Raw genomic sequence first — 114915 nt, 5'->3', positions numbered from 1 at the left:
CGGCCGAGGTCCTCGGGGACCTGGAGCGGGCCCGGCGCGTCTCGGTGATCGTGCCCGGCGTCGACACCAACCTCCTCACCTTCCAGAAGACCCACGGCCGGTACGGGGCTCCCGCGGGCATGGCCGAGGCGCTCTACGGCGCCGAGCGGCGGGCCTCCCCCGGAGCCCGGGTCGCCGTGATCGCCTGGGCCGACTACACGACGCCCGTCGGGGTCGGTGTCGACGCGATGACCGGCCGCCTCGCCGAGGGTGGCGCCGAACGCCTCGTGCGGCTGACCGAGGCACTGCCCGGGGACGCGCGCGTGGCGCTGTTCTGCCACAGCTACGGCTCCGTGCTCTGCGGGGTCGCGGCGCCCCGGCTGCCCGCCCGGGTGACGGATCTGGCCGTGGCCGGAAGCCCCGGGATGCGGGTGGAACGGGCGGCGGAACTCCACACCCGCGCGCGCGTGTGGGCGATGCGGGACGCCGACGACTGGATCGCGGACGTGCCGCACCTGGAGCTGGGCGGTGTCGGGCACGGCGCCGATCCGGTGGCCCCGGAGTTCGGCGCCCGGCTGCTCTCGGCTCGGGGGGCAATCGGCCACAGCGGCTATTTCGAGCCGGGCACCGAGAGCCTCGGCAACTTCGCCGCGATAGGCCTCGGCTCCTACGGGAGCCTGGTGTGCGCACGTGCCGACAGCGCTTGCCACGACGGAATATCCGGCACGGAAGGGCGCCGACGCGCGTAGATCACGTAATTTCGGGACCTATCACGGGGGCGACGCGCGGGCACACGCCGCTTACGATGAGGCGTATGGGTGATGTGCTGGCCGGAATTCATGCCACCTGGGAGTTCGAGAGTGACGCCCTCGTCATCCGCTTCGACCGGGGGAACCGTGCGCCAAGGCTGTTCAACGCGCTGCGCGAACGACGAGTACCGCACGAGGCGCTGGCGTCGGTGACGCTCTCGCCCGGCAAGCGGGGCACCGTCGTGCTGCACGCCGTGCCGAGACCGGGCGCCGATCCGCTGATGGAGGCGGCCGCCGGGCAGCTCGCGGAGAACTGCGATCCGTACCGCCTGGTGCTCCCGGCGGACCGCGAGACGCTCGCCGAGTACTACCGGGACGAGCTGCGTGCGGGCGTCGCACGGCGGAGCCCGTACACCGAGGAGCCGTCGGGCGATCCCGACCTGCCGGGCGCCGCCGACGTGACGCCCGCCGACCGTTTCCTCGTGGCGCCGCCGCAGGGTCCGCAGTCCTTCAAGGCGTACGACGGGAAGGCGAGCTTCGACGGGCAGTCGGAGGTCGCGTTCCGCTGGTCCTGGACGGGGGCGTCCTCGGAGAAGTGGAAGGCGGGTGACCAGTTCTTCCACGTACGGGACCTGTGCGGGGTCGAGTGGCGCTCGCCGGACGTCCTCGACGGGCATCTGCGTCTGGTGCCGCGGGGCGGCGAACCCCGGGCGTCCCAGGCCGACCGGGACCCCTCCTCCGTCGTCTTCGGCCTCGGTTACGGGCCGGTGCACCTGTCGCTCCCCTTCGCGGCGGCGGTCCTCGCGGCGATCAGGACCTCGGACCGCGTGCCCGCTCGTGTCGCGGCTCCCGGGGCCGTCGCCGAAAGGATTCGGCACCTGGGTGAACTGCACCAGGCGGGACTGGTGACGGACGAGGAGTTCTCGGCGAAGAAAGCGGAACTCCTCGCGGAGCTGTAGCCGGACGGTGCGCGACCGCGCCCCGGCGTCATACCCCGGTATCAGGTGCGAGCCCGGTCCCCGGTATGACGTCGGGGGCCCGGCCCCCTGCCTACCCTGAGCTGGTCATGGCTACCGAACCGCGGCACGAGCTGCCGCCCACCCTCCGACAGCTCAGCACCCGGACACGCGAGATGCTCCAGGGGCTCGGGACCGCGCTCACCACCCCCACCACACCGGGGGCGCCCCTCTTCGCCGACGCCTCCTCACGGTGGGTGCGGCTGCTGCCGTACGTCGTCGCCCTCGCCTTCGTCGCCTCGCTCCTGCCCAGCACGATCCTGCTGCTCGCCGGGGACTACGGCGTCAACGGCGGCCTCGCGGGAGCCGTCGCCACCGCGCAGACCGCGCCGCTGCTGCTCGCTGTCGCCCGTCCCCTGCAGGCCTGGTGGGTCATCTTCGCCGCCGATGTGCTCGGCGCGGTCGTGCTGCTCGCCGCGGACGGCCCACGCGCCGAATTCTGGCCCTGGACCCCGCCGATCGTCATCGGCTACTGCGCGCTGATGATCGCGCTCGGGCTGCGCGAGTCCCGCCGGGCGCTGTTCGGCGTCTGGCTGGCGACCGGCGCCGCCGGGTACGTCCTGGAGGTCTTCAAGCCGTCCGGGTACACCAGCCTCCACACCCTGCTGCTGGTCCTCAGCGGGGTGCTGCTCCTCCTCACCTCGGCGGTACGCGCGCGTGGCGACGCCCAGCGGCGGCTCGTCGAGCAGGAGACCATCAGCGAGGCCGAACGCGCCCGCCGCACCCTCCTGGAGGAGCGGGCCAGGATCGCGCGCGAGCTGCACGACGTCGTGGCCCACCACATGTCCGTGATCACCGTGCAGGCCGACTCGGCCCCGTACCGCATCCCCGACCTCCCCGACGCGGCCCGCGAGGAGTTCACCTCGATCGCGGCGAGCGCGCGCGAGTCGCTCGCCGAGATGCGACGGCTGCTCTCGGTGCTGCGCAGTGACGGCAGCGAGGGCGAGCGGGCCCCGCAACCGGGCCTGGACCGGGTCCAGCAGCTGGTCGAGGCGACCGTACGGGCCGGAGTGCCGGCCGAGCTGCGGCTGGCCGCCGACCTCGGGGACGTACCGCAGGCGGTGGACCTGTCGGCGTACCGGATCGTGCAGGAGGCGCTCGCGAACATCGTCCGGCACGCGCCGGGGGCGTCGACCCGGGTGTCGATCCGGGCGGACGAGGGATGGCTGACGGTCCTCGTCGTCAACGGGCCCTCCACGGAGGCGGATTCCGCGGTCGAGCGCGGCGCGTCCGGCACCGGGCACGGGCTCGTCGGCATGCGGGAGCGCGTACGGTTGACGGGCGGCTCGCTCGACACCGGGCCGCTGCCCGACGGCGGCTTCCGGGTCGCCGCGCGGCTGCCGCTGACCCCGGACCCGATGCCCTCGGCGGCGACGCATCCGACCCCGACCGCCAAGGACTCCGAGTGACCATCCGCGTGATCATCGTCGACGACCAGGCCATGGTGCGGGCCGGTTTCGCCGCGCTGCTCGCCGCGCAACCCGACATCGACGTCGTGGGCGAGGCCCCGGACGGGCGGCAGGGCGTCGACGTGGCACGCTCGACGCACCCGGACGTGGTCCTCATGGACGTACGGATGCCGGAGCTGGACGGGCTCGCCGCCGCCCGGGAGATCCTCCACCCGCCGGCCGGGGTCACCCACCGGCCGAAGGTGCTGATGCTGACCACCTTCGACGTGGACGACTACGTGTACGAGGCGCTGCGCGCCGGCGCGTCCGGCTTCCTCCTGAAGGACGCGCCGCCGGCGGACCTGATCGCGGCGGTACGGGTGGTGGCGGCGGGCGAGGCGCTGCTCGCCCCGTCCGTGACCCGGCGGCTGATCGCCGACTTCGCCGCCTCCCGGCCGGCGCCGCGCAAGGACACCACGGCGCTGCGCCTGAACGGTCTCACCCCGCGCGAGACCGAGGTCCTGGAGCTCATCGCCCGCGGCCTGTCGAACCAGGAGATCGCGGACCATCTCGTCCTCGCCGAGCAGACGGTGAAGACCCACATCGGCCGCGTCCTCGCCAAGCTGGACCTGCGCGACCGGGCGCAGGCGGTGGTCTTCGCGTACGAGTCGGGCCTCGTGACCCCGGGCACGTCCTGACGACCGACACCTAGGTCGTGCCCGGAGAGTCCCGCCCGGCCCGCGGGCAGACGGCGCTGCTTCCCGGACACGACCTGGCCGTGCCCGCCCACGCGCGCGCGTGGGCCGCGCCCCACCTGCACGAACCGTCCCCCACACCTGCCGGCCCCCGGGGGAAAACCCCACCCCCCGCCTGGTGTTGCCTGCTCCTCCACCCCCTACCCCGGTATCGGAACGGAGTTGGCTCCCCGGTGTGACGTGCCGTCACCCGTCGTCTTCCTACCTTCCTCTCGCCAGCGAACGAGCGAATACCGGAGAGGGAGGGCGACCCCATGCGCCGCATTTCGAGGACCCTGATCACCGCGGCCCTGGTGACCACCGTGATCGGCGGGACGGCCGGCTGGGCGTCCGGTGACAGCCAGGAGGCCGTGACCGGGGCGCCGGCCGGGACGGCGGAGTGGCGGGCGGCGGGGCTGCCGGACCCCGAGCGGATGGACCCGGCCGGGGTGGCGAGGTTCTTCGCCGGGCTGAGCCCGGTACGACAGCGGGAGCTGGCCCGGACCCACCCGACGGTCGTCGGGAACCTCGACGGGGCGCCCCTGGAGCTGCGGTACGAGGCCAACGCCCGGGCCACGCAGGGGGCGTTCGGCGAGGCGCGGGTCCTCGCCCACGACGCCCGCGGCCGGGGTCAGGTGGCCCTGGTGTACGGGGACCTGGCGCGGGCCGAGCACGTGGCGGTGATCGTGCCCGGATCCGACATCGACGCGGGCCGCCTGCGGCCGCTCACGGACATGGCGGCCTCCCTGCGCCGGGCGACCGACGGCCGTACGGCGGTCGTCGCCTGGGCCGGGTACACGACCCCGGTCGGTGTCGGTCTGGACGCGGCCACCGGCCGGCTCGCCGAGGCGGGTGCGGACCGGCTCACCCGGTTCACGGACGGTCTCGCGGCCGTCGGGGCGGCCGAGCCGTCCGTGTTCTGTCACAGCTACGGCTCCGTGGTCTGCGGCCTCGCCGCCCACGATCTGAAGGCCAAGGACCTGGTGGTCTTCGGCTCCCCCGGGATGCGCGCCGAGAACGTCGACGAGCTCGGCACCTCCGCCCGCGTCTGGGCGGCGAAGGATCCGACCGACTGGATCGACCGGGTCCCGAACGTCGAGGTCGGGGACCTCGGACACGGCGCCGACCCCGCCGATCCGGCCTTCGGGGCCCGTCGGATCGCGGCCGACGACGCGGCCGGCCACGGCGGCTACTTCGCGCCCGGCACCGCCTCCCTGCGTGCCTTCGCCGCGATCGCCGAGGGGGACGTCCGATGAGCACCCTCACGACCATGGCCCGCCGCACGGCCCGGAAGATCGAGTCGGGCACCCCCGCCCACCGCGACCGGGCGATCGACGGGCTGCGCGCCCTGGCGCTGCTCGCCGTGCCCACCGGGCACTGGCTGCTCGGCGGCTTCACGCTCTCCTCCGACGGCGCGATCCACAACGCCAGCCCGCTGGGTACGTTCGCGGGTCTCGCACCGGTCAGCTGGGTCCTGCAGATGCTGGGGATCTTCTTCCTCGTCGGCGGCTACGCCTCGGTGCTCTCCTACCGGCGCAGGAAGGGCTCCACGGGTGAGTGGCTCAAGGGCCGCCTCGCCCGGCTCGGCCGCCCCGTCCTCGGTGTCACCGCCGTCTGGGCGGCGCTCCTCCCCGTGTTGCACTTCGGGGTCGGGGTGCCCGTCGACAGCCTGCGGACGGCGTCCACGCTCGTGATCCAGCCGCTCTGGTTCGTCGGGGTGTACACGGTGGTCACCGCGCTGACCCCGCTGTGCGTACGGGCGGCCCGCCGCCTCGGGGTGTGGGCCGCGGCCCCGCTGCTCGGCTCGGTCGCCGTCGTCGACTTCCTGCGGTACGGGCCGTACGCCGACGCCGTACCGTCCTGGCTGAGCCTCCTGAACATCCTGCCCGGTTGGCTCTTCGCCTATCAGCTCGGCGTCTCCTGGGGTGAGGGCCGGGTCACCAGGCGGCACGCCTGGGCACTGCTGCTCGGCGGGGCCGCGCTCTTCGCCGCCCTCCTGCTCGCCTTCGGCTACCCGGCGTCGATGGTCGGCGTCCCCGGCGAGGCCCGCACCAACTCGCACCCGCCGTCGCTGCTCGTGCTCGCCCTCGCCGCCGCGCAGAGCGGCGCGGCGATCCTGCTCAGGGACCGCCTCGGCAGGCTCCTGAAGCGGCCCGCGCTGTGGGCGCCCGTCGTGGTCGTCAACCTCTCGGCGATGACGATCCTGTGCTGGCACCAGACGGCGATGCTCACCGCGGCGATCCCCGCCTCGTACCTCGGGGAGATCCCGGGCCTGGTCGGGGCGCCCGACTCGGTCGGCTGGATCCTCGCCCGGCTGGCGTGGATGCCGGTCTTCGCGGGACTGCTCGTCCTGATCGGGCGGTACGCGCGCGGGTTCGAGTCCCCGTGGGCGAAGACCGGCCCGGGCCGCCGCACCCTGGCGGGGCTGCTCGCGGCGGGGTTCGCGGTCTTCGCCCTGGGCCTCGCGTGACCCGTGGGACCGGTGGCTCAGGCCTCGCGCGACGCCGACGTGAAGCGCATGTCCGGGTAGCGGTCGCCCGCCACCAGCCCGGCGATCGGCTCCAGCTCCGCCAGTTCGGCGGCGGTGAGGGTGATGCGGGTGGCGGCCGCGTTCTCCTCCAGGCGGGAGCGCTTGCGGGTGCCGGGGATCGGGACGACGGTCAGGCCGTGCACGGAGGCCCGCTGCTGCACCCAGGCGAGGGCGATCTGCGCCGGGGTCGCGCCGTGCGCGGCGGCGATCTTCCGGACCGGGTCGAGCAGGGCGGCGTTCCGCTCCGCGTTCTCGCCGGTGAACCGGGGCTGGTACTGGCGGAAGTCGCCGCCCGACAGGTCCTTGGCGGCGTCCGCGAACGCTCCGGTGAGGAAGCCGCGGCCGAGCGGCGAGTACGGCACGAAGGTCACGCCGAGTTCGGCGGCGGCGCCGACGGCGCTGCGCTCCACGTCCCGGGAGAAGAGCGACCACTCCGACTGGAGGGCGGCGATCGGGTGGACGGCGTGGGCCTCGCGGAGTTCGGGTCCGGTGACCTCGCTGAGGCCCAGGTGACGGACCTTGCCCTCCTGGACGAGTTCGGCCATGGCGCCGACGGACTCGGCGAAGGGGATCTCCGGGTCGCGGCGGTGCATGTAGTAGAGGTCGATGGTCTCGACGCCGAGCCGGCGCAGACTGTCCTCGGCGGCCTTCTTGATGTAGGCCGGGTCGTTGCGGACGGCCCGGTAGGTGGGGTCGTCGGCGCGCCGCTCTATGGCGAACTTGGTGGCGAGGGTGACCTCGTCGCGGTGGGCGGCGAGGAACGGGGCGAGGAACTCCTCGTTGGCGCCGCTGCCGTAGACGTCGGCGGTGTCGATCAGGGTGACGCCGGCCTCCAGGGCCGCGTCGAGGGTGTCGCGGGCGGCGGCCTCGTCGGTGTCGCCGTAGAACTCGCTGATGCCCATGGCGCCGAAGCCCTGGACGCCGATCTCGGGTCCGTCCTGGCCGCCGAGGCGTACGGTGTCGATCCTGCTCACGCTGGTCATGAAGGCGTTCCTCCGCTTGCGGTCCCGTAGTGGCTGATCTTGATGTCGAGCACGGCGAGCGTGTCCTGGAGTTCGGTGATCCGGGAGAGCACGTCCCGCCTGGTGGTCTCCAGGAGTTCCCGTCGTGCGTCGCGGGTGTGGTCGCCCTCGCGGACGAGTTCGGCGTACCGGACCATGTCGGCGACCGGCATTCCGGTCAGCCGCAGCTTGCCGACGAAGGCGAGCCAGCCCAGGTCCCGCTCGGTGAAGCGGCGCTGGCCGGTGTGCGAACGGTCGACGTGCGACATGAGGCCGATCCGCTCGTACCAGCGCAGGGTGTGGGCCGAAAGGCCGGTCAGGGCGGCGACCTCGCTGATCGTGTAGTGCGTCCGGGGGATCCGGGTGCCGCTCGTGCCTGTGCTCGTACTCGTGCTCGCCATCACGCTCATGCCCCCCACGCTAAAACGTTCGAGTGCACTCGAAGCAAGTAGGCTCGGCCCCATGCAGAGCAGCGTGCCGAGCCTGGCGTCGATCGAGAACTGGCCCGTCCCCACCGCGGCTGCCGCCGTGGTCCGCGCGGACGGCACCCTGGCCGGGTCCCACGGCCCCACCGGGCGGCGTTTCCCGCTCGCCTCGGTCACCAAGCCGCTCGCGGCGTACGCCGTCCTCGTCGCGTACGAGGAGGGGGCGATCGACCTCGACGAGCCGGCCGGGCCCGAGGGCTCGACCGTGCGCCACCTCCTCGCCCACACCTCGGGGCTCGCCTTCGACGAGAACCGGGTCATGGCCGCTCCGGGCACCCGCAGGATCTACTCCAACACCGGCTTCGAGGCACTCGGCGACCACCTCGCCAAGGCGACGGACATCCCCTTCGCCGAGTATCTGCACCAGGCGGTCCTGGAGCCGCTCGGCATGACGTCGACGACCCTGGAGGGTTCGCCCGCGAAGGACGGCGTGTCGACCGTGGACGATCTGGTGCGGTTCGCCGCCGAGGTGCAGGCGCCGCGGCTGCTCGACCCGCGCACCGTCCTGGAGGTGATGAGCGTCGCGTACCCCGGTCTGACCGGGATCCTGCCCGGTTACGGGCACCAGCGGCCCAACGACTGGGGCCTGGGCTTCGAGATCCGCGACGGCAAGTCCCCGCACTGGACGGGCGCCACGTCCTCGCCGCGCACCTTCGGACACTTCGGGCAGTCCGGCACGTTCCTGTGGGTCGACCCGGACGCGCGGGCCGCGTGCGTGGCGCTCACCGACCGGCCCTTCGGGCCGTGGGCGGTCGAGGCCTGGCCGCCGTTCACCGACGCGGTCCTCGCCGATCTGCGGACCGCCTGAGACGCGGCTACCCGTCGCAGCGGGCGGTGGGCAGGATGCCGTCCGGGCCGCTGAGCGACACCTCGACCAGGCCTGCCGGGTCCTCCGCGTAGGCGGTCGTGCAGACCAGCTGGTGGACGCCCGCCTCCGACAGCTTCTTGACGGGGAAGGGCGTCCGCACCCAGATCAGCCGACGCGCCGGGTTCCCCGCCGAGGCGCTCCCCTTCGAGGTCTGCAGCACGGTCGGAGTCTCTCCCTCCACCCCGGGCAGGGCGGTGGTGATGCCCGCCGCGGTCTCGTTCGCCTTGGGGCCGACGAGGAGCATGGCGAGGATCTTGTCCGTGACGATCTTGCCGTGGCGCAGCTCGTCGCGGGACACCTCGTAGTCCGGACCGAACACGTCCGACGGGACGGCGCCTCCCGAGCCCTCCGGCGGGGAGGTGATCACCGGGGCGGATTGCTCGACATCGCGGGCCACCGGCATCGACCGGCCGTCGGGGCCGACGAAGTAGAGCACGATCCGGTTGTCGAGTATCGGCTGGACATGGAGGGTGGCCGCCCCGCCCGCCTCCACGACGTCGCTCTTCTGTATGCCGCAGCCGGCCAGCGCGGGCGGCGTCAGCAGGGCGAGCAGGGCGGCGGCGACCTTGGTACGGCGCTTCGCGGCTCCCCCCGCCCGGCGGCGGGGTACGGCAGTGGCCCTCCCGCCGGTCACAGCGGCATCCGAACGGTGAAGACCGCTCCGCCCTCGGGGTCGTTGGCGGCCGTGACGGTGCCTCCGTGGAGCCGTACGTTCTCCTGGGTGATCGCGAGCCCGAGGCCGCTGCCCGCCGAGCGCGTACGTGCCTGGTCCGCCTTGTAGAAGCGGTCGAAGACGTGCGGCAGGACGTCCGGGTGGATGCCGGGCCCCCGGTCGGCGACCTCCGTCACCAGCTGCTCCCCCTCCGCCCACAGCCGGACCGTCACCGGCGCCCCGCCGTGCCGCAGGGCGTTCCCGACGAGATTGGCGACGACGACGTCGAAGCGGCGCGGGTCGAGCCGGGCCCTGATCCCCTCGGCGAGGTACGGGACGACCTGGGTCGGGTCCGTCCAGTGCCGGTGCTGGAGGGTCTTGCGGACGCAGTCGGCGGCGTCGACCTCGTCCGTGTGGAGCTCGGCGGCGCGCGCGTCGAATCGGGATATCTCCATGAGGTCTTCGACGAGCACGGCGAGCTTGCCGGTTTCGGCGCTGATCAGCCGGACGGCGCGGGCGGTGTCGCTGTCGAGGCCTTCGGCGTCCTCGTCGAGGACCTCGGTGACGGCGAGCATCCCGGCGAGCGGGGTGCGGAGTTCGTGCGAGACGTCGGAGGCGAAGCGGCGGGCGCGCGCCTCGGCGTTGCGGAGTTCCGCGACGGAACGTTCCAGCTCGGCGGCGGACTCGTTGAACGTGCGGGCGAGATCGGCGAGTTCGTCGCTGCCCTTGGCGTGGATACGGGTGTCGAGCCGGCCGCGCCCCATGCTGTGGGCCGCGTGGCGGAGCTCCCGTACGGGCCGGAGGACTCCGCGCGCGGCGATCAGCGCGGGGATCAGGGCGATGGCGAGCGCCGGCAGGGCGCCGTCGCGGGCGGCCGTGACCATCGCCTCCACGTTCGCCTCCTCCTCGGAGAGTTCCATGACGGCATAGAACACGAGACCGGTGCGCTGTGGCGGTCCCGCGGCCGAACGGGCCAGGAAGACGGCGGGAACGGCGATCGTGAGGTACGGGGTGCCGTTCTTGACCACCCGCTGGAAACTGCCGTGCGGGACGGCCTCGTCGTCCGCGGCGCGGGCCCGCAGCTCCGGGGTGATGACGGAGGAGGTGGGCCGGTCGGTGGAGGAGACGCGCAGGGTGCCGTACTCGGCGTAGACGCGCCAGGCGCGGGGCTTGCCCTGACGGGCGATCCGCATGAGCGAGTCCCGCAGCATCTCCGGTTCGACGGGCAGGCTGGTACCGAGGGCGTCGACCTGCTCGCGGAAGGCGGAGACGGCGGTGTCCTGGGTCTGCTCCAGGATGGCGTTGCGGGCGGCCCGGTAGGTGAGGGCGGCGGTGGTGCCGCAGCCGACGGCGGCGACGAGCAGGAAGGCGAGGACGAGACGGGTGCGCAGGCCGAAGGGGTGCGGACGCAGCCGCGGGCTCCGGGCCCCGCGCCGGGCCGCGCGGCCGCGCACGCCCGTGCCGTGGGACTCGTGCCCGGTGTCCTCGTCCGCCTCCGGGGTGACGCAGGCCTTCACATCGGGCCCAGCGGGCCGAAGCGGTAGCCGAAGCCGCGCAGGGTCTGGATGTAGCGGGGGTCGCCCGGGGTGTCCTCGATCTTGTTCCGCAGCCGTCGGACACAGGCGTCGACCAGCCGGGCGTCCCCGTGGTAGCTGTGCTCCCAGACGTGTTCGAGGAGCTGCTGGCGGCTGAAGACCTGCTCGGGCGCGGCCGTGAGATGGAGCAGCAGCTTCAGCTCGGAGGGGGCGAGGCCGATCCGCTCGCCCGACTTGGCGACCGTGAGCCCGGCCCGGTCGATGGCCAGCTCCCCGTGGAACTCGACGGCGGCCTTAGCTCCTCCCGGCTCCTCGATACGCCGGAGCACGGCTCGTATCCGGGCCTCGATGACCTCGGTACGGGCGGGCTTGACGATGTAGTCGTCGGCTCCGGCCTCCAGGCCTATGACGACGTCGAAGTCGTCGCCGCGGGCGGTCAGCATGATGATCGGCAGCTGGCTGGTCTCGCGCACCCGGCGGCAGACCTGGACGCCGTTCATGCCGGGCAGCATGAGGTCGAGCAGCAGCAGGTCCGGCCGGAACTCCCCGAGCGCGTCGAGCCCGGCCTCCCCGGTGGCGGCGGTGCGCACCTCGTGCCCGCGGCGCCGGAGCCCGAGCTCGACGCCTTCGCGGACGGAGGGGTCGTCTTCAATCAGGAGCACGCGGGGCATCTGTGGAGTATCCCAAGGTCGACGGGCCCCTCACGCGGAGGGGCGGCGGTTCAGGTACGGCGGGCCAGGCCGCGCAGCCGGCCGCTCCCGGCCGCGAGGAGGGTCTGGACCCCGGTGAGGCGGAGGGGCTGGGCGAGGACGGCGAAGACGGTGAGGACGGTCAGCGCGCCGGCGAGCCCGGACGGTACGGCTCCGGCGGGACCGGTGAGGTCGGTGACGAGGAGCCCGTAACCGGCGGCGGGCACGGCGGCGGCCATCAGCCGCACGAGCGCGGAGACGGAGCCGCCGGTGTCGGCGCCCTCGTCCTTCGCGCCGCCCCCCTCGAGCCGCCTCCCGAGCACGTACGCCGTGAGTCCCCAGCCCGCCCAGAGCGCGAGCGAGTACCCGGCGGCCATGCCGGCGACGGCCCAGCGCGTGGGCAGGTAGTGGTAGGCGGCGAAGGACAGCGCGGCGTTGAGCCCGGCGATCACCAGATTGAGCAGGAACGGGGTGCGGGTGTCCCGCAGCGCGTAGAACGCGCGCGTGCACACGTACTGTCCGGAGAGGGCGACGAGGCCCGGCGCGAAGGCCATCAGGATCCAGGACATGGCGCGGATGTCGCCGTCGCTGGTCGCCCCGTACCGGAAGACGACCGTCATCAGCGGGACGGCGAGCGCGAGGAGGGCGCAGGCCGCCGGCACGAGGGCGGCCTGGCTGGTCCGCAGGGCGTACGAGACGTCCCGCCGGACCCCCGCGAGGTCGCCGTCGGCGGCCGCGCCGCTCATCCGGGGCAGCAGCGCGGTGACGAGGGAGACCGTGATGATGCCGTGCGGGACGCTCCACAGCAGATAGGCGTTGTTGTACGCGGCGAGGCCGCCGCCGCTGACCGTGTCGCCGGCGGAGGTGGCGAGCAGGGTGGTCACCCAGTACGCGCCCTGGTTGGTGAGGACGAGGAGCACCAGCCAGCCGGCCGAGCGGAGCGGTTCGGCGAGGCCGCTGCCGCGCCAGTCGAAACGGGGCCGCCAGCGGAAGCGGGCGGCGCGCAGCGAGGGCACGAGGGCGAGGGCCTGGAGCACGATGCCGGCGGTGGTGCCCCAGCCGAGGAGGGCGGTCTCCCCGGGGGTGAGCGCGCCGCCGTCGCCGACCACGAGGAAGAGGGCGAAGACGGAGACGACGACCACGTTGTTGAGGACGGGGGTCCACATCATGGCGCCGAAGCGGCCCCGGGCGTTGAGGACCTGTCCGAGCAGGGTGAAGAGGCCGAGGAAGAAGATCTGCGGCAGGCACGCGCGCGCGAAGGCGATCGTCATCTCCCGCTGATCGCCGACGTAGTCGGTGTACGTGTCGACGATCAGGGGCGCCGCGAACACCGCGCCGGCCGTGAGGGCGACGAGGGCCAACGCGCACAGGGTGAGCAGTCGGTCGGTGTAGGCGACTCCGCCGTCCTCGTGCTCCTTGGCGGCCTTGACCAGCTCGGGGACGAAGACGGCGTTGAGGGCGCCGCCGAGGAGGAGCGTGTAGATGATGGTGGGGACGGTGTTGCCGACCGCGTAGCCGTCGGCGACGGACGCGGCGCCGAGCGCCGCGGCGACGACGGAGGCGCGGACGAAACCGGTGGCGCGCGAGACGAGCGACCCGGCGGCCATGAGCGCACCGCTGCGCAGCGCGGACGGCTTGGCCTTCGCCCGGCCCCTGCCGGGCCTTTCGGCGGTGAGCGTGGCCGTCATCGGCGGGCCAGATACGCCTGGAAGGCGCGGAACAGCGCGTGGTTGGTCGTGCCCTGCATCGGTGTCTCCCACTCCCCCAACGTCTCGACGACCTGTCCGCCCGTGCCGAGCTTCCAGCGGAGCAGCCCGTGGGCGCGGTCGCCCGGATCGAGGGTGGAGGGTACCCCGCGCAGGTCGTAGACGGCGGCGCCGAGGGCGTGGGCGTCGAGCAGCATGCGCCACTGGAGGGCGTTGGAGGGGCGGACCTCGCGGCGGTGATCGGCGGAGGCGCCGGTCTGGTACCAGACGCGTCCGCCGACGGTGACCATGGTGTGGGCGGCGAGGATCTCGCCCTCGTGGCGGGCGAGGTAGAGCTTCATGCGGCCGGGGTGCTCGGCGTTGAGGACGGCGTACTGCCGCTCGTAGTACGCGAGGGAGCGGCCGAGGCGGAAGCCGTCGCGCTCCTCGGTGATGCGGAGCAGCCGGTAGAACTCCGGCAGGTCGGCGGCGGATCCGACGGTGATCTCCACGCCGGACTTGCGGGCCTTGCGGACGTTGCGCCGCCACTCCTGGTTGAGGCCGTTCCACAGGTCGTCGGGGGTGCGCCCGGTGAGCGGCACCTGGAAGACGTGCCGGGGCTGGGCGTCGGCGCCGTCCTCCGACTCCCCGCCGCAGCGCCGCCAGCCCCGCGCCCGGAGGCGTTCGGCGACGGCGGTCCCCAGCGGGTCGACCTCGTCGGCGAGGACGTCGGAGAGCCGGCGGCCGGGCCCGGTGGCGGCCTTGACGGTGGCGGCGTTCCACCGCCGGTAGGCGGGCCCGGGGCCTATGCGTACGGCGAAGGCGCCGCAGGAGCGCAGATGCCCGAGCAGCGGGGCGAGCCAGCTGTCGACGTCGGGATCGGCCCAGTCGGCGACGGGCCCTTCGGGAAGGTAGGCGAAGTACTTGCGGGTGCCGGGAAAGGGCCGCATGAGGACGAGGGCGACTCCGGTCAGCTCGCCGGACTCGGGCCCCCAGCCGACCAGTTGGTGCTGCCAGCCGTCCTTCACCTGGGCCCAGGCCGGGACTTGGAGGAAGCTGGGCCCGTCCGCACCGGAGCGGGACGCGAGGAAGGCACGGTAGACCTCGGGGGTCACTTGGCCGAGCCGCAGGGAGCGGCGCTCAGTGGGTGCGGCCGTCACGAGCAGGGCTGACACAACGGGAGCCTCCTTGTTCCGCCCCTCGGTGGTGGGGCGCACAGCAGGCTCACAGCCGAATTCGACCGAGTCGCGCGGCGAATGTGACCGGACGATGACCATTTTGCCGCAGCCCTTGTCACATGGGGCTCCGGCCGACTCGGGGCGCCGGGAGCGACCTACAGTCCGAAACATCCCACTCGCCACTCCCTCACTCTGCGGAGGTCTTCCGTGCTGCGCATACGCACATCCCGTCCCGTTCTCGCGGCCGTAGCGCTGAGCGTCTCCCTCACGGCCTGCACGGCACAGGCCGCGAGCGGTCCCGGAGGGACCGAGGCCCCGGCGTCGAACGCGTCGAAGGGTCAGCCGGCGAAGGTGACGGTCGTGCACCCGGCGGCCGGTCTCCCGGTGACGGTGACCGCGACGGGCGGCACGATCGCCGAGGTGAAGGTCGTGGACGCGGACGGCGGTTCGCTCGCCGGGCGCGCGGGCGCGGGCGGCACCCGCTGGGTCTCCGACCGCAAGGCCGCGCCGGGGACCGCGTACACCGTGGAGGTCACCTCCCGGGGCGCCGACGGCAAGGAGTCGACGACCAAGTCCTCCTTCGAGACGGCCGAGGCGGACAAGGTCAACAAGCTCACCCTCGCCCCCGGCAAGAACACCACCGTCGGCATCGCCCACCCCCTCTCGATCGTCTTCGACCTCCCGGTCACGAAGAAGGCGGACGTGGAGAAGCAGCTCAAGGTGACCACCTCGAACGCGACCGAGGGTTCCTGGGGCTGGGTCAAGGACTACTCGGGCCGGGACAGGGCGGACTGGCGCCCCCGTACGTACTGGAAGCCCGGCACGAAGGTCACCCTGCAAGCCGACCTGAACGGCACGGACTCGGGCGGCGGCTGGTTCGTACGGGACTACCGCACAGGCTTCACCATCGGCTCGGCACAGATCGTCAAGGTCGACCTCGACCGGCACAAGCTCACCGTGAAGAAGGACGGCCGCACGGTCCGCACCATCCCGGTCTCCGGCGGCACCCCGGGCGGCGACAAGCGGTCCTGGCGGGGCACGGCCGTGCTGATGGCGAAGGAGGGCACCATCAACATGAACTCGGAGACCGTCGGACTCGGGGACGCGTACGACAAGGACGTCGACTACTCGATGCGGCTGACCTGGTCGGGCATGTACGCGCACGCGGCCCCGTGGAACGCGGCGTACTTCGGCCGCGCCAACATGAGTTCGGGCTGCATCGGCATGAGCGACGAGAACGCCGCGTCCTTCTACGCCGCGGTGAACGTCGGCGACCCCTTCGAGATCACCGGCAAGGACACCAAGGGCACCGTCGCCGAGGGCAACGGCTACGGGGCGTGGAACCTGAGCTGGGAGCAGTGGAAGGCGAAGAGCGCGCTCGCCTGAAGCGCCGGCCCGGGGCTGCTCAGACGAGCTCCGGCCCTTCGGCCGGGTCCTCTCGGCCCAGGGCCTTGCGCCAGTCCCGCATCTCCCAGATCAGGACCTCCGCATCGGTCGTGGCGACGAGCATGTGTCCCCCGGCGTCGGTGATCCGGGCCGCGTCGCCGGAGGACAGCGGCTCCCCGTCGAGCCCGACCGTGCCGCGTACGACATGGACGTACGCGAAATCGGCGTCCGGTACGGCGACCCTCTCGCCCCGAACCGGCCGACGGACGTGCAGCCGCGCGTCCGCCGCCGGGAGGTCGTAGGGCTCCGCGAGCCCGCGCACCACCTCGTACGAGGGCTCCCCGCCCGGCGACAGCGGTGCGAGCCACATCTGCACGAAGACGAGCGGCACCTCGGCGTCGTTGCGTTCGACGTGCCGGACTCCCCCGGCGGAGCTCAGCCGCTGGAGGTCGCCGGGGCGGACGACCGTGGTGTGGCCGGCGGTGTCGTGGTGGGTGAGTTCCCCCTCGACGACCCAGGTGACGATCTCGGTGTGGCTGTGCGGATGCTCGTCGAAGCCCGCGCCCGGCGCGAGCCGCTCCTCGTTGCAGGCGAGCAGGGCGCCGAAGCGGAGGTTGTCGGGGTCGAAGTGCGGCCCGAAGGACAGGGCGTGCCGGGTCTCGATCCCGGCGGCCGGGTCACCCCCGGGGTACCGCTCCGCCGCGCGCTGGATGCGTATCACGGGCCCTACGGTAGTGCGGCCTCCCCGCGCGCCGGGCGCCGACGCGAGGCGCGGCCGGACCACGGCGCGAGGGCCCGGCCGGGCCACAGCGCGAGGGCCCGGCCGGGCCACAGCGCGAGAGCCCGGCGGGACCACGGCGCGAGGGCGAACCCGGACCACGGCCCGAGGGCGAACCCGGAACCGGCCGGAGGCGAACCCGCCCCGACCCCGCACACTGCCGTCCCGATAAGGCAGTCTTGTCCACGTGCCAGAACCCACGAACGCCCCTCACCCGCACGCCGCGACCCTGAAGCGCCTCGAACAGTCCTCCGGGCGGCTCGCCGCCAACGCCATTGCCCGCATGGACGAGACGCTGCCCTGGTACCGGGCGATGCCGCCCGAGAACCGGTCGTGGATCGGTCTGGTCGCCCAGGCCGGTATCGCCGCGTTCACCGAGTGGTTCCGGCACCCGGAGACCCCGCAGGCCATCTCGACGGACGTCTTCGGCACCGCGCCCCGCGAGCTGACCCGCGCGATCACCCTGCGCCAGACCGTGGAGATGGTGCGCACCACCATCGAGGTCATGGAGACGGCGATCGAGGAGGTCGCCGCCCCCGGCGACGAGTCCATCCTCCGCGAGGCGCTCCTCGTCTACGCCCGGGAGATCGCCTTCGCGACGGCCCAGGTGTACGCGCAGGCCGCCGAGGCACGGGGCGCCTGGGACGCGCGCCTGGAGTCGCTCGTGGTGAACGCGGTCCTCTCCGGCGAGGCCGACGAGGGCGCGGTCTCGCGTGCGGCGGCGCTCGGCTGGAACTCCCCGGACCATGTGTGCGTGATCCTCGGTACGGCCCCCGACGGCGACAGCGAGCTCACCGTGGAGGCGATCCGCCGCGCGGCCCGCCACGCCAAGCTCCAGGTCCTCACCGGTGTCCTCGGCAACCGTCTGGTCGTCATCGCCGGCGGCAACGACAATCCGCTGGCCGTGGCCAAGGCCCTGATCGGCCCGTATGCCGCGGGCCCGGTCGTCGCGGGCCCCGTCGTCCCCGATCTGCTGGCCGCGACCCGCTCCGCGCAGGCCGCCGCGGCGGGTCTGAAGGCCTGCTCGGCCTGGCAGGACGCCCCCCGCCCGGTCCTCGCGGACGATCTCCTGCCGGAGCGCGCCATCGCCTCCGACCCTTCGGCGCGCGAGCAGCTGGTGGAGGAGATCTACAGACCGCTGGAGGAAGCGGGCTCGGCGCTCCTCGAAACTCTCAGTGTCTATCTGGAGCAGGCCAGCAGCCTGGAAGGCGCGGCCCGGATGTTGTTCGTGCACCCCAACACCGTGCGCTACCGGCTTCGACGTGTGACCGACGTCACCGGCTGGTCACCCTCCGATGTACGTTCCGCGTTCACGCTGCGGATCGCGCTGATTCTGGGGCGCTTGGCCGACGGAGATCAGCAGTCCTAGACTTTTGTCGAACACCAACAATTCCCCCGACGGTTCTTCGTCCCTGTCCCCACGGGCGCTCGGAGCCGTCCCCAAGAGAGAGTGTGAGGGTGCTCGTACTCGTCGCTCCCGGCCAAGGCGCTCAGACGCCCGGCTTCCTGACTCCCTGGCTCGAACTCCCCGGCGCCGCCGACCGCATCGCGGCCTGGTCGGACGCCATCGGGCTCGACCTCGCCCACTACGGCACGAAGGCGGACGCGGACGAGATCCGTGACACCGCCGTGGCCCAGCCGCTCCTCGTCGCCGCCGGCCTGCTGTCCGCCGCCGCGCTCGGCGACGGGTCCTCCGCCGCGAAGGCGGCGGGCGTCGCCGGCGTCGTCGCCGGTCACAGCGTCGGTGAGTTCACCGCCGCCGTGTTCGCGGGCGTCCTCGACGACACCGCCGCGCTGCGTCTCGTCCGGACCCGCGGTCTCGCGATGGCCGAGGCCGCCGCGATCACCGAGACCGGTATGTCGGCGCTGCTCGGCGGCGACCCCGAGGTGAGCGTCCCGCACCTCAAGAAGCTCGGCCTGACCCCGGCCAACGTGAACGGCGCGGGCCAGATCGTGGCCGCCGGCACCATGGAGCAGCTGGCCGCCCTGGAGGCGGACAAGCCCGAGGGTGTCCGCCGGGTCGTCGCGCTCAAGGTCGCCGGTGCCTTCCACACCCACCACATGGCCCCGGCCGTGGCGAAGCTGGAAGCGGCGGCGAAGGAGCTGTCCCCGGCCGCCCCGACCGTCCGCTACGTGTCCAACAAGGACGGGCAGGTCGTCGCCGACGGCGCCGAGGTCGTGGCCCGTCTCGTCGGCCAGGTCGCGAACCCGGTCCGCTGGGACCTGTGCATGGAGACCTTCCAGGCGCTCGGCGCGACCGCGCTGATCGAGGTGTGCCCCGGCGGCACCCTGACCGGCATCGCCAAGCGCGCCCTGCCGGGCGTGGCCACGGTCGCCCTCAAGACTCCCGACGACCTCGACGCGGCCCGTACGCTCATCGCTGAGCACGCGGCCGTCTGACAAGGAGTGTCGAGAAGCATGTCGAAGATCAAGCCCAGCAAGGGCGCCCCGTACGCACGGATCCTCGGTGTCGGCGGCTACCGCCCCACCCGGGTCGTGCCGAACGAGGTGATCCTCGAGACGATCGACTCGTCCGACGAGTGGATCCGCTCGCGCTCCGGCATCTCCACCCGCCACTGGGCCTCCCCGGAGGAGACCGTCACCGCCATGTCGGTGGAGGCCTCCGGCAAGGCCATCGCCGACGCCGGGATCACCCCGGAGCAGATCGGCGCCGTGGTCGTCTCCACGGTCTCGCACTTCAAGCAGACCCCGGCCGTCGCCACCGAGATCGCCGACAAGATCGGCGCCGGGAAGCCGGCCGCGTTCGACATCTCCGCCGGCTGCGCGGGCTTCGGCTACGGCCTGACGCTCGCCAAGGGCATGATCGTCGAGGGGTCCGCGGAGTACGTCCTCGTCATCGGTGTCGAGCGGCTCAGCGACCTGACGGATCTGGAGGACCGCGCGACGGCCTTCCTGTTCGGCGACGGCGCCGGCGCCGTGGTCGTCGGTCCCTCGGACGAGCCGCACATCGGCCCCACCGTCTGGGGTTCCGAGGGCGACAAGTCCGAGACGATCAAGCAGACCGTGCCGTGGAACGAGTTCCACGTCGGCGATGTCTCGAAGCTGCCGCTCAACGAAGCGGGCGAGATCAAGTTCCCCGCGATCACGCAGGAGGGTCAGGCGGTCTTCCGCTGGGCCGTCTTCGAGATGGCGAAGGTCGCCCAGCAGGCCCTGGACGCCGCCGGCATCTCGGCGGACGACCTGGACGTCTTCATCCCGCACCAGGCGAACATGCGGATCATCGATTCGATGGTGAAGACGCTGAAGCTGCCCGAGCACGTCACGGTCGCCCGTGACGTCGAGACCACCGGCAACACGTCGGCCGCCTCGATTCCGCTCGCCATGGAGCGACTCCTCGCCACCGGCAAGGCGAAGAGCGGCGACACGGCGCTCATCATCGGCTTCGGGGCGGGTCTCGTCTTCGCCGCGACGGTCGTTACCCTCCCCTAGGCACTCCGGTTCTTCCGGAAGCCTTTTCCCAAGTAATCACAAGAAGGAGCGCCACCATGGCCGCCACCCAGGACCAGATCGTCGAAGGCCTCGCCGAGATCGTCAACGAGATCGCCGGCATCCCGGTCGAGGACGTCGAGCTGGGCAAGTCGTTCACCGACGACCTGGACGTCGACTCGCTCTCCATGGTCGAGGTCGTCGTCGCCGCCGAAGAGCGCTTCGACGTCAAGATCCCGGACGAGGACGTCAAGAACCTCAAGACGGTTGGCGACGCTGCCGACTACATCCTGAAGCACCAGGCCTGATTCGGCCCTCGCTGACTCGGTCCGCCACCCGGCGGTGGCGCCGTATTCCGACCATCACACACATGGAGAACGAATTCCTGTGAGCTCGACCAATCGCACCGTGGTCGTCACCGGTATCGGCGCAACCACACCGCTGGGTGGCGACTCCGCGTCGACCTGGGAAGGTCTTCTCGCGGGGCGCTCCGGCGTCAAGCCCCTGGAGGGCGAGCGCTTCGCCGAACTGCCCGTGCAGATCGCCGCGACCGCCGCCGTCGACCCCGGTGACGTCCTGCCCCGCCCGCTCGCCCGCAAGCTGGACCGCTCGGCGCAGTTCGCGCTGATCGCGGCCCGTGAGGCCTGGGCCGACGCGGGCTACACCGCCCCTGCCGGCGAGGACGAGAAGATCGTGCCCGAGCGGCTCGGTTCCGTCATCGCCTCCGGCATCGGCGGCGTCACGACTCTGCTCGACCAGTACGACGTGCTGAAGGAGAAGGGCGTTCGCCGCGTCTCCCCGCACACCGTGCCCATGCTCATGCCGAACAGCCCCTCCGCCAACGTGGGCCTCGAGGTGAACGCCCGGGCGGGCGTCCACACCCCGGTCTCGGCGTGTGCGTCGGGTGCCGAGGCGATCGGCTACGCCGTCGAGATGATCCGTACCGGCCGTGCCGACGTGGTCGTCGCCGGCGGTACCGAGGCCGCGATCCACCCGCTGCCGATCGCCGCCTTCGCCAACATGATGGCGATGTCCAAGAACAACGACGAGCCGACGAAGGCCTCGCGTCCCTACGACACCGGCCGCGACGGCTTCGTGCTCGGCGAGGGCGCGGGAGTCGTGATCCTGGAGTCCGAGGAGCACGCGAAGGCGCGCGGCGCGCGTATCTACTGCGAGGTCCTCGGTCAGGGTCTGTCGGCCGACAGCCACCACATCGCGCAGCCCGAGCCGACCGGCCGTGGCATCGCCGCCGCGATGCAGAACCTGCTCGACGCGACCGACCTCAAGCCGTCCGAGGTCGTCCACCTCAACGCGCACGCCACGTCGACGCCGCAGGGTGACGTCGCCGAGATCAAGGCGCTGCGGAAGGTCCTGGGCGACGACCTGGACCACGTCGCGATCTCCGCGACGAAGTCGATGACCGGCCACCTCCTCGGCGGCGCGGGCGGCATCGAGACCGTCGCGACGGTCCTGGCGCTCCACCACCGCCTGGCCCCGCCGACGATCAACATCGACGAACTGGACGCGGACGTCGACGCGGACATCGTCCGCGACGTGCCCCGCGAACTCCCGCAGGGCACGATCGCCGCGATCAACAACAGCTTCGGCTTCGGCGGCCACAACGTGGTCCTGGCGTTCCGCACGATCTGACCTCGCACTGACGCATGCCGGAGGCCCACCCCCTCAGCGGGGGGTGGGCCTCCGGCGTGTCCTGGGGCCTCAGCGCAGGGCGAACGCCGAGGGTTCCGCGTCCATCAGGATGTGGTTGACGACGACGTACCGTCCGCCGGGGGCGGCGAGGAGTTCGGGCTCTATGGAGAGTTGCGTCTTCGGGCTCTCCGGGGCGATCACCGTGCCGGCCTTGCCCGTGGCGGGGTCGAGCAGCACGATCCTGGCCCGGCCGTAGCCCTCGAGGACCGCGATGACTCCGTCCGCCGCCGTCGCCAGCGCCGCCTTCTGCTCATCGGAGTGGTACACCCACGCCTTCCGGCCGTCCGCGAGGGAGTACGCGACGACGTGATGGGGCACGATGTCCTCCCGCTCCGCCAGGGTGATCAGGTGCCCGTCACGGACGAGTGGCCGGGTGACGTCGCCGCTGCCCGGGCCGCCCTGCCAGGAGAGTTCGCCTTCGGGCCCGGTGAACGGGATCGTCGCCGTCGGCGCGCCCTTGTCGTCGAAGCCCAGGAAGGCGTGGGTGCCGCGCGGGTCGTCCTCGTCGACGGCGACGACGACGGGTGAGACGGAGACCACCGAGGCGTCGGCCCTCGACTCGACGGGCAGCTCCCGGAGCCACCGCTGTGCGCCGGTACGGGTGTCCAGGGCGACGAGCCGCGCGCCCTTGCCGCACTGTTCGGCGACGAGGGTACGGGTGGCGTCCGAGTCCACGGCCAGGACCCGGCAGTCCTCGGCGAGCGCCCGCTGCCAGCGCTGTTCGCCCGTCTCACCGGAGCGGCCACGGACGGCGCCGTCCTCGGCGGTGACGGCGGTACCGCCGCCGACGGCGAGGCCGCGGGCGAGGAGGCCCTTGCCGGTGAGGCTCGTGCGCCACAGGACCTTGCCGTCGGAGGTTCGGACGGCGAGGAGGGTCGCGCACGGCCGGCCGTGGCGGGCGTGGGCGATCAGTCCGATGCCCTGATCGGTGTCGGGGGACATCCCGCAGAGGCCCTCGCGGGTCGGCGCGGGAACCTTCCAGCGCACGGTGCCGTCGGCGGAGTCGTACGCGGACAGTCCGTCGAGCCGGCCCTGCGCCACGGTCTCGCCGAGGGCCCAGGCGCCCACGCCTCGGTCGTGCTTCGCTCCGACGGCCGGGACGGTCCACGCGACCGTGGGCCTGCCCCGGGACGGCGGGGCCGAGGACGGGGCGGCGGGTTTGCCGGACGCCCGGCCCTGCTCGTCGCCGTCGTCGTCGCCCGCCGCCACCAGGCCCCAGGTACCGGCGGCCGCGAGCGCCAGCAGCCAGACGACTCCGACCACCAGAGCCGAGGACCGACCGGAAGGCCCGGCGGTGTCGGCCTTGGCCAGGGCCGGGGAGTCGTCCGGGACGGAAGCCGAATCCGGGACCGTACGGTTCTGCCGCCCGGTCACCAGACCCGTCACCCCTAGCGCCACCAGGACCAGCGCGCACGTGAGCGCCGCCCAGCCCCTCGGCCAGGAACCCGCGACGACCCCGGCCCCCAGGAAGGCCGCCGCGGCGCCGAACGCGGCGCCCGACAGCAGAACGGCGGCCTTGACCGGCGCCGTACCTTCTCGCGTCACTTCTCTCCCGCCCGGCGTGCCCCCTGCCCGCCCGGGCGGAATCTACCGCGCGTCGATGACGGCCCTTCAGACGACCTGGTGCAGCCAGCGCACCGGGGCTCCCTCGCCCGCGTACCGGAAGGGCTCCAGTTCGTCGTCCCAGGGCTTTCCGAGGAGCTTGGCGATCTCGGCCTCCAGCTGCGTCTCGCCCTGCGCGGAGCGCGCGAGGGCGGCCCGCAGCCGGTCCTCGGGGACCAGGATGTCCCCGTGCATGCCGGTGACGGCGTGAAAGATGCCCAGGTCGGGGGTGGCGCTGTAGCGCTCGCCCTCGGCGGTGGGGCAGGGCTCCGCGGTGACCTCGAAGCGGAGCATCTGCCAGCCGCGCAGTGCGGAGGCGAGTTCGGAGGCGGTGCCGGTACGGCCCTGCCAGGAGAACTCGGCTCTCCAGGTGCCGGGGGACGCCGGCTGGCGGATCCAGTCGAGCTGGACCCTCGCACCGAGGACACCCGCGACCGCCCATTCGACGTGCGGGCACAGCGCGCGCGGTGCGGAGTGAACGTACAGGACTCCACGTGTCGTCACCGGGACCTCCAGTGTGGGACGAGGTTCGCCTTTCCCAGCGGCCTCAGTAAACAGCATCAGGAGCAAAACGTCACAAACCATCAAAAAGGGGACAGGATGTGACGTGATGTAATTTACCGGAGCCGGTCGGCAAAGGTGCCTCTGGTTCGACGGGGGAAAAGCTACCGTGCCGCACCGTCATCGGTGTGACGTACGGTCGGTCCGGGGGCGGGTGAACACGAAGCTTTCACCCGCCAGGACGCCGAAGGAGGGGCCGGGGATGCGCGGCCGAAGCAGATTTCGTACCGCTGTCGCCGCCGCGACGGCGGCGCTGCTGTGCGCGGGGGCCCTGTCCGGCTGCACCGCCGGGGAGCCCACGGCGAACGGCACGACGGCGAGATCGACGTCGAAGCCGACTCCGAAACCGCCGTCGAAGCCGACCCCGAGGCCGTCCCCGCTGTGGGACGTCTCCCCCGCTTCCGTCGCGGCCGTCGGCGACTCCGTCACCCGCGCCTTCGACGCCTGTTCGGTCCTGACGGACTGCCCCGAGGTCTCCTGGGCGACCGGCACGGACACCACCGTGAACAGCCTCGCGCTGCGCCTCCTCGGCCCGGAGAAGGTGGCCACCCGCAGCTGGAACCTGGCGCGGACGGGCGCGCGGATGGCGGAGCTTCCGGAGCAGATGGCCGGCGCGGCGGCCGAACGGCCCGAGCTGGTCACGGTGATGATGGGCGCCAACGACGCCTGCCGTCCCACCCCGGACCTGATGACGCCGGTCGCCGACTTCCGGACCTCCTTCGAGACGGCCCTCGCGCGGCTGCGGAAGGGCGCTCCGAAGGCGCAGGTGTACGTGGCGAGCGTGCCGTCCCTGATGCATCTGTGGTCGACGGGGCGGGTCAGCCCGATGGGCCTCGAGGTGTGGAAGCTGGGGATCTGCGGCGCGATGCTGACGGACGCCGAGGACCTGAGTGCCGCGGCGGACCGGCGGCGCGCCGAGGTGCAGGACCGGGTGGTGGCGTACAACCGGGTGCTCTCGGAGGTGTGCGCCGAGGACGAGCGCTGCCGTTACGACGGCGGGGCGGTCTTCGGTTTCCGTTTCGACGAGGGCCAGTTGAGCCCCTGGGACTTCTTCCATCCGAGCAAGGACGGGCAGGCGCGGCTCGCGGAGCTCGCGTACCGGCGGATCACGAAGGAGTGAGGGACCCCGGGGCGGTTGTCAGGTGCCGCCCCGGGGCCGGTCATGAGGGTCGTCGGGGACCTCAGATCTCCAGGGTGGCCCTCAGGCGGACGTCGGCGAGGGAGTGGGCGGCCCGTACCTCGTAGCCGCCGGGGACGAGGGCCCAGTCTGCCTTCCGCTCGTCCCAGATCTCGAAGGCGCGGCGGGGCAGCGCGATCTCGGTCTCGACGGTCTCGCCGGGTCCGGCCCCGACGCTCGCGAACCCGGCCAGCCAGCGGTCGGGGCGGTCGGGGCCGCGCACGGGCCGCGGCGCCAGGTAGATCTGGACGACCTCGCGGCCGGGGCGGTCCCCGGTGTTGGTGAGCCGGACCTTCGCCGACGTCGGGGTGACGTCCAGCGAGTCGTACGACCAGGTCGTGTAGCCGAGGCCGTGGCCGAAGACGTACGCGGGGGCCTCCCCGACCCGGTCCCAGGCGCGGTAGCCGACGAAGATCCCCTCGCTGTAGGCGAGTTCGCCCTCGGCCGGGGTGACGTCGGTGACCGGGACGTCGGCGAGGGTGCCGGGCCAGGTGGTGGGGAGGCGGCCGCCGGGCTCCTCGGCGCCGGTGAGGACGTCGGCGAGCGCGTCGCCGCCCTCCTGGCCGGGGAACCAGCTGAGCAGGATCGCCGCGACGTCCTCGCGCCAGGGCAGCTCGACCGGGGAGCCGGCGTTGACCACCACGACGGTGTTCGGGTTGGCGGCGGCGACGGCCCGTACGAGGTCGTCCTGGTGGCCGGGGAGGGCGAGGTCCTTGCGGTCGAAGCCCTCGGACTCGACGCGTTCGGTGGTGGCGACGACCACGACGGCGGTGTCGGCGGCGCGGGCCGCCTCGACGGCCTCGGCGATCAGTTCGTCGGGGTGACGGCGCGGACCGAGGTGGACGAAGGAGAACATGACGGCCGGCAGCGGGGCCGCGAACTCCTTGTCGAGGGTGTGCAGCAGGGACACCTCGACGGTCTCGCCGGCGGTGAGCGCGACCTTGGCGCGCTCGACCGGGGAGCCGAAGAAGGCTTCGAAGGGGTCGCTCTCGGGGCCCATCGCCTGGACGCCCTCGAAGAGGGTCTCGCCGGCGACGGCGAGGGTGTAGGCGCCGAGGCCGCGGGTGCCGAAGGAGTGCTCGCCGGCCTCGCGCGGGGTGAAGGTGCCGACGACCTCGATGGAGGCGAGGGCCTCGTGGGTGACCCCGGCCGGGAGGTCGTCGCCGATCCACTGGACCTGCCCGTTGGGCAGGGAGCCCTCGCCGAGGAGGCGGCCCTCGGCGTCGCGGCAGCGGGCGCGGAGGGTGAATCCATGGTCGGCGGGGGCGAGTTCGTCGCTGGGGTCGGCTCCGACGGTGAAGGTGAGCGCACCCTCGGGAAGGGCTGCGGTGAGGCCGTCGAGCGGCGAGACGACGTGGTCGGGGAAGACCTGGGCGGAGCCGCCGCCGAGGACGCGGGCGTCGCGGGCGGCCGCGCCGGAGAGGGCGACGGTCCCGGGCCGCAGCGGGAGGGCCTCGTTCTCGTTGCGCACGAGGACGAAGCCGCGGCGGGCGATCTCGCGGGCGAGGGCGTCGCCGTCGAGGGCGGCCGGGGGTTCGGCGACGACCGGCGGGGCGCCTTCGAGGGCGCCGACGCGGGCGGCGAGCCGCAGGACGTTGCGTACGGCGGTGTCGACGGTGGACTCCTCGACCTCGCCTGCGCGGACGGCGGCGGCGAGGGCCTCGCCGTAGACGGTGGCCGGGCCGGGCATGGCGACGTCGAGGCCGCCCTCGATGTCGCCGGTGGTGGAGCGGGCTGCCATCCAGTCGGAGACGTTGTAGCCGTCGAAGCCCCACTCGCCGCGCAGGACCTCGTTGACCAGGTGGTGGTGCTCGGTCATGGTCATGCCGTTGACCTGGTTGTAGGCGGTCATGATGCCCCAGGGGTGGGCGTTCTTGACGATGGCTTCGAAGGGGGCGAGGTAGAGCTCGCGGAGGGGGCGCGGGGCGATCCTGTTGTCGACGGTGAAGCGGTCGGTCTCGGCGTCGTTGGCGACGAAGTGCTTGACGGTGGTGCCGACGCCGCCGTCCTGGACGCCCTGGACGTAGCCGGTGCCGATGGCGCCGGTGAGGTACGGGTCCTCGCTGTAGGCCTCGAAGTGGCGGCCGCCGAGCGGGGTGCGGTGCAGGTTGACGGTCGGCGCGAGCAGCACGTGGACGCCCTTGCGGCGGGCCTCCTGGGCGAGGAGGCGGCCGGCGCGGCGGGCGAGGTCGGGGTCCCAGGCGGCGGCGAGCGCGGTCGGGGACGGCAGGGCGACGGACGGGTCGTCGGCGGTCCAGCGGACACCTCGGACGCCGATGGGGCCGTCGGACATGACCAGGGACCGCAGGCCGATCTCCGGCAGGGCGGTCAGGGACCACATGTCCTGGCCGCCGAGCAGCCGGGTCTTGGAGTCCAGGTCGAGCTTGGCGAGCGCCGCCTCGACGACCTCCTCCCGTGCCGCGTCCGCCCCTGCCCGTGCCGTGTCCGCGCCGGTCTCCGTCATGGCCGTACCTCCTTGGTGACGTACTGCTGACCCCGATGACCCCATCGTGCACCCACTTACCTGTAGATCGGTAGGTGATGTTATCCGTTTGTTATTTTTACGGAGGGGGTACGGTCCTGTCGGAAGCGACGACCGGAGAGGGGGCCACGGCGATGGTGCGGGCCAGGAGCGAGGAACGGCGGGCGGAGATCCTCCGCGCCGCCCTCGAAGTGATCGCCGAGCGCGGCTACCGGGGCGCGACCCTCGGCTCCGTCGCCGAACGGGTCGGCCTCACCCAGCAGGGACTGCTGCACTACTTCCCGACCAAGGAGGCGCTGCTCGTCGCCGTCCTGGAGGAGCGCGACCGCTGGGACACGAGCGGCGGCCGGGACCGTGAGGGCTGGCGGCTCGACCTGCTCGAATCGCTCGTCGAGTACAACGCGATGCGGCCCGGGATCGTCCAGACCTTCTCCGCGCTGCTCGGCGAGAGCGTCACGGACGAGCACCCGGCGCGCGCCTTCTTCACCGAGCGCTACACGCAGGTGCGGGCGAACATGGCGCAGGTGCTGCGCCTGGAGTTCGGCGACCGGCTGCCGAGCGGGCTGAGCCCGGAGCGTGCGGCGCCGCTCCTGACCGCGGTGATGGACGGGCTGCAGTACCAGTGGCTCCTGGACCCCTCGGCGGTGGACATGCCGGCCGCCTTCCGGGACTTCCTGCGTCTGCTGCACGGGGGCGAGGAGCGGCCGTAGCCGCCGACTCGGGCGCCACGGGAGGGAGTTCGGGTGCGGGGCCGACGGGATTCGAACCCGCGGGGTCCGGCCGCCAGGTCCGGCGACCGGCCGCTCGCCCCGGGCACGGGGAACCTCCGCCGCCCGGATTCGCAATCGACCGTGCTCTGCCACGGCCCCGCACCCTGCGGCATCGCGCGCGACGCCGCTGGGCGGATTCTAGAAGGTGTCCGCCGGTGGGCCGCTAGCGAACAACGGCCGCCAGGTCCTCGCCGAGCAGGGACGGGTCCTCGGTGAGGGCGCGGTGGACGGATTCCAGGACGGGGAGCTTCGCCGCCGCCGTCGCCAGGGCCACGTCCTTGGCCGCGAGGGCGACCGGGAAGTACGAGCCGGTGGCGGTGGCGCGGGCCACGGCGCCGGAGAGGGGCCCCTGGGCGAGGGTCCGCAGGGCGAGTTCGCGGGGCAGGCCGAGCGCTCCGGCGAGCGCGAGGGCCTCCCCGATCAGCGCGACCCCACCGATGACGGCGTTGATGAGGACGAGTTTGAGGGCGGCCCCGCCACCGGGTCCGCCGCACGCCGTGACCGCGCCCAGACGGTCGAGGACGGCGGCGACGGGGGCGGTGTCACCACCCGCGAGGATCAGCAGCTCGCCCGTGGCGGCCCGGTCCACGCTGCCCATGACGGGCGCGTCGATCAGGGTGACCCCGTCGGGGAGCCGGGCGGCCAGGACGCCGACGGTGTCGGGGCCGACGGTCGAGGTGTCGATCCAGTGGGTGCCGGGGCGCAGTGCCGGAAGGATGGCGTCGGCGACGGCGAGGGCGGCGGCCGGATCCGCCAGCATGGTGATGACGACATCGGCCTCCCGGACCGCGTCGGCGGGGCTCCCGGCACGGACGGCGCCGCCCGCGACCAGCGCGTCGGCCTTGGCGGCCGTGCGGTTCCAGACGGTCAACGGGTGTCCGGCGTCCAGGAGTCGGCGGGCCATCGGGAGACCCATGGAACCGAGGCCGAGGAAGGCGATCCTCTGTCGCGAGCCGGCCGCGCTGTCCGTGGCGTCCGAGCCGGCCGTGCCGACCGTGCTGTCCGTGCTGTCCGTGCTGTCCGTGCTGTCCGTGCTGTCCGTGGTGTTCATGAGGACGACGCTAGGCATGACCGTCCCATGCGACAAGCGAATGTCTAGCATGGCATCCATGCCGAACGGTCATGTCCTGTACGAGGTCTTCCTCGCCGTCGCCCGCGAGGGGTCCTTCACCGCTGCCGCCCGCACCCTCGGGTACACCCAGTCCGCCGTCTCGCGCCAGGTCCAGGCCCTGGAGGACGAGACGGGCGCCGTGCTGTTCGAGCGGCTGCCGCGCGGGGTGCGGCCCACCGAGGCGGGCCGGGTGCTGCTGCCGCACGCCGAGGCCGTACGGGACCGGCTCCTCGCGGCCCGGGCCGACCTCGAGGCGCTGCGCACCCTGGAGGGCGGGCTGCTCCGGCTCGGCTCGTTCTCCAGCGCCAACGCGGCGCTCGTCCCCCGTACGCAGGCCGTGTTCCGCGCCCGGCATCCGGGGGTGACCGTCACCCGCACCGAGGGCCCGTCCGTGAAGCATCTGGCGCAGCTCGCCGCCGGGGATCAGGACCTCGCGGTGGTCGCCCCGGCCCTGGCCGCTCCCCCGCCGGAGGGCGTGACGCTCCACCACCTCCTGGACGAGCCGATGCTGGTGGCCCTGGAACGGGGCCATCCGCAGGCGGGCCGGCGGGCGGTTCGGCTGGCCGAGCTGGCCGACGAGGAGTGGATCGTGGGCGCCGAGCGGCTGGAGGACACCCTGTTCCGCCCGGCCGTCGCCGCCGGGTTCCGGCCTCGTACCGGGCTGCTCGCGCACGACTGGATCGCCAAGCTCGGGGCGGTCGCCGCCGGTCTCGGCATCACGCTCGTACCGGCGCTCGCCGCGGCGTCCGTCCCCCGGGAGGTCGTGCTCGTCACGATCCACCCGGACGACGTCCCGTACCGCCGGGTCTGCGCGGCGACCCCGCCGACGCCGAGCGCGGCGGCGACGGCCTTCCTGGGGCTGCTGCGGGAGACGGCGGAGGCGACGGTCTCGCGGCCGGACGGGATGATGGGCGCATGATCGTCGCAGCCACCCAGTTCGCCCCGGTCGCCGGGGACATCGCCGCCAACGTCCGAACCGTCGCCGGTCTGGTCAGGGCCGCCGGGGCGGAAGGCGCCCGCGTGGTCGTCTTCGCCGAGCTCTGCCTCAGCGGGTACGAGCCGTCCCTGATCCGGGACACCCCCGGTCTGGTCCTCACCGAGGACGACCCTCGCCTGGAACCCGTACGGGAGGCCTGCCGCGAGGTCTCTGCGGCGGCCGTCGTCAACGGCCCGGTGCGGACGTCGGACGGCCGCCCCGCGGTCACGTCCCTTGTCATCGGCCCGGACGGTGAACTCCTCGCCCGCTACGACAAGCAGCACCTGTACGGGATCGAGAAGGAGGTCTTCGCGCCGGGCACGACCGACGGCCGGTTCGCGCTCGACGGGGTCCGGTTCGCGACGGCCACCTGCTACGACAACCGTTTCCCCGAGCTGGCCGAGCGTGCCGCCGCCGACAACTGCGCGGCGTATCTGGCGAGTTCGGTGCTCGCCGCCGACAACGACTCGTTCGAGACGGTGTATCCGGTACGGGCCCGGGACTTCGGTCTGTACGTGGTGCTCGGCAATGTCCTCGGGGTCAACGAGGACGGCGTGGGCGGCGGCGCCGCCGGGGTCTGGGGCCCGGACGGCGGGCGGATCGCCGACGCGGGCCCGGAGAAGCAGGGGTTCGTGCTCGCCGAGATCGGCTGAGCCGGGGTACGGAGAAGAGCCGGGCGGCCGTGGGACGTTCGGCCGCCCGGCTCCGGGGCCGTCGCCACGGAACCCCCGGTCCGTGACGGCGTGCCCCGCCCCCGTTACGGGGCGCTCAGGCCCAGCGTGTACGCGCCGGAGCCGCTGTACGCGTGGACCAGGTACCGGTAGTAGCCCGCGGAGCCGTAGTAGCTGGTGTCCTCATCGGCCGCCTCGGTGCCGCCGACGGCCACGTCCACCCAGCCCGACCCGTTCCACTTCTGCAGGTAGAGGTCGAAGTCGGCGCCGGCCGGGCCGCGCAGGCAGCCCACGTGGGTACCGGAGGTCGCCGAGTAGTAGTACGAGCCGTCCGGCTGGGCCGCGGTCTGGCCGGAGGTCAGGCTGCCCTGGTAGCTGTACTCGGTGTTGTCACAGCCGGTGGGCGGAGTCGTGGTGCCGACCGACAGCTGGTAGGTGACGGTGTGGGTGGCCGAGCCCGTACCGGTGACGGTGATCGGGTAGGTGCCGTTGGCCGTGCCCGACGCGACCTGCACGGTCATCGTCGACGCGTTGCCGGAGGTCACCGACGCCGGGCTGAAGGAGACCGTGACGCCGCTCGGGGCGCCGCTCGCGGAGAGCTGGACGGTCTGCGCGCTGCCGCCGGTGGTGCTGGTGTTCACGGTGGAGGTGACGGAGGCACCGGCCTGGACCGAGCCCGAGGACGGGTTCAGGGCGAGCGAGAAGTCCGGGGTGGTGGTGCCGCCGCAGTCGGTCTCACCGGACTGGGCGGGGACGCCGATCGCGTTCCAGGCCGCCTTCACCGCGTTGCACTCGACGCTGCCGTAGGTGTTCTTGGCGCTGGTCAGGGTCGCCTTGCGGGCGGCGAGGTGGTTCCAGGAGGAGGTCTTCATCAGCAGGGCGCCCATGAAGACCTTGCCGGCCTTCTGGATGCCGATGCCGGTCACGGAGGACGGACCGCCGGAACATATGGGGCTGTTGGGCTTGCCGCCGCCCGGGTTGGAGCCCTCGGCGAGCAGGTAGAACCAGTGGTTCTGCGGTCCGGCCGCCGCGTGCACCTCGGTGCCCGAGCTCAACTGGGGGTAGCAGTTGGGGTCGTTGCCGACGAGCGAGGGGTTGTACATGTTCCGGATCGGCTTGCCGTCGCCGAAGAAGTTGACCTTCTCGCCGACCGTGTAGTCCGGAGTGTCGTTCGGGTTGTTGGCGTAGTGCTCGGTGAGCGCGCCGAAGATGTCGCCGGTGGACTCGTTGAGCCCGCCGTTCTCGTTGGAGGAGCCGGCGCTGCCCGGGGTCCGGTCGAAGATCTCGTGGCCGTACTCGTGCGCCACGACGTCGATGCCGGTGAGCTGGTTCGAGCCGGTCTGGGCCCGCCCGTAGGTCGTCTTCGTGCCGTCGTAGTACGCGTTGACCTCGGAGAGTCCGGCGCGGGCCGGGACCATGCCGCCCTGGCCGTTCTGGCCGTTGTAGCCGAACCACTCCTTGAGCATGGAGTGTTCCTTCTGCGCCGCGTACATGATGTCGACGCAGGCGGTCACCAGGTCGTTGGCGCCGTTGTTGCCCCAGGGCGAGGAGCCCGTGTACGCGCTGCCGTTCTGCCCGCCGCACTTGAAGCCGCCGCGGCTGGTGTCGGTCATGGAGCTCGCGGCGGTGTCGATGGTGACGTTGCCGTTGTGGTAGCCGCGGCCGTCGGCGTGCAGGATCTTGTCGGTGGCCCGGGCCACCGATCCGGTGCGTGCGTCGACGTAGGTGTCGAGGGAGCTCGGAGTGTCCTGCGCGGTCCGGCCGATGACCAGGGTGTGCCAGGTCAGGACGGCCTTGCCGCCCTTGAGGAGCACGGTCAGTTCGGGGGCGCTCGCGCTCTCCACCGAGGCCAGCTGCTTGCGGGCGGTGGCGAGCGCCGAGGCGGCGGCCACCTTGGCCTTGGTGGAGATCCTGATGGCGGGCGCCGGGGCGCCGGTGACCTCGCGGACCTTGCCGGAGCTGTCGGAGACGACGACGGCGTCGCCGCCGACGACCGGCAGGCCGCGGTAGGTGCGCTCGTACGAGGCGTAGTACAGGCCGTTCGTCCAGGGGGTGACGGACGTCCGGACGAGGTCCTCGTCGGCGCCGTGCCGCAGCTCGTCCAGGCCGCTGGCCGCGGCGCCGTCGGCGGCGGCGAGCGCGAGGGACTTGCCGTGGCCCGGGGGTACGGGCTGCGCCTGCGGGGCCGCGGTGGCGGTGGCGGTACCGGCGAGGGCGGTCGCGAGGCTCGCCGAGAGCGCCAGGGCGGCCACGGCCGCCGTGATTCTGCTGGGGTGCAACGTCTGCTCCGATCGGGGTGGGATCGTGGTGGGGGAGACGGATCGTCGCGCCGAGTATGGGCGTGGACATGACTGGTTCGGGACATCTCATCCGGCATAAGACGCGGGTTATGGTGCGGCCGCGCGGTGCTGCGTACGCTGCTGAAATGCAGCTGGAGTTGAGGCATCTCGAAGCCGTCTGCCGGATAGCGGAAGCGGGCAGTCTGGGACGCGCCGCCGGCCGGCTCGGGGTCTCCCAGCCGGCGCTCTCCGCGCAGCTCCGGCGCATCGAACGGGTCGCGGGCGGGGAGCTGTTCACCCGTGGCCGGCGGGGTGTGGAGCCCACTCCGCTGGGCGAGTTCGTGCTCTCCAAGGCGCGGCTCGTGCTCGGTGAGATGGACGCGCTCGCGGCCGGGGCGCGGGCCGTCGCCCCCGGCTCCCCGCTGCGTCTCGGCTGCATCCTGCTCGTCCTGGTCGACGGGCTGCTCGGGCAGCTGGAGCGGGTGCTGGCGGGTCAGGACATCTCGGTGACCGTGGAGCACTCGGCGACCACACTGACCCGGCGACTCGGCGCGGGACGGTACGACGCCGTGCTGTACGGGGAGGTCAACGAGCACGAGGTGGCCCTGCCGGAGGGCACCACCGCCAGGACCCTGGTCCCCAAGGAGCCCTTCTGCGTGCGCCTGTCCGCCGCGCACCCGCTCGCCGGGAAGGAGCGGATCGCCCTGGCCGAGCTGGCCGGCGAGTCCTGGATGACGCTGGTGGAGGACGACGACGGCGGGCCCGAGGCGCTGGTCGCCGCCTGCGCGAAGGCCGGGTTCACGCCCTCGCTGCGGCACCGGGTCGCCGACCGGAAGATGCACTACGACCTGATCGCCTCGGGCCGGGCGATCTCCATGAGCCAGCCGACGGCCCCGTACGCGGAGGGCACGGTCCTGCGCCCCCTGGAGGGCGACCCGGTCCTGGGGCGGATCCGGCTCGCCTGGAACAAGGCGGCGGTCCCCGCCCGACAGGCGGAGCTGCTGTACCGGGCGGCGGTCCACGCCTATCTGGCGAACGTCGACAACAACGCCTTCTACCGGGAGTGGTGGGACGCGCGGCCGGAGCTGCACCCGGTCCTCGACGCCTGAGACGACGCCGGGGACCGGGTGCGCACACCGGCCGCGAGGACACCGAGGTCCCGCCGGAGTCCTGCGGGGAGATGCCCCCGGTCGCGGTGGCGGGCGGCCCGAGACTCACCCGTGACCTGCGGAAAGATCCACGACGGGGGTTACAGCCGGTTTCGTCGCCACGCGCACAGGATCGTCACCGAACCGACATACCGAGCGGTCGGAAACCCCCTTACGCAAGGGCTATACCCATGAGTAACGTACGCGGACCACCAGCGCCACCCGCCCGGTCCCCGGGGCGGCAAGGAGCAAGATCGATGTCGTACCACCAGCCTTTCCCCGGCCCACCGCCCGTACCCCAGCACCGGAACGCCGGGCGACACCGCCAAGAGGCGGCGTCGCATTCCTGGGAGAGTGGATCGCCGTCCTGGGACACCGATCCACAGGCATCCTGGGACTCGTCCCCGCGAGCGTGGGACTCCTCGCCGCAGGGCTGGGACTCCGCGCAGCAGTCCTGGGACGCGTCCCCGCAGCCGCAACCGCCCGCCGCCACCGACGATCGTGATGATCTGCACCGGCTCGGATCGGCTTACCGCAGGCTCCGCCGTGTCGCCACCTTCACCGCGCTCGGCTACTTCGTCATCTTCCTTCTCCTGTCCGGCTTCGCCCCCTCGATGATGACCAGCAGCATCGCCGGTGGTCTCACCACCGGTCTGGTCCTGGGGCTCCTCCAGCTGCCCGTGGCGCTGGCTGCGATCGCGCTGTACGAGCGGATGGCGCGCAACCACGTCGACCCGCTCGCCGCGGCGATCCGCGAACGCGCCGAGCAGGCGGCAGCCGCGCCCCGGCCGGAACGGCCGAGCCGCTCCGGACGCCCCGTGTGGCAGCAGCCCACCGGAGGTGCGCGCGCATGACCAGCTTCAGCTCCGAGGCCCAGACCATGTCGCTGATGGCCTTCATCGCGGTCATCACCGTCACGCTGCTGCTGTGCGTGATGACCGGCCCCGATCGTGAAGACCTGGGCGATTTCTACACCGGCTACCGCTCGCTCTCCCCCGTGCAGAGCGGCCTCGCGATCGCCGGCGACTACATCTCCGCCGGCACCGTGCTCGGCACCATCGGCATCATCGCGCTCGTCGGCTACGACGGCGTCACGCTCGCCCTGAGCACCGCGCTCTCGCTGGTCCTGATGATGTTCCTGCTCGCCGAACCGCTGCGCAACGCCGGCCGGTTCACGATCGGTGACGTCTTCACCCGGCGCCTCCCCGGCCCCGCCGTGCGGATCACCACGGCCGCGGTCACCCTGATCGCACTGCTGCCGCTGGTGATCTTCCAGCTCGCGGGCGCCGGCGATCTCCTCTCCGTCGTCCTCGGCTTCGACTCCGACGGCTTCAAGACCGGGGCGATCGTGTTCCTGGGCCTGCTGATGATCGCGTACGCGGCGATCGGCGGCATGAAGGGCACCGCCTTCATCCAGATCGTCAAGACCGTCGCCCTGCTCGGCGCGTCCCTCGCGATCGCCGCGCTCATCCTCCACCGCTTCGACTTCAGCCTGCCCTCCCTGCTGGACGCCGCCAAGCGCGGCAGCGGGGCGGGAGACGCCTATCTCGCCTCCGGTCTGCAGTTCGGCGGCAACGAACTCGACATGATCAGCACTCAGTTGACGGTCGTGCTCGGCGCCGCGGTGCTGCCGCAGATCACCATGCGCATGTTCACCGCGCGCAGCGCGGCAGCCGTGCGGCGCTCGATGTCCTGGGCCGTGTCGACCGTCGTCGTGACCTGTGTGCTGATCGCCGTCATCGGCTTCGGCGCGGCGGCGATCGTCGGCCACCAGGGGATCGTCGCCGGCGACCCGCAGGGCAAGACAGCGTTCCTCATGGTCAGCCAGGCCGTCATGGGCACGGACCAGACGACCGTCGAGACACTGCTGTTCACGGCCGTGTCGACAGCCATCTTCCTCACCCTGCTGGCCTCGGTCGCCGGGATCACCCTCGCCTGCGCCAACACCCTGGCGCACGACCTCATCACGCACGGGTTGCGCCGCAAGGCGCAGCTGAAGGGCTCCACGGAGATGGCCATCGCCCGGACCGCCGCGGCGGGCGTCGGGTTCGTGGCGATCGCGGTCGCCGCCGGTGCACGGCATCTGAACCTTCAGGCACTGCTCACCCTGTCGTTCTGCATCGGCGCGTCCGCGGTCGCACCGGCCCTCATCTACAGCCTCTTCTGGCGCCGCTACTCCCGTACGGGACTGCTCTGCACCCTCATCGTGGGCAGTGCCTCCGCGTTCATCCTCATGACCGGCAGCAACCTGGTGTCCGGATCGCCCCAGGCGATCTTCCCGGACGAGGACTTCAACTGGTTCCCGTTCACCACCTCGGGCATCCTCTCGGCCCCGCTGGGCTTCCTCGCGGGCTGGCTCGGCACGGTGCTCCGCGAACGTGACCCGGCCGACCAGCGCATGCGGTACGAAGCGGTGGAGGAGACGATCCTGGCCGGCACACCCGCGGCGAACAGCGCCTCCGCGTCCTGACGCGCACGCCCGACGAAAGGGCGCCCGGCCCGAAGTTCCAGGCCGGGCGCCCTTCGGCTGTCCCGAGGTGCCCAGAGCCTCTCGTCCGGATCTCGCCCGGCTCGCGTGCGCTGGTGCCCGCCCACCGATCCGGCCTGATCCAAACGAAAGACCCTAGTCGTACGAGAGGTCCCCGGCGGAGTAGCGGCAGGTGGTGCCGTCCGCTCCGGTGCCGATCTCCTTGGGCTCCTTGCCGGTGTTGTTGCCGGTGAAGCGGGTGCACGGCTTGATCTTCTTCTTGGTGTCGCCGTGGACGCGGATGTTCCGGAGGGTGGCGGTGTCGCCGTAGTTGGCGTTGACGCCGACGATCGACTTGCCCGGGGTGGTGACGTCGACGTCGTTGATCAGGATCGTGCGCGTGTACTGCTTCTTGCAGTTGCCGCAGGAGCGGACGAGCTTGCCGAAGTCGGAGACCTGGAACCTGGTCACGACCAGCTTGCCCGCGCCGTTGAACTGGAAGACCTTGTCGGACGCGCTCTTCGCGCCGCCGCCGTGGACCGCGTACACCGAGGACGTCGAGGTGCCCTTGAAGGTGGCGGCGTCCTCGCCGACGTTCTCCCACCAGACGTTCTGCAGGGTGCAGCTGCCGAGGCAGTGGACGCCGTCGGCGGCCGGGGAGCCGATGATCACGTTCTTGAGCGTCGCGCCGTCCTTGAGGACGAAGACCGGCTTCTGGCTCTCGTCCTGGCCGTCCGAGCCGAGCTCACCGGTGCCGTAGAAGCGCTGGAGCCTGCCGTCGTAGGTGCCGGAGACCTCGATCGAGGCGGGGACCGGCTTGCTGCCCTTCGCCTGCGGCCAGGCGGGCAGGGCGCTCGCGGCGCCCGCCGGGGCGAGCAGGGTCGTGGTCACGATCGCCGCCCCGGTGACACCGAGGGCGCTCAGGCCGCCGATGATCGCCCGTCGACGGCCTGTCTTCCGCTTGTGTGACGCTGACGTCATGATTCTTCTTCCTTCAGTGGGGGAGGTGGTGCACCTCCTGGTCGCCACCGGAGGAAGGAAGGTTGCCGCGCGAGTGATCATTTTCCCGGGAGTCCTCGTCCCGGTCGCCGCCGCCGGTCTCGCCGCCCAGCTCGCGGGCCATCAGGGTCGCCCCGGCGACGGCTCCCGGCATCAGGAAGACGGCCACGAAGGGCACGATGAAGGCGAGCGTCAGCGGAACGCCGAAGCCGAGGACGGCCATCCGGCGCCCGCGAAGCAGCTGGAGCCGCTCCTTGAGCTCGACGCCCCGGCGCTGGAACGCGACCGCCGTCAGCTCCTCGGCGAGGAAGAAGCCGGAGACGCAGAAGCCGATGACGGGGACGACGGTCTGGCCGACCACCGGGATGAACCCGCAGGCGAAGAGGAGGATGCCGTAGAACGCGACCCGCAGCAGGACCCGCAGGCTGTCGCGGGCCGAGATCCACAGCTCGCGCCAGAGCGGAAGCCCGGACTCGGGCACCTCGCCGCCCTCGCTGCGGTCGACCTCCTCGGAGAGCGACTCGTAGAAGGGCTGGCCGACGAGCAGGGTCACGGCGGTGAAGGTGATGACCGCGAGGAACAGTCCGAGGGCGACGACCAGAGCGGTCAGGGTGCCGCGGAACATCCCGAGCCAGGGAGACGTCCAGTCGTCGGCGAAGGGGGTCGCCCAGGCGACCAGGTCGTCGGCGCCGTAGCCGAGACCGACGAGCGCGCCCACGTAGAGCACGAGGGTCACGAGGCCGGGAAGCAGCCCGAAACCGAACCACCGCCCGTGCTGTCCGACCCACTTCTGGCCCTGTACCAGGTACTTGAAACCCACCCCGAGATCGCGCATGGGGGTCACTTTATCGGTGGGGTCCCGGTCAGCCGCGGGGCGTCCCACCAGGCGTACCGCCGGACGTACGGAAGGAGTCGAGCGCCGCGTCGAGATGGGCGCGGGCCTCGGCCGCCCGGCCCACCGGGGCCGACGCCCACACGTCGTACAGCGTCCCGGCCTGCTCCCAGCAGAGGTCGACGGTGCGCCGGGGGCCCTCGGCGGCGGTGAAGCCGTTCCAGGTGAACTCCCAGCGGGCGGCGGGCAGCCCCTTGTGCCGGGTCTCCCCCACCTCGCTGTCCCGGTATCCCGGGTTGTTGCGCGGGCCGCTCGCGTCGGCGGTGCGCATCGCGCCGATGGCCCCGTCGGCGGGGATCGCCCGGATCCTGATCCCGACCCAGACGGCCCCGTCGGCCGTCGTGTAGAAGACCCGCTCGCCGTCGGTCGAGCGGGTCGCCCCGGTCGGCACGGCCAGGGTGAAGCCGCGCTCGTCGGCGACCGCCGTGTACCCGGCGGGCAGGGGCCCGGCGGCGGGAGCGGTCGTACGGGTGGGGTCGGCGGGCCCGGCCTCCGGCGTCCGGCCGTCGCGGACGGCGAGCAGCACGGCGACCGTCACGGCGGCGACACAGGCGGCGACGACCGCCGCGACGACGGGCAGCGCGAGGGCTCCCCGGCGGCCGGCGGCGGCCTCGCCCGGGGCCGGACCGGCGGCACCGGCCGGGTCCCGTACCGCCGGGGTGTCGAGGCGGGGGGTGTCGAGCCGGGGAACGTCGGGCCGAGGGGTGTCGACCCGGGCAGCGGCAAGCCGGGGGATGTCGACCCGGGGAGCGGCAAGCCGGGGGGTGTCGACCCGGGGAGTGTCGGGCTCGGAAGCGTCGACGGTTTCGCGGTCCAGGCAGGCGGTGAGCAGCCGGCGGGCCTCCGCGGCGTCCAGGCGCCGGTCCGGGTCGCGCTCCAGGAGTCCGTGGACGACCGGCAGGAGGGGGCCGAGGCGCTCGGACGGCCTGATCTCCCCGTACACGACCGCGTGCAGCACGGCCCCGATCGAGTCCCGGCGGAACGGCGAGGTGCCCGTCGCCGCCGCGCACAGCAGCGCGCCGAGCGACCACAGGTCGGCGGCCGGTCCCGCCTCCTCGCCCCGCATGCGTTCCGGCGCGGTGTACTCGGGGGTGCCGACGAAGACTCCGGTGCCGCTGAGGGTGGTGGCGCCGGGGAGGCTGGCGATGCCGAAGTCGGTGAGGACCGCCCGGCCGGTGCCCTTCTCCAGGAGGACGTTGGCGGGCTTCACGTCCCGGTGCAGTACGTCATGTGCGTGGGCCGCGGACAGCGCGTCGAGCAGGGCGAGGCCGAGACGGGCGGTCTCCCGTACGGACAGGACGCCGTCGGGCGCGGCGAGGCGGTCGGCGAGCGACCCTCCGTCGACCAGCTCCATGACCAGGGCGGGGCGGCCGTGGTGCTCGACGACGTCGTGGACGACGATCACATGGGGATGGCGGACACGGGCGACGACCCGGGCCTCCCGGAGGGCGCCCGCCGGGTCCGCGTCCGTGTCGAAGGTGAGGGTCTTGACCGCGACCGGGCGGCCGAGGAGCTCGTCGGTGGCCCGCCGGACGACTCCCGTCCCGCCCTGGCCGAGCCGCTCGCCCAGGCGGTAGCGACCGCCGATCAGCTCCTGGCCGGCCTGCCCCGACCCGTCGTACGCCACCATCGGCTCCCCCTGTCCCCCGGACACCGCCATGATGCCGCAAGCGGTCCCGTACACAGCGAGGACCGCACCCCCGGGAGGGGTGCGGTCCTCGTTCGGTGCTGTCGGTGCAGCGCGCCAGGGCTCAGACGGCGAGCTCGACCGTGATGTTGCCGCGGGTCGCCTTCGAGTACGGGCAGACCTGGTGGGCCTTCTCGATCAGGCTCTTGGCCGTCTCGACGTCCACGTTCGGGATGGTCGCCGAGATCTTGACGATGATGCCGAAGCCGTCGTCGTTCTTGCCGATGCCGACCTCGGCGGTGACCGTCGAGCCGGAGATGTCGGCGTTCTCGTTACGGGCGACGACGCCGAGCGCGCCCTGGAAGCAGGCGCTGTAGCCCGCCGCGAAGAGCTGCTCGGGGTTGGTGCCCGCGCCGGAGCCGCCCATGGCCTTGGGCGGGTTCACGACGACGTCGAGCTGGCCGTCGTCGGTGGCGACACGGCCGTCACGCCCGTTCTCGGCGGTGGCGACGGCGGTGTAGAGGACGTCGGAGTGCTGGATCGACATGCGAGGTACTTCCTTCATGGGTTCGCCGCGACTCGCGCCCACGATCGCGACGGCTGAGGGAAGACTAACGGGTCACCGAGACGATCATCTTTCCGGTGTTGTCGCCGCGGAGCAGTCCGAGGAAGGCGTCCACGCCCTTCTCGATGCCCTCGACGAAGGTCTCCCGGTGCTTGAGCTCGCCGGACGCGAGCCAGCCGCCGACCTCCTGGACGAACTGCTGCTGCAGCCCGTAGTGGTCGCCGACGAGGACGCCCTGGAGGCGCAGGCGCTTGCCGATGATCATCGCCATGTTGCGCGGGCCGGGCACCGGCTCGGTGTCGTTGTACTGGGCGATCATGCCGCAGATGGTGGCGCGGCCGTGCACGTTGAGCGAGGAGATCGCGGCTTCGAGGTGCTCGCCGCCGACGTTGTCGAAGTAGACGTCGATGCCGTCCGGGGCGGCCTCGCGGAGCTGGTCCTTGACGGGGCCGTTCTTGTAGTTGAAGGCGGCGTCGAAGCCGAGCTCCTCGACGAGGAACTTGACCTTCTCGTCGGAGCCGGCCGATCCGATCACTCGGGAGGCGCCCTTGAGGCGTGCCATCTGGCCGACCTGGCTGCCGACGGCCCCGGCGGCGCCGGAGACGAAGACCGCGTCGCCCTCCTTGAAGGAGGCGACGTCGAAGAGGCCGGCGTAGGCGGTGAGCCCGGTCATGCCGAGGACGCCGAGGTAGGCCGAGAGGGGGGCGAGCGCCGGGTCGACCTTGGTGGCGTGCTGGGCCGGGACCTCGGCGTACTCGCGCCAGCCGAGGCCGTGCAGGACGTGGTCGCCGACGGCGAAGCCCTCGGCGTTGGAGGCGATGACCTCGCCGACCGCGCCGCCGTCCATGGGGTGGTCGAGCTTGAACGGCGGGATGTAGGACTTCACGTCGTTCATGCGGCCGCGCATGTAGGGGTCTACGGAGAAGTGCTGGTTGCGCACCAGGATGCGGCCCTCGGCCGGCTCGGTGACCGGGGTCTCGCGCAGGGCGAAGTCCGCGGCGGTGGGCCAGCCGTGCGGCCGGGCGACGAGGTGCCACTCACGGCTGGACGCGGGAAGAACGGACATGAGCACGGCCTCCAGGCAAAATCGGAAAACTCAGGAGAAGCTTCAGATCACAAAAGGTTCACTGACTGAAACAACCATGCGCCTAGATATTTTATGTTGTCAAGTATCTGGGTAGGATGGAGGGCATGGCCACCTCACGCACGGACCCCCTGACCCTCGAAGTCGTCGAGCTGATCGGCACGGTCGTGGCGCGCTACTACGAGGAGTACGAGCAGGCGGCGGCGCAGCACGCGCTGACCGGCGCCCAGGCCCGCGTCCTCGGCCTTCTCTCGCTCGACCCGCTGCCGATGCGGCGCATCGCACAGAAGCTGAAGTGCGAGCCGTCCAACATCACCGGGATCGTGGACCGCCTGGAGGCCCGCGGCCTGGTGGAGCGCCACCCGGACCCGGCGGACCGCCGCGTCAAGCTGGCCGTCCCCACGGAAGCGGGCCGCACCACGGCCCGCGCCCTCCGCGAGTCCCTGGACTTCGCCCGCGAGCCCCTGGGAGAGCTGACCGAGGCCGAGCGCACGCTGCTGCGGGACCTGCTGAAGAGGATGCTGGGCGCCTAGGACCGGTCCGGCCCTGGTGGCCAGGCGGGCGGACCCGGGCAGGCGGATCAGGCGGCCGGGACGGACTCCCGGTCGTCGGAGCCGTCGAAGGGCGGATAGGTCTCCGCGCCCGTGCGCGCCGCCGCGTCGATGTAGACGGCGAGAGCGTCGCGGGAGCGGGCGAGCCGCTCCATCTGGTCGTCGAGGCGCCGCATCCGCGACCGCATCGCGGCCAGCAGCTCGGGGCACCCCGCCAGCTCCGGGACCTCGCCGACCGCACAGGGCAGCAGGTACGCGATGTCCTCGGACGACAGGCCGGCACCGAGCAGGTGCCGGATCTGCTTCACCCGCAGCACGGCGCTCTCGTCGTACTCGCGGTACCCGTTGGCACCGCGCTCCGCCTCAAGGAGGCCCTGGGCCTCGTAGTAACGCAACTGATGAGTGTGGACGCCCGTCCGGCGGCTCAACTCCCCGATCCGCATGGCAACCTCGCTTGACCTTCACACCGGTATCAACGTTCACGATGCTGCCATGACCGACAGAACAGCCGCACCCGTGACAGTCATCGGACTCGGCCTGATGGGCCGGGCCCTCGCCGCCGCCTTCCTCAAGGCCGGACACCCCACCACCGTGTGGAACCGCACCGGTTCCAAGGCCGCCGACCTGGTGGCCGACGGCGCGCACCTGGCGCCGACCATCGGCGACGCGCTCGCCGCGAGCCCCCTGACGATCGTCTGCCTCACCGACTACCGGGCCGTGCGCCAGCTGCTCGGCGCGAGCGACGTCACCCTCGACGGCACGACCCTGATCAACCTGACCTCGGGCGACTCCGCCCAGGCCAGGGAAGCCGCCCGCTGGGCCGAACAGCGCGGCGCCCGCTACCTGGACGGCGCGATCATGGCCGTCCCGCCGGTGATCGGCACCGCCGAGGCGATGATCCTGCACAGCGGGGCGCAGACGGACTTCGAGGCGCACCGGCCCACCCTCGAAGCGCTCGGCACGGTCACCCACCTCGGCGAGGACCACGGTCTCGCGTCCCTGTACGACGTGGCGGGCCTGGCCATGATGTGGAGCGTCCTGAACGCCTGGCTCCAGGGCACGGCCATGCTGAGGACGGCCGGTGTCGACGCGGCGACCTACGCGCCGTTCGCGCGGCAGATGGCCGCCGGAGTGGCCGAATGGCTGCCGGGCTACGCCGAGCAGATCGACAGCGGCTCGTTCCCGGCCGAGGTGGCGGCCCTGGAGACCGACGCGCGGGCGATGGCCCACCTCGTCGAGGAGAGCGAGGCACTGGGCGTCAACGCCGAACTCCCCAAGCTGTTCAAGGCGATGGCCGACCGCGCGATCGCCGCCGGCCACGGCGGGGAGCAGTACCCGGTACTGATCGAGGAGTTCGCCAGGCCCTAGATGCAGAACCAGAGGAACGGGGTGCACGGGCTCGGGGTCGGTGTCGGGGTCGGGGTGGCGCTGGGTGTGGGGGTGGTGGAGGAGGGAGTGGGGCCGGTGGGGCTCGTCGTGGCGGACGGGGACGTGTCGGCCCTCGTGGCGGACGGGGACGCCGTGGGAGTGGAGGGCCGGGTCACCGGGTCGGTGGGCGTCGGGGGGTCCTGAGGGGTGCCTCCGTCGCCGTTGCCCGTACCGGGGCCCGTTCCCGACCCCGTACCGGAGCCCGTGCCGGAACCCGTACCGGACCCTGAACCCGACCCCGAGCCCGAACCGGAACCCGAGCCCGTGCCCTTGCTCGTGTCCGCGCTCACCTGGCGGGCGCGCGTCGGGGTCGCCGAGACAGGGGACGGGGCCCCGCCGTCCGGAAGCGCGGTGGTCTCGACGGGCTCCGGGGGCAGGGGAGACTCCGTGACCTCCTGCTCCTCCACAGCCGTTGCGGCGCCCAGGTCCTCCGGCTCCTCCATGGCGAGCCGCGCCAGGCTCAGCGAACCGGCCGCGATCACCAGGCCGAGGGTGCCGACCAGGACCGTACGGCCCCGGCGGCTCCGCCCTCGTCTGCCCTTGCGGGCGACGACGCGGCCCCGGTCGGCGGACCGGCCCTGCGCGGCGACGCGGGCGGCGCGGCGACCGCCGGGGGCCGGACGGGACGGTTCGAGGACGTCGAGTTCGTAGACGTGCTCGGGCGCGGGCCCGGGCTCCGCCTCCGGCTCCGGTTCCGGCTCCTGCCCGTACTCGGACACGCGGTCGTAGGCGGGTGCCTGGCCGTACGCGGGCGCCTGCCCGTACCCGGGCGCCTGGCCGTACGCGGGTGCCTGGCCGTACCCGGGCGTCTGCCCGTACTCGGGGCCGAGCGCGGCGGGCTCGCCCGAGTGGACCGGCCGGGTCGGCTCGGTCGGCCGGGGTATATGGGGGGTCTCGTACCGCAGTTCCTCGACGGGAGTCCCGCACCCGGCACAGGCGAGGGCCCCGTTGAGATGCCTCCGGCACGCGTGGCAGTAGTCCATGGGGCCCGCAGGCTATGCGGCCCGGTACGGCCACAGGTAGACACGGAAGTGAGGATCCTGTGAGGAAACCGCAGGTGGGCGGCGGTGCGTCGTGATTCTCCCGCTTCGGTACGTCCTGCCGGGCCCGCGCGGCCGGGCCCCGGGCGGCTCATCTCAACGCGCGCCGGGCCCCGTACGGCCGGACGATGCCATCAGGACCGCGAAACGCGAACCGCCTCGCCCGTGCCAGCACCGCACTCCGGAGGATCCGCCGTGACCGTCAGCCTTGAGCAGCTGCGTCGTTGCCATGTCGCCGTCGACCTGGGTGCCGCCCGCACCCGGGTCTTCGTCAAGGGCGCCGGACTCGTCGTCGACGAGCCGAGCGTCGCCGCCGTCAACACCCGTACCGGAGCGCTGATCGCCGTCGGCGCGCTGGCCGAGAAGATGACCGGCCGCACCCCCGACTACATCCGGGTCGTCCGCCCCGTCTCGGGCGGCACGGTCGTGGACATCGAGATGGCGCAGCGCATGCTCCGTCATCTCCTCGGCGAGAAGCTGCGCCGTCAGCTCCGCCGCAAGCCCCGGCTGCGCGCCGCCGCCTGCACCCCGCACGACAGCGACCCGCTCGCCCAGCGCGCCGCCGTGGAGACCCTCGTCGGTCTCGGGGCCCGCCGCGTCGAGCTCGTCGACACGCTGATCGCGGCCGCCGTCGGCTGCGGTCTTCCGGTCGAACAGCCCACCGCCACCATGATCCTGGTGTGCGGGGCGGCGACCACGCAGGTCGCGGTGCTCTCGCTCGGCTCGATCGTCACGGCGGAGCGGATGCCGGTCGGCGGCGACGCCATCGACCACGCCGTCATCCAGCACCTGCGCCACCACCACGAGCTGATGCTGCCGAGCCAGTCGGTACGTCCGCTGCAACTGGCGCTCAGCGGCAACGGCCTGACGCCCCACGGCCCGGCCTGGACCGAGATCCACGGGCGTGACGTCGCCACGGGCCTGGCCCGTTCGGTGACCGTCGACACCGCCGCCGTACGGGAGGCGATCCACACCCCGCTGACGGCCGTCCTCGACGGCATCGGGAAGGTGCTGCGGGACTGCCCGCCGGACCTGGTGGCCGACCTCGCGGACCGCGGGATCATGATGGTCGGCGGCAGCGCCCTGCTGCCCGGGCTCGACCAGATGCTGCGCGAGGCGACCGGCATGCCGGTCCACATCGCCGAACGGCCGGACGTCTGCGCGGTCCTGGGTCTCGGCGCGATGCTGGAGGGCAAGGTCCAGCCGATGGTCCTCGACCCGCTGGCGGTGCGCGACCCGCTGGCCGACGAGGACTGAGTCCCGGCCGGACACAATCCCGCGAAAGCGAACGATTCGTACGACAATGAGACCATGACGATCATGGACGAGGACCGGGGCGAGGGTACGGACGAGGACGTACCCCGCCTGCCCATGCTGCTCGAAGCGGTCCTCAGCGTCGGGTCGGACCTCGAACTCCGCTCCACCCTCCAGCACATCGTGGACTCCGCGACCGAACTGACCGGCGCCCGCTACGGCGCGCTCGGGGTCGTCGACCCAGAGCGCGGCCGCATCACCGAGCTCTTCACCTCCGGCCTGACGGACGAGGAGCGGCTGCGCGTCGGCCGGCTCCCCGACGGCCACACCGGACTGCTCGGCGTCCTCGTCCAGGATCCGCAGCGGCTGCGGCTCGACGACCTGACGGCCGATCCGCGCTCGTCCGGCGTACCGGCGGGACACCCGGAGATGCACACCTTCCTCGGCGTCCCCATCCGGGTCCACGCCGAGGTCTTCGGCAATCTGTACCTCGCCGAGAAGCACCGCGGCACCTTCACCGAGGAGGATCTCTCCCTGCTCCGGGTACTCGCCTCGCAGGCCGGCATCGCCATCGGCAACGCCCGGCTGTACGAGACGGCCCGGCAGCGGGAGCGCTGGATCGAGGGCGCGGCGGCCGTGACCACGGCGCTGCTGACCGGCGCGTCCGCCGAGAACGCCCTGACGACCGTCGCCGAGCGGGCCCGCATCCTCGCCGGCGCCTCGGCGGGCGTGGTCCTCCAGCCCACCACGGAGGGCGGGATGGAGATCGTCGCCGCCTCGACCACGCACGACCCGGGCGATCTGGTCGGTACGACGATCGCGCCCGGCTCCCCCGTGCTCGTCCAGCTGCTCGGCGGGGAGCCGGTGTTCATCGAGGACTCGGCGACGGACCCCCGGATGACCACCCCTGTCCGGTCCCGTTTCGGCCCGTCGATGATGCTGCCGCTGCAGAGCGGCGGGAAGCTCATCGGCACCCTCGCCCTCCCCCGGCGGCGCGGCGACGCCCCGTACACGGCGGTCGACCGGCTCCTCGCCTCGCAGTTCGCCTCGCAGGCGGCGCTCGCGCTGGTCCTCGCGGACGCGCGGCACGACCGGGAGCGGCTCGCGGTGTACGAGGACCGGGACCGGATCGCCCGCGATCTGCACGACCTGGTCGTGCAGCGCCTGTTCGCCACGGAGATGATGCTGGAGTCGACCCGGCGGCGGGCGGTCGACTCCTCCGAGGACAACGCGCTGCTGGGGCGGGCGGTGGACGAGCTGGACTCCACGATCCAGGAGGTCCGTACGACCATCTTCGCGCTCCAGCAGCCCCCGGCGGACGCCCCGACGTCCTTCCGGGGGAAGGTGCTGCGGGAGACCGGCGGGGCGGCGGTCCTGCTCGGCTTCCAACCGTCCGTGCACTTCGCCGGAGCCGTCGACACCCTGATCGACGAGGAGACGGCGGGGAAGGTCCTGGCCGCCCTGCGCGGGGCGCTCGCCGCGGCGCACCGGCGGTCGGGGGTCGGCGCGATCACGGTCGAGGTGTCGGTCGGAGACGAGGGGGCCCGGCTCCGGGTCACGGACGACGGCACTCCGCCGACGACGGTGACCTGGCCGTAAGCGCCTTTACGGGGGCACCCGTACGGGACTTGGTCCGGGACACTCGTACGGAGCAGTCCCGCGCGCCGCGCACCCCGCCCCGATCTTGACTGGAGGCGTGGACACCGAGACCAAGCCCCCGAACGCGGCGGCCTACCGCAACCTGGTGACGGCCACCATCGGCTTCACGCTCACCTTCTGGGCGTGGGACCTGATCGCGCCGCTCGCCAGCTGGTACGGCGACCGGCTCGAACTCAGCTCCTTCGAGCAGTCGCTGCTCGTCGCGGTCCCCGTCCTCGTCGGCTCGCTCGGCCGCATCCCGGCCGGCGCGCTGACCGACCGGTACGGCGCGAAGCTGATGTTCCCGCTGGTCTCGGCGCTGACGATCATCCCCGTGCTGCTGCTCATCGTCGTCAAGGACAACTACGGCCTGCTGCTGGTCGTCGCGTTCCTCCTCGGCCTCGGCGGCACGACGTTCGCCATCGGCATCCCGCTGGTCAACTCCTGGTTCCCGCCCGAGAAGCGCGGTCTGGCGCTCGGCGTGTTCGGCATGGGCATGGGCGGTGTGGCGCTCTCCGGCTACTTCACCCCGCGCATCGCGAAGCACGGCGAGAACCTGCCGTTCATCGTGGTGGCCGTCGCACTCGCGGCGTACGCGGTGCTCGCCACGTTCCTCATCACCGACCGGCCCGACCGGCCCGTGCCCACCGCCTCCCTCGGGACCCGGCTCGCCGCGGCGGGGCGGCTGCGGGTGACGTGGGAGCTGTCGGCGCTGTACGCGATCGGCTTCGGCGGCATCGTCGCGTTCGGCGTCTACCTGCCGACGTATCTGAAGACCTGGTACGAGCTCGATCCGACGGACGCGGGAACCAAGGCGGCCGGTTTCGCCCTGGTGACCGTCGTCTTCCGGCCGATCGGCGGCTGGCTCTCGGACCGGATCCATCCGGCGCTCGTCACGGCCGCCGCGCTCGGCGTGGTGGCGCTCCTCGCGATCGTCCAGGCCTTCGACCCGCCGCTGAACCCGGGCGGCACGATCGCCCTGCTGATCATGGCGGCGGGGCTGGGCACGGCGAGCGGTTCGGTGTTCGCGCTGGTCTCGCAGGTGACCCCGCAGGCGAAGGTCGGCAGTGTGACGGGCATCGTCGGTGCGATGGGCGGGTTGGGCGGGTTCCTGCCGCCGCTGGTGATGGGCGCGATCTACAGCGCGAAGGGGTCGTACTCGATCGGCTTCATGCTGCTGTCGGATCTGGCGCTGGCGGGCTGTGTGTACGCGTGGGGCCGGATGCGCGGAATCCGCCCGGAGGGCGAGAACCCGACGCCGGAGGCGACGAAGGTCACGGCGGGCCGTCCCTGACGGACGGCAGAATGCCTCCCGGAACCCTCGATCTCGACATCGACCCGAGGAGTACGACCGGTGAGTGCGCTCTTCCCCGCCCTTGCGACCCCTTCCCACCGGACCGCGCTGCGCTGCGGCCCGGACACCCTGACGTACGAGGAACTGGCGCGGGCCGCCGGGGCCCTGGCGGCGCGGATCGGGGGCGCCGAGCGGGTCGTCGTCTGGGCCACGCCGACCGCGCAGACGGCCGTCGCCGTCGTCGGGGCCCTGCTCGCCGGCGTGCCCGCCGTACCGCTCAATCCGCGGACGGGCGAGCGCGAGCTGGCGCACATCCTCGACGACAGCAAGCCCACGGCGGTGCTCGCGGGTCCCGAGGACGTGCTGCCCGCCGGGCTCGCCGGACTCCCCCGGATCGACGTCGACACCACGGCGGCCGGCGTGCCGGTCGGGGAATCCGCCGACGCCGAGTCCCCCGCCCTGATCGTCTACACCTCCGGCACGACCGGACCCCCGAAGGGCGTCCTGCTCTCCCGGCGGGCGATCGCCGCCTCGCTCGACGCGCTCGCCGAGGCCTGGTCCTGGACGGCCGACGACGTCCTCGTGCACGCGCTGCCGCTGTTCCACGTGCACGGGCTGATCCTCGGCGTGCTGGGGCCGCTGCGCCGGGGCGGCGAGGTCCGGCACCTGGGCGCGTTCTCGGTGGAGGGCGTGGCGCGGGAGCTGGGCGGCGGCGGCACGATGCTGTTCGGCGTACCGACGATGTACCACCGGCTCGCGGACGCGCTCGCCGAGGACACCGAACTGGTCCGGGCGCTGGCCGGGGCGCGGCTCCTCGTCTCCGGGTCCGCTGCGCTCCCGGTCCACGACCACGAGCGGATCGCGGCGGCGACGGGCCGGACGGTCGTGGAGCGGTACGGGATGACGGAGACGCTCATGAACACCAGCGTCCTGCCGGGCGGGGAACCGCGCCCCGGGACCGTCGGCCCCCCGCTCGCGGGCGTGGACCTGCGGCTCGTCGACGAGGACGGCTCGGTGCTGAAGGAGCTCGACGGGGAGACGGTCGGTGAGGTGCAGGTGCGCGGCCCGAACCTCTTCTCCGGCTACCTCGACCGGCCCGACGCGACGGCGGCGGCCTTCGACGGCGACTGGTTCCGCACCGGCGACGTCGCGGTCCGGGAGGCGGACGGCGCGGTGCGGCTCGTCGGCCGCAAGGCGACCGACCTGATCAAGAGCGGCGGCTACAAGATCGGGGCGGGCGAGATCGAGAACGCGCTCCTCGACCACCCCGGGGTGCGCGAGGCGGCCGTCACCGGTGAGCCCGACCCGGACCTGGGCGAGCGGATCGTGGCCTGGGTGGTGCCGGAGGACAAGGAGAAGCCCCCGACGGCGGAGGAGCTGGCCGACCATGTCGCACGCCTGCTCGCCCCGCACAAGCGGCCCCGGGTGGTGCGCCCTCTCGACGCCCTCCCCCGCAACGACATGGGCAAGGTCCTCAAGAAGGCTTTGAAGGCCGGTGGTTGAACGGAACGGGCCGGGCCCCCTCCCGCGGTGAGCAGGAGGGGGCCCGGCCTTCGCACAGGACAGGTGGCTACTTCACGCCCACCGCGCGGATCAGTTCCTGCTTGACCGAGCCGCCCCGGTCGTCGCTCGCCCCGGCCCGCAGCGAGACGGAGCCCGCGTCGGACGGGACGCGCAGCTCGCCGTCCCAGGCGGCGCCGTGCCGCGACTTCTTGAGGGCGACCTTCGTCCAGGTCTTGCCCTCGTCGTAGGAGACCTCCAGGGTGCCGCCGGTGATGGTGCCGGTGCCGGCCGCGCCCTTCACGTACTCGGCGGAGATCCCGACGGACAGCTTGCGTCCGGCGCGGACGTCACCGTCGATGTCGGTGTCCACGTCGAAGCCGAGGTTGAGCATCGGCAGGTACGTGACCTTGTTGCCGGGGGTCTCGGCGGAGCGGAAGGTCCACTCGCTGTGGCCCTTGCCCGCGAGCCGCCAGCGCGCCGGGTCGAGCGTGGTGTCGGTGACGACCTTGTAGGTCGACTCCTCCGCCGGCGCGTCCCAGGCGTAGGCGCCGGAGCTCATCTTGCGGTCGACGCGGGTGCCGTTGACGTACACCTCGGTGAACTGGGTCATCGAGTCGTCGTTCCACACGTTGCCGAAGCCGGTGTGGTCGGTGCCGGAGTCGCCCCAGCCGGGGGTGTTGAAGCGCAGGTCGTTGCCGGTGCGCTGCTGGCCCCAGCCGAGGCCGGTGCCCAGCCAGGGGTGCCAGACGGGGCCGAACCAGTCGAGGTCCACCCGGCTGCCGCCCCGGTAGGACGGGGTGCCGCCGCGCTCCTCCAGGGAGTCGCCGATGTCGACGGACTCGTGCCAGCGCTGGCCGGTGCCGGTGGAGACGTACTCGGTGCGCTCGGTCGGGAAGGAGATCCACTCCTTGAAACCGAAGCCGATCGGGAAGGTGTCGGTGATCGAGTAGCGGAACTCGCCGCCCAGTTCCTTGCGCTTGGTGGGCGCGTAGAAGGTGGAGCTGATGGTGGCGAGCTCGTCCTCGTCGGGCCGGAAGACCAGGTCCTTGCCGATGGCACCGGGGTGGCCCTCGGAGAGGTCGTACGTGAACGGGGTGAAGCGGGTGCCGGTCAGGTCGACGCGCTTGCCGCGGGCCGCGGCGGCGGCGAGCCGCTGGGCGTCGGCGGTGTTGACGGTGGCGACGGCGAGCGGCCGGTCCTCGTAGTCGGCGGTGCCGAAGAACTTCATCAGGCGGCCGGGCTGGTCGTCGGTGACGAACAGGGCCTTGGCGCCCGCGTCCTGGGCGTTCTGGGCGAGCTGCTTCGGGTCGGCGCCCTCGGTCAGCCGGGCGAGGACGGCCTTGCCGGTGACGTTCTTGCCGGTGTACTCGGCGGGGGTTCCGGTGCCCGCGTCGACGAGGCCGAGACGGTGGCCGCCCTCCAGGAGACCGCCGCCGGCCTGCGGGGTGGCCTCGGAGAGACGGGTGCCGTCGACGCTCGCCTCCAGCATGGGCTTGCCGAGGCGCCAGACCGTCCGGTACTCGAAGGTGCCGGTGGCGGGCTTGGTGGTGGGCGCCGCGAAGATCGAGTCGTACATCGGCGGGACCTGGACGGCTCCGCCGTAGGAGGCGCCGTTGGCGTCGCGGTCGAACTCCATCAGGAGCTGCCGGGTCTCGGTGCGCTTCTCGACCTCGGCGCGGATCTCGCGGAGCTGCCGCCCGTCGAGGGTGATCTCGCGGTCGCGGTCGAGGGTGATCTCCGGGGCGGTGAGGAAGCCCAGGCCGAGGGAGTCCTTGCCGTGGGAGCCGCGGACGTCGAGGAAGGTGTCGACGGTGTACGTGCCGGGCTTCAGGCGGAGTTCGAGGGTGCCGGACTCGCCGACCGTGGCCGGGAAGGGGTCGGTGCCCTGGGTGAGCTGCTTCACGCCGAGGTAGGCGGGGGTGGGGGCGCCGTCGCGGTCCTTGACGTGGACGGTGAGGGTGTAGCGCTCCTCCTCCTTCACCAGGCCGAGCGCGGTGTGCGCGACGACGGTGCCGGCGGCGGTGGCGGTGACCCGGCCGGAGGACTGGCCGACGGGGGCCTTGGTGCCGTCACCGGTGACGGTGGTGCTCGCGGTCCCGTGGGCGGGGACGGTGAGGGTGGTGTCGGCGAGGGCGGCGACACCGGCCGGCATGCCCTCGACGGCCAGGTTCAGCTCGACGGGCGCGTCGGAGGAGTTGGAGTAGGTGACGGTCTTCGTGACCGGCTCGTTCGAGTCGTACGGCCAGGCGACGTAGCCGAGGTCGGCGGAGCCGGTCGCGGTGACGTTCGCGGCGATCGCGGCGGCCACGTCGACCCGGCCGGAGCCGAGGGCGTACGAGGAGGCGTCGAGCGTCTTCGAGGACGACATCAGCGCGCTCTTGAGCTGGGCGCCGGTCCAGTCGGGGTGCCGCTCGGCGAGCAGGGCGGCGACACCGGCGACGTGCGGGGTCGCCATCGACGTACCGCTCATGGAGGTGTAGAGGCCGCTGCCGGAGACGAGCTGGGAGCGGGCGGCGAGGATGTTCACACCGGGCGCCGACAGGTCGGGCTTGAGGGCCTGGTCGCCGTAGCGGGGGCCCTGGCTCGTGAAGTAGGCGGCCTCGTCGGCGGAGTCGACGGCGCCGATGGTGAGGGCGGAGTCGGCGGCGCCGGGCGAGCCGATGGAGCCGGGGTAGCCGGAGTTGCCGGCGGCGATGACGAAGAGGGCGCCGGTCTCGGCGGTGAGGGTGTTGACGGCCTGGGCCATCGGGTCGGTGCCGTCGCTCGGTTCACGGGAGCCGAGGCTCATCGAGACGATCTTGGCATCGATGTCCTTGGCGGCCCACTCCATGCCGGCGATGATCTCCGACTCGGAGCCGGAGCCCTCGTCGCTGAGGACCTTGCCGACGGCGAGGGTGGCGCCGGGGGCGACGCCCTTCTCCTTGCCTTCGGAGCCGGCGCCGCTGCCGCCGACGGTGGAGGCGACGTGGGTGCCGTGGCCGTTGCGGTCGGCGACCTCCTGGCCGGCGATGAACGACTTGGACTCGGTGACCCGGCCCGCGAGGTCGGGGTGGGCGAGGTCGGCGCCGGTGTCGAGCACGGCGACCTTGACGCCCTTGCCGGTGAGCCCGGCCTCCCAGGCCTTCGGGGTGCCGATCTGCTCGTTGGACTCGGCCATGGCGGCCTTGACGCGGCCGTCGAGCCACACCTTGGCGGGGGCGGCGGACCGCGCGTTCGGAGCGGCGGTGAAGCCCTGCCAGAAGGCGGCGGGGTCGGTGGCGGTGACGGCGGCGCCACCGACGCTGGGCAGCGGGCGGACGGTCTCGGCACCGCGCGGGGTCGCCGCGGCGGTACGGGCGCCCTTGCCGCCGTACGTGACGATCAGCGGCAGGTCGCCGGTGATGCCCTGCTCGACGAGGCCGGTGACGTCGAAGAGGCGCGGGTCGAGCGCGCCGGAGGCCAGGTAGGGGCGGGCCTCGTCGGGGACGACCGTGACCCGGCCGTCCGAGATCTGGCTGCGTATCGCGCCGGTGGCGCCCTTGGCCCGGTCGACGGTGACGGTCTGCCGGCCACCGCCGAGGTCGGTGAGGGTGACGCGGTCTCCGGTGACGAGGGTGACGGTGGTGCTCGCCGCCGCCCCCTTGAAGGTGTCCGGTACGGCGGCGGCGGTGTTCCCGGCGGCGGCGGTCTGCCCGGCCGAGAGCATCACGAGAGAGATGCCCGCGGCGATCAGCGCGGCCCTCCCTCTGTCGAAGGGTGTGGTCCTCGACGTCATCGTTCGAACTCCTCGCGGACCCGGGGTCGGGGGTGTTTCCGGGTGCCGCGAGGAGTCTTGGCCAGGTGGACGGGAGTTGACTCCGTTCGGTCCTGGCGGTTATGTGCCGTGGCGGCCAACCGCCAGAACAGGACGTGCCGTTCGGGGAGAATTGCTCACGGAGTCGGGTCGAGCGCGTCGTACCGGCGGAAACCGCGCCCGTACAGGGCGAGGACACCGATCGCGAGGACACAGGCGATTCCGCCGCCGGTGACGGCGACCGCGGGCGAGGTCAGATCGGCCACCGACCCGGCGAGGAAGTCCCCGAGCCGGGGCCCGCCCGCGACCACCACGATGAACACGCCCTGGAGCCTGCCGCGCATCTCATCCGGCGCCGCGACCTGCATCATCGTGTTGCGGAAGATCATCGAGACGGTGTCGGAGTACCCGGCGAGAGCGAGCAGGAGCAGCCCCAGCCAGAGGTTCCGGGTGAGCCCGAAGACGGCGATGGCGGTCCCCCAGCACGCGACGGCGATCAGGATCGCCTGCCCGTGATGCCGGATGCGGCCCTGCCAGCCGGAGAGCACCCCGCCGAGCAGCGCCCCGAACGCGGGCGCGGCGACGAGGAGTCCGGCGGTCTTCGCGTCGCCGCCGAACCAGAGCACGGCGATGGCGGGGAACAGGGCACGGGGGTGGGCGAGGATCATCGCGCAGAAGTCCGAGAAGAACGTCATGCGCAGGTTGGGCCGGGTGGCGAGGAACCGCAGCCCGTCGAGGACGGAGGCCCTCTTGCCGCCGGCCCGCTCCGGGAGCATGGAGGGCAGCCGCCACATGGCGTAGAGGCTCGCGGAGAAGGCGACGGCATCGACGAGGTACGCGGTCTGGTAACCGGCGAACCCGACGATCAGGCCGCCGAGGCTCGGCCCGACGAGCATGCCGAAGGTGGTGACCATCGAGTTCAGCGCGTTGGCGGCGCGCAGCTGCTCGGGCGGCAGCAGCCGGGGGATCATCGAGGACCGCGCGGGCGAGTTGAGCGCGGCGCACACGGCTTGCAGGGCGACGATCCCGTACAGGAACCAGACCCGGTGGAAACCGGCGAACGCGGCGGTGGCGAGCGCGATCGACAGCACGGCGGAACCACAGGCGCTGTAGAGCCCGAGCTTGCGGCGGTCGACGGTGTCGGCGATGGCCCCGCCGTACAGCCCGAAGGCGACGAGCGGTACGAGCGAGAACAGTCCGACGAGCCCGACGGAGAAGGGCGAGCGGGTGATGTCGTAGACCTGAAGGGAGACGGCGAGGGACGTCATGCCCTGCCCGACCCAGGAGACGGTGCTGCCGAACCAGAGACGGCGGTAGTGGGCGGAGGTCCGCAGCGGGGTGAGGTCGGCGAAGAGCCGGCGGCGCTCGGGGGCCGGGGGCTGTGCGTCGGGCTCGGGCCGGGGTCGCGACTGCGGCGACGGCTGGGTGGCGGTCACGCGAGGTCGTACCGGAGCTCGGGGCGGTCCCAGTGGATGTGTCCGGAGGGCGGGACGGTACCGGTCCGGACGGCGCCGGTCCGCAGATAGAACTCCTCGGCGGGCGGATGCGCGACGACCCGCACGGCCGTGAGCCCGGCGGCCCTGGCCTGCCCGGCCATGTGCTCCATGAGCAGCCGCCCGATGCCCAACCCCTGTGCGCTGTCGGCGACGAAGGCGAGGTCGAGTTCGGCGTCTTCGACGAGCAGCGCGTAGAACCCGAGCACACGGTCGCTCGCGTCGACGGCGACGAACACGGGATGGTGCTCGATGTACGCGCCGCCGACCTGGTACCCCGCGACCATGCCGGCGTAGTCCCCCCGATAGGCGCGGGAGGTGCGGACGAGCCGGGTGAGCCGCTTGGAATCGTCGGCGGTGGCACGCCGGATGGTGAACTCGGACATGGGGCGAGTATAGGAGCGTTCCCGGATATCGATCCTTACGTTTTGGCAAACGGCGAGGTCGGGGCCGGGCGGTGGGCATGAGTCGGGCGGCGGACCCGTCCGTGTCCGCCGCCCGGTCCGTTCCCCAGTGCCTACCGGCCCGCTTCCGTCACCGCCGACTCGTGGGGCAGGGTCGCCCCCCGGGTGAAGGCCGCCGTGAAGGCGGCCGGGCCAAGGGTCGTGCGGGCCGTCTCCTCCACCCGGTCGACGTCCAGCCGTTCCGCCGGGGGCAGGGGTGCGCCCGTCGAGGCGCGCAGGGCCGACGCCGTACCCAGGAGGAGTGCGGCCCCCCGGACCCGGCCCGCGCCCGCGTGCGCCGAGGCCAGGCCCTCCAGGGCGAGCGCCACCGCGCGGGGGTCGCCGGAGGTCAGGGCGGTGCCGTAGCCCTCCTCCTGGAGTTTCAGCGCCCCCGCCGCATCGCCGCGCGCCAGCGCCGAGAAGCCCAGCTCGGCCAGGATCAGCGCGTTGGCGGAGTCGAGACCGACCGCCCGGTGCCAGTCGAGGACCTCCCGCATGTGCCCCTCGGCCTCCTCGACCAGGCCCTCGCGCCGGGCCCCCAGGCCGAGCCCGAGGACCGCGTTGATCTCACCCGCGCGGAACCCGACCTCGACCGCCCGCTCCCGCGCCGCCCCGTGGTACGCCCGCGCCTCGGCGAGGTCGCCCCTCAGCAGGGCCGTACGCCCGATCCCGGCCAGCAGGTCCGGCACCTCGGTCGTCAGGCCGAGGCCCTCCGCCGTCGCGAGCCCGGCCCGCTTGAGCCGGTCGGCCCGCTCGTACTCCCCGTGGATCTCGGCGACCGTCGCCAGCGGATACACCGACCACAGCCGTGAGCACGCGTCGCCGACCTCTGCGAACAGCGCGTCCGACCGCCCCGCGTCCGCCTCCGCGCCCGTCACGTCGCCGCCCAGCAGCCGCTGCACCGAGCGGTCCGCGAGCGCCGCCGCCTCGACCCAGCGGTCCCCGTGCGCCCGGGCGCCGTCGAGCGCCTCCCCCGTCAGGTCACCGCCCTCGCTCCGGCTGCCGGTCCCGCAGAGCGCGTGGGAAAGGAACCAGCGCGCCCAGGACCGGTCCGAGGGGTGCGACGGCTCGGCCTCGTCGTACGCGGCGAGCGCCCGCGCGATCCGCCGCTGCCGGTCCGTACCGTCGCCGCCCATGACGGCGAGGCCGGTGCGCCAGACCTCCACGCGGGCGCGGAGCGCGGCCGGTTCGGTCCGCGCCGCGTTCTCCCCCGCCGGGCCCAGCGCCGCCGTCGCCGAGCGGAGCGCCTCACCGAGACGCCCCCGCATGACCCAGTACCAGGCGAGCGCGTCGACGAGCCTGAGTGCCGTCTCGGCGTTCCGGCCGGTTGCGGGTTCGGCGACCGCCCGGTCCAGGGCCGCCCGCAGGTTCGGCGTCTCGGCGTCGAGGTGGGCGAGACGGCGGCGCTGGTCCGGCCCGCGCAGCGCGGGCCCGGCGTCCTCGGCGAGCCGCAGGTAGTGGGTCAGATGCCGTTCCCGTACGGCCTCCGTCTCGCCCGCGTCCCGCAGCCGTTCCAGGCAGTACGCGGCGACGGACTCCAGGAGCCGGTACCGGGGCCCGTCCGGCCCGTCGACGGCCACGACGAGCGAACGGTCGACGAGGCGCGCGAGCAGGCCGAGGACGTCCTTGGCGGCGACGGCCCCGGAGGGCACGTCCTTGGCGGCGACCGCCACGGAAGGCACGTCCCCGGCGGCGACCGCCACGGAAGGCACGTCCCCGGCGGCGACCGCCACGGAAGGCACGTCCTTGGCGGCGACCGCCACGGAAGGCACGTCCCCGGCGGCGACCGCCACGGAAGGCACGTCCCCGGCGGCGACCGCCACGGAAGGCACTCCCCCGGCGGCCCCCTCTGCCGCTCCTCCGGGCGCCACCCCGCCCGAGCACACCTCCTCCGCCGCCGTCAGCGAGCAGCCCTCCGCGTGAACGGCGAGGCGTCGCAGCACCGTTCGTTCCTGCTCGCCCAGCAGTTCCCAGCTCCAGTCGATGACCGCCCGCAGGGTCTGCTGCCGGGCCGGCGCCCCGCGCAGCCCCGCGTCGAGGAGCCGGAAGCGGTCGTCGAGGCGCGCCAGGAGCCCGTGCACGCCGAGGGCCCGGACGCGGGTCGCGGCCAGTTCCAGGGCGAGCGGGATGCCGTCGAGGCGGCGGCAGATGGCCCGTACCGTCTCCTGGGTGGCGGGGTCGAGGGCGGCGCCCGTACCGAACCCGGGGGCGGAGGCGGCCGCCCGCGCCGTGAACAGTTCGACCGCGCCGTCCCCGTCCAGCGGCTCCACCGCCCAGAGCATCTCGCCCGCCAGGGCGAGGGGTTCCTGGCTGGTCGTCAGGACGACGAGGCCGGGCGCGGTGCGCAGCAGCAGCTCGGTGAGCGAGGCGGCCTCGTCGACGACGTGTTCGCAGTTGTCGAGGACGAGCAGCGTGCGTTTGCCGCGCAGGACCTCCGCGAGCCGCTCCGCCGTGGTGAGCGCCCGTTCGCCCTCGGGTCGCAGCCCCCACACCCCGTCGTCGCGGAGTTCGAGCGCGGCGGCGACGACCTCGGCGAGTTCCCCGCGCGCACCGGCGAACTCGACGAGCCACACCCCGTCGGTGAACTCCTCGCGCAGCTGCCCGGCCGCCTCGACGGCGAGCCGGGTCTTCCCGACCCCGCCGGGCCCGGTGAGCGTGACGAGCCGCCGTTCGGTGAGCAGTCCCCGTACCTCGGCGACGGCCGCGTCCCGTCCGACGATCCCGGCGAGCGGCGCGAACAGATTGCCCCGGACGGGGCTGTCGGTCACCACCGGGACGGAGGGAGGAGCGGTCGCCGGCGCGGGCGCGGGCGCCGAGAGCGACGCGTCCTGCCGGAGCATCGCCGCGTGGAGCGCGGTCAGTTCGGGGCTCGGGTCGAGCCCCAGTTCGTCGGCGAGGAGGGCGCGCAGCTCCTCGTACCCGGCGAGCGCCTCGCTCTGCCGACCCGCCCGGTAGAGGGCCCGCAGCTGCACCGCCCGCAAGCGTTCGCGCAGCGGATGAAGGGCTACGAGCTCCGCCAACTCCCCCGCCAGCACGTCCTGTTCGCCCGCTTCGAGTCGGGCCTCGGCCAGTGCCTCGCGGACGACGAGCCGCTCCTCCTCCAGTCGGTCCGCCGCGGCCCGCGCGAAGGACTCCCCCGCGAAGCCGGCGAAGGCCGGCCCCCGCCACAGGTCGAGCGCCTCCCCGAGCAGTACGGCTCGGGCGCGCGGATCGGCCGTCTCCCGGGCCCGGGCGGCGAGCCGGGTGAACTCATGGGTGTCCAGGGCCCCTTCGGGTACGGCGAGGAGGTAGCCGGGCGCCTGTGTGACGACGAGGTCGCGCCCGCCGGGCTCGGCCTCGTCCAGGGCGCGGCGCAGCTGGGAGACCTTGGCCTGGAGCGCCCTCAGCGGATTGCCGGGCGGTTCGTCGCCCCAGAGGTCGTCGACGAGCCGGAACGCCGCGACCGGCCGGCCCGCGTCGACAAGGAGCGCGGCGAGCAGGGCCCGCACCTTGAGCTCGGGGACCCGGACGGGCGTGCCGTCCTCGGTCCGTACGGCCGTCTCCCCCAGCACCGCGAATCGCATGCGGCCACCGTAACCCGCCCCGAACAAGCCCTGGTCCGAGCCCGAACCAGGCCCGAACAGAACCCGAGCCGTACCCGAACAGCCTCCCGGCAGAGTCATCCCCGTCAGCAGGAGACGACACGGAAGACCACCAAGGAGCAGGACATGAGCAGCAACAAGCCCCTCGCCGGCAAGACCGCCCTCGTCACCGGCGCCAGCCGCGGCATCGGCCGGGCGATCGCCCTCCGCCTCGCCGCCGACGGCGCCCGGGTCGGCGTCCACTACGCCGGCAACGAGACGGCCGCGAAGGAGACGGTCACCGCGATCGAGGCCGCCGGCGGCTCCGCCTTCGCCCTCCGCACCGAGCTGGGCGTCCCCGGCGACGCCGACGCCCTGTGGGCCGCCTTCGACGAGCGGACGGAGGGCGACCACGGTCTCGACATCCTGGTGAACAACGCCGGGATCGCCGGCCCCGGCCTGATCCACGAGGTCGAGGAGGCGGACTACGACCGGGTGTTCGCGGTCAACGCCAAGGCGCCGTTCTTCATCATCCAGAAGGGCCTCGACCGGCTCCGCGACGGCGGCAGGATCGTCAACATCTCCTCCGGGGTCACCAAGGTCGCCTTCCCGGGCATGACCTCGTACGCCGCCTCCAAGGGCGCCGTCGAGGTGCTGACCCTCACCCTCGCCCAGACCCTCGGCTCCCGGGGCATCACCGTCAACGCGGTCTCGCCGGGGACGATCGAGACCGACATCCACCCGTGGATGGCCGACCCGGCCGCCAAGGCGCACGCCGCCGGGTTCTCGGTCTTCAACCGGGTGGGGCAGCCGGGTGACGTGGCCGATGTCGTCGGCTTCCTCGCCTCCGACGACGCCCGCTGGATCACCGGCCAGAACATCGACGCGAGCGGCGGCTCCGGCCTCGGCCTCTGACCGCCCGGATGCCGGCCACCCAGGGGCGGGCCCGCGACCACCCCGGGCCCGCCCCCGCCCCCTCCCCCACGCCTCCCGAACCCACGCGAAGGACCCGAGCCCATGACCCGCCACACGCTTCTCGTCCACGCCCACCCCCGTACCGACTCCCTCACCGCCCAGGTCGCCGACCGGCTGCACGCCCGCCTCAAGGACGAGGGCGGCACGGTGGACGTACTCGACCTGTACGCCGAGGGGTTCGACCCGGCGCTCCGCCCGGAGGACGAGCCGGACTGGGAGAACCGCGAGAAGGTCTACTCACCCGAGGTCCGCGCCCATATGGACCGCGTCCTGGCCGCCGACGACATCGTGGTCGTCTTCCCGGTCTGGTGGTTCACCCCGCCGGCCGTCCTCAAGGGCTGGATCGACCGGGTCTGGAACTACGGCTTCGCGTACGGCCGGAGCCGCCCCCGGCTCGCGGGGAAGCGGCTGCTCTGGCTGGCTCTGATGGGCGGGACGCCCGAGGAGATCGAGCGGCTCGGCATGACGGACGCCCTCGGTCTGATGCTCGTCACCGGCATCTCCGCCTTCTGCGGGCTCCCGGACGCCTCCCTCCGCGTCCTGCACGGCACCGAACTCTCCGGTGTCCCGAAGGAGTTGCGCCCCGGCCGGGTCGCCGACCTGCTCACGGAGGCCGACCGGACCCTGACCGAGGAACTGCTCACCACGGCCACGGCCACGACGACCACCGCCGCCGCCGTCACCACCACCACCGCCACCGCCACCGCCACCGCCACCGAGAAGACCGTCGAGAACACCGTGAACGAGGAGCCGGCACGATGACCGCCACCCTCGCGGAGAACACCGCGACACCGCCCCGGGCCGGAGCCCGCCAGTGGCTCGGCCTCGCCGTCCTCCTCCTCCCCGTCACCCTGATGACCGCCGACCTCGGTGTGCTGTGGCTCGCCACCCCCTACCTCTCGGCCGATCTGCGGCCCAGCGGCGCCCAGTTGCTCTGGATCACCGACATCTACGGCTTCCTCACCGCCGCCACCCTCGTGATCATGGGCACGCTCGGTGACCGGCTCGGCCGCCGCAAGCTCCTGATGGCCGGTTCGGCCGGCTTCCTGCTCGCCTCCGCCCTCGCCGCGTACGCCCCGAACGCCGGGACGCTGATCGCGGCCCGCGCCCTCCTCGGCATCGCGGGGGCGGCGGTCCTGCCCTCCACGCTCGCCCTGATCAGCCATATGTTCACGGACGCCCGGCAGCGGGCCACCGCCATCGCGATGTGGGTGACCGCGCTGTCGGTGGGGCTCGCGATCGGACCGGTGATCGGCGGCGTCCTGCTCGCCTCCTGGTGGTGGGGCTCGGTCTTCCTGATGGGCCTGCCGGTCATGCTGATCGCCCTGGTCACGGCGCCGCTGCTGCTCCCCGAGTACCGCGACCCGAACCCCGGCCGGCTCGACCCGGCGAGCGTGCTGCTCTTCCTCCTCGCGGTCCTGCCGCTGGTGTACGGCGTGAAGTCGCTGGCCGCGCACGGTCCGACGGCCGAGGCGGCGATCGCCTTCGCCGTGGGCCCGACCTTCACCACCCTCTTCGTCCGACGCCAGAACCGGCTGGAGTCCCCGCTCCTGGACCTGCGGCTCTTCAAGAACCGGGCGTTCACCGGCGCCCTGCTCACCCTGCTCCTGGGGATGACCGCGCTCAACGGCGTCGAGTACCTGGTCCCGCAGTACCTCCAGGCGGTCGCCGGACTGCCGCCGCTCGAAGCGGGACTGTGGCTGCTGCCCGGAGCCGCCGGTCTGATCGCCGGTTCACAGGTGACACCCTTCGCGGCACGGAGGGTCCGCCCGGCGTACGTGCTGGCCGGCGGGCTCCTCGTCTCCCTCGCCGGGTACGCGGTGATCGCCCTGGGCGAAGGGGTGACCGTGGCCGCCCTCGCCCTCGCGGTCGTCATGTTCGGCGCGGCTCCGATCAGCGTCCTCGGAACGGCCCTCGCGGTCGGCTCCGCCCCGGCCGAGAAGGCGGGCGCGGCGGCCGCGACCGGTCAGACGGCCTACGACCTGGGGCTCGCCCTGGGCATCGCGGTCACCGGCAGTGTGGCGGTCGCCGTCTACCGGGGCGGCATCCCGGCCGACGCCCCGGCCGCGGCCCACGAGAGCGTGGGCGCGGCGCTCGCCCTCCAGGACGAGGGGCTGCGGGAGCAGGCCCGGGAGGCGTTCACGACGGCCCTGCACTCGGCCTCGGCACTGAGCGCGGTCTTCGCCCTGGTGACGGCGGCCGTGGTCCTGACCCTGCTCCGCAAGGTCCCCCGCACCTGACCCCCGGGAACAGCAGCTGCTCGCCGTGCCTACCGCGCGGCGAGCAGTATGCGTGGGGCCCCGCCCCGGGGCGTTCCGGCAGCCGGGCCCCGGTCAGCGGCAGACGTTCAGGTCGTCCGGGTCGACGCCGTCGAGCCGGACGGCCAGCGCGTCGAGGCGTTCCCGCAGGTCGCGGATGTCGGCGAGGTCGAGGCCCGTCGCGGCGGCGATCCGGCGCGGTACCCCGCGCGCCTTCTCCTTCAGCGCGGTCCCCTCGGCTGTGGGCCGTACCGTGACGGACCTCTCGTCCTCGGGGCTGCGGCGCCGTTCGACGTATCCGGCCGCTTCCAGCCGCTTGAGCAGCGGGGACAGGGTCCCGGAGTCGAGCCGGAGGCGCTCGCCGATGCCCTTCACGGGCAGCTCGCCGTGCTCCCAGAGCACCAGCATCACGAGGTACTGGGGGTAGGTGAGCCCCAGCTCCTTGAGCGCCTCGCGGTAGACGCCGTTGAAGGCGCGGGTCGCCGCGTGCAGCGAGAAGCAGATCTGGTGGTCGAGCCGGAGGAAGTCCTCGTCCGGGACGGTGTCGAGCGTCTCCATGGCTCCAGGATACGCGAGGACAGCTCACACGCGATTGAGTTGTGCACAACTGAATAGTGCGCTATCAATAGAGAGCCACCGCAGCACACCGCCTCCCGAGGACAGGAACGGAAACCATGGACGCGATCTACACCGCCGTCGCCACCGCCAACGGCCGCGAGGGCCGCGCCGTCAGCTCCGACGGCCACATCGACCTCCCCCTCGCCCACCCCCAGGCCCTCGGCGGCAACGGTCAGGGCACCAACCCCGAGCAGCTCTTCGCCGCCGGGTACGCGGCCTGCTTCGCCAGCGCGATGAACCTGGTCGCCCGCCAGGAGAAGATCGACATCTCCGACGCCTCGATCACCGCCGAGGTCTCCATCGGCAAGGACCCCGCGGACGGCGGCTTCGGCCTCGCGGTGATCATGCGCGCCGAGTTCCCGGACCACCTGCAGGGCGAGGCGGGCAAGTCCCTCCTGGAGAAGACCCACGCGTTCTGCCCGTACTCCAAGGCGACCCGCGGCAACATCAAGGTCGACCTCGTCGTCGAGTAGTTTTCTGTCGGTTCGCGTACGCCCCCGGTGGTCATCGACCCACCGGGGGCGTTCGCTTGTGGGTTTTTCCGTTCGGGCGCGGGGGATTCGCCTGCCGTACGACGGGCAGTCATGGAACGGCCGCCGGGCGGTGGTTCACGGGCGCTCTCCTTGGGGCGCCCGTCGGCCGTCCACCCGGCCGCCGCACGCGCACCCCCACCCGTGCCCGTACCGACCCGGAGGAGAACTCCCCCATGGCCGACCTCGACCGTCGCCGGTTCCTTCAACTCGCCGGCGGCACCGCCGCGTTCACCATGCTCTCGGAGAGCATCGCCCGCGCCGCCGCCATTCCGGCGCAAGGCTCAAGCGGCACCATCCAGGACATCGAGCACATCGTCGTCCTGATGCAGGAGAATCGTTCCTTCGACCACTATTTCGGGTCGATGAAGGGCGTACGAGGCTTCGGCGACCCCCGCCCCGTCACCCTGCCCAGCGGAAAGTCGGTCTGGAACCAGACCAGCGGCGGCAAGGTCACGCTGCCCTTCCGGCCGGAGAGCGCGAAGCTCGGCATGGAGTTCCTCCAGGGCCTCAACCACGACTGGGCGGGCGGCCAGAGCGCCTTCAACAAGGGCAAGTACGACAACTGGATCCCGGCCAAGACCCCGGCCACGATGGCGTACCTCACCCGTGAGGACATCCCCTTCCACTACGCGCTCGCCGACGCGTTCACGGTGTGCGACGCCTACCACTGTTCGTTCATCGGCTCGACCGACCCGAACCGCTACTACCTGTGGACCGGCCACACCGGCAACGACGGCACAGGCGGCGGCCCGGTGCTCAACAACGCCGAGGCGGGCTACGGCTGGAAGACGTACCCCGAGCGGCTGGAAGCGGCCGGGGTCTCCTGGAAGGTCTACCAGGACGTCGGCGACGGGCTGAACGCCGCCGGTTCCTGGGGCTGGATCAACGACGCCTACCGCGGCAACTACGGCGACAACTCCCTCCTCTACTTCAACACGTACCGCAACGCCCAGCCGGGCAACCCGCTGCACGACAAGGCCCGCACGGGCACGGACGCCAAGGCCGGCGAGGGCTTCTTCGACCGGCTCCGCGCCGACGTCCAGGGCGGCCGGCTGCCGCAGATCTCCTGGATAGCCGCCCCGGAGGCCTTCTCCGAGCACTCCAACTGGCCGGCGAACTACGGCGCCTGGTACATCTCGCAGGTCCTGGACGCGCTGACCTCGAACCCGGACGTGTGGGCCCGTACGGCCCTGTTCATCACCTACGACGAGAACGACGGCTTCTTCGACCACGTCGTCCCGCCGTACGTCCCCGGCTCCGCCGCACAGGGTCTGTCCACCGTCGCGACCGGACTCGACCACTTCCCGGGGAAGGCCGGCTACGTGGCCGGCCCGTACGGCCTCGGCCCGCGCGTCCCCATGATCGTCGTCTCGCCCTGGTCCACCGGCGGCTACACCTGCTCCGAGACCTTCGACCACACCTCGGTCATCCGCTTCATGGAGCAGCGCTTCGGCGTGCAGGAACCCCAGATCTCGCCCTGGCGGCGGGCCGTCTGCGGCGACCTGACCTCCGCCTTCGACTTCACGCGGACGGACACCTCGGCGGCCGCGCTGCCGCCGACCGGCGGCTACTTCCCGCCGGACAGGAACCGTCACCCCGACTTCCTCGCCACCGCCCCGGCCACCGGCACGATGCCCCGCCAGGAGCGCGGCGCCAAGCCCACCCGCCCGCTGAAGTACGCCCCGTTCGTGGACGGCGCCGCCGACACCGCGGCGGGCAAGTTCCGCCTCACCTTCGGCGGCGGACCCTCGGCGGGCGCGCAGTTCTACGTGACCTCGGCGAACCGCACGGACGCCCCGTGGACGTACACGACGGAGTCCGGCAAGTCGATCGCGGACACCTGGAACACCCAGTACTCCAAGGGCGTCACCGACCTCACGGTCCACGGCCCCAACGGCTTCGTCCGCCGCTTCCGCTCCCCCGGCAAGACGGCCGTCCCCGAGGTCACGGCCCGCCACAACGCCACCACGGGCCGGCTGGACCTCACCTTCACCAACGCGGGCACGACCGCGACGGTGACCCTGACCAACGCCTATGGCGGCACCCCGACGACGCTCTCGGTCCCGAAGGGCGCCACGGTCACCCACAGCGTCGACGTCGCCACCGCCCACCACTGGTACGACGTCACCGTCACGTCCTCCGCGAGCACGGACTACGTCCGCCGCCTCGCGGGCCACGTGGAAACGGGCACGGCGAGCGTCACGGACCCGGCCATCCTGACGTACTGACCCTTCCGCCGCCCCGCCCGCCCGTCGACGGGGAGGGCGGGGCGGGCACGGGCGGGACGGGACGGGACGGGTACAGGCGGGGGCTGCCGTGCCCGTGCCCGTGCCCGCCGCCGCCGAGCACGCCGCCCCGGTGACCGTGATACTCGAAGGTGGGCACCTTGGCCCGGCATCCCGAGGAGGCACCAGCAGACCGACGGCCCCAAGGGACGCCCCACAAGGGATCGCACACTGCGAGGTGACTGCCATGAGCCAGCACACACCCACCGGAGGGCAGGGGACCGCCGGCGCCGCGCCAGGCACGGCACACCGGTCAGAAGGCGGCGGCGTCGCCGGCGGAGGCACCGTGTTCGCCGCGGTACTGCTGTCGCTTTCCGGCGTCCTGGCCATCCTCCAGGGGATCGCCGCCATCGCCGAGGACGACGTGTACGCCCGCGTCGGCAGTTACGTCTTCGAGTTCGACCTGACGAGCTGGGGCTGGATCCATCTCGTCCTCGGGATCGTCGTCACACTGACCGGCGTGGGCCTCTTCATGCACGCCAACTGGGCGAGGGCGGCGGGCATCTGCCTGGCCGGACTCAGCATGATCGCCAACTTCCTCTGGCTGCCCTACCAGCCGTGGTGGGCGATCACCCTCCTGGCGATCAACGTGTTCATCATCTGGGCGCTGTGCACCAGCTGGTCGCACACCGCCGACTGACCCGCCGATCGACCGCCGATCGACCCGACGGTCCGATCGGCCCATCGACCCGGACCTCACACAGGCGTTCCGACGGCCGCTGCAAGGGCCAGACAGGAGGGCTCCCGATGCCCCGGAAGGCGACCACGGCGATGCGCGCGGCACGCCACGCCACCCCACAGGAACGCGCGGCGCTCGGCAAGAAGGCCCGGCGCCGCTCACCGCGGTCGGGCCACGCCGTGTACCGGCCGGCCGGCGACCGGCCGGACCCGCTGACGATCCTGGAGGCGCAGTCGTCGACACGGGTCCCCGAGCTCGTCCCGATCCGCTACGGCCGCATGACGGAGTCCCCGTTCCGCTTCTACCGCGGAGCCGCCGCGATCATGGCGTCCGACCTGGCCGGCACCCCCCGCTCGGGACTCACGGCCCAGCTGTGCGGGGACGCCCACATGCTGAACTTCCGCCTGCTCGCCTCACCGGAGCGACAGTTGATGTTCGACATCAACGACTTCGACGAGACGCTCCCGGGCCCTTGGGAGTGGGACGTCAAACGGCTGTCGGCGAGTCTCGTCATCGCCGCCCGGGCGAACGGCTTCGACGACGCCGAGCGCTCCCGCCTCGTCAGGCACACGGTCCGCGCGTACCGCGAGGCGATGATCCGCCTCGCGGACATGCGCACCATCGACGTCTGGTACGCGAAGATCGGCGTGGACCGCCTTGAGGCCCTCACCAAGGACGTGCTCCACAAGAGCGGGCGGAAGAAGCTCACCCGCGCCATGGCCAAGGCCCGCACCCGCGACAGCCTGCAGGCCTTCGACAAGCTCACCGAGATCGTGGACGGCCGGCCCGTGATCGCGGCCGATCCCCCGCTGCTCGTTCCGGCGGCCGACCTGATGCCGGACTTCGAGCGCAACGCCCTCGAAGAGCAGTTCCGCGGCCTGATCACGCAGTACGGCGCCACCCTGCCGTCCGACCGGCGCACCCTCCTGGCCGACTACCGTCTGACGGACGTCGCCCGCAAGGTGGTCGGCGTCGGCAGCGTCGGAACCCGCTGCTGGATCTTCCTGCTCCTCGGCCGGGACGACCAGGACCCGCTCTTCCTCCAGGCCAAGGAGGCGGACACCTCCGTGCTCGCCCCGCACGTCGGCGCGAGCGCGTACCGCAACCAGGGCGAGCGCGTCGTCTCCGGCCAACGGCTGATGCAGGCCACCAGCGACATCTTCCTCGGCTGGGAGCGCGTGGACGGGATCGACGGCAGGCGGCGCGACTTCTACGTACGCCAGCTGCGCGACTGGAAGGGCATCGCCATGCCGGAGCAGATGAGCCCCCAGGACATGGAGGCGTTCGGCGATCTGTGCGGGGTCACCCTGGCACGCGCGCACGCCCGGTCCGGCGACCGGATCGCGATCGCCGCGTACCTGGGCGGCGGCGACTCCTTCGACCGTGCGCTCGCGACCTTCGCGGAGCTGTACGCCGACCAGAACGAGCGCGACCACCAGGCCCTGGTCGACGCCGTACGCGCCGGCCGGCTGCCCGCGGAGGAGCTGCCGTCGGCCTGACCGGAGCCGCAGCCCGGGTCACGGCGCGAAGGGTGGACCGTCCTGCTCATCGTCCCCCGTCTCCAGGCTCCGCAGGCGCCGGCCCTCCTGGACGGCCCCCAGCAGGAATCGGGCCGCCACGCCGATCAGCAGGAAGTTGGCGGTCATCTGCCCCGTCGTCAGCAGCCGGGCGAGTTCGGTGCGCGGGCTGATGTCGCCGAAGCCGACCGTGCTGAACACGGTCATCGTGAAGTAGAGGGCGTCGGTCCGGGACAGTGTCTCGGTGAAACTCTCGGGTGCGCTGCGCTCCAGCAGGTAGTAGGTCGCGGCGAAGAGCAGCACGAAGAACGGCAGCGCCGTCGCCACCGCCGCGATGGCCCGGAGTCCCGGGCGTGCGGAGCGCATGACCGTGCGCACCTGCCAGGCGATGAGCAGTGCCACCAGCAGGACGCCGCCGGCGAGCACCGCCACGGTGCCCGCGGTGAAGGACGAGTCCAACGGCAACAGGTAGTAGGCGGCCAGAACGGCCGTCAGCGACAGAATCGCACGCGCCGCGGTGAGCAGGGCCGACCGGCGGCCCCCCGGATTCCCGTCCACGTTTCCCCTCTCGCTCGCACGGAGCGGCGTGACCGTGCCACGCCTCTGCCGGCGGGCGGTCACCGTCCCAGGCGGCCCCGGCACCGTGCGGCAGGCACACCCGGAGGACACCGGACCGGCGCAACCCGTACTCCGCCGAGCGGGTGACCCTCCCGATCCGGTTCCGCCCCGGAGTGCGGTGAGCGCTGGCGCGGCGCACGCTGGAGGCAATTCGTCTCGCCGGACCGCGGCCTTCCGAACGGCGGCCGCGGCCCGTCACGACCGGCAGGAGATCGGCGATGAAGGACTCCATGGTGACCCTGGCGGTGGACTACCCGCTGCTGAACATGTTCTGGACCATGCTGATGATCTTCCTGTGGATCCTCTGGTTCATGCTGTTGTTCCGCATCATCGGCGACATCTTCCGCGACGACGACCTGGGCGGCTGGGGCAAGGCGGGGTGGACCGCCTTCGTCATCCTGCTGCCGTTCCTGGGCGTGTTCGTCTACCTGATCGCCCGCGGGCGCTCCATGGGCGAGCGCGAGCTGAACCGGATCCGCCAGAACGAGGAGCAGTTCCGCACCTACGTGCGCGACACCGCCGGGAGCGGCGGCAGCCAGGCGGACGAACTGGCCCGGCTCGCCGAGCTCAAGAACAGCGGTGCGATCACGGAGGCCGAGTTCGCGCAGGCCAAGGCCAAGGTCCTCGCGAGCTGACCGGGTCCGGCCGGAGCACCGAAGCACGATACCGGCGCGGGGTGCGCGCCCATGATCCTCGACCTGCTCCTCATCGGCGTGGCGATCACGCTCTACCCCTTGCCGGTCATGGCCTTCGTGCTGGTCGTGTCCGCGCCCCGCGGGGTGTACAAGGGGCTGGCCTTCATCGTCGCCTGGCTCGCCTGCCTGGTGGCCGTGATCGCCATGGTCCTGGTCTTCACGGGCGGGAATCCCCCCGCGCCCCGCTCCGCGCCCTCGCTCGCGGCGCTCGTGGCCACGCTGGTCATCGGCGTGAGCCTGATCTTCTACAGCGAGCACAGGCGTCGCCGAAGCCGCGGTGATGCCGCCCCCCTCCCCTCTGCCTCGCCCTCCGCCTCCTCTCCCGCCCCCACCCCCTCTCCCGCGTCCTCGTCGGCCGAGGGTGAGGGGCGGTCCACCGGTTCCGGGCGGTCGCTGGCCTCCCGGATGGACCAGGCCACCGGATGGTCGGCGGCCGGGCTCGCCGTTCTCCTGCAGCCCTGGGGAATGGTCAGCGCCGCGGCCGCCACCGTCGTGAAGGCCGACCTCGCCCACACCCAGTCGTTCCTGGCCCTCCTCGGCTTCTGCGTCCTCGCCACCTCCAGCCTGCTGGCCATGGAGCTGTACATGGTGTTCGCGCCGGAGAAGGCACAGCGCGACCTGACGCGCCTGCGCGCGTGGCTGACCCGCCACAAGGACCAGGCGATCGTCCTCACCTGCCTCCTGCTCGGGCTGTGGCTCGTCGCCCGGAGCCTGTACCAGCTCACGGGATGAGCCCCCGGCCCAGGGGCAGTTCCCGTCCGCCATGGGATGTCGGATCCGCCACCCGGGATCAGAATGGGCGATACATCACATACCTCCCGGATCGGAGACGTCCCATGAAGGACCTCAAGTTCGAGCAGAAGCGCTCGATGTCGCGCCTCGAAGCGGCCGACCAGCTCACGGCGCTCGCGGCGGCACTGAGGGAAGGCGGGGAAGTCGACCTGGAATTCGGCCTCGGGACGCTGACCCTGAACATTCCCGAGGACCTCCGCACCGAGTTCGAGGTCGAGGTCGGCAGCGGGGAGATCGAGCTGGAGATCGAGTTCAAGTGGCCGACCGCACGGAGCCGGAAGGCCCGGGAGGCGGAACCGGAGACGAAGTCCGCACCGGCCGGGAAGGCTCCGGCCGCGGAACCGGCGAAGGCCGCGCCGAGGAGGAAGAGCGCGCCCGCGAGGGCCGGTCGTACCGGCGCCGGCACGAAGCGGAGCAGCGCCGGTACGAAGAAGAGCACGGCCGGTACGAAGAAGAGCACGAGCGCCGGGCCGCCCGCCGCGAAGAAGGCCTGAGCGAAGCCGAGGGAGGGCCGTCCATGGCGGAGACCGACGCCCGACCGGTGGAGTCCGACAGCGGGGAGCAGCCCCTGGAGGCGGACCGGCTGCGTGACCTGCTCCTCGCTCCCGGCTATCTCAAGATCCTCGCCTTCTCCGCCGTCGTCGGCGTCCCGGTCTCGCTCGTCGCGTTCTGGTTCCTCGCCGGGCTGCACCAGCTCGAACACCTCGTGTGGGCGGATCTGCCGCACGAACTGGGCTGGGACGCGCCGCCGTGGTGGTGGCCGCTCCCCCTGCTCCCGATCGCGGGAGTGGTCGTCGGGCTGGTCGCCGCCCGACTGCCCGGTGGCGGCGGGCAGGTACCCGCGTCCGGCCTGCACGCCGGCGGGGCCGCGCCGATCACTCTGCCGGGTGTCCTGATCGCCGCCACCGCGAGCCTGCCGCTGGGCGCCGTGCTGGGACCGGAGGCACCGCTGATCGCCCTGGGCGGCGGCCTGGCCCTGCTCTTCCGCAACCTCACACGGGGTCCGGCGACCCCGCGGACCACGGCGCTGCTGGGCGCGGCCGGAGCCGCGGCCGCCATCGCGGCGATCTTCGGCAACCCGCTGATCGCCGCGGTGCTCCTGATGGAGGTGGCCGGGGCCGGCGGGCCACAGCTGTTCGCGGTCATGCTTCCCGCCCTGCTGTCCAGCGGCGTCGGGGCCCTGGTCTTCACCGGCTTCGGACACTGGACCGGCCTGGAGACGGGCAGCCTCAGCCTCCAGCTGCCCATGCCCTTCCCCCGTTTGGACGCGGGGGACGTGCTCTGGACGATCCCGCTCGCCGTCGCCGTCGCCGTCTTCCTGCACCCGGTCCTGGCGGTCGCCCGGCGGGTCGCCGCCCTCGTCGCCAAGGGAGTGGTCGGCCGCACCACGCTGTGCGCCGCCGCGGCGGCGGCCTGCGCGGCCCTCTACGCCCTGATCACCGGCCGCACCCCGACCGACGTCGCCCTGTCGGGCCAGGCCACCCTGGGCGAGCTGGCCGCCGACCCGCACGCCTGGGGGGTGGGAGCGCTGGTCGCCGTCCTGCTCTTCAAGGGGGCCGCGTACGCCCTCTGCCTGGGCAGCCTGCGCGGCGGCCTGGTCTTCCCCGCCCTCTTCCTGGGAGCCGCCGCCGGGGTCCTGCTGGCCCCGCTGCCCGGCCTGGGCCTGATCCCGGGCCTGGCGGGCGGGATGGCGGCCGCCACGGCAGCCACCCTGCGACTGCCGGTCAGCAGCGTGGTCCTGGTAGCCCTCCTGCTGGGCGGCACGGCGATGATGCCCGTCGTGATCCTCGCGGCGGTGATCGCCTTCGTCACGACGGAACTGCTGCCGAGGCATGCTTCATCCGGGTGACCCGATCCGGGTGACCCGAGCCTTTCGGACCGTCCCCTGAACCCCTGCGCGCCGGGCGCCGGGCGCCGGGCGCTGGGCCCGTTCGGCTTGATTCAGGCCAACTCGGCTCCGTGTCTGGCATGTTCGAGTCTCACGGGGGCGCTCGTCAGCGGGCTAGGGTTCCGAGGCCGCGCGGCGCCGCTCGCGCGGCACGACTCACACCCGGCGCAGCCGACAAGGACGTAGAAATCCGGCGCGGTGTGCGGCGTGTCACACCCGGAAGCCGTGGGATCGCCGTGGGATCATCGTCGTGGTTTCACACCCACGTTCCACCTGAAACCCCAGGTCGAGAAGGTCGGGGACCGGCCCAGCAGGCCACGGGCGCCCGTTTCGCCACACGATGCGAGGCGATCACCCCGCGCGAAACCACCCCTCCGGGGCGTTTTCGCAGGTCAGAACGTTTTTCTTCGGTGGGGCGGGTGGGACTCGAACCCACGGCCGACGGATTATGAGTCCGCTGCTCTAACCGGCTGAGCTACCGCCCCGTACGTGAGGCGCGTACATGTGTGCGCGCCGTCTGCCGCAGCATAGCCGCTCATACGATCTCCTGCTCCGGAAGATCGGCTCTGCTCGACCATGAAGACCGCGTCGCGCGCCGCATGGTTCCCCGAGACGCGAAAAAGGACCCCGAAGGGTCCTCTTTCGTTCTGCTCCCCCGACTGGACTCGAACCAGTAACCCTCCGGTTAACAGCCGAATGCTCTGCCAATTGAGCTACAGGGGATCGCGCTCCCCCGACTGGACTCGAACCAGTAACCTGCCGGTTAACAGCCGGCTGCTCTGCCAATTGAGCTACAGGGGATTGCTGCGTTGCACCGAACGTACCCAGTCCGGCTGAACCGGGAGGGCGCTCGCTCGCTGCGAGACATACATTAGCGCAAGCAGGGGGGTGCTCCGCCAATCGGTATCGCCGCGGGCACCGCCTGGGCACCGCGGTGCATCAGGGAAGCTCTCCAGGGAAGGTGGTGGCCATGCGATACAAGCTGACGTTCGTCGTAGGACTCGCCCTCGGTTACGTGGTCGGCACGCGGGCCGGACGCGAGCGCTACGAGCAGATGAAGAAGTCCGCGAGGGAGTTCGCGCAGAACCCGGCCGTGCGCAACGCCGCCGAGTCCGCCGCCCAGACCGGGCGGCAGGTCGCGGGCAAGGCCGCGCACGCCGTGGGCGACAAGGTGGGCGACCGGCTGCCGTCCTCCGTGACCGACCGGTTCCAGGCGCTGCGCGGGCGCGGCGCGGCCAACGGGAAGGTCGAGGAAGACGAGTGGGGCACCAGCAACACCTGAACCGCCCCGCGTGCGGCAGAATCATGTGTCATGGGGATAGTCGCAGGACTCGACAGCTCAGCGGAGTTCACACGCATCGTCGTCTGTGACACGGACACGGGTGCCGTACTGCGGCAGGGATACGCCCCTCACCCGGGCGAACCCAAGGCCGTGGACGTCGACCCGCAGACCTGGCTGCTCTCGCTCGGGGAGGCCGCCACCGGCGGGCTCCTGGAGGGCGTGCAGGCCATCGGCGTGTCCGCGCAGCAGCACGGACTCGTACCGCTCGACGCGCAGGGCGGCCTGGTGCGGCCCGCGCTCGTCCGCAACGACAAGCGGGCCCAGGTCGCCGCCGCCGACCTCGTCGAATCCCTCGGCGGACGTCAGGCCTGGGCCGAGGCCGTCGGCTCCGTGCCCGGCGCCGGGCAGCCGGTCGCCAAGCTGCGCTGGCTGGCCCGCACCGAACCCGAGCACGCCCGGCGGATCGCGATGGTCCTCCAGCCGCACGACTGGCTGGTGTGGCAGCTCCTCGGCCGGCCCGCCCGGCGCACCACCGACCGCGGCGCCGCCTCCGGCACCGGCTACTGGTCGGCCCGCACCGGCACGTACCGCCCCGACCTCGTCGAGCTGGCCCTCGGCCACCAGGCCGTGCTGCCCGAGGTCCTCGGCCCGGCCGACGCGGCCGGCACCACGCCCGAGGGGCTCCTCATCTCCGCCGGTACGGGCGAGACGATGGCCGCCGCGCTGGGCCTCGGGCTCGGCCCCGGCGACGCGGTGGTCTCGCTCGGCGCCTCCGGCTCCGTGATGGCCGTCCACCACGAGGCCCTCGCCGACCCCGGCGGCATGATCACCTCCTTCGCCGACGCCACCGGCATGCACCTGCCCGTCGTCCACACCTCCAACGCGGTACGGGCGCTGCGCGGCACCGCCGAGATGCTGGGCGTGGACTCGCTCGAAGAGCTGTCCGCGCTGGCCCTGAAGTCGACGCCGGGCGCCTCCGGGCTCGTCCTGCTGCCCTATCTGGAGGGCGAGCGGACCCCGAACCTGCCGCACACCGCGGGCACGCTCAGCGGGCTGCGGCGCGAGTCGATGAAGCCCGAGCACCTGGCGCGGGCGGCGTTCGAGGGCATGCTCTGCGCGCTCACCGACGCCATGGACGTGCTGCGCGGGCGGGGCGTCGAGGTGCGCCGGGTCTTCCTGCTCGGCGCCGCGGCGGCCCTTCCGGCGGTGCAGGCGCTCGCGCCCGCGCTGTTCGGCGCGCAGGTCGTCGTTCCGCAGCCGGCCGATTACGCGGCGCTCGGTGCGGCCCGACAGGCCGCCTGGGCGCTCGGGGTGGCGCGGGGCACGCTGTCCCCTTCGACTCCCCCGGCCTGGCAGGGCGCGGCCGCACAGATCCTGGAGCCGGGCGAGGACCTGTCCGCGGGCCAGGCGGTCCGGCGGCAGTACGCGGCGACCCGGGACCAGCTCCACCCGGGTGCGTTCGGTTCGTGACCCCGCCCCGGGCCCGGCCACGGGCCCGGCGCCGTACCTCGGGCGTCCGTTCGTAAAGTCTTCCCCAGGCCTCGTCCCGCACCCCAAAACCGAGTCGTAACGTCCAGGGCGTGCGGGCGATAGTGGAGCCGTGCTCATAAGACTTCTCCGAACCCACCTCGCGCCCTATCGAAAACCCATCGCACTGCTCGTGCTGCTGCAGTTCCTGCAGACCTGCGCGAGCCTCTACCTGCCGACCCTGAACGCGGACATCATCGACAACGGTGTCGTCGACGGGGACACCGGATACATCCTGCGCTTCGGTGCCCTGATGGTCGGCGTCTCCGTCGTCCAGGTCGTCTGCAACATCGGGGCCGTGTTCTACGGCGCCCGCACCGCGTCCGCGCTGGGCCGGGACGTGCGTGCCGCCGTCTTCGACCGGGTGCAGTCGTTCTCCGCGCGGGAGCTGGGGCACTTCGGCGCGCCCTCGCTGATCACCCGTACGACCAATGACGTGCAGCAGGTCCAGATGCTGGTCCTGATGGCGTTCACCCTGATGGTCTCCGCGCCCATCATGTGTGTCGGCGGCATCGTGATGGCCCTCGGCCAGGACGTGCCGCTCTCGGGCGTGCTGCTCGCCGTGGTGCCGGTCCTCGCGATCTCGGTCTCCCTGATCGTCCGGAAGATGCGGCCGCTCTTCCGGACGATGCAGGAGCGGCTGGACACGGTGAACCGGGTGCTGCGCGAGCAGATCACCGGCAACCGGGTGATCCGGGCGTTCGTGAAGGACGAGTACGAGGAGGAGCGGTTCCGCGGCGCCAACGCGGAGCTGACCGACGTGTCGATGGCGACCGGCCGGCTGATGGCGCTGATGTTCCCGGTCGTGATGACCGTCGTGAACATCTCCAGCGTGGCGGTCGTCTGGTTCGGCGCGCACCGCATCGACAGCGGCGGGATGCAGATCGGCGCGCTGACCGCGTTCCTCGCCTATCTGATGCAGATCGTGATGGCGGTCATGATGGCCACCTTCATGTTCATGATGGTGCCGCGGGCCGAGGTCTGTGCCGAGCGCATCGAGGAGGTCCTCGCGACCGAGTCCAGCGTGGTGCCGCCGGTGAAGCCGGTGACCGAGCTCGACCGGCGGGGGCATCTGGAGGTCAGGAGCGCGGACTTCCGGTACCCGGGTGCGGAGGAGTCGGTCCTCAAGGACGTGGCGCTGGTCGCCCGGCCCGGTGAGACGACCGCGATCATCGGCTCGACCGGCAGCGGCAAGTCGACCCTGCTCGGCCTCGTGCCCCGGCTCTTCGACGCGACCGGCGGCGAGGTCCTCGTCGACGGCGTCGACGTGCGCGAGCTCGACCCGACGCTGATGGCGAAGACCGTGGGACTCGTGCCCCAGAAGCCGTACCTCTTCTCGGGGACGGTGGCGACGAACCTCCGGTACGGGAAGCCCGACGCGACCGATGAGGAGCTCTGGCACGCCCTGGAGGTCGCCCAGGCCGCCGACTTCGTACGGAACCTCGAAGCCGGCCTGAACGCGCCCATCGCGCAGGGCGGCACCAACGTCTCCGGCGGCCAGCGGCAGCGGATCGCCATCGCGCGGACCCTGGTGCAGCGCCCGGAGATCTATCTCTTCGACGACTCGTTCTCCGCGCTCGACTACGAGACGGACGCCCTGCTCCGGGCGGCACTCGCCCGGGAGACGGCCGACTCGACGGTCGTGATCGTCGCCCAGCGGGTCTCCACCATCCGGGAGGCCGACCGGATCGTCGTCCTCGACGAGGGCCGTGTCGTCGGCACCGGACGGCACCAGGAGCTGATGGCGGACAACGAGACGTACCGGGAGATCGTCCTCTCCCAGCTCACCGAGGCGGAGGCAGCCTGATGGCCGGTCCTGGCGGACGCATGATGGCCGGTGGCGGCCCCGACCAGCGGTCGATGGACTTCAAGGGCTCGGGCAAGCGGCTGCTGAAGCAGCTGGCGCCCGAGCGCGGTGCGCTCTGGGTGATGCTGATCGCCGGTGTGCTGTCGGTGGCGGCCTCCGTGGTCGGCCCGAAGATCCTCGGCAAGGCGACCGACCTCGTCTTCGCGGGCGTCATCGGGCACCAGTTCGAGGGCGGCACGAAGGCGGAGGCGATCGAGCGGGTGCGGGCCGGGGGTGACTCCGGCATGGCGGACATGCTGACCGGGGTCGACTTCACTCCGGGGCAGGGGATCGACTTCTCCGCCGTCGGCGACGTGCTGCTCGTGGTCCTCGGCGTGTACGTGGCGGCGGGCCTGCTGATGCTGGTCTCCACCCGGATGTCGATCAAGGTGATCAACCGGACGGTCTACCGGATGCGGGAGGACGTCCAGACCAAGCTGGCGCGGCTCCCCCTGTCGTACTTCGACAAGGCCAAGCGCGGCGAGGTGCTGTCGCGGGCGACCAACGACATCGACAACATCTCGCAGACCCTCCAGCAGTCGATGGGCCAGCTGATCAACTCGCTGCTCACCATCGTCGGCGTGCTCGCGATGATGTTCTGGATCTCGCCGCTGCTCGCGCTCGTGGCGCTGGTGACGGTGCCGGTCTCGGTCTTCGTCGCGGCGAAGATCGGCAAGCGCTCGCAGCCGCACTTCGTGCAGCAGTGGAAGTCCACGGGCACGCTCAACGCGCACGTGGAGGAGATGTACAGCGGGCACAACCTGGTGAAGGTCTTCGGCCGGCAGGAGGAGTCCGCGAAGGACTTCCGCGAGCAGAACGAGGCGCTGTACGAGGCCGGGTTCAAGGCGCAGTTCAACAGCGGCGTGATGCAGCCGGTGATGTTCTTCGTCTCGAACATCAATTACGTCCTGGTGGCCGTGGTCGGCGGTCTGCGGGTGGCGAGCGGCACGCTCTCCATCGGCGACGTGCAGGCCTTCATCCAGTACTCGCGCCAGTTCTCGATGCCGCTGACGCAGGTCGCGTCGATGGCGAACCTGGTGCAGTCGGGCGTCGCCTCGGCCGAGCGGATCTTCGAGCTGCTCGACGCCGAGGAGCAGGAGCCGGACGCACCGGCCGACGAGCTGGGGGCGTCCCCGGCCGACGGCTGGAGGACGGCCGACCTCAAGGGGAAGGTCGCCCTGGAGGGCGTCTCCTTCCGCTACGAGGCCGACAAGCCGCTCATCGAGGACCTGTCGCTCACGGTGGAGCCGGGCCAGACGGTCGCGATCGTCGGCCCGACGGGCGCCGGCAAGACGACCCTGGTGAACCTGCTCATGCGGTTCTACGAGGTGACGGGCGGCCGGATCACCCTCGACGGGGTGGACATCGCCACGATGTCCCGGGAGCAGCTGCGGACCGGGATCGGCATGGTCCTCCAGGACACCTGGCTGTTCGGCGGCACCATCGCCGACAACATCGCGTACGGCGCCACGCGCGCGGTGACCAGGGCGGAGATCGAGGAGGCGGCGCGGGCCGCCCACGCCGACCGGTTCGTCCGCACCCTGCCCGACGGCTACGACACGGTCATCGACGACGACGGGGCGGGGGTCAGCGCGGGTGAGAAGCAGCTGATCACCATCGCTCGGGCGTTCCTGTCCGACCCGGTGATCCTCGTCCTCGACGAGGCCACCAGCTCGGTCGACACCCGTACCGAGGTCCTCATCCAGAAGGCGATGGCCCGACTGGCCCACGGGCGTACGTCGTTCGTGATCGCGCACCGGCTCTCCACGATCCGGGACGCGGACGTGATCCTGGTGATGGAGAACGGCTCGATCGTCGAACAGGGCACGCACGAGGAGCTGTTGTCGTCCGGCGGGGCCTACGCCCGTTTGTACGCGGCGCAGTTCGCGCAGGCGGTCGCGGAGGTCGACTGACCGGGCATGTGACCCATGCCGCATGATGTGCGGCATGGGTCACATAGCCAATAATCCCTGGGTGCCCTCGGTCACCCTGCGCGTGGACGCCGAGGGCGTGGAGCTGGCGGCGCTGCTGCTCGGTACGGACGGCCGGGTCCGGGGGGACGCGGACATGGTCTTCGAGGGGCAGCCGGTCCATCCGTCGGGTTCGGTCCGGCACGAACCGGTGGCGCTGGTCCTCGAATTGAGCGAGGTGGAGGCGGCGGTCGAGCGGATCGTCGTCGCCGGGTCTGCGGGGGCCGGCGTCCTGTCGGTGGTCGCCCCGGACGGGAACGCCGTCGCCTCGTGCACGGTGACGGGTGCGCCGGACGCGGCGGCCGTCGCCTTCGCCGAGTTCTTCCGGGAGTCCGGCGGCTGGAAGTTCGCGCGGATCGGGCAGGGGTACGCCTCCGGGCTCGCCGGACTCGTCACGGAGTACGGCGTCGAGGTGGCGGAGGAGGAGCCGGCAGCCGCCGGGCCCGTACCGCTGACCGGGGTCGTGAAGGTGCCGGGCCAGGCGCCGCCCACGGGTGGCGGGCCCGCCGCCGGGGAGCCGGTCGGGGCGCCCGCCGCGGGAGCGCCGGCCGCGGGGACCGTCGCCGCGGGGCCGGTCGCGACGCCCGCCCCCGGGGGGACGTTCCCGCCGGCCGACCGGCCGTACGAGCTCGTCGAGGGCTGGGAGTTCGGCCCCGTCTTCGAACCCTTCGTCGCCGAGGGCTTCGGCAATGACGTGATCGCCCTCGACGACCGGGTCGGGGACGGCCCCGTCCTCGTCGAGGTCGCGCAGGAGGGCCGGGGGTACCTGGGCCTCTTCACGCTCGACCGGCGCAACAGGGACGAGAGCGACTTCCTCCTGAACGACCTCCTGCCCGAGTTCCGGGGCAGCACGTTCGCCCGGGTTCCCCAGGGCAGGCAGCTGCGCATGCGGCTCGACGCCGAGAACCGCTGGATCCTGCGGGTGATGCCCCTGGCCGCCGCCCGCCGCCTGGAGGGAACGCTGCACGGCTACGGCCCCGAGCTGCTGCTCTACCTCGGCAACGGGGCGGACCTCCGGGTGGACGTCCAGGGCAGTCCGGAGGACGGTCGCGGCTACGTCGGCATACAGAGCTACGGGGTCGAGGGGCGCACCGGTGGGCGCCTGCCCCACATGGACCTGCTCCTCAACGAGATCGGGCCGCTCCGGCAGACCGTTCCGGTCCCGCGGGGACCGCAGCTGCTGCACCTCCGTTCCGAAGGCGCGTGGACGTTCACGGTCCAGGAGCTCGACTAGTCGAGATACCCCCGCAGTTGGTCCGCGTACGCGTGGTCCCGGAGTTTGCTGAGGGTCTTGGACTCGATCTGGCGGATGCGTTCGCGGGTCACGCCGAAGAGGCGTCCTATCTCCTCCAGGGTGCGGGGCCTGCCGTCGTCGAGACCGTAGCGGAGCTGGACGACCTTGCGTTCGCGTTCGCCGAGGGTGGAGAGGACGTCCTCCAGGTGGCGGCGGAGCAGCAGGAAGGCGGCGGACTCGACGGGTGAGGCGGCGTCGCCGTCCTCGATGAGGTCGCCGAGGGCGACGTCGTCCTCCTCGCCGACGGGGGCGTGCAGGGAGACCGGTTCCTGGGCGAGGCGGAGCACCTCGCCGACCCGCTCGGGGGCCAGGTCCAGCTGGGCGGCGACTTCCTCGGCGGTGGGTTCGTAGCCGCGTTCCTGGAGCATGCGGCGCTGGACGCGGATGACCCGGTTGATGAGTTCGACGACGTGCACGGGGACGCGGATGGTCCGGGCCTGGTCGGCGAGGGCCCGGGACATCGCCTGGCGGATCCACCAGGTGGCGTACGTGGAGAACTTGTAGCCGCGCGCGTAGTCGAACTTCTCGACGGCCCTGATGAGGCCGAGGTTGCCCTCCTGGACGAGGTCCAGCATGGTCAGGCCGCGGCCCACGTACCGTTTGGCGACGGAGACGACGAGGCGGAGGTTGGCCTCGATCAGCTTGCGTTTGGCGATCCGTCCCAGGACGACGAGCCGGTCCAGGTCACCCGCCAGCCGGGAGTCCAGGTCGGGGGTGTTGGCGAGTTTCTCCTCGGCGAACAGACCCGCCTCGACGCGGCGGGCGAGTTCGACCTCCTCCTCGGCGGTGAGCAGCGGGATGCGGCCGATCTCGCGGAGGTACTGGCGGAAGAGGTCGGACGAGGGGCCGCTGCCGCCTGGATCGGGGCGCCGGCGCTGGGGCGGGACCACTGTCTCCTCCGCGGCCTCGGCGGGTTCTGCCTGGTCCTGCGACACGGTCTGGGTCTGCACGGCGGGCGACCTCCAGGGGGGTGATCGCTGCCGGTCCGGGGGCGTAGGGCAGCGGGACGACACCGTTACCCAGTGTGGGGTACGACACAGTGCACCCACGAGGGGCGTGCGGTGACTTTTTGAGACCGGGGCGTGACTGACCGTACGTCAGAGGGCGGCGGCGCCGTTGTTCCGCAGGGACTGGCCGTACTGGGTGAGGACCCAGAGTTCGTTCTGGACGGCGGCGAGCTGTTCGGGGTCGCCCTGGGCGCCGAGGCGGGCCAGGGTGCCCTGGACGTCGCGGATGCGGCGGTCGACGGCGCGGAGGCGGACGGTGACGAGCTGGTCGCCGGCGTAGGCCTCGTCGACGTTCTTGGCGAAGATCGTCTCGACGGCGAGTTCGGTGACGAGGGCGCGCACGGTGTCGTTGGGCGCGGCCTCGCGGACGGTGTCGAGGTAGTCGGAGGGGGCGCCGGTGGCGCCGCCGGCGTCGTGGACGCACTGGCGGACGGCCGCGTACGGCGGGGCGGTGAACTCGTCCGCGCCGTAGGCGTCGAAGGCCGGGGAGACGAGTTCGGGGCGCTGGAGGGCCAGCTTGAGGAGTTCGCGCTCGGTGCGGTGGGCGGGGCTGCGCAGGTTGAGCGCGGGCCCGGAGGACGCCGTGGCCGGGGCTCCGGTGTCGTAGCCGCGCTGCGGGGTCTGCTGCTGCGCGGGGCCCTTGCCGCCGCGGTCGCGGGCCCAGCGGGCGAGCTGGGCGACCCGCTTGACGACGAACTGGGTGTCGAGGATGCCGAGCATGCCGGCGAGCTGGACGGCGACCTCGTGCTGCGCGCCGATGTTCTTGATGCGGGCGACGACGGGGGCGGCCTCGTCGAGGGCGGCGGCGCGGCCGGCCGGGGTCTCCAGGTCGTAGCGCTTCACGATCTGGCGGAGGGCGAACTCGAAGAGCGGGGTGCGGGGCTCGGCCAGTTCCGCGACGGCCGCGTCGCCCTTGGCGAGCCGCAGGTCGCAGGGGTCCATGCCGTCGGGGGCGATGGCGATGTACGTCTCGGCGGCGAACTTCTGGTCGTCCTCGAAGGCGCGCAGGGCGGCCTTCTGGCCGGCGGCGTCACCGTCGAAGGTGAAGATGACCCGGGCCGAGCCGTTGTCCATGAGGAGCCGGCGGAGGATCTTGATGTGGTCGCCGCCGAAGGCGGTGCCGCAGGTGGCGATGGCGGTGGTGACCCCGGCGAGGTGGCAGGCCATGACGTCGGTGTAGCCCTCGACGACGACGGCCCGGCTGACCTTGGCGATGTCCTTCTTGGCCAGGTCGATGCCGTAGAGCACCTGGGACTTCTTGTAGATCGGGGTCTCGGGGGTGTTGAGGTACTTGGGCCCGTTGTCGTCGTCGCGGAGTTTGCGCGCGCCGAAGCCGACGATCTCACCGCCGACGTCCTTGATCGGCCACATGAGGCGGCCGCGGAAGCGGTCGATGGGGCCGCGGCGGCCGTCCTGGGAGAGCCCGGAGAGGATCAGTTCCTTGTCGGAGAAGCCCTTGCCGCGCAGGAAGCGGGTGAGGTGGTCCCAGCCGGCCGGGGAGTAGCCGACGCCGAAGTGCGCGGCGGCGGCCTGGTCGAAGCCGCGCTCGGCGAGGAACTTGCGGCCGATCTCTGCCTCGGGCGAGTCGAGTTGGTCGATGTAGAACTGGGCGGCGACCTTGTGGGCCTCGACCAGGCGGATGCGCTCCCCGCGCTGGTGGCCGGGGTTGTAGCCGCCTTCCTCGTACCGCAGGGTGATGCCCGCCTTGGCGGCGAGGCGCTCGACCGTCTCCGAGAAGGAGAGGTGGTCGATCTTCATCACGAAGGCGATGGTGTCGCCGCCCTCCTGGCAGCCGAAGCAGTGGAAGAGTCCCTTGCTCGGGCTGACCTGGAAGGAGGGCGACTTCTCGTCGTGGAAGGGGCAGAGACCCTTGAGGTTTCCGCCGCCCGCGTTGCGGAGCTGGAGGTACTCGGACACGACGGCGTCGATCGGGACCGCGTCCCGGACCGCCTTCACGTCGTCATCGTTGATCCTGCCTGCCACGCATGAAGTCTACGTGTGGGCGGGGGTGATCAGATCAGGCTCTCCAGGGGGACGGAGGCGTCGGCGAGGGCGTCCGGGTCCACGGCCGTACGGGCCCGGATGAGCTGCTGGATGGGCTCTGTGACGTCCCACACATTCACGTTCATCCCGGCGAGCACCCGGCCCTCCTTGAGCCAGAAGGCGATGAACTCGCGCTTGCCGGTGTCGCCGCGGACCACGACCTGGTCGTACGTGCCGGGGGGCGCCCAGCCGGAGTACTCCATGCCCAGGTCGTACTGGTCGGAGAAGAAGTAGGGGACGCGGTCGTAGGACACGTGCTGCCCGAGCATGGCGCGGGCGGCGGCCGGGCCCCCGTTGAGGGCGTTGGCCCAGTGCTCGACGCGGAGCCTGGTGCGCAGCAGCGGGTGGTGGGCGGCGGCCACGTCGCCCGCGGCGTAGACGTCGGGGTCGGAGGTGCGCAGGGACTCGTCGACGGCGATGCCGCCGCCGTCGGCCCGGTCGACGAGGGCGAGCCCGGAGTTCTCGGCGAGGGCGGTGCGGGGGGCGGCGCCGATCGCGGCGAGCACGGCGTGCGCCGGGTGCTCCTCGCCGTCGTCGGTGCGGACGGCGAGGACCATGCCGTCCTGGCCGACGATCTCGGTGAGCCGGGCGCCGAAGTGGAAGCGGACGCCGTGGTCGGTGTGGAGGTCGGCGAAGAGCTGGCCGAGCTCGGGGCCGAGGACCCGGTGGAGCGGGGTGGGGTCGGCCTCGACGATGGTGACCTCGGCGCCGTAGCCGCGGGCGGCGGCGGCGACCTCCAGGCCGATCCAGCCGCCGCCGGCGATCACCAGGTGGCCGTTGTCCCGGCCGAGGGAGGCGAGGACCTGGCGGAGCCGGTCGGCGTGGGCGAGCCGGCGCAGATGGTGGACGCCGGCCAGCTCGGTGCCGGGGACGTCGAGGCGGCGGGGCTCGGCGCCGGTGGCGAGGAGCAGCTTGTCGTAGCGGATGACGGTGCCGTCGCCGAGGCGCACGGTGCGGGCCTCGCGGTCGACGGCGGTGACGGACTGCCCGAGGTGCAGTTCGATGTCGTGGCCCGCGTACCAGGCGGCTTCGTGGACGAAGACGCTGTCGCGTTCCTTGGCGCCGGTGAGGTAGCCCTTGGAGAGGGGTGGGCGCTCGTAGGGGTGGTCGCGTTCGTCGCCGATGAGGATCACCCGGCCGTTGAACCCCTCTGCGCGCAGGGTCTCCGCCGCTTTGGCCCCTGCCAGGCCCCCGCCGACGATGACAAAGGTCTGATCTGCGTCGACCACGTCGTTTCCTCCTCTTTGCGACCGCTTCCAACCTACGCCCCCGGGCGTTCGTCGGACCGTTCCGCCTCGGGGCGTGCATGCGAGCGTCCCGCACGGACGGTGGTGACGGAAGAGGGCGACTCGGGAGCGGTCAGGAGCGGTGGGGGCGGAGGCGGGCGTGGAGGGCGCGGGCGGAGGCGTCGGTGAGGGAGGCGATCTGGTCGACGATGACGCGCTTGCGGGCCCGGTCGTCGCGGGCCTGGTCGAACAGGGAGCGGAACTGGGGTTCGAGTCCGTCGGGGGCGCGGGCGACGAGTGCCTCGGCGAGTTCGGCGACGACGATGCGCTGGTCGGCGCGGAGCGCCTCCTGTTCGGCGCGCTGCATCACGTACCGGTCGGCGACGGCCTTGAGGACCGCGCACTCGTTACGGGTCTCCCGGGGGACGACGAGTTCGGCGCCGTAGCGGGTGAGGCGGCCCGAGCCGTACGCCTGACGGGTGGCGCCCTCGGCGGCGAGGCAGAAGCGGCCGATGAGCTGGCTGGTGGCGTCCTTGAGGCGGGCCTGGGCGACGGCCGAGCCGTCGTAGCCGTGCGGCCACCACTCCTGGTCGACGAGCCGGTCGAGGGCTTCGGCGAGCTCCTGCGGGTCGGTGTCCTCGGGGACGTAGCGGCCGATGGCGACGGCCGCGATGTCGGCGCGCTCGGGCTCGGCGAGGAGGAGGTTGGGGTCGATGTGCCCGGCGTGCAGGCCGTCCTCGAAGTCGTGGACCGAGTAGGCCACGTCGTCGGACCAGTCCATGACCTGGGCTTCGAAGCACTTGCGGTCGGCGGGGGCACCGCGCCTGATCCATTCGAAGACGGGCAGGTCGTCCTCGTACACGCCGAACTTGGACGAGCCGGGGTCCTCGGGGTGTCCGCCGCGCGGCCACGGGTACTTGGTGGCGGCGTCGAGGGCGGCGCGGGTGAGGTTGAGCCCGACGCTGACGAGGTCGCCCTCGGCGTCCTTCACGAAGCGCTTGGGCTCGATGCGGGTGAGGAGGCGGAGCGACTGGGCGTTCCCCTCGAAGCCGCCGCAGTCCTTGGCGACGTCGTTGAGCGCCTGCTCGCCGTTGTGCCCGAAGGGCGGGTGGCCCATGTCGTGGGAGAGGCAGGCGGCCTCGACGAGGTCCGGGTCGCAGCCGAGTGCGGCACCGAGCTCCCGGCCGACCTGGGCGCACTCCAGGGAGTGGGTGAGCCGGGTGCGGGGGCTGGCGTCCCAGGCGTGGCCCCGGGTGCCGGGGGTGACGACCTGGGTCTTGCCGGCGAGTCTGCGGAGCGCGGCGGAGTGCAGCACGCGGGCGCGGTCGCGCTGGAAGGCGGTGCGTCCGGGGCGTTTGTCGGGCTCGGCGGCCCAGCGGTCGGTCGCGGCGGAGTCGTAGCCGGGGGTGGCGTCGGCGATATCGGCGATGTCGGTGATGTCCGGGCTGCCCTTGGTGTCTGCGCTGTCTGCGATGCCTTCCATGCACCGAAGGTAACCGGAGGGACCGACAGAAGCGCTCAGACGGCGGCGAGTTCCCGCGCGAGGGTGGTCGTACGGAGAGCCGTGTCGTAGCGGTGCAGGACCAGGCGGGCGAGGGCCGGGTGCGCGCCGAGGGGGGCGGCGGCGATCCAGGGGGCGTGGGCGGCGGCGCGGGTGGCGAAGAGGCCGGGGGCGGTGAAGCAGGAGGCGACGGCGACCCGGTGGCGCCCCCGGGCGGCGAGGGCGCGGACGGCCTCGGGCACGGTGGGGGCGGCGGCGGAGGCGTACGCGGGGACGACGGGGACTCCGCCGAGCCGCTCGCCGAGCAGGGCCGCGATACGGCGGAGCTCCGCGCCGGAGCGGGGGTCGCGGGACCCGGCGGAGGCGAGGACGACCCCGGCGGCGCCGGAGGTCCCGTCCTCGGGGGCCCAGCCGGCGTCCGCGAGCCGGTCGGCGAGGGCCTCGACGAGCAGCGGGTGGGCACCGAGCGGCTCGGCGACGCGGGCGCGGAGTCCGGGCACGGCGGCGAGGGCGGCGGGCAGGTCGTGGGTGACGTGGTGCCCCGGGGCGAAGAGCAGGGGGACGAGCAGGGCGTCGCGGCCCTCGGCGGCGAGCTCGGTGAGGGTGGTGTCGAGCAGCGGGGTGTTCAGCTCGATGTGCGCGAGCCGTACGTCGAGCCCGGGCCGCAGTTCGCGGACGCGTTCGAGGAGGCGGCCGAGGGTGGCGCGGGCGCGGGGGTTCCGGCTGCCGTGGCCGACGGCGACGAGGGTGGGTGCGGTCATGGGCGGTCTCGGCGGCGGGAGGTGGCCGAGCTGCTCGCCGAGCTGCTCGGTGATCCTGCCGAGCAGCCCGGCGGCGGTGGCGTACGTGCTGTCCGGCTCCGTCATGCACCGATCCTGCGGGTCGCAGGTTGCCTGCCCGTTGCGCGGGGGTCACGACTGTTTTCCGTGCTCTCACGCGGGTGTTTCCGTGACCTCACGCGCGTGCCCCGCCGGATGTCAGGCATCCGGCGGGGCACGCGCGGTGTCAGGCGTCGAGCCAGACGCGGAGCGGGCCGGCCTCCTGGAAGCCGGCGGCGAGGGCGGCGGTCAGGTCGTCTCCGGACTCGTAGCCGACGACCGGGCGGTCGTCGGGGACGGCGGCGAGGACGCCCGCCCACACGGAGGACTGGGGGGTGTCACCGGTGGTGAAGACGTTGGAGACGCCGGTGACGCGGGCGCTCGCGCTGAGGACGGCCCCGCCCAGGATCGTGCCGTCGGCCGCCCGGTACACGAGCACGGTGGTCGCGGGGTCGTCGAGGAGTTCGGGGCGGAAGAGGGCCGCTTCGTCGACGTCGCCGTCGCTCCAGGCGAGGGCCCAGGCGGCGAGCTCCTCCGGGGTGCGGACGGCGCTGTGTCCCGCGGTGACCGGGAGGCCCGGGAGGCCCGCCGGGCGGTGGATCCAACTGGCCTCGAAGAGGAGGCGGAAGCCTTCGGCCGTGAGGTCGAGGCGGGCGTAGCTGTCCTTCACCGAGGCACCGGGGGTGGTGCGGTCGATGCCGTTCAGGACGTCCTTGACGTCCGCGTCCTCGGTCAGCGTCACCGCGTCCGGGTAGTAGAGCGGGGTGCGGCGGGTGCTGGTCCAGGCGCGGGGGCCGAAGCTGCCGGGGTGGCCGTGGGCGGCACACATGGCCTGGCACCACTCGGCGTTGTTGCGGACGGCATCGATGATCATGCGCGGATCGTACGGTCGGTTCTTCTTTTCCTCTCCTTATTTCTTCCACTCTTCCGCTTCACGGAATATCTTTTCCACTATGAGAATGTCCCCGCCCGCGCTCCCCCGGCGCGTCGCCGCCGAGTTCATCGGAACCGGCTCCCTCGTCGCCGTCATCGTCGGCTCCGGCATCCGCGCCGACTCACTGAGCCAGGACATCGGCGTCCGACTGCTCGCCAACGCCGCCGCCTCCGCCATCGGTCTCGGGCTGCTCATCGCCCTCATCGGCCCGCTCTCCGGCGCCCACTTCAACCCCGTCGTGACCCTCTCCGAGTGGTGGTCCCGGCGCCCCGAGCGCGGGGGACGCGAGGCACTCGCCTACATCGGCGCCCAGCTCGCCGGAGCCGTCGCGGGCGCGCTGCTCGCCGAGGCGATGTTCGGGCGGACGCCCGGCGCCTGGGCCACGGAGCCGCGTTCGGCGCTCCATCTCCTGCTCGGCGAGGCCGTCGCCACCGCCGGACTCGTCCTCGTCGTCCAGGGCCTGCGCCACATCGGCCGTCCCGGCCTCGCCCCCGTCGCGGTCGCGGGCTACATCGGCGCGGCGATCTGGTTCACCTCCTCCGGCTCCTTCGCCAACCCGGCCGCCACCGTCGGCCGCTCCCTCTCCGACTCCTTCACCGGCATCGCCCCCGCCTCCGTGCCCGCCTTCGCCGCCGCCCAGCTGCTCGGCATGCTGCTCGGGATGGCCCTGGCCGGTGTGTTGTACGGAACACGCGGGGCGTCCGGTGAACCGAATCCCGCCGATGCGCGTCGGACGAGGTGACAGACCGACACCCGCCCGCACACCCCGGAGGTTCCCGCATGCCGGCACGGCTCACCCGGCTGATCCCCCGCACCACCCGGGCCCGCCGCCGTACCGTCCAGGCCGCGATGCTGGGCGCCGTCCTCGCGCTCACCCCCGTCACCTGGATGCACACCGCCGCCGCCGGGAAGCTCCGTACCACCGCCGACGTGCCCGCCCGGGACGTCGCCGTCGTCTTCGGCGCCGGGCTGTGGAAGGGGCGCCCCACCCCGTACCTCGCGCACCGGCTCGACACGGCCGCCGAGCTGTACCGGACGGGCAAGGTCCGGGTCCTGCTCGTCACCGGCGACAACAGCAGGACCGCATACGACGAACCCAGCGCCATGCGCGCGTACCTCGCCGCGCGCGGGGTGCCGGACGGGCGGATCGTCAGCGACTACGCGGGCTTCGACACCTGGGACTCCTGTGTCCGGGCCAAGAAGGTCTTCGGCGTCGACCGGGCCGTCCTCGTCACCCAGGACTTCCACATCAAGCGGGCCGTCGCACTGTGCGGGCGGGCGGGCGTCGACGCGTACGGCGTCGGGGTCCCCGAACCCCACGACCGCACCTGGTACTACGGCACCACCCGCGAACTGTTCGCCGCCGGCAAGGCCTCCCTCGACGCCGCCCTGCGGCCCGATCCGCAGTTCCTCGGCCCGGAGGAGAAGGGCGTCACCGAGGCTCTGGCCTCACCTCGGAGGCCGTAGCGAACGGAGGGCATGGCACCGCGCCCGTAATGAGCGGTGCCGCCCCGCGTAACACGGCCGACGCACGCTGACCGTATGTCCGAGGTCACCGCCGTACCCACCCACTGCCCCTACTGCGCCCTGCAGTGCGGCATGTCGCTCCGCCCCACCGGCGTCCCGGAGCTGCCCGCCGAGGTGGTCGACCGGACCGACTTCCCCGTCAACCGGGGCGCGCTGTGCGGCAAGGGCCGCACCGCCCCCTCCGTACTCTCCTCCCGGGTCCGGCTCACCGAGCCCCTGGTCCGATGCCCTGACACGGGGGTCCTGACGCCCGCGTCCTGGGAGGAGGCACTCGCCGCCGTCGCCGACGGGCTGCGCCGGACCCGCGCCGACCACGGTCCCGATGCCGTGGGGGTCTTCGGCGGCGGCGGCCTCACCAACGAGAAGGCGTACACGCTGGGGAAGTTCGCCCGGCTCGTCCTCGGCACCTCCCAGATCGACTACAACGGCCGCTTCTGCATGTCGTCGGCGGCCGCCGCGCACGGCAGGGCCTTCGGCCTCGACCGGGGACTCCCCTTCCCCCTGGAGGACATCCCGAAGACCGGCTGCGTGATCCTCGTCGGCTCCAACCTGGCCGAGACCATGCCCCCCGCGCTGCGCTACCTCACCGAGCTGAAGGAGAACGGCGGAAAGCTGATCGTCATCGATCCGCGCCGCACCCGGACCGCCGAACAGGCCGACCTCCACCTCGCGCCGCGCCCCGGCACCGACCTGGCGCTCGCCCTCGGCATGCTGCACCTCGTGGTGGCCGAAGGACGCGTCGACCAGGAGTTCGTGGCAACTCGCACCTCCGGCTGGGAGGCCGCGCGCGCCGGGGCCATGTCCCACTGGCCCGAGCAGGTCGAGCGCATCACCGGCGTGTCGGTGCCCCGGCTCCGGGAGGCCGTCGCCCTGTTCTCCGACGCCGACACCGGCATGGTGCTGACCGCGCGCGGCCCCGAGCAGCAGTCCAAGGGCACCGACACCGTCGGCGCCTGGATCAACCTCTGCCTGGCCACCGGCAAGGCGGGCCGGCCGCTCAGCGGCTACGGCTGCCTCACCGGCCAGGGCAACGGCCAGGGCGGCCGCGAGCACGGCCAGAAGGCCGACCAGCTCCCCGGCTACCGCAAGCTCGACGACCCGGCGGCACGCGCGCACGTGGCCGGGGTCTGGGGCGTGCCCCCCGAGTCGCTGCCCGGTCCCGGGCGGAGCGCGTACGAGCTCCTCGACGCACTCGGCGGCGACGTGAAGTCCCTGCTCCTCATGGGCTCCAACCCGGTGGTCTCCGCGCCCCGCGCCGCCCACATCGAGGGACGGCTGCGCTCGCTCGACTTCCTCGCCGTCGCGGACGTGGTGCTCTCCGAGACCGCCGCGCTCGCCGATGTCGTCCTGCCCGTCACCCAGTGGGCGGAGGAGACCGGCACCATGACCAACCTGGAGGGCCGGGTACTGCTCCGCCGACGCGCCCTCACCCCGCCCGCCGGGGTCCGCAGCGACCTGGAGGTGCTGCACGCGCTCGCCGGACTCCTCGGCTGGGAGAAGGGATTCCCCGCCGAGCCGGAGGAGGTCTTCGACGAGCTGCGCCGGGCCTCGGCCGGCGGTCCCGCCGACTACTCGGGCATCGACTACCGGCGGATCGAGGACGAGCAGGGAGTCTTCTGGCCCTGCCCCGAGACCCCGGAGGGCACCGAGTCCCACCCGGGGACGCCCCGGCTGTTCCTGGACCGGTTCGCGACCCCCGACGGGCGGGCCCGGTTCGTGCCGGTGGTGCACCGCGCGGCGGCCGAGGAGACGGACGCCGAGTACCCCGTCGTCCTCACCACCGGCCGGGTCGTGTCCCAGTACCAGTCGGGCGCCCAGACCCGGCGGGTCGACGAGCTGAACGCGGCGGCCCCCGGCCCCTTCGTGGAGCTCCACCCCCGGGTCGCCGAGCGGCTCGGGGTGGCGGAGGGCGAGCGGATCGCGGTGGTCTCGCGGCGCGGCCGGGCCGTCGCACCGGCCCGGATCACCACCGCCATCCGGCCGGACACCGTCTTCATGCCGTTCCACTGGGCGGGCGAGGGCCGGGCCAACACCCTGGTGAACCCGGCCCTCGACCCGATCTCCCGGATGCCCGAGTTCAAGGTGTGCGCGGTCCGTCTGGAGCGCGCGGGCAACGACACCTAGGGGGTGTCCGGAGGAGCCCTGCCGGCCCGCGGGCCGGGCGCGGCTCTCCGGGCGCGGTGTACGCGCCCGTACTCCCCCGGGAGTAACCGGCCCGGCGCACCGCCCCCGGCAGTACCCCCCACCTCGGCCGTCAGCGCGACGCATCGCCCTCCGCGCGGCGGGAATCTGGGATCGACCCGAAGAGGATCGATGAAGGGGGACCCGATGGAGGGCCGTAAGAGGTTCGTCGGCTGGGGGGTGCTGGCCCTGTGGGTGATCGTGCTCGCCCTGGCCGCACCGCTCGCCGGAAAGCTCGGCGACGTACAGCGCGACCGCGCCGTCGACTACCTGCCCGCGAGCGCCGACTCGACGCAGGTCGCGAACATCATGGAGCAGATGCCCGGTGGCGGCTCCACCGACCTCGTGCTCGTCTACCACCGTGACGGCGGACTGACCGCCGCGGACAAGGCCACCGCCGCCCGCGAAGTGCGGCAGGTCGCCGCCGACCACCCGCTCGCCTCGCCGCCGCGGCCCGTCCCCTCCGAGGACGGCACCACCCTCCTGTACGCCGTGTCGAGCACGGAGCCCGGTACGGACGAGGCGGCCAGAGACGCCTTCGTCCACGACGTCCGCGCGACCGTGAGCGGCGAGGTCGGCGGCCCGGGCGCGCTCGCCACCGACGCGAGCGAGGTCTACAACTCCCTCGACGGCCCGCTCCTCTACACGACCGTCGCCGTCGTCGCGATCCTCCTGATCGTCATCTACCGCAGCCCGTTCCTCTGGCTCGTCCCGCTGGCCGTCGCCGGTGTCGCCGACTTCCTCTCCATGGCCGTCACCTACGCCCTGCACCAGGGCTTCGACATCAGCGTCTCCGGCCAGAGCACGGGCGTCATGACGATCCTCGTCTTCGGCGCGGGCACCGACTACGCGCTGCTCCTCGTCTCCCGCTACCGCGAGGAACTGCGCCGCGTCCCCCGCCCGTACGACGCCATGGCCGCCGCGCTGCGCGGCTGCGGCCCCGCCGTCCTCGCGTCCTCGGGGACCGTCGCCCTCGGCATGCTCTGTCTGCTCGCCGCCGACATGAACAGCAGCCGGGGCATGGGGCCCACGGCCGCCGTCGGTGTCCTGTGCGCGCTCATCGCGATGATGACGCTGCTCCCCGCCCTGCTCGTCGTCCTCGGGCGCCGGGTGTTCTGGCCCCTGATCCCGGCGTACGGAAGCGAGCCGAAGGCCGCGCGCCGTTCGCTCTTCGCCGCCATGGGCTCCTCCGCCGGACGGCGCCCCCTCGCCGTCCTCCTCGCGGGCGCCGCCGCCCTGGCCGCTCTGGCGCTCGGTGCGCTGAACCTGCCCGGAGCCCTCAAGCAGGAGGACTCGTTCAGTTCCACCCCGGAGGCGGTCGCCGCGATGAAGACGCTGGCCGCCGCGTACCCGGAGCTGGGAACCCAGCCCGTCACCGTGGTCGCCCCGACGGACCTGGTCCCCCGGGCGCTGCGGACCGCGCTCGCGACCGACGGCGTCGCGAAGGCCGAACGCGGCCGCAGCGGCGGCGGCTGGACGGAGATCTCCGTCATCGCCGCGCACCCGCCGCAGTCCGCGGCCGAGACCGCGACCATCGAGGAACTGCGGACCGCGCTCGGCGACGGCGTGTACGTCGGCGGGCCCAGCACGGAACAGCTCGACATGAGCGACACCAGCGCGCGCGACCGGAACATCGTCGTCCCGCTCGTCATCGTCGTCGTCCTGATCGTGCTGGTCGTGCTGCTGCGCAGCCTCGTCGCACCCCTGGTCCTGGTCGCCGCCGTGGTCGCCGTCTGGGGCGCGGCCCTCGGTATCGGCGGTCTCGTCTTCGAGGGCCTCTTCGGCTTCGGGGGCACCGACCCCGGCCTCGCCCTGCTCTCCTTCGTCTTCCTCGTCGCCCTCGGCGTCGACTACGGCATCTTCCTGATGCACCGGATGCGTGAGGAGTGCCTGGACGGTGCCGAGCCGGGTGCCGCGGCCCTCACGGCCCTGCGGACGACCGGCGGGGTGATCGCCTCGGCGGGACTCGTCCTCGCCGCGACCTTCGCGGTGCTCGTCAACATGCCGATGGTGCAACTGGCCGAGCTCGGCTTCGTGATCGCGGTCGGTGTCCTGCTCGACACCTTCCTCGTCCGCACCTATCTCGTCACCAGCGCGAGCGTGCTGCTCGGCCGGAAGGTGTGGTGGCCCGGCCCGCTGGCCAGGACGCCTGCGCCGACGGCGGGTTCAGGATCCGGGCGGGAGCCCGTACGGGTCTGATCGAGGACGGCCGAGGGGCTCCACGCACTGTCAGGAGCCCCTTCCCGCAGGGAGGATGGACACCATGGACTTCGCAGCGGCCTTCACCCGCGACCCTCAGGCGGCGCCGTACCCGGTGCGGTGCGACGCGACGGCCGCCGCGGTGTTCGCGGTACTCGCCACGGTGCTCGCGCTGTGCGTCGACGACGGCCGCCGCCCGGACGCCCTCGGCTGGACGCTGCTGCTCGCCGCGCACGTCCCGCTGGCCTGGCGTCGCAAGGCGCCCCTGCCGGTGCTGCTCGCCGTGGTGGCCTGCGTCGCCCCGTACCACGGGCTCGACTACATGCATCTGGCGCCCATACCGGCCTCGATGACCGCGCTCTACACCGTCGCCTCCACCGGCCGGCCGGTGCGCACGGTGATCGTGGGGCTCTCGGTCACCTCCGTCACCCTCACCATCCAGCTCCTCGTCAACCCGCACGAGATCGTGGAACTGCTGCGGGTCTCCGGCTGGGTGATCGCGATGCTGGTCTTCGGCACGAGCATCCGGCTCTACCGGCAGCTGGTGGCGGGCGTGCTGGAGCGGGCGGAGCACGAGGCCGAGCGGAAGGTCTCCGAGGAACGGCTGCGCATCGCCCGGGACCTGCACGACCTCCTCGCCCACTCGATCACCCTCATCGGCGTGCAGACGTCGGTCGCCGCGCACGTCCTGGTCGCCGACCCCGACCGGCTCGACCGGGAGGCGCTCGTGCAGGCGCTCGACGGCATAGCCGAGACCTGCCGGGAGGCCCGGACCGAGGTGCGCACGACGCTGGACGTGCTGCGGGCCGCACCGGAGGGCCCGCTGCCCGACCTGGCCTCGCTGCCCGACCTCGTACGGTCCTCGGGCGCGGACCTGTCGGTACGGACGGCGGCGGCGAAGATCCCGGCGGCCGTGGGCGCGGCGGCGTACCGGATCGTGCAGGAGTCCTTGACCAACGCCGTACGGCACGGCGGTCCGGGCGCGGACGTGCGGGTCGATGTCGGTCTCGACGAGGAGGTGTTGACGGTACGGGTGACCAACGGCGGCGCCGCTCCCCGGGGGTCCTCCCACGCCCCGCAGGGCGTAGGGGGAGGAACGAGCGGCTCCGGCTACGGGATCCTGGGGATGCGGGAGCGGGCGAGGAGCGTGGGCGGCACACTGGTCGCGGGCCCGCGCGCCGGCGGGGGCTTCGAGGTCGAGGCGGCGCTGCCGCTCTCGGTGCGAAAGGTGACGGTGTGATCCGGGTGCTGCTCGCGGACGATCAGACGCTCGTCCGGGCGTCGTTCGCGATGCTGCTCGAATCGGCGCCGGACATGGAGGTCGTGGGCCAGGCGGCCAACGGCCGGGAGGCGGTCGAGCTGGCTCGCTCGTCGCGGGCCGACCTGGTGGTCATGGACGTCCGGATGCCCGAGCTCGACGGGATCGGCGCGACCCGGCTGATCGCCGCCGACGAGGACCTGGCCGGAGTCAAGGTGCTGGTCCTCACCACGTACGACACCGACGAGCACGTCATGGAGGCGCTGCGGGCGGGCGCGTCGGGCTTCGTCGTCAAGGACATCCACCCGGCGGAGCTCCTCACCGCGATCCGTACGGTCGCGGCGGGCGAGGCCCTGCTGTCGCCGGGCCCGACGTCCCGGTTGATCGCCCGGGCGCTGGCCGTGCCGGAACCCCTGGCGACGGCCGGCCCGGAGGGGCTCTCGGACCGTGAACGCCAGGTGCTGACGCTGACGGGCCGGGGCCTGAACAACACCGAGATCGCGGAGACGCTGGGACTCTCGCCCCTCACGGCGAAGACCCATGTCAGCCGGATCATGGGAAAGCTGTCCGCACGGGACCGGGCCCAGCTGGTCATCATCGCCTACGAGTCGGGCCTGGTGAGTCCGGGCCGCTGAGCAGCCGAAGCCACCGGCTCAGCCGATCCGCCGATCCGCCGGACGGGCCCTACGGCCGGCTGAACCAGTCGCCGCTCTCGATGACCGCGCCGAGCGGCGCGTCCGGGGCCGCCAGGAACACCCAGGCGGACACCCGCGCCCCGTCCCCCGTCCGGACGACGTCCATCGCCACCCGCTCGTACCCGACGGGCAGCTCAAGGCGGTCGAGCAGGCCGAACAGCTCGCCGTAGGAGCCGGACGCGGGTGTCAGCAGGGTGCCGACCACCCGGCCCTCCTCCGCCGGGACGACGTACGGATAGCCGGGCCCGTCGTGCAGGACCGCCCCGTGCAGCACGGCGTCCGCCTCGGTGCCGATCCGTCCGGCGAGGAACCGGTCGTGGTTGTACGCGCCCGGGCGCAGCGTCCCGTAGACGAAGAACGGCCGCTCGTCGTCCGCCGGGCCCTCGATCACCGGGGCGCCCGCGGTCTCCCCCTCCACCCAGCGGGCGTACCCCTCGCTGACCCGGGTCACCCGGGTGGCGAGGATCTCGGGCGTCTCGTAGTCGTGGGCGGCGAGGAGGTACGCCTCCAGGGCCCGGTAGCGGGCCTCGGTGGTCTTGAACACCACCTCCCACTCCTCGGTGGTCTCGATCGCGCCCTGCCAGTGGTAGACGGACGTGACGGGCCCCGAGATCTGCGCGCAGGCGACCAGCCGGGCCTCGACGGCGCCGCGCGCCAGGGCATCGGCCTTGGCGCGCGCGTCGGTGGTGGTGCGGACGGTGACGATCACGTCTCCACCGTACGGGCGAACTGGGCCGCGTGCAGCCGGGCGTACGCTCCCCCGGCGGCGAGGAGTTCCTCGTGGCTGCCCTGCTCGGCGATCGAACCGCCGTCCATCACCAGGATGGTGTCCGCGTCCCGGATCGTGGAGAGCCGGTGGGCGACGACGAAGCTGGTGCGGCCCGCCCGGAGGGAGGCCATCGCCTCCTGGACGAGGAGTTCGGTACGGGTGTCGACGGAGCTGGTGGCCTCGTCGAGGACGAGGATGACCGGGTCCGAGAGGAAGGCGCGGGCGAGGGTGACGAGCTGCTTCTCGCCGGCGCTGAGGCCGCCGCCGTCCTCGTCGAGGACGGTGTCGTACCCGGCGGGCAGGGTGCGGACGAACCGGTCTGCGTGCGCGGCCCTGGCCGCTTCGACGATCCGCTCGCGCGAGACCTCGCCGGGCACTCCGTACGCGATGTTGTCGGCGATGGTGCCGCCGAAGAGCCAGGTGTCCTGGAGGACCATGCCGATGCCGGAGCGCAGTTCCTCCCGGGTCATCGCCGCCGTGTCGACGCCGTCGAGGGTGATCCGGCCGCCGGTCACCTCGTGGAAGCGGAGGAGCAGGTTGACCAGGGTCGTCTTGCCCGCCCCGGTGGGGCCGACGATGGCGACGGTCCGGCCCGGCTCCACGGTGAGCGACAGGTCCTCGATGAGCGGCCTGCCCGGCTCGTAGCGGAAGGCGACCTTCTCGAAGGAGACCCGGCCGCGGAGCGCCTCCGGCCTCTTCGGCTCGGCCGGGTCCGGGTCCTCCTCCTCGGCGTCGAGGAGGTCGAAGACCCGCTCGGCGGAGGCCACTCCGGACTGGAGGAGGTTGGCCATGGCGGCGACCTGGGTGATCGGGCCGTTGAAGTCGTACGAGTACTGGATGAAGGCCTGGACGTCGCCGACGGACAGCGTGCCGCTCGCCACCCGCAGTCCGCCGACGACGGCGATCGCGACGTAGTTCAGATTGCCGACGAAGGTCAGCGCGGGCTGGATGAACCCGGACACGAACTGGGCGCGGAAGCTCGCCCGGTACAACTCCTCGCCCAGCTCGTCGAAGCGGCGCACGGCCTCCTCGCGGCGGCCGAAGACGACGACCTCGGTGTGTCCGGTGATCATCTCCTCGACGTGGCTGCCGAGCCGGCCGGTGACCGCCCACTGCTTCACGAACTGCGGCTGGGCGCGGCGGCCGACGAAGCCGGCGACGACGATCGAGACGGGCACGGTGGCGAGGGCGACGAGGGCGAGCACCGGGGAGACCCAGAACATCATCGCGAGGACGCCGACCAGGGTCAGCAGGGCGCGGACCATCTGGCTGAAGGCCTGCTGGAGGGTCTGGGTGATGTTGTCGATGTCGTTGGTGGTGCGGGAGAGGATCTCGCCGCGCGGCTGCCGGTCGACGTAGCCGAGGGGCAGCTTCGCCAGCTTGTGCTGGGCCTCCTCACGGAGCCGGTGGCCGGCCCGCTGGACGACGGTGGTGGCGATCCGTAACTGCGCCCAGGTGAAGAAGGAGGACCCGGCGACGACCAGCGCGGAGAGGGCGAGGAGCCGGCCGACGGCCCGGAAGTCGACCCCGGCGGGGCCGGTGGCGCCGGTGATGACGAGGTCGGTGGCGCGGCCGAGGAGGAGGGGGTTGAGGACGGTGAGGGCGACGCCCGTGGCACCGGCGGCGAGGAGGCCGAGGAGGCGGGCCCGGTCGGGGGCGAGGATGCGCAGCAGGCGGAGGCCGGAGGCGCGGAAGGCGAGGGAGCGTTCGAGACCGGGCGTGGCGGCGAGTCCGGGGCCGCGCTGCGGGGTGGAGGGGCCGGTGCGGGCGGGGACGGTTCCGGCGGGTGTGTCCTTCGTGGTGCGGCTCTCCGTGGCCGTACTCATGCGGCTTCCTCCTCGGTGAGCTGGGAGAGGACGATCTCCCGGTAGGTGGGGTTGTCCCGCATCAGGGACGTGTGGGTGCCGGTGCCGACGTTCCGGCCCCGGTCGAGGACGACGATCCGGTCGGCCTGCCGGATGGTGGAGACCCGCTGGGCGACGATGACGACGGCGGCGTCCGCCGTCTCCTCCTTCAGGGCGGCGCGGAGCCGGGCGTCGGTCCGGGGGCCGAGGGCGGAGAAGGAGTCGTCGAAGAGGTAGAGGCGGGGGCGGGCGACGAGGACCCGGGCGATGGCGAGCCGCTGCCGCTGGCCGCCGGAGAAGTTGGTGCCGCCCTGGGATACGGGCGCGTCGAGCCCCTCGTCGAGCCCGCGGACGAAGTCGGCGGCCTGGGCGACCTCCAGGGCGTGCCAGAGCTCTTCCTCGGTCGCGTCGGGCTTGCCGTAGCGGAGGTTGGTGGCGACGGTCCCGGAGAAGAGGTAGGGCTTCTGGGGGACGAGTCCCACGGTCCTCGCCATGAGGTCGGGGTCGAGTTCGCGGACGTCGACGCCGTCGACGAGGACCTCGCCGCCGGTGGCGTCGAAGAGCCGGGGCACGAGTCCGAGCAGGGTCGACTTGCCGCTGCCGGTGGAGCCGATGATCGCGGTCGTCTCGCCCGGCCGGGCTTCGAGCCCGACGTCCTTGAGGACGGACTCCTCCGCACCCGGGTACCGGAAGTCGGCGCTCCGGACCTCCAGATGCCCCCGCCGGTCCGAGGTCCGGACCGGGAAGGCCGGCGGGGCGACGGACGAGCGGGTGTCGAGCACCTCGCGGACGCGGACGGCGCCCGCCTCGGCCCGGGGCATGTGCATGAGGAGGAAGACGACCATCATCACGGACATCGAGGTCTGGAGCAGATAGCCGAGGAAGGCCACGAGTCCGCCGGGCTGGAGGGCGCCGGAGTCGATGCGGTGGGCGCCGACGTACACGAGGGCGACGGTCGTCAGCTCCCAGACGATGAGGACCGTCGGGAACATCAGGGCCTGGAGCCGGCCGGCCCGGAGGCCGACGGAGAGGAGTTCGTCGTTGGCGGCGGCGAACCGTTCCCGCTCGTGCCGGTCGCGGACGAAGGCGCGGACCACCCGGACCCCGGTGATCTGCTCGCGCAGCACCCGGTTGGCGCGGTCGACACGCTCCTGCATGCCCTTGAACAGCGGCCGCATCCGCAGGACGACGCTGCCGACGGCCCCGGTCATCACCGGCACGAAGAGCAGCAGCACCAGGGCGAGCGGCACGTCCTGGCGCAGGGCCATGGCGATGCCGCCGAAGCAGAGGAGCGGCGCGGCGACCAGCATGGTCAGGACGAGGACGGTGAACGTCTGGATCTGCTGGATGTCGTTGGTCGTACGGGTGATGAGGGAGGCGGCGCCGAGGCGTCCCCGCTCCCGCGCGGAGAACTCCTGGACGCGGCGGAAGACTTCGGAGCGCAGGTCGCGGGCGACGCCCATGGCGATCCGGGCGCCGGTGTAGGTGGCGGCGGCCGCGGCCGCCGCCTGGAGGAGGGTGACGGCGACCATCGCGGCGCCGCCGCTGAGGACCCGGTCGGTGTCGCCGCGCAGGACGCCCTGGTCGATCACGCCGGCGTTGAGGGCGGGCAGGGCGAGGGAGGCGAGGGACTGGGTGAGCTGGAGGGCGACGAGGAGGACGAGGAGGGTCCGGTACGGCCTGAGGCGGGGGGCGAGGAGTCGCAGCAGCATGGTGACGGTCCCTCACACGCCGTACGGGCGGACGGACTTGGCGTCCTTGAGGGCGCGCCCCCACCAGCCGAGCTGGTCGAGGAGGGCCTTGGCGGCGCCTTCCGCGGCGGCGGGGTCCTTGTGTCGTCCGTCCTCGTCGAACAGCCCGTGGGCGTTGTGGAAGGAGACGGTGTCGCGGACGGTGACCGCGTGCATCTCGGCGTACACCTGCCGGAGCTGCTCGACGGCCCGCAGACCGCCGGAGATGCCGCCGTAGGAGACGAAGCCGACGGGCTTGGCCTGCCATTCGGTGTAGTGCCGGTCGATCAGGTTCTTGAGGGCGGCGGGGAAGGAGTGGTTGTACTCGGGGGTGATGACGACGTACGCGTCGGCGGCCTCCAGCACCGGGGTGACCTTGGCGAGTTCGGCGCGGACGGCCGGGGACGGGTCGTACGAGAGGGAGGTGGGGAGGTCGATCTCGGCGAGGTCGACGACGGTGACGGTGAAGTCCTCGCGCTCGGCGAGACGGGAGCGGAACCAGTCGGTGACGACGGGGGCGAAGCGTCCTTCGCGGTCGCTGGCGACGACGAGGGCGAGGGTGAGGGGGGCGGAGGCGGTGGCCGTGGTGGCGTTCGTGATGTCCATGCCGAGGATCGTGGTACCTCAAGTTTGGTTGAGGTCAAGCGGCGTTCTGCGGCTCTTTCCCAAGGCCGTTTCCCCGGACGTACGGTGAGTGCATGACGACTCCGCCCCCGCACATCGAGATCGACGGCGACCCCGCGACCGACCCCGGGCTGCTCGCCGCCCTCATGACCGGCTTCGGCCACTTCACGGCGATGCAGGTACGGGACGGGCGCGTGAAGGGCCTCGACCTGCATCTCGCCCGTCTCGACCGCGCGACCCGCGAGCTCTTCGACCAGGAGCTGGACGGCAAGCGGGTCCGCGCCCTGATCACCGGCGCCCTGGAGACCTCCGGGCAGCGGAACGCCTCCGTGCGCGTGTACGTGTACCCGGACATCCGCATCGCGGTGACCGTCGCCGCACCCGCCCCGGACGGCCTGGGCGCCCCGCAGCGCCTGACGACCGCCGAGTACTGGCGGCCCGCGCCGCACATCAAGCACCTGGGCGGCTTCGGCCAGAGCTACCACCGCGAGGCGGCCCTGCGCGCCGGCTACGACGAGGCCGTGCTGACCTCCCCGTACGGCGAGATCGCCGAGGGAGCGGTCACCAACATCGCCTTCTGGGACGGGACTTCCCTGGTCTGGCCGTCGGCGCCCTGCCTCGAAGGCATCACCATGGCCCTCCTGGAGCCCCGCCTGCCCTCGGTCCGGCGCCCGGTCACCCTGGCCGATCTGTCGGGCTACCGGGCCGCGCTCGTCACCAACTCCCGTTCCATCGCCGCCGTGACGGCGATCGACGAGGTGACGTTCGCGGTGGACGAGGAACTGATGGAGCGGGTGTACTCGACATACGACTCGGTGGAGTGGGACGAGTTGTAGAGCGCCACAGGACCGACCCAGGGGGAGTCATCGGAATGGTCGCGAGATACGTCGTCTCGCCGCGCGGCGGTCGCCGCGCCCACCCCGACATCACGTCGGCGCTCCGGGCGGCGGCCGCACGGGGCCGGGCGGCGCTCATCGAGATCGCGCCCGGCCGGTACGAGGAGACGCTCGTCGTCCGGGGCGACGTGCAGCTGGTCGCGGCCGAGGGCCCCGGCTCCGTCGTGGTCGGCCGGCCCCGCAGCACCGTCCTCGACGCCTCCGGATCGGTCCGGGTCCACGGCCTCACCCTGGTCGGCCGCGAGGCGGACGTCGTCGCCTGCCACACGGGCACGCTCACCCTCGACCACACGGAGATCCGGGCACACAGCGGCGTCGCCCTGCACGCCCGGCCGCACACCACGGTCAACCTGCGGGACAGTGTGGTCACGCACGGCCGGGCGCTCTTCACCGGAGGCGCGGCACTCGTCGAGCGGTGCCGGTTCACCGACGCCGCCGACAACGCGATCGCCGTACTGGAAGGGGCCCGGGTCTCCGTCCGGGGCAGCCGGATCGAGGGCAGCCGCATCCACGGTCTCCGGGTCAGCGACGCGCACGCCGAGGTCGTCGGCTGCGAGCTGACCGGCACCGGGCAGGCGGCCCTCACGGCGGACGCCCGGGCGGGGCTCGTCGTCGCGGACTGCGTGATCAGCGCCGTGCACGGGGAGGGGATCATGTTCACCGAACAGTCCCGGGGGTCCGTCGACAACACCCGGGTCACCGGCGCCCGGCACGGCATCGGTGCGGCGAGCGGCGCGGACCCGGTGGTCCGCGGCTGCGTCCTCACCGACTGCCGCGACACCGGCATCAACGTCCAGACGGAGGCCCGAGGCCGGTTCGAGGACTGCCAGGTGCTGAACTCGGGGAACATCGCCGTGTTCTCGACCAGGGGCGGCGCGCCGGAGGTGCACGGCGGCCGCATCGCCGGCGGCAACGTCGGGATCGCGGTCAGCGAGGGCGGCGGAGGCCGCTTCGGGAACGTCCGGGTCGAGGACCTGACGAGTGTCGCGCTGCGGGTCTGGAGCGGATCCGCCGCCTCGTTCGATCATGTCCGGGTGGAACGGTGCCCCTCCGGCCTGGAGACACAGGGCGACAGCGGCACCACGGCCGACCTCACCGACACGCTGTTCCGTGACTTCACCCTGCCCGCCGTGACCGCGTCCGGCCAGTCCAGGGTCACCCTGCGGCGGGTCACGGCGGAGCGCGGGACCGTGGGCTTCGGCGTCACCGAGGACGCCCAACTGTTCCTGCACGACTGCGCGGTGAGCACCGTGAGCAGCGGCGGCGCCATCGGGATGGGCAACGGCAGACTCTTCGCCAGGAACCTGACCGTCAGCGACTCGGAAGGGATCGGGCTCTGCGGCAGGGACGCCTCCTACGTGGACGTCGCGCACAGCACCTTCGCGGATTGCGCCGTCGCGGGGGCGGTCTTCGACAACGGGTGCAGCGGCCGCCTGGTGGACTGCTCGGTGAGCGGCACGCAGGGCAGAGCGGTCCAGCACAACGGCCATGTCGAACTGGTCTCGCTCCGTACGTCGCTCCCCGTGGTCCGGAAGAGCGCTCCACCGGCCGAGCCCCCACCGACGATCATCAACCACGGCCTGGTCATCCACGGCGATGTCCATGATTCCCAGTTCGCCTGGAGCAACGACGTGGTCACCCAGAACCAGCAGCCATCCGAAGGAGACGGTTCCCCCTCATGAACGAGCAGCGGAGCACACCCGGCAACGACGGCCCGGTCTTCAACGGCGACGTCTCCCACTCCCAGTTCGCCTGGGGCAACGAGACCGTCACCCAGAACCAGCAGAACGACAACACGGTCGCGCCGGGGTACGAGGCACTCGCCGAGCGGGTGAACGAGCTCCTCCGGCAGCTCCCCCGGGCCGGCCTCGCCGAGCAGGACCGGCAGGACACCCAGGACGCGGCCGAGGGGGTCCTGGCCGAGATCACCCGTGTCGAGCCCGTCGAGGAGACCAGGCTGCGCCGCGCGCTCGCCACGCTCCGGGGCGCCCTCGCGCCCGTCGCGACGGGGGTCGTGGCCGGTACGACGGTGGGGGCGCAGGAGTGGGCCCTGGCGGCGATCACCGGCCTGACGGGCGTCTGACCGGCAGGTGACCCGGTCCGCCGGCTGCCGGCCCGCGGACTCCGGTCACCCGTTCGGCACGGGGCGTCAGCTGACACAACGACACCCTCTCTGACCTGCGTGAACGCGGGAAATCCAGGCGACACACCGTATCGGACGGCCCAATCCTGATGCCTCATCAGCAGGCGAGGGGCGCGCGGCGGCTCTTATCTCGGTCACAGAAGGCCGTTCCGGGAAGTCCCTCCCGGGAGGACCGCCCCGCTCGACCGCTCGCGCGCCCCGGAGGCCCCCCATGCGCACCACTGTCCGCCTGTTCACCGGTACCGCGCTGACGGTCGCCGCGATCGGAGTCCTCGCCGCCCCCTCGGCGTTCGCCAACGACTCCGAGTGGCTCGAACTCTTCCCCTCCGACGCCGAACCCGGCACCACCGTCACCGTCAACACGCTCGCCTGCGGCAAGCACGGTCACGGCGTAGGGGACGCGAACTCGCTCGGCGCGGGCGAGTTCCAGCTGAACCCGAGCACGCACAAGGAAGTCGTGGTCGGACAGTTCCGCGTACCGGAGCACGCCAAGGCCGGCACGTACGGCATCAGCGTGGCCTGCGACAACGGAAAGACGGCCCGGGGCGACCTGACCGTCAAGCACCGGCGTCCCAGCGGCCACGTCCAGACCGGTGTCGGGGGCAGTGTGGGCCCCGACACCGCCCAGATCACGGCAGGCGCGGCGGTGCTGGCCGCAGCTGCCGTGGGCGGGGTCTGGCTCCTGCGTCGCCGGGCGAGCGGCGCGCAGGGCCACTGAGACCGTCCGCCCGTCCTGCCCCCGCCGGAGCGCCCGAACACGGCCCGGCGGGGGCAGGGCCACACCTCCCGAGGGAACCCAGGTGAGCAACAGGAGCAAGGGCTGGGGCATAGCCGTGGCCGTCTGCGTCGGGCTCTGGCTCGTCCAGAACGGCTCGGAGCAGGTCACCCCGCCCGTACCGTCGGCCGCGCAGGCCTTCGCCGCCGGGCCGAGCGTGCACACCGACGCCGCCGCCGACCCGCTGCCTCCCTCGGCGCCGGTCCGGCTGCGCATCCCCGAGACCGATGTGGACACCCCGATGATGCGGCTGGGTCTGGCCCCGGACGGTTCGCTCGACGTACCGCCGGCCGGGAACCGGAACATGGCCGGCTGGTACGAGAACGGCACCCCGCCCGGCGCCAAGGGCACGGCGATCGTCGCGGGCCATGTCGACAACGCCGACGGACCCGCCGTCTTCTACACCCTCGGCGCGCTGAAGAAGGGCCACCGGATCGAGGTGGACCGGCAGGACGGGCGGACGGCCGTGTTCACGGTCGACGCGGTCGAGGTCTACGAGAACAAGGAATTCCCGGACCGGAAGGTGTACGGCGAGGCGGGCCGCGCGGAGATCCGGGTGATCACCTGCGGCGGCGGCTTCTCGAAGAAGAACGGCTACCAGGGGAACGTGGTCGCGTACGGCCACCTCATCGGGGTGCGGTAGCCGGTCCGTCGGCCGGTCCGGTGAAGGTCAGGCCCACTGGTCGAAGGCGAGCTTCGCGACCAGCGAGAGCACCACGACGAGCAGCACCCCGCGCACGAACTCGGCGCCCTTGCTCAGCGCCATCCGCGCCCCGACCGTCCCGCCGATCAGGTTGAAGACCGCCATGACGGCCGCCAGCTGCCAGTACACGCTGCCCTGGTACGCGAACATCGCGAGCGCGCCCGCGTTGGTGCAGACGTTGACGATCTTCGCGGTGGCGGAGGCCGTCACCAGGTCGAGGTGGAGAACGGCGGTCAGGGCGAGGACCAGGAAGGTGCCGGTGCCCGGCCCGAACAGACCGTCGTAGAAGCCGATCCCACCGCCGACCACGACGATCGCGGTCACGATCCGGGCCCGGGTCAGCGGCGCCCGCTCCTCCCCCTCGGCCTTCGCTCCGAACGAGGGCCGCAACATCACGAAGGCGGCCACGGCGAGCAGGACGACCATGATGACCGGACGCAGGACCTCGCTGCTGATGCCGGCCGCGAAGAACGCGCCGGCCATCGAGCCCGTGAGGGCGGCGAGCCCGATGCGCACCGCCGTCCAGACCTGCACCGGCGCCTTGCGGACATAGGTGATCGCGGCCCCGGTGGTGCCGACGATGGCGACGGCCTTGTTGGTGCCGAGGATGTGGGCGGCCTGGACGTTCGGCAGCCCGAGCAGCAGGGCGGGCAGCAGGAGCAGCCCGCCGCCGCCGACCACGGCGTCGATCCAGCCCGCCACGAGCGCGGCGAGGCACAGCAGGACAAGCGTGGTCAGCGAGATCTCGGGCATGCCCGTGAGCCTAGGGAGACGATCGTTGCCCCGTCCATCAATCTCTGGAGAGTTGAGCTACGTCTGAGCTTGCGGCGCCCGGTTCCCGGTCGGGGGCGGGTGGCGCGGCCGGGGAGACCGAGGCCGTGAGGAGGGTCGCGGCGAGCGCGCCGGCGCCGAGGAGGGCGGCGGCGAGCCGGCGGCGGGCCTGCTCGACGGCGGGGACGCGCGGGGCACCGTGTCTAGGCATGGTCGAAGTCCTCGCTGTGGATGCGGGAGGCCGGAACCCCGGCCCGGATCAGGTTGGCGGTGGCGGCGCGCGCCATCGCGGGCGGCCCGCACAGGTACACGTCGTGGACGGCGAGGTCCGGCACCAGGTGGCGCAGGGCGCGCGGGGCGAGGGGGTCGAAGGAGTCGTCCGAGCGGCCGAGGAGGAAGTGGAGGGCGGCCTGCCGTTCGCGGGCGATGGCCTCCAGCTCCTCGCGCAGGACGAGACCGGCCGCGTCCGAGGCCCGGTAGAGCAGGGTCACGTCGCCGGGCCCGCCGGGCAGCGTCTCGAAGAGGGCGCGCAGCGGGGTGATGCCGACGCCTCCGGCGAGCAGCAGGACCTTGCGGCGGGTGCGGCGGTGGGCGGTGAGCGCGCCGAAGGGGCCGGAGGCGAGGACCCGGACGCCGGGGCGGAGGCGCCGGATGCGGCGGGTGTGGTCGCCGAGGGCCTTGACGGTGATCCGCAGGGTGTCGTCGCGGACGGGCGCGGAGAGGGAGAAGGGCAGGGCGGTCGCCCAGAGCCCGCGCCGCAGGAAGCGCCAGCGGAAGAACTGGCCGGGTTCGGCCCGCAGCCGGGCCACTCCCCTGCCCCGGACGAGGACCGAGACGACCCCGGGCCCTTCGTCGCGGACCTCGACGACCCGCAGCTCGTGGCGGAGGGCGGCGCGGACGGGGACGACGAGCCGGTACCAGACGAGGAGGACGGCGACGGTGCCGTGGGCCATCGACCAGAGCCAGCGGACGAGGAGGCTGTCGGCGATGTCGGGTCCGGCGAGCTGGTGGACGAAGCCGAGGGCGGCGGCGAGGAGCCCGCCGAGGTGGATCGCCCGCCAGGTCTCGTGGCGGACCCGGTTCCGCACGGCCCGGGCGGAGGTGATGCCGACGGCGACGAAGAGGGCGGTGCCGGCGGTGGCGGCGGCGATCGCCCCGTACGCGAGGAGGTCCCCGGTGGCGGTGACCAGGTCGGTGCGGGTGTGCACGGCGTAACCGCAGAGCGCGAGGAGCGCGTGGGCGCCGATCAGACCGAGGACGTACCGGCCGCCGAGCGCGTGCCAGCGGGCGAGCCGGTCGGCGCCGACGCCGTGCTCGACGGCCGGGACGCGGGCCATGAGCAGCAGCAGGACGAGGACGCCGTAGCCGGCGAGGAGGCCGGTGAGGTGGGCGCCGGACGCGAAGAAGGCGTCCAGGCGGGCGGAGGGCCGGGCCTGGACACCCCACAGGAGGGCCACCGCCCCGGCGCCGGCGAGGATCGCGGTCCGCAGACGCTCGGGAGCGAGCCGCAGGGCGGGAGCGGGCGGGGCCGGTATCGGGGGTGCGGGGGCCGGGGCGTGGACCGGCTGACGGGGGAGGGGTACGTAAAGAGGGTGGCTGGCCTCGGTGGTCACATCCGGCACAGTAGGTCCGCCCGTATACGGGAATCCCCAGCTCAGCTCCGTCCCCGCGATCCTTAAGCCTGGCTTGAGCCGAGCCTGACCACGGGTTAATCCTGACGGCCGCCCCGCCCGGCCTCACAGCGGTCGGGGCCGGGGACGGAGATCAGCGTTCCGTACGGGAAACAGTCGGGATGCCGTCGGGTAACACCGGCCGCGCACGCTTCCCGGTATGAGTACACGGATCGTGGTGGTCGGGGGCGGAACGGCGGGCGCCCGGCTCGCCCAGCGCCTGCCCGTCACCCTCCTCGGCGAGGAGCCGCACGCCCCCTACAACAGGGTGCTGCTCGCCGACGTCCTCGCCGGGCGGTACGCCCCCGAGGTCATCGCACTGCCCGGAACCCGCGAGCCGGCACGGCTCGGGGTGCGGGCGGTGCGGATCGACCGGGCGGCGCGGACGGTGGAATGCGCGGACGGCTCGCTCGTCGGCTACGACCGACTGGTCCTGGCCACCGGCTCCAACCCGGTCCTTCCGCCGCTGCGCGGACTGCGCGGGGCGGAGCTGCCGGAGGGCGTCCACGCCTTCCGTACGCTCGACGACTGCCTGGCGCTGCGCGACCGGGTACGGCCCGGGACGCGGGCGGTGGTCATCGGCGGCGGACTCCTCGGGGTCTCGGCGGCGCGGGCCCTGGCGGCGCTCGGCGCCGAGGTGGTTCTGACCCAGCAGGGCGAACGCCTGATGGAACGCCAACTGGACGCGCACGCCTCGGCCTTGCTCCACGAGCACGTCGAGTCCCTCGGGGTCGAGGTGCACACCGAGTGCCGGGTGAGCGGCCTGCGGCAGCGGGACGGCGAGGTGACGGCGGTCGAACTGGCCGACGGCTTCGTCCTCGACGCGCAGATCGTGGTCCTGGCCTGCGGGGTACGCCCGAGGGTGGCCCTGGCGAGGGAGGCGGGCCTCGCGGTGTCCACGGGCATCGTGGTCGACGACGAGCTCCGCACCTCGGACCCGTACATCCACGCGGTGGGCGACTGCGCGGAACACGCGGGCCGCGTCTACGGCCTGGCGGGCCCGGCCCTGGAACAGGCCGACGCGCTGGTGGACCTGCTGGCGGCGGAATCGACGCCCCCCGCCCACCCTCGTGCGGGCACGCCCGAGGCCGGGCGATACACCGGGACCCGCGCCCTCACCCGCCTCACCCTCGGCGGCCCCACCCCCCTCGACCTCGCCTCGTTCGGCGAGGCCACCCCGCAACCCGGCGACGACGTCGTCCAGCTCACCGACGCCACCCGCCGCGCCTACCGCAAGGTCGTCGTCCGCGGAGACCGCCTCGTCGGTGGCGTCCTCCTCGGCGACCTGGCCGCCGTCGGCACGCTCGCCCGGGCCTGGGAGGGCGACGAAGCCCTGCCCGACGAGGCCCCCCTGCTGCACCTGCTCACCCACGACGGAGGCTCCTCATGACCACCCCCACCATCGTCCTGGTCGGCCACGGAATGGTCGGCCAGCGGTTCCTGGAGTCGCTCGCCGACCGCGGTGTCACCGAGCGGGCCAGGATCGTCGTCCTCTGCGAGGAGCCGCGCCCCGCCTACGACCGCGTCCAGCTGACCTCGTACTTCGCCGGCAAGACCCCGGACGACCTCTCGATGGTCGAGGCGGGCTTCATGGAGAAGCACGGCATCGAGCTGTACGTGGGCGATCCGGCGGAGTCGGTGGACCGGGAGGCCCGTACGGTCACCGCCCGCTCCGGGCGGGTCTTCGCGTACGACTCGCTCGTCCTCGCCACCGGCTCGTACCCCTTCGTCCCGCCGGTGCCCGGCAAGGACGCCCGCGGCTGTTTCGTCTACCGGACGATCGAGGACCTGCTCGCGATCGAGGAGTACGCGAAGACGGCGACGACCGGCGCGGTCGTCGGCGGCGGTCTGCTCGGCCTTGAGGCGGCCGGCGCGCTGAAGGGCCTCGGACTCGACACCCACGTCGTGGAGTTCGCGCCGCGGCTGATGCCGGTGCAGGTCGACGAGGGCGGCGGCGCCGCGCTGCTGCGCACGATCGAGCGGATGGGTCTGACCGTCCACACCGGGACGGGCACGCAGGAGGTCGTGACGGCGGACGGCGCCGTGACGGGCATGAAGCTGTCGGACGGCTCCGAAGTGGCCACGGACATGGTCGTGTTCTCGGCCGGTGTACGGCCCCGGGACCAGCTGGCCCGCGACTGCGGACTGACCGTCGGGGAGCGCGGCGGCATCGCGGTCGACGAGCAGTGCCGTACCTCCGACCCGGCGGTCTTCGCGATCGGCGAGTGCGCGCTGGCGACCGACGGGCGGGTGTACGGCCTGGTGGCGCCGGGCTACGAGATGGCGCAGACGGTGGCCGCGACCCTGGCGGACGAGGCCGGCGACGGCTTCACCGGCGCCGACATGTCGACGAAGCTGAAGCTGCTCGGCGTGGACGTGGCCTCGTTCGGCGACGCACACGGCACGGCCGAGGGCTGCCTCGACGTCGTGTACTCCGACTCCCGCTCGGGCGTCTACAAGAAGCTGGTCATCAGCGGCGAGGGCGTCCTCCTCGGTGGTGTCCTGGTCGGCGACGCCGAGCAGTACGGCCTGCTCCGCCCGCTCACCGGCACCGTGCCGCCGGTCTCCCCCGAGCAGCTGGTCCTTCCGGCGGGCGCGGGCGCGCCGGTGGCGCTCGGCCCTTCGGCACTGCCGGACGACGCGGTGATCTGCTCCTGCCACAACGTGACGAAGCACGCGATCGGCGAGTGCTCCTCGCTCGCCGAGGTGAAGAAGTGCACCAAGGCCGGTACGGGCTGCGGCAGTTGCGTGAAGGTCATCGAGAAGCTGCTGCCGGCGCCGGCCGACAAGGGGCTCTGCGGCTGCTTCTCGTACAACCGGAGCGAGCTGTACGAGATCGCCCGCACCCTGCGGATCGCATCCTTCGCCGCGCTGCTCGACTCGCACGGTCGGGAGGAGGCGCGGGGCGGTGAGGGCTGCGAGGTCTGCAAGCCGACCGTCGGCTCGATCCTGGCTTCCCTCAACAACGGCTACATCCTGGACGGCGAGCAGGCCTCCCTCCAGGACACCAACGACCACTTCCTCGCCAACATGCAGCGCAACGGCTCCTACTCGGTCGTACCGCGCATCCCCGGCGGCGAGATCACCCCGGACAAGCTGATCGTGATCGGCGAGGTGGCCCGCGACTTCGGCCTCTACACGAAGATCACCGGCGGCCAGCGGATCGACCTCTTCGGCGCCCGGGTGGACCATCTGCCGGCGATCTGGACTCGCCTGGTCGACGCGGGCTTCGAGTCGGGGCACGCGTACGGCAAGGCGCTCCGCACGATCAAGTCCTGCGTCGGGCAGACCTGGTGCCGGTACGGCGTCCAGGACTCGGTGAAGATGGCCATCCAGCTGGAGCTGCGCTACCGGGGCCTGCGCGCCCCGCACAAGCTCAAGTCGGCGGTCTCCGGCTGCGCCCGCGAGTGCGCCGAGGCGCAGTCGAAGGACTTCGGGATCATCGCGACGGCCAACGGCTGGAACCTGTATGTCGGCGGGAACGGCGGCGCGACCCCGCGCCACGCGGATCTGCTCGCGCAGGACCTGTCGGACGCCGAACTGGTGCGCCTGATCGACCGGTTCCTGATGTTCTACATCCGGACGGCGGACCGGCTTGAGCGGACGTCGACCTGGCTGGAGCGCCTGGACGGCGGGCTCGACCACCTCAAGGACGTGGTGGTGCACGACTCGCTCGGGCTCTGCGACGAGCTGGAGGCGCTGATGGCGGCGCACGTCGCCGACTACCAGGACGAGTGGGCGCAGACCCTGGACGACCCGGAGCGGCTGCGGCGCTTCGTCTCCTTCGTGAACGCGCCGGAGGCACCGGACCCCTCGGTCCGCTTCGTGCCGGAGCGCGACCAGATCAAGCCGGACCTGACGATCCTGACGCTCGGCAGGACGAACAGCACGCTGGAAGGGGCTTCCTCCCGATGACGACCCTCACGACCACGACTCTCACGACGACGCTCGAAATCTCCCCCTCCCCCGACTCCTGGGTGGCGGTCTGCGAGGAGGCCCGGCTGACCCCGGGCCGGGGCGTGGCGGCACTGCTGCCGGACGGCCGGCAGGTGGCGGTCTTCCGGGACCGGTCGGGCCGCGTGTACGCGATCGACAACCGCGACCCGTTCTCGGGGGCGCAGGTGCTCTCCCGGGGGCTGGTCGGATCGGCGGACGGGCGGCCGTTCGTGGCCTCGCCGCTCCTGAAGCAGCGCTTCGACCTGGAGACGGGCCGGTGCCTGGACGACGACGAGGTGACGGTGACGGTGTTCCCGGTACGCCTGAACTAACTTGACCGATCGTTCCAGACAGTCGTACGGTCTCTCTGTGGCCAGGACCAAGGAATTCGATCCCGACGCCGCGCTCCAGGCCGCGCTCGAACTGTTCTGGGCGCGCGGCTACGAGGCGACGACGATGTCGGACCTCGTGGAGCGCCTCGGCGTCGGCCGGGCCAGCATCTACGCGACCTTCGGGAACAAGCACGATCTGTACCTGAAGGCGATGGACCGCTACCTGGAGACCCGCGATCCGCGGCTCGTCGAGGAGCTGTCGGCGCCGGGCCCGGCCCTGCCGGCCGTCCGCACGCTCGTACGGCGGTTCGCCGCCGAGGCGTCGGCCGACGGGGAGCGCCTGAACGGCTGTTTCGTCACCAACTCGGCGGCGGAACTGGGTCCGCACGACACGGCGGTGGCCCGCCGGGTCGAGCTCAGCTGGGAGCAGGTCGAGACGCTCCTGTACGCGGCGCTCACCCGGGCCCGCGCCGGGGGCGAGCTCCCGGCCGACCGGGACCCGCGGGCCCTGGCGCGGATGCTCCTGGTCCTGCTCCAGGGGATCCGGGTGGTCGGCAAGGCGTCGAGCGACCCGGCCAGGGTCAGGGACGCGGCGGAACAGGCGCTGGGCCTGCTGGACTGAGGAATGGGCGCCCACGGGGGGCGCCCATTCCTCGGCGATAATTATGGAATGTACGGTCAAGTACAGGGGGATGGGTCGTGGGGACACTTCACGTGACAGAGGCGGTCGCCGAACGACCGGCGGAGACGGGGCCACCGTCCCGGCGCGGCTTCGCGCTCCTCGGGGCCGTACAGATGACGCTCATCTTCACGCTCGCCTCACTCGCCGTGCCCCTCCCCCGCATCGGCGCCGAATTCCGGCTCGACCGCCCCCAGTTGATCCTGCTGAGCGCCGCCTACGGGCTGACTTTCGCCGGACTGCTCCTCTTCGGCGGACGCCTCGCGGACCGCTTCGGCGGGCGCCGGATCCTCACCACCGGACTGCTGCTCTTCGGCGCCGCCTCCGCCCTCGCGCCGCTCACCACCGGGTACGAGACGCTGCTCGCCACCCGGTTCGGGCAGGGCGTGGGCGCGGCGCTCGTCGCCCCCGCGGCGATGGCGCTGCTCCGGTCCCTGTTCCCCGAACCGGCCGCGTACGGCAGGGCGATGGCCACCTGGGGCGGGCTCTCCGTGCTCGGCGCGACGGCGGGGAACCTGCTCTCGGGGGTGATCGCGGGGGCCACGTCCTGGCGCGGCACGTTCGCGGTCCCGGTGGCGGTGACCCTCGTGGCCCTGCTCCTCGCGCCGCGCGTGCTGCCCGGAGCCGAACCCGGCAGGCCGACCGGGAAGGCCACGAAGAGCCGGTCCCTCGACCTCCCCGGCGCTCTGCTCGCCACCGCCGGGATCACGCTCGCCAGTTACGGGCTCGTCCTCACCGACGCCCACCCCTGGGGCTCCGCCCCGGTCCTCGCACCCCTCCTCGCCGGGCTCGTCCTCCTGGCCGCGTTCGGGGCCGTGGAGCGACGCACCGCCGACCCGCTCCTGCCGCCGGACTTCCTGCGCGACGGCCGGCGGGCCCTGGGCCTGGCGGCGATCGGCCTCACGGCGGCCGGCACGGCGACCGTCTTCGTGCTGCTCTCGCTCTCCTTCCAGCAGCAGCGCGGCTGGAACGCACCGGCGGCCTCCGCCGCGTTCGCGCCCTTCGCCGTCGCCCTGCTCGGCTCGGGACGGCTCGCGGGCCCGCTGATCGGGCGATACGGCCCCCGGCGCGTGACCGCGGCCGGGCTCGCGACGGCGGCGGCCGGGCTCGGACTGCTCGCCGCGACCGGCTTCGACACCTCCGTCCCGTACGCGTACGGGCTGCTCCCCGGCCTGCTCCTGCTGCCGGCCGGCGGCGCGCTGTCCTTCGCGGCCGCCGCCGTCCTGGCCACCGAGGGCGTCCCGGCGCACCGGGCGGGTCTGGCGGGCGGCGTCCTGAACACGGCGATGGAGCTCGGCCCGACCGTGGTCTTCGCCGCGCTGCTCACCCTCGGCGGGGACGCGGTGTCACTCGCGGCGGCCGCCGTCCTGTTCGCGGCACTCGCCGCCACCACGATCCGCACCGAGCAAGCCCGGTGAGCACAGCAAGCACAGCAAGCACAGCAGGCACAGCAGGCACAGCAGGCACAGCAAGCCAAGTAAAAGCGAACACACGGGAGTTGACCGACATGACCGCACGCTTCACCGACCGCGTCGTCCTCGTCACCGGGGCCGGTTCCGGGCTCGGCCGGGCCATCGCGCTCGCCTTCGCCGCCGAGGGCGCGAAGGTCGTCGTCGCCGGCCGTACCGCCGAGCCCCTCGCGGGGACGGTCGGCCTGATCGAGGCCGCCGGGGGCACCGC

Annotated in this window: 98 protein-coding genes and 3 tRNA genes (2 of these 101 running past the window's edge); 59 read left to right on the top strand and 42 right to left on the bottom strand. The window is 72.7% G+C overall.

The window, feature by feature from the left end:
- The 6 genes from OG259_RS28465 to OG259_RS28440 all read left to right on the top strand — a co-directional run.
- A protein-coding gene (locus OG259_RS28465; RefSeq protein WP_328944842.1) for an alpha/beta hydrolase crosses the window boundary here: on the top strand, positions 1-728 show its 3' portion. The gene continues 496 nt to the left of window position 1, outside the view; 728 of the gene's 1224 nt are visible here — the last part of the coding sequence; its start codon lies beyond the left edge, outside the window; its stop codon occupies positions 726-728.
- 65 nt (positions 729-793) lie between these two features.
- Entirely contained in the window at positions 794-1687 is an 894-nt protein-coding gene (locus tag OG259_RS28460; protein ID WP_328944841.1) for a DUF4429 domain-containing protein, read from the top strand.
- Positions 1688-1794: 107 nt separating this feature from the next.
- Positions 1795-3153 carry a sensor histidine kinase gene (locus tag OG259_RS28455; RefSeq protein ID WP_443052031.1) on the top strand — a complete coding sequence of 453 codons (1359 nt, stop codon included), beginning with the start codon at positions 1795-1797 and terminating at the stop codon, positions 3151-3153.
- Positions 3150-3830 carry a response regulator transcription factor gene (locus OG259_RS28450; protein WP_328944840.1) on the top strand — a complete coding sequence of 227 codons (681 nt, stop codon included), beginning with the start codon at positions 3150-3152 and terminating at the stop codon, positions 3828-3830. Before OG259_RS28455 ends, OG259_RS28450 begins: the two co-directional genes overlap by 4 nt.
- Before the next feature lie 311 nt (positions 3831-4141).
- Complete coding sequence (locus OG259_RS28445) at positions 4142-5122, top strand: alpha/beta hydrolase (RefSeq protein ID WP_328944839.1); 981 nt, start codon at positions 4142-4144, stop codon at positions 5120-5122.
- Positions 5119-6336, top strand: coding sequence for an acyltransferase family protein (locus OG259_RS28440; RefSeq protein WP_328944838.1), 1218 nt, complete (start codon positions 5119-5121; stop codon positions 6334-6336). Before OG259_RS28445 ends, OG259_RS28440 begins: the two co-directional genes overlap by 4 nt.
- Before the next feature lie 17 nt (positions 6337-6353).
- Here the strand turns inward: OG259_RS28440 and OG259_RS28435 are convergent, their stop codons facing one another.
- Both OG259_RS28435 and OG259_RS28430 read right to left on the bottom strand, forming a co-directional pair.
- The gene (locus OG259_RS28435; protein WP_328944837.1) at positions 6354-7379 is read right to left on the bottom strand and encodes an aldo/keto reductase; all 1026 of its coding nucleotides are present in this window, start codon (positions 7377-7379) and stop codon (positions 6354-6356) included.
- Complete coding sequence (locus tag OG259_RS28430; protein WP_443052030.1) at positions 7376-7807, bottom strand: MerR family transcriptional regulator; 432 nt, start codon at positions 7805-7807, stop codon at positions 7376-7378. The genes OG259_RS28435 and OG259_RS28430 overlap by 4 nt, the downstream gene beginning before the upstream one ends.
- A 52-nt stretch (positions 7808-7859) precedes the next feature.
- Here OG259_RS28430 and OG259_RS28425 point away from each other — a divergent pair, with 52 nt between their 5' ends.
- Entirely contained in the window at positions 7860-8690 is an 831-nt protein-coding gene (locus tag OG259_RS28425) for a serine hydrolase domain-containing protein (RefSeq protein WP_328944836.1), read from the top strand.
- Between the two features lie 7 nt (positions 8691-8697).
- On the opposite strand, the gene OG259_RS28420 is transcribed toward OG259_RS28425, so the two are convergent.
- Genes OG259_RS28420 through OG259_RS28400 form a run of 5 tightly spaced genes read right to left on the bottom strand, consistent with a single transcriptional unit; the run spans position 8698 to position 14486 of the window.
- Positions 8698-9384, bottom strand: coding sequence for a hypothetical protein (locus OG259_RS28420; protein WP_328944835.1), 687 nt, complete (start codon positions 9382-9384; stop codon positions 8698-8700).
- Positions 9381-10919 (bottom strand): ATP-binding protein, encoded by a 1539-nt coding sequence (locus tag OG259_RS28415; protein ID WP_443052029.1) that lies wholly within the window; start codon positions 10917-10919, stop codon positions 9381-9383. The genes OG259_RS28420 and OG259_RS28415 overlap by 4 nt, the downstream gene beginning before the upstream one ends.
- Positions 10916-11608, bottom strand: coding sequence for a response regulator transcription factor (locus OG259_RS28410; RefSeq protein ID WP_266891476.1), 693 nt, complete (start codon positions 11606-11608; stop codon positions 10916-10918). The genes OG259_RS28415 and OG259_RS28410 overlap by 4 nt, the downstream gene beginning before the upstream one ends.
- Before the next feature lie 50 nt (positions 11609-11658).
- Positions 11659-13314 (bottom strand): murein biosynthesis integral membrane protein MurJ, encoded by a 1656-nt coding sequence (murJ, locus tag OG259_RS28405; protein WP_328944834.1) that lies wholly within the window; start codon positions 13312-13314, stop codon positions 11659-11661.
- Positions 13311-14486, bottom strand: a complete 1176-nt coding sequence (locus tag OG259_RS28400) for a lipid II:glycine glycyltransferase FemX (protein ID WP_328944833.1) — start codon at positions 14484-14486, stop codon at positions 13311-13313. The genes murJ and OG259_RS28400 overlap by 4 nt, the downstream gene beginning before the upstream one ends.
- Positions 14487-14696: 210 nt before the next feature.
- Here OG259_RS28400 and OG259_RS28395 point away from each other — a divergent pair, with 210 nt between their 5' ends.
- A complete protein-coding gene (locus OG259_RS28395) occupies positions 14697-15875 on the top strand; it encodes a L,D-transpeptidase family protein (RefSeq protein ID WP_328944832.1) in 1179 nt (392 codons plus the stop codon).
- A 19-nt stretch (positions 15876-15894) separates the two neighbouring features.
- Here OG259_RS28395 and OG259_RS28390 read toward each other — a convergent pair whose 3' ends face one another.
- Entirely contained in the window at positions 15895-16596 is a 702-nt protein-coding gene (locus tag OG259_RS28390; protein ID WP_328944831.1) for a pirin family protein, read from the bottom strand.
- A gap of 244 nt (positions 16597-16840) precedes the next feature.
- Between OG259_RS28390 and OG259_RS28385 the strand changes: the two genes are divergently transcribed.
- The 5 genes from OG259_RS28385 (at position 16841) to fabF (ending at position 21750) form a co-directional block, all read left to right on the top strand.
- Complete coding sequence (locus OG259_RS28385; RefSeq protein WP_030321855.1) at positions 16841-18022, top strand: PucR family transcriptional regulator; 1182 nt, start codon at positions 16841-16843, stop codon at positions 18020-18022.
- Between the two features lie 89 nt (positions 18023-18111).
- Positions 18112-19053 carry an ACP S-malonyltransferase gene (locus OG259_RS28380; protein ID WP_328944830.1) on the top strand — a complete coding sequence of 314 codons (942 nt, stop codon included), beginning with the start codon at positions 18112-18114 and terminating at the stop codon, positions 19051-19053.
- Positions 19054-19071: 18 nt separating this feature from the next.
- The gene (locus OG259_RS28375; protein ID WP_328944829.1) at positions 19072-20103 is read left to right on the top strand and encodes a ketoacyl-ACP synthase III; all 1032 of its coding nucleotides are present in this window, start codon (positions 19072-19074) and stop codon (positions 20101-20103) included.
- Between the two features lie 56 nt (positions 20104-20159).
- The gene (locus OG259_RS28370) at positions 20160-20408 is read left to right on the top strand and encodes an acyl carrier protein (RefSeq protein WP_030220891.1); all 249 of its coding nucleotides are present in this window, start codon (positions 20160-20162) and stop codon (positions 20406-20408) included.
- Between the two features lie 79 nt (positions 20409-20487).
- Positions 20488-21750 carry a beta-ketoacyl-ACP synthase II gene (fabF, locus tag OG259_RS28365; protein ID WP_328944828.1) on the top strand — a complete coding sequence of 421 codons (1263 nt, stop codon included), beginning with the start codon at positions 20488-20490 and terminating at the stop codon, positions 21748-21750.
- A gap of 69 nt (positions 21751-21819) precedes the next feature.
- Here fabF and OG259_RS28360 read toward each other — a convergent pair whose 3' ends face one another.
- Both OG259_RS28360 and OG259_RS28355 read right to left on the bottom strand, forming a co-directional pair.
- The gene (locus OG259_RS28360; RefSeq protein WP_328944827.1) at positions 21820-23355 is read right to left on the bottom strand and encodes an outer membrane protein assembly factor BamB family protein; all 1536 of its coding nucleotides are present in this window, start codon (positions 23353-23355) and stop codon (positions 21820-21822) included.
- Between the two features lie 66 nt (positions 23356-23421).
- A complete protein-coding gene (locus OG259_RS28355; protein ID WP_266891520.1) occupies positions 23422-23916 on the bottom strand; it encodes a DUF3145 domain-containing protein in 495 nt (164 codons plus the stop codon).
- 259 nt (positions 23917-24175) lie between these two features.
- On the opposite strand from OG259_RS28355, the gene OG259_RS28350 reads away from it, so the two are divergent.
- Positions 24176-25093 carry an SGNH/GDSL hydrolase family protein gene (locus tag OG259_RS28350; RefSeq protein ID WP_328944826.1) on the top strand — a complete coding sequence of 306 codons (918 nt, stop codon included), beginning with the start codon at positions 24176-24178 and terminating at the stop codon, positions 25091-25093.
- 61 nt (positions 25094-25154) lie between these two features.
- Here the strand turns inward: OG259_RS28350 and OG259_RS28345 are convergent, their stop codons facing one another.
- On the bottom strand, positions 25155-27614 hold the full coding sequence (locus tag OG259_RS28345; protein ID WP_328944825.1) for a beta-glucosidase family protein: 2460 nt from the start codon (positions 27612-27614) through the stop codon (positions 25155-25157).
- Positions 27615-27766: 152 nt separating this feature from the next.
- Between OG259_RS28345 and OG259_RS28340 the strand changes: the two genes are divergently transcribed.
- Positions 27767-28342 (top strand): TetR/AcrR family transcriptional regulator, encoded by a 576-nt coding sequence (locus OG259_RS28340; RefSeq protein WP_328944824.1) that lies wholly within the window; start codon positions 27767-27769, stop codon positions 28340-28342.
- Positions 28343-28565: 223 nt separating this feature from the next.
- Here OG259_RS28340 and OG259_RS28335 read toward each other — a convergent pair whose 3' ends face one another.
- Positions 28566-29453 (bottom strand): NAD(P)-dependent oxidoreductase, encoded by an 888-nt coding sequence (locus tag OG259_RS28335; protein ID WP_328944823.1) that lies wholly within the window; start codon positions 29451-29453, stop codon positions 28566-28568.
- A 58-nt stretch (positions 29454-29511) separates the two neighbouring features.
- Between OG259_RS28335 and OG259_RS28330 the strand changes: the two genes are divergently transcribed.
- Both OG259_RS28330 and OG259_RS28325 read left to right on the top strand, forming a co-directional pair.
- Positions 29512-30432, top strand: a complete 921-nt coding sequence (locus OG259_RS28330) for a LysR family transcriptional regulator (RefSeq protein WP_328944822.1) — start codon at positions 29512-29514, stop codon at positions 30430-30432.
- A complete protein-coding gene (locus OG259_RS28325; RefSeq protein WP_328944821.1) occupies positions 30429-31142 on the top strand; it encodes a carbon-nitrogen hydrolase family protein in 714 nt (237 codons plus the stop codon). The genes OG259_RS28330 and OG259_RS28325 overlap by 4 nt, the downstream gene beginning before the upstream one ends.
- A 104-nt stretch (positions 31143-31246) precedes the next feature.
- On the opposite strand, the gene OG259_RS28320 is transcribed toward OG259_RS28325, so the two are convergent.
- Positions 31247-33439, bottom strand: a complete 2193-nt coding sequence (locus tag OG259_RS28320; RefSeq protein ID WP_328944820.1) for a M4 family metallopeptidase — start codon at positions 33437-33439, stop codon at positions 31247-31249.
- 146 nt (positions 33440-33585) lie between these two features.
- Here OG259_RS28320 and OG259_RS28315 point away from each other — a divergent pair, with 146 nt between their 5' ends.
- From OG259_RS28315 to OG259_RS28305, 3 genes are all read left to right on the top strand, one after another.
- On the top strand, positions 33586-34548 hold the full coding sequence (locus tag OG259_RS28315) for a LysR family transcriptional regulator (protein WP_328944819.1): 963 nt from the start codon (positions 33586-33588) through the stop codon (positions 34546-34548).
- 296 nt (positions 34549-34844) lie between these two features.
- On the top strand, positions 34845-35441 hold the full coding sequence (locus OG259_RS28310) for a DUF485 domain-containing protein (protein WP_328944818.1): 597 nt from the start codon (positions 34845-34847) through the stop codon (positions 35439-35441).
- Positions 35438-37057: a sodium/solute symporter gene (locus tag OG259_RS28305; RefSeq protein ID WP_328944817.1), complete on the top strand. Its 1620-nt coding sequence runs from the start codon at positions 35438-35440 to the stop codon at positions 37055-37057. Before OG259_RS28310 ends, OG259_RS28305 begins: the two co-directional genes overlap by 4 nt.
- 153 nt (positions 37058-37210) lie before the next feature.
- Here the strand turns inward: OG259_RS28305 and OG259_RS28300 are convergent, their stop codons facing one another.
- The 5 genes from OG259_RS28300 to OG259_RS28280 form a co-directional block, all read right to left on the bottom strand.
- Positions 37211-38035, bottom strand: a complete 825-nt coding sequence (locus tag OG259_RS28300) for a pectate lyase (protein ID WP_328944816.1) — start codon at positions 38033-38035, stop codon at positions 37211-37213.
- 13 nt (positions 38036-38048) lie between these two features.
- The gene (locus OG259_RS28295) at positions 38049-38888 is read right to left on the bottom strand and encodes an EI24 domain-containing protein (RefSeq protein WP_328944815.1); all 840 of its coding nucleotides are present in this window, start codon (positions 38886-38888) and stop codon (positions 38049-38051) included.
- 28 nt (positions 38889-38916) lie between these two features.
- Positions 38917-40575 carry a serine/threonine-protein kinase gene (locus OG259_RS28290; RefSeq protein WP_328944814.1) on the bottom strand — a complete coding sequence of 553 codons (1659 nt, stop codon included), beginning with the start codon at positions 40573-40575 and terminating at the stop codon, positions 38917-38919.
- A 121-nt stretch (positions 40576-40696) separates the two neighbouring features.
- Entirely contained in the window at positions 40697-41119 is a 423-nt protein-coding gene (locus tag OG259_RS28285; RefSeq protein WP_266891541.1) for an organic hydroperoxide resistance protein, read from the bottom strand.
- Between the two features lie 64 nt (positions 41120-41183).
- Positions 41184-42203 (bottom strand): NADP-dependent oxidoreductase, encoded by a 1020-nt coding sequence (locus tag OG259_RS28280; RefSeq protein ID WP_328944813.1) that lies wholly within the window; start codon positions 42201-42203, stop codon positions 41184-41186.
- A 125-nt stretch (positions 42204-42328) separates the two neighbouring features.
- On the opposite strand from OG259_RS28280, the gene OG259_RS28275 reads away from it, so the two are divergent.
- Positions 42329-42754 carry a MarR family winged helix-turn-helix transcriptional regulator gene (locus OG259_RS28275; protein WP_328944812.1) on the top strand — a complete coding sequence of 142 codons (426 nt, stop codon included), beginning with the start codon at positions 42329-42331 and terminating at the stop codon, positions 42752-42754.
- A 47-nt stretch (positions 42755-42801) separates the two neighbouring features.
- Here OG259_RS28275 and OG259_RS28270 read toward each other — a convergent pair whose 3' ends face one another.
- Entirely contained in the window at positions 42802-43215 is a 414-nt protein-coding gene (locus tag OG259_RS28270) for a MerR family transcriptional regulator (RefSeq protein ID WP_328944811.1), read from the bottom strand.
- A gap of 49 nt (positions 43216-43264) precedes the next feature.
- On the opposite strand from OG259_RS28270, the gene OG259_RS28265 reads away from it, so the two are divergent.
- A complete protein-coding gene (locus OG259_RS28265; protein ID WP_328944810.1) occupies positions 43265-44140 on the top strand; it encodes an NAD(P)-dependent oxidoreductase in 876 nt (291 codons plus the stop codon).
- Here OG259_RS28265 and OG259_RS28260 read toward each other — a convergent pair.
- Complete coding sequence (locus OG259_RS28260) at positions 44137-45183, bottom strand: SCO2400 family protein (RefSeq protein ID WP_328944809.1); 1047 nt, start codon at positions 45181-45183, stop codon at positions 44137-44139. The two genes, OG259_RS28265 and OG259_RS28260, sit on opposite strands and share 4 nt — an antisense overlap.
- Before the next feature lie 252 nt (positions 45184-45435).
- Here OG259_RS28260 and OG259_RS28255 point away from each other — a divergent pair, with 252 nt between their 5' ends.
- From OG259_RS28255 to OG259_RS28240, 4 genes are all read left to right on the top strand, one after another.
- Positions 45436-46497, top strand: coding sequence for a rod shape-determining protein (locus tag OG259_RS28255; RefSeq protein ID WP_266891552.1), 1062 nt, complete (start codon positions 45436-45438; stop codon positions 46495-46497).
- A 54-nt stretch (positions 46498-46551) separates the two neighbouring features.
- Positions 46552-48093, top strand: a complete 1542-nt coding sequence (locus tag OG259_RS28250) for a GAF domain-containing protein (RefSeq protein WP_328944808.1) — start codon at positions 46552-46554, stop codon at positions 48091-48093.
- Positions 48094-48190: 97 nt separating this feature from the next.
- The gene (locus tag OG259_RS28245) at positions 48191-49426 is read left to right on the top strand and encodes an MFS transporter (protein ID WP_328944807.1); all 1236 of its coding nucleotides are present in this window, start codon (positions 48191-48193) and stop codon (positions 49424-49426) included.
- A gap of 60 nt (positions 49427-49486) precedes the next feature.
- Positions 49487-50929, top strand: a complete 1443-nt coding sequence (locus OG259_RS28240; protein WP_328944806.1) for an acyl-CoA synthetase — start codon at positions 49487-49489, stop codon at positions 50927-50929.
- 67 nt (positions 50930-50996) lie between these two features.
- Here OG259_RS28240 and OG259_RS28235 read toward each other — a convergent pair whose 3' ends face one another.
- From OG259_RS28235 to OG259_RS28220, 4 genes are all read right to left on the bottom strand, one after another.
- On the bottom strand, positions 50997-54683 hold the full coding sequence (locus tag OG259_RS28235) for a S8 family serine peptidase (protein WP_328944805.1): 3687 nt from the start codon (positions 54681-54683) through the stop codon (positions 50997-50999).
- A 155-nt stretch (positions 54684-54838) separates the two neighbouring features.
- A complete protein-coding gene (locus OG259_RS28230; RefSeq protein ID WP_328947196.1) occupies positions 54839-56035 on the bottom strand; it encodes an MFS transporter in 1197 nt (398 codons plus the stop codon).
- Between the two features lie 98 nt (positions 56036-56133).
- Positions 56134-56580, bottom strand: coding sequence for a GNAT family N-acetyltransferase (locus OG259_RS28225; RefSeq protein ID WP_328944804.1), 447 nt, complete (start codon positions 56578-56580; stop codon positions 56134-56136).
- Between the two features lie 131 nt (positions 56581-56711).
- Positions 56712-60200: a BTAD domain-containing putative transcriptional regulator gene (locus OG259_RS28220; protein ID WP_328944803.1), complete on the bottom strand. Its 3489-nt coding sequence runs from the start codon at positions 60198-60200 to the stop codon at positions 56712-56714.
- A gap of 144 nt (positions 60201-60344) precedes the next feature.
- Here OG259_RS28220 and OG259_RS28215 point away from each other — a divergent pair, with 144 nt between their 5' ends.
- From OG259_RS28215 to OG259_RS28205, 3 genes are all read left to right on the top strand, one after another.
- The gene (locus OG259_RS28215; protein ID WP_328944802.1) at positions 60345-61112 is read left to right on the top strand and encodes an SDR family oxidoreductase; all 768 of its coding nucleotides are present in this window, start codon (positions 60345-60347) and stop codon (positions 61110-61112) included.
- Between the two features lie 102 nt (positions 61113-61214).
- Positions 61215-61934: an NAD(P)H oxidoreductase gene (locus OG259_RS28210; RefSeq protein ID WP_328944801.1), complete on the top strand. Its 720-nt coding sequence runs from the start codon at positions 61215-61217 to the stop codon at positions 61932-61934.
- Complete coding sequence (locus OG259_RS28205; protein ID WP_328944800.1) at positions 61931-63412, top strand: MFS transporter; 1482 nt, start codon at positions 61931-61933, stop codon at positions 63410-63412. Before OG259_RS28210 ends, OG259_RS28205 begins: the two co-directional genes overlap by 4 nt.
- A 93-nt stretch (positions 63413-63505) precedes the next feature.
- Here the strand turns inward: OG259_RS28205 and OG259_RS28200 are convergent, their stop codons facing one another.
- Positions 63506-63988 (bottom strand): MarR family winged helix-turn-helix transcriptional regulator, encoded by a 483-nt coding sequence (locus OG259_RS28200; protein WP_328944799.1) that lies wholly within the window; start codon positions 63986-63988, stop codon positions 63506-63508.
- A 116-nt stretch (positions 63989-64104) separates the two neighbouring features.
- Here OG259_RS28200 and OG259_RS28195 point away from each other — a divergent pair, with 116 nt between their 5' ends.
- The 4 genes from OG259_RS28195 to OG259_RS28180 all read left to right on the top strand — a co-directional run bounded on the left by OG259_RS28195 (position 64105) and on the right by OG259_RS28180 (position 69044).
- A complete protein-coding gene (locus OG259_RS28195) occupies positions 64105-64521 on the top strand; it encodes an organic hydroperoxide resistance protein (protein ID WP_189829493.1) in 417 nt (138 codons plus the stop codon).
- Between the two features lie 233 nt (positions 64522-64754).
- Positions 64755-66809, top strand: a complete 2055-nt coding sequence (locus tag OG259_RS28190; protein WP_328944798.1) for a phosphocholine-specific phospholipase C — start codon at positions 64755-64757, stop codon at positions 66807-66809.
- A gap of 244 nt (positions 66810-67053) precedes the next feature.
- Positions 67054-67506, top strand: a complete 453-nt coding sequence (locus OG259_RS28185) for a DUF7144 family membrane protein (protein ID WP_328944797.1) — start codon at positions 67054-67056, stop codon at positions 67504-67506.
- Between the two features lie 107 nt (positions 67507-67613).
- A complete protein-coding gene (locus OG259_RS28180; protein WP_328944796.1) occupies positions 67614-69044 on the top strand; it encodes a DUF2252 domain-containing protein in 1431 nt (476 codons plus the stop codon).
- 18 nt (positions 69045-69062) lie between these two features.
- Here the strand turns inward: OG259_RS28180 and OG259_RS28175 are convergent, their stop codons facing one another.
- Positions 69063-69620, bottom strand: coding sequence for a potassium channel family protein (locus OG259_RS28175; RefSeq protein ID WP_328944795.1), 558 nt, complete (start codon positions 69618-69620; stop codon positions 69063-69065).
- A 278-nt stretch (positions 69621-69898) separates the two neighbouring features.
- Between OG259_RS28175 and OG259_RS28170 the strand changes: the two genes are divergently transcribed.
- The 4 genes from OG259_RS28170 to OG259_RS28155 all read left to right on the top strand — a co-directional run bounded on the left by OG259_RS28170 (position 69899) and on the right by OG259_RS28155 (position 73016).
- Positions 69899-70315 (top strand): SHOCT domain-containing protein, encoded by a 417-nt coding sequence (locus OG259_RS28170; protein WP_328944794.1) that lies wholly within the window; start codon positions 69899-69901, stop codon positions 70313-70315.
- Positions 70316-70366: 51 nt separating this feature from the next.
- Positions 70367-71107, top strand: a complete 741-nt coding sequence (locus OG259_RS28165) for a GAP family protein (RefSeq protein WP_328944793.1) — start codon at positions 70367-70369, stop codon at positions 71105-71107.
- Between the two features lie 104 nt (positions 71108-71211).
- Positions 71212-71661 carry an amphi-Trp domain-containing protein gene (locus OG259_RS28160; protein WP_328944792.1) on the top strand — a complete coding sequence of 150 codons (450 nt, stop codon included), beginning with the start codon at positions 71212-71214 and terminating at the stop codon, positions 71659-71661.
- Positions 71662-71684: 23 nt separating this feature from the next.
- The gene (locus OG259_RS28155) at positions 71685-73016 is read left to right on the top strand and encodes a chloride channel protein (protein WP_328944791.1); all 1332 of its coding nucleotides are present in this window, start codon (positions 71685-71687) and stop codon (positions 73014-73016) included.
- A 450-nt stretch (positions 73017-73466) separates the two neighbouring features.
- On the opposite strand, the gene OG259_RS28150 is transcribed toward OG259_RS28155, so the two are convergent.
- The 3 genes from OG259_RS28150 to OG259_RS28140 form a co-directional block, all read right to left on the bottom strand.
- Positions 73467-73540: transfer RNA gene (locus tag OG259_RS28150), tRNA-Ile, on the bottom strand.
- Positions 73541-73705: 165 nt separating this feature from the next.
- Positions 73706-73778 (bottom strand) — tRNA-Asn (locus tag OG259_RS28145).
- A 5-nt stretch (positions 73779-73783) separates the two neighbouring features.
- Positions 73784-73856: transfer RNA gene (locus tag OG259_RS28140), tRNA-Asn, on the bottom strand.
- Positions 73857-74025: 169 nt separating this feature from the next.
- Here OG259_RS28140 and OG259_RS28135 point away from each other — a divergent pair.
- The 5 genes from OG259_RS28135 (at position 74026) to OG259_RS28115 (ending at position 80914) form a co-directional block, all read left to right on the top strand.
- Positions 74026-74337, top strand: coding sequence for a YtxH domain-containing protein (locus OG259_RS28135; protein WP_266891598.1), 312 nt, complete (start codon positions 74026-74028; stop codon positions 74335-74337).
- 30 nt (positions 74338-74367) lie between these two features.
- Positions 74368-75807, top strand: a complete 1440-nt coding sequence (locus OG259_RS28130) for an FGGY family carbohydrate kinase (protein ID WP_328944790.1) — start codon at positions 74368-74370, stop codon at positions 75805-75807.
- Positions 75808-75937: 130 nt separating this feature from the next.
- Positions 75938-77671, top strand: coding sequence for an ABC transporter ATP-binding protein (locus OG259_RS28125; protein WP_328944789.1), 1734 nt, complete (start codon positions 75938-75940; stop codon positions 77669-77671).
- A complete protein-coding gene (locus OG259_RS28120; protein ID WP_328944788.1) occupies positions 77671-79623 on the top strand; it encodes an ABC transporter ATP-binding protein in 1953 nt (650 codons plus the stop codon). Before OG259_RS28125 ends, OG259_RS28120 begins: the two co-directional genes overlap by 1 nt.
- Before the next feature lie 34 nt (positions 79624-79657).
- A complete protein-coding gene (locus OG259_RS28115) occupies positions 79658-80914 on the top strand; it encodes a TerD family protein (RefSeq protein WP_328944787.1) in 1257 nt (418 codons plus the stop codon).
- On the opposite strand, the gene OG259_RS28110 is transcribed toward OG259_RS28115, so the two are convergent.
- The 6 genes from OG259_RS28110 to OG259_RS28085 form a co-directional block, all read right to left on the bottom strand.
- Positions 80911-81864, bottom strand: a complete 954-nt coding sequence (locus OG259_RS28110) for an RNA polymerase sigma factor (protein WP_328947195.1) — start codon at positions 81862-81864, stop codon at positions 80911-80913. The two genes, OG259_RS28115 and OG259_RS28110, sit on opposite strands and share 4 nt — an antisense overlap.
- Before the next feature lie 207 nt (positions 81865-82071).
- The gene (gene dnaG, locus OG259_RS28105; RefSeq protein WP_328944786.1) at positions 82072-83964 is read right to left on the bottom strand and encodes a DNA primase; all 1893 of its coding nucleotides are present in this window, start codon (positions 83962-83964) and stop codon (positions 82072-82074) included.
- Between the two features lie 29 nt (positions 83965-83993).
- Positions 83994-85253 carry an NAD(P)/FAD-dependent oxidoreductase gene (locus OG259_RS28100; RefSeq protein WP_328944785.1) on the bottom strand — a complete coding sequence of 420 codons (1260 nt, stop codon included), beginning with the start codon at positions 85251-85253 and terminating at the stop codon, positions 83994-83996.
- 130 nt (positions 85254-85383) lie between these two features.
- On the bottom strand, positions 85384-86733 hold the full coding sequence (locus OG259_RS28095; RefSeq protein ID WP_328944784.1) for a deoxyguanosinetriphosphate triphosphohydrolase: 1350 nt from the start codon (positions 86731-86733) through the stop codon (positions 85384-85386).
- A gap of 35 nt (positions 86734-86768) precedes the next feature.
- Positions 86769-87617, bottom strand: coding sequence for a sirohydrochlorin chelatase (locus tag OG259_RS28090; protein ID WP_328944783.1), 849 nt, complete (start codon positions 87615-87617; stop codon positions 86769-86771).
- A gap of 139 nt (positions 87618-87756) precedes the next feature.
- Complete coding sequence (locus tag OG259_RS28085; protein WP_328944782.1) at positions 87757-88443, bottom strand: hypothetical protein; 687 nt, start codon at positions 88441-88443, stop codon at positions 87757-87759.
- Between the two features lie 79 nt (positions 88444-88522).
- Between OG259_RS28085 and OG259_RS28080 the strand changes: the two genes are divergently transcribed.
- The 6 genes from OG259_RS28080 to OG259_RS28055 all read left to right on the top strand — a co-directional run bounded on the left by OG259_RS28080 (position 88523) and on the right by OG259_RS28055 (position 96303).
- The gene (locus OG259_RS28080; RefSeq protein ID WP_328944781.1) at positions 88523-89245 is read left to right on the top strand and encodes an aquaporin; all 723 of its coding nucleotides are present in this window, start codon (positions 88523-88525) and stop codon (positions 89243-89245) included.
- 38 nt (positions 89246-89283) lie between these two features.
- Positions 89284-89970 carry a SanA/YdcF family protein gene (locus OG259_RS28075; RefSeq protein WP_328944780.1) on the top strand — a complete coding sequence of 229 codons (687 nt, stop codon included), beginning with the start codon at positions 89284-89286 and terminating at the stop codon, positions 89968-89970.
- 75 nt (positions 89971-90045) lie between these two features.
- Positions 90046-92154, top strand: coding sequence for a molybdopterin oxidoreductase family protein (locus OG259_RS28070; RefSeq protein ID WP_328944779.1), 2109 nt, complete (start codon positions 90046-90048; stop codon positions 92152-92154).
- Positions 92155-92343: 189 nt separating this feature from the next.
- Positions 92344-94410: an MMPL family transporter gene (locus OG259_RS28065; protein ID WP_328944778.1), complete on the top strand. Its 2067-nt coding sequence runs from the start codon at positions 92344-92346 to the stop codon at positions 94408-94410.
- A 64-nt stretch (positions 94411-94474) separates the two neighbouring features.
- A complete protein-coding gene (locus OG259_RS28060) occupies positions 94475-95650 on the top strand; it encodes a sensor histidine kinase (RefSeq protein ID WP_328944777.1) in 1176 nt (391 codons plus the stop codon).
- Complete coding sequence (locus OG259_RS28055; protein ID WP_328944776.1) at positions 95647-96303, top strand: response regulator transcription factor; 657 nt, start codon at positions 95647-95649, stop codon at positions 96301-96303. Before OG259_RS28060 ends, OG259_RS28055 begins: the two co-directional genes overlap by 4 nt.
- 49 nt (positions 96304-96352) lie before the next feature.
- Here the strand turns inward: OG259_RS28055 and cutA are convergent, their stop codons facing one another.
- Genes cutA through OG259_RS28035 form a run of 4 tightly spaced genes read right to left on the bottom strand, consistent with a single transcriptional unit; the run spans position 96353 to position 101312 of the window.
- Entirely contained in the window at positions 96353-97072 is a 720-nt protein-coding gene (cutA, locus tag OG259_RS28050) for a divalent cation tolerance protein CutA (RefSeq protein ID WP_328944775.1), read from the bottom strand.
- Positions 97069-98958 (bottom strand): ABC transporter ATP-binding protein, encoded by a 1890-nt coding sequence (locus tag OG259_RS28045; protein WP_328944774.1) that lies wholly within the window; start codon positions 98956-98958, stop codon positions 97069-97071. The genes cutA and OG259_RS28045 overlap by 4 nt, the downstream gene beginning before the upstream one ends.
- Entirely contained in the window at positions 98955-100688 is a 1734-nt protein-coding gene (locus tag OG259_RS28040; protein ID WP_328944773.1) for an ABC transporter ATP-binding protein, read from the bottom strand. The genes OG259_RS28045 and OG259_RS28040 overlap by 4 nt, the downstream gene beginning before the upstream one ends.
- Positions 100689-100700: 12 nt before the next feature.
- Complete coding sequence (locus OG259_RS28035; RefSeq protein WP_328944772.1) at positions 100701-101312, bottom strand: NADPH-dependent FMN reductase; 612 nt, start codon at positions 101310-101312, stop codon at positions 100701-100703.
- 92 nt (positions 101313-101404) lie between these two features.
- Between OG259_RS28035 and OG259_RS28030 the strand changes: the two genes are divergently transcribed.
- From OG259_RS28030 to OG259_RS28010, 5 genes are all read left to right on the top strand, one after another.
- Positions 101405-102166, top strand: a complete 762-nt coding sequence (locus OG259_RS28030) for an aminotransferase class IV (RefSeq protein WP_328944771.1) — start codon at positions 101405-101407, stop codon at positions 102164-102166.
- 35 nt (positions 102167-102201) lie between these two features.
- The gene (locus OG259_RS28025) at positions 102202-103908 is read left to right on the top strand and encodes a right-handed parallel beta-helix repeat-containing protein (RefSeq protein ID WP_328944770.1); all 1707 of its coding nucleotides are present in this window, start codon (positions 102202-102204) and stop codon (positions 103906-103908) included.
- Positions 103905-104309 carry a hypothetical protein gene (locus tag OG259_RS28020; RefSeq protein WP_328944769.1) on the top strand — a complete coding sequence of 135 codons (405 nt, stop codon included), beginning with the start codon at positions 103905-103907 and terminating at the stop codon, positions 104307-104309. Before OG259_RS28025 ends, OG259_RS28020 begins: the two co-directional genes overlap by 4 nt.
- Before the next feature lie 271 nt (positions 104310-104580).
- Positions 104581-105087: a hypothetical protein gene (locus OG259_RS28015; RefSeq protein WP_328944768.1), complete on the top strand. Its 507-nt coding sequence runs from the start codon at positions 104581-104583 to the stop codon at positions 105085-105087.
- 82 nt (positions 105088-105169) lie between these two features.
- Complete coding sequence (locus tag OG259_RS28010) at positions 105170-105787, top strand: class F sortase (RefSeq protein WP_328944767.1); 618 nt, start codon at positions 105170-105172, stop codon at positions 105785-105787.
- A gap of 27 nt (positions 105788-105814) precedes the next feature.
- On the opposite strand, the gene OG259_RS28005 is transcribed toward OG259_RS28010, so the two are convergent.
- The 3 genes from OG259_RS28005 to OG259_RS27995 are packed head-to-tail and all read right to left on the bottom strand — an operon-like array spanning position 105815 to position 108075.
- On the bottom strand, positions 105815-106600 hold the full coding sequence (locus OG259_RS28005; RefSeq protein ID WP_328944766.1) for a sulfite exporter TauE/SafE family protein: 786 nt from the start codon (positions 106598-106600) through the stop codon (positions 105815-105817).
- A gap of 37 nt (positions 106601-106637) precedes the next feature.
- Positions 106638-106829: a hypothetical protein gene (locus OG259_RS28000; RefSeq protein ID WP_266891644.1), complete on the bottom strand. Its 192-nt coding sequence runs from the start codon at positions 106827-106829 to the stop codon at positions 106638-106640.
- Positions 106822-108075, bottom strand: a complete 1254-nt coding sequence (locus tag OG259_RS27995) for a ferredoxin reductase family protein (protein ID WP_328944765.1) — start codon at positions 108073-108075, stop codon at positions 106822-106824. Before OG259_RS27995 ends, OG259_RS28000 begins: the two co-directional genes overlap by 8 nt.
- A 373-nt stretch (positions 108076-108448) precedes the next feature.
- Between OG259_RS27995 and OG259_RS27990 the strand changes: the two genes are divergently transcribed.
- The 6 genes from OG259_RS27990 to OG259_RS27965 form a co-directional block, all read left to right on the top strand.
- Positions 108449-109678 carry an NAD(P)/FAD-dependent oxidoreductase gene (locus OG259_RS27990; protein ID WP_328944764.1) on the top strand — a complete coding sequence of 410 codons (1230 nt, stop codon included), beginning with the start codon at positions 108449-108451 and terminating at the stop codon, positions 109676-109678.
- A complete protein-coding gene (gene nirB, locus OG259_RS27985) occupies positions 109675-112203 on the top strand; it encodes a nitrite reductase large subunit NirB (RefSeq protein WP_328944763.1) in 2529 nt (842 codons plus the stop codon). Before OG259_RS27990 ends, nirB begins: the two co-directional genes overlap by 4 nt.
- Complete coding sequence (gene nirD, locus OG259_RS27980) at positions 112200-112556, top strand: nitrite reductase small subunit NirD (protein WP_266891652.1); 357 nt, start codon at positions 112200-112202, stop codon at positions 112554-112556. The genes nirB and nirD overlap by 4 nt, the downstream gene beginning before the upstream one ends.
- A 37-nt stretch (positions 112557-112593) precedes the next feature.
- Entirely contained in the window at positions 112594-113178 is a 585-nt protein-coding gene (locus tag OG259_RS27975) for a TetR/AcrR family transcriptional regulator (protein ID WP_328944762.1), read from the top strand.
- Between the two features lie 92 nt (positions 113179-113270).
- Positions 113271-114653, top strand: coding sequence for an MFS transporter (locus OG259_RS27970; protein WP_328944761.1), 1383 nt, complete (start codon positions 113271-113273; stop codon positions 114651-114653).
- Between the two features lie 89 nt (positions 114654-114742).
- Positions 114743-114915 carry the start of an SDR family NAD(P)-dependent oxidoreductase gene (locus OG259_RS27965; RefSeq protein WP_328944760.1) on the top strand. Its footprint extends 589 nt past the window's final position, so the window shows 173 of its 762 coding nt (coding positions 1-173); its start codon is at positions 114743-114745; its stop codon lies beyond the right edge, outside the window.

The organism is Streptomyces sp. NBC_00250 (assembly GCF_036192275.1).
Lineage (GTDB): Bacteria > Actinomycetota > Actinomycetes > Streptomycetales > Streptomycetaceae > Streptomyces.
Note: the sequence above shows the minus strand (reverse complement) of the source record. Positions and strands in the feature narration are given on the sequence as shown.

Coding starts and splice junctions, on each gene's coding strand:
- OG259_RS28135 (WP_266891598.1), top strand. CDS start 74,026: ATGCGATACAAGCTGACGTTCGTCGTAGGACTCGCCCTCGGTTACGTG.
- OG259_RS28300 (WP_328944816.1), bottom strand. CDS start 38,035: ATGACGTCAGCGTCACACAAGCGGAAGACAGGCCGTCGACGGGCGATC.
- OG259_RS27990 (WP_328944764.1), top strand. CDS start 108,449: ATGAGTACACGGATCGTGGTGGTCGGGGGCGGAACGGCGGGCGCCCGG.
- nirB (WP_328944763.1), top strand. CDS start 109,675: ATGACCACCCCCACCATCGTCCTGGTCGGCCACGGAATGGTCGGCCAG.
- OG259_RS28170 (WP_328944794.1), top strand. CDS start 69,899: ATGAAGGACTCCATGGTGACCCTGGCGGTGGACTACCCGCTGCTGAAC.
- OG259_RS28070 (WP_328944779.1), top strand. CDS start 90,046: ATGTCCGAGGTCACCGCCGTACCCACCCACTGCCCCTACTGCGCCCTG.
- OG259_RS28025 (WP_328944770.1), top strand. CDS start 102,202: ATGGTCGCGAGATACGTCGTCTCGCCGCGCGGCGGTCGCCGCGCCCAC.
- OG259_RS28310 (WP_328944818.1), top strand. CDS start 34,845: ATGTCGTACCACCAGCCTTTCCCCGGCCCACCGCCCGTACCCCAGCAC.
- OG259_RS28340 (WP_328944824.1), top strand. CDS start 27,767: ATGGTGCGGGCCAGGAGCGAGGAACGGCGGGCGGAGATCCTCCGCGCC.
- OG259_RS28155 (WP_328944791.1), top strand. CDS start 71,685: ATGGCGGAGACCGACGCCCGACCGGTGGAGTCCGACAGCGGGGAGCAG.
- OG259_RS28335 (WP_328944823.1), bottom strand. CDS start 29,453: ATGAACACCACGGACAGCACGGACAGCACGGACAGCACGGACAGCACG.
- OG259_RS28045 (WP_328944774.1), bottom strand. CDS start 98,958: ATGAGTACGGCCACGGAGAGCCGCACCACGAAGGACACACCCGCCGGA.
- OG259_RS28280 (WP_328944813.1), bottom strand. CDS start 42,203: ATGTCCGTTCTTCCCGCGTCCAGCCGTGAGTGGCACCTCGTCGCCCGG.
- OG259_RS28275 (WP_328944812.1), top strand. CDS start 42,329: ATGGCCACCTCACGCACGGACCCCCTGACCCTCGAAGTCGTCGAGCTG.
- OG259_RS28205 (WP_328944800.1), top strand. CDS start 61,931: ATGACCGCCACCCTCGCGGAGAACACCGCGACACCGCCCCGGGCCGGA.
- OG259_RS28455 (WP_443052031.1), top strand. CDS start 1,795: ATGGCTACCGAACCGCGGCACGAGCTGCCGCCCACCCTCCGACAGCTC.
- OG259_RS28295 (WP_328944815.1), bottom strand. CDS start 38,888: ATGCGCGATCTCGGGGTGGGTTTCAAGTACCTGGTACAGGGCCAGAAG.
- OG259_RS28445 (WP_328944839.1), top strand. CDS start 4,142: ATGCGCCGCATTTCGAGGACCCTGATCACCGCGGCCCTGGTGACCACC.
- OG259_RS28260 (WP_328944809.1), bottom strand. CDS start 45,183: ATGGACTACTGCCACGCGTGCCGGAGGCATCTCAACGGGGCCCTCGCC.
- OG259_RS28115 (WP_328944787.1), top strand. CDS start 79,658: ATGGGTCACATAGCCAATAATCCCTGGGTGCCCTCGGTCACCCTGCGC.
- OG259_RS28005 (WP_328944766.1), bottom strand. CDS start 106,600: ATGCCCGAGATCTCGCTGACCACGCTTGTCCTGCTGTGCCTCGCCGCG.
- OG259_RS28060 (WP_328944777.1), top strand. CDS start 94,475: ATGGACTTCGCAGCGGCCTTCACCCGCGACCCTCAGGCGGCGCCGTAC.
- OG259_RS28440 (WP_328944838.1), top strand. CDS start 5,119: ATGAGCACCCTCACGACCATGGCCCGCCGCACGGCCCGGAAGATCGAG.
- OG259_RS28225 (WP_328944804.1), bottom strand. CDS start 56,580: ATGTCCGAGTTCACCATCCGGCGTGCCACCGCCGACGATTCCAAGCGG.
- OG259_RS28375 (WP_328944829.1), top strand. CDS start 19,072: ATGTCGAAGATCAAGCCCAGCAAGGGCGCCCCGTACGCACGGATCCTC.
- OG259_RS28370 (WP_030220891.1), top strand. CDS start 20,160: ATGGCCGCCACCCAGGACCAGATCGTCGAAGGCCTCGCCGAGATCGTC.
- OG259_RS28190 (WP_328944798.1), top strand. CDS start 64,755: ATGGCCGACCTCGACCGTCGCCGGTTCCTTCAACTCGCCGGCGGCACC.
- OG259_RS28220 (WP_328944803.1), bottom strand. CDS start 60,200: ATGCGATTCGCGGTGCTGGGGGAGACGGCCGTACGGACCGAGGACGGC.
- OG259_RS28130 (WP_328944790.1), top strand. CDS start 74,368: ATGGGGATAGTCGCAGGACTCGACAGCTCAGCGGAGTTCACACGCATC.
- OG259_RS28095 (WP_328944784.1), bottom strand. CDS start 86,733: ATGGAAGGCATCGCAGACAGCGCAGACACCAAGGGCAGCCCGGACATC.
- murJ (WP_328944834.1), bottom strand. CDS start 13,314: ATGACGGCCACGCTCACCGCCGAAAGGCCCGGCAGGGGCCGGGCGAAG.
- OG259_RS28410 (WP_266891476.1), bottom strand. CDS start 11,608: ATGCCCCGCGTGCTCCTGATTGAAGACGACCCCTCCGTCCGCGAAGGC.
- OG259_RS28065 (WP_328944778.1), top strand. CDS start 92,344: ATGAAGGGGGACCCGATGGAGGGCCGTAAGAGGTTCGTCGGCTGGGGG.
- OG259_RS28185 (WP_328944797.1), top strand. CDS start 67,054: ATGAGCCAGCACACACCCACCGGAGGGCAGGGGACCGCCGGCGCCGCG.
- OG259_RS28345 (WP_328944825.1), bottom strand. CDS start 27,614: ATGACGGAGACCGGCGCGGACACGGCACGGGCAGGGGCGGACGCGGCA.
- OG259_RS28180 (WP_328944796.1), top strand. CDS start 67,614: ATGCCCCGGAAGGCGACCACGGCGATGCGCGCGGCACGCCACGCCACC.
- OG259_RS28325 (WP_328944821.1), top strand. CDS start 30,429: ATGATCGTCGCAGCCACCCAGTTCGCCCCGGTCGCCGGGGACATCGCC.
- OG259_RS28090 (WP_328944783.1), bottom strand. CDS start 87,617: ATGACGGAGCCGGACAGCACGTACGCCACCGCCGCCGGGCTGCTCGGC.
- OG259_RS28425 (WP_328944836.1), top strand. CDS start 7,860: ATGCAGAGCAGCGTGCCGAGCCTGGCGTCGATCGAGAACTGGCCCGTC.
- OG259_RS28195 (WP_189829493.1), top strand. CDS start 64,105: ATGGACGCGATCTACACCGCCGTCGCCACCGCCAACGGCCGCGAGGGC.
- OG259_RS28215 (WP_328944802.1), top strand. CDS start 60,345: ATGAGCAGCAACAAGCCCCTCGCCGGCAAGACCGCCCTCGTCACCGGC.
- OG259_RS28080 (WP_328944781.1), top strand. CDS start 88,523: ATGAGAATGTCCCCGCCCGCGCTCCCCCGGCGCGTCGCCGCCGAGTTC.
- OG259_RS28210 (WP_328944801.1), top strand. CDS start 61,215: ATGACCCGCCACACGCTTCTCGTCCACGCCCACCCCCGTACCGACTCC.
- OG259_RS28020 (WP_328944769.1), top strand. CDS start 103,905: ATGAACGAGCAGCGGAGCACACCCGGCAACGACGGCCCGGTCTTCAAC.
- OG259_RS28460 (WP_328944841.1), top strand. CDS start 794: ATGGGTGATGTGCTGGCCGGAATTCATGCCACCTGGGAGTTCGAGAGT.
- OG259_RS28200 (WP_328944799.1), bottom strand. CDS start 63,988: ATGGAGACGCTCGACACCGTCCCGGACGAGGACTTCCTCCGGCTCGAC.
- OG259_RS28000 (WP_266891644.1), bottom strand. CDS start 106,829: ATGCCTAGACACGGTGCCCCGCGCGTCCCCGCCGTCGAGCAGGCCCGC.
- OG259_RS28250 (WP_328944808.1), top strand. CDS start 46,552: ATGACGATCATGGACGAGGACCGGGGCGAGGGTACGGACGAGGACGTA.
- OG259_RS28285 (WP_266891541.1), bottom strand. CDS start 41,119: ATGTCGATCCAGCACTCCGACGTCCTCTACACCGCCGTCGCCACCGCC.
- OG259_RS28160 (WP_328944792.1), top strand. CDS start 71,212: ATGAAGGACCTCAAGTTCGAGCAGAAGCGCTCGATGTCGCGCCTCGAA.
- OG259_RS28265 (WP_328944810.1), top strand. CDS start 43,265: ATGACCGACAGAACAGCCGCACCCGTGACAGTCATCGGACTCGGCCTG.
- OG259_RS28165 (WP_328944793.1), top strand. CDS start 70,367: ATGATCCTCGACCTGCTCCTCATCGGCGTGGCGATCACGCTCTACCCC.
- OG259_RS28030 (WP_328944771.1), top strand. CDS start 101,405: ATGACGACTCCGCCCCCGCACATCGAGATCGACGGCGACCCCGCGACC.
- OG259_RS28235 (WP_328944805.1), bottom strand. CDS start 54,683: ATGACGTCGAGGACCACACCCTTCGACAGAGGGAGGGCCGCGCTGATC.
- OG259_RS28315 (WP_328944819.1), top strand. CDS start 33,586: ATGCAGCTGGAGTTGAGGCATCTCGAAGCCGTCTGCCGGATAGCGGAA.
- OG259_RS28270 (WP_328944811.1), bottom strand. CDS start 43,215: ATGCGGATCGGGGAGTTGAGCCGCCGGACGGGCGTCCACACTCATCAG.
- OG259_RS28015 (WP_328944768.1), top strand. CDS start 104,581: ATGCGCACCACTGTCCGCCTGTTCACCGGTACCGCGCTGACGGTCGCC.
- OG259_RS28435 (WP_328944837.1), bottom strand. CDS start 7,379: ATGACCAGCGTGAGCAGGATCGACACCGTACGCCTCGGCGGCCAGGAC.
- OG259_RS28305 (WP_328944817.1), top strand. CDS start 35,438: ATGACCAGCTTCAGCTCCGAGGCCCAGACCATGTCGCTGATGGCCTTC.
- nirD (WP_266891652.1), top strand. CDS start 112,200: ATGACGACCCTCACGACCACGACTCTCACGACGACGCTCGAAATCTCC.
- OG259_RS28075 (WP_328944780.1), top strand. CDS start 89,284: ATGCCGGCACGGCTCACCCGGCTGATCCCCCGCACCACCCGGGCCCGC.
- OG259_RS28430 (WP_443052030.1), bottom strand. CDS start 7,807: ATGAGCGTGATGGCGAGCACGAGTACGAGCACAGGCACGAGCGGCACC.
- OG259_RS28350 (WP_328944826.1), top strand. CDS start 24,176: ATGCGCGGCCGAAGCAGATTTCGTACCGCTGTCGCCGCCGCGACGGCG.
- OG259_RS28085 (WP_328944782.1), bottom strand. CDS start 88,443: ATGATCATCGATGCCGTCCGCAACAACGCCGAGTGGTGCCAGGCCATG.
- OG259_RS28040 (WP_328944773.1), bottom strand. CDS start 100,688: ATGCTGCTGCGACTCCTCGCCCCCCGCCTCAGGCCGTACCGGACCCTC.
- OG259_RS28035 (WP_328944772.1), bottom strand. CDS start 101,312: ATGGACATCACGAACGCCACCACGGCCACCGCCTCCGCCCCCCTCACC.
- OG259_RS28290 (WP_328944814.1), bottom strand. CDS start 40,575: ATGGTGGCGTACGACGGGTCGGGGCAGGCCGGCCAGGAGCTGATCGGC.
- OG259_RS28330 (WP_328944822.1), top strand. CDS start 29,512: ATGCCGAACGGTCATGTCCTGTACGAGGTCTTCCTCGCCGTCGCCCGC.
- OG259_RS28120 (WP_328944788.1), top strand. CDS start 77,671: ATGGCCGGTCCTGGCGGACGCATGATGGCCGGTGGCGGCCCCGACCAG.